An 84,099-nucleotide genomic window follows, 5' to 3' on the forward strand; every position below is an offset into this window, starting at 1 on the left:
CCGGTAGAGCCTGTTCCGCCTGTAGCACCCGTTACACCTGTAGAACCCGTTGCACCTATATCGCCAGTCGCACCAGTAGAGCCTGTTCCGCCTGTAGCGCCAGTCACACCTGTAGAACCCGTTGCACCTATATCACCAGTCGCACCAGTAGAGCCTGTTGCGCCAATATCACCCGTCGCACCGGTAGAACCTGTTCCGCCTGTAGAACCCGTTGCACCTATATCGCCAGTCGCACCTGTAGCACCCGTCACACCTGTAGAGCCTGTTCCGCCTGTAGCGCCTGTAGCGCCAGTCGCACCGGTAGAGCCTGTTCCGCCTGTAGCGCCAGTCACACCTGTAGAACCCGTTGCACCTATATCGCCAGTTGCACCGGTAGAGCCTGTTCCACCTGTAGCGCCAGTCACACCTGTAGAACCCGTTGCACCTATATCGCCAGTTGCACCTGTAGAACCCGTTGCACCAGTAGCACCCGTCACACCGGTAGAACCCGTTGCGCCAATATCACCCGTCGCACCAGTAGAGCCTGTTCCGCCTGTAGCGCCAGTCACACCTGTAGAACCCGTTGCACCTATATCGCCAGTTGCACCGGTAGAACCTGTTCCGCCTGTAGCACCCGTCACACCAGTAGAACCTGTAGCGCCAATATCGCCAGTCGCACCGGTAGAACCTGTTCCGCCTGTAGCACCCGTCGCACCGGTAGAACCTGTTCCGCCTGTAGCGCCAGTCACACCTGTAGAACCCGTTGCACCTATATCGCCAGTCGCACCGGTAGAGCCTGTTCCGCCTGTAGCRCCAGTCACACCTGTAGAACCCGTTGCACCTATATCGCCAGTCGCACCGGTAGAACCTGTTCCGCCTGTAGCACCCGTCACACCAGTAGAACCTGTTGCGCCAATATCACCCGTCGCACCTGTAGAACCCGTTCCGCCTGTAGCACCCGTTGCTCCTGTAGCACCGTCAGCACCTTTCAGATAATTAATCAGATCTTGTACGGTAGAACCTATAGGTAATTCACCCGCATCAATCAACAGTTCTAAAGCAGATTTTCCATCTTGACCATCGGCACCGTCAGCACCTTTCAGGTACTTAATCAAATCTTGTACGGTAGAGCCTACAGGCAACTCACCCGCATCAATCAACAGCTCTAAAGCCGATTTTCCATCTTGACCATCGGCACCATCCGCGCCTTTCAGATAATTAATCAGATCTTGTACGGTAGAACCTACAGGTAATTCACCCGCATCAATCAACAGTTCTAAAGCCGATTTTCCATCTTGACCATCTGTACCGTCCGTGCCTTTCAGATAATTAATCAAATCTTGTACGGTAGAACCTACAGGTAATTCACCTGCATCAATCAACAGTTCTAAAGCAGATTTTCCATCTTGACCATCTGTACCATCCGCACCTTTCAGGTACTTAATCAAATCTTGTACGGTAGAACCTACAGGTAATTCACCTGCATCAATCAACAGCTCTAAAGCAGATTTTCCATCTTGACCATCGGCACCATCTGTACCATCCGCGCCTTTCAGATACTTAATCAGATCTTGTACGGTAGAACCTACAGGCAATTCACCCGCTTCAATCAACAGTTCAAGCGCTGATTTTCCATTCGCTCCAGTGCCACCTGTAGAGCCTGTTCCGCCAGTCGCACCTGTTGTACCTGTATCACCAGTCGCACCTGTTGCGCCTGTATCGCCCGTTGCACCGGTAGATCCCGTTCCGCCTATAGCACCAGTTTCGCCCGTCGACCCCGTTTCACCTGTGGCGCCAGTAGGTCCTGTTTCCCCAATAGAACCTGTTATATCTACAGTAATAATTTCTGTACCTGTATTACCAGAGCCATCTGTGACTTCAACAGTGACTTCTTCTCCATCAATTAATGGTCGTGTTAAATCAATATCAACACTGCCATCTTTAGTCACATTGCCTTCACCAATAACATTGCCGTTTTGATCTTTAATGACCACTTTGCCATCTTCATTCGATTCAACACTAATCGTCTCTTGGTCTTTTTGAATTGCATCAATAATTGGCGGAGTGGTATCAAGGATGGGTGGAGTGGTATTGTTCGCTGGATTATCATTATTGTTATCGTGGTTGCCAGCCCAAGCCAAAATTCCTGCAGCGGCTAATGGTATTGCTGCCCATAATAAAGGATTCGCTATACCATCAGAATATAATAAAAGCTCAACTTCTTCTAAATTGCTATAAACAATAGGGTCTAAAAATACCCCTTGTTCATCTGTAAACCGAACCCAGAGCAATTCATTCTGATCAGAATGTAATACCAAGCTATGATCTGCTTTAAAAAAGCCATTTAAGGTAATAACTTCGCCATTTTTTAGAACAATGACAGCATTATCATATTCTTTTCGTATCTCCAAAATATCATCTTTTGACAAATTCAGTCTGACGACTGTTGGCGTGTTCGTAAGATTAATATTTTTTATATCTGCTGATAAATTGCTTTCTATATGAGAAATCTTATCAATTAAGACATTTTCATTCATACATCTACCCTCTTTTAAAAATTATTATCTAGAAATGTAGTTTTATTAAAATTAAAATAATTAACAGAAAACATACCATTTCAGTCGGGTTTCAAAGCAAATTTTAACAAAAATTTACACGCATGGATTTTAAAATTAAGATATTGATTTTTATTGTTAATTTAAAAATATATAGCTAAAATAAAAAATTATAATTACCAAATGTTTTATTTTTATATCCAATAATAAGAAAAATTTAGTCAAGATACTTACGATAAATACCTTGTCATGCGACTTAAATACACTCTATTTATGCCCAATATATGGCTCTAAAAATAAAAAAATGCTCTTATATTTTAAAATAAGATGACCTCGTTACTGGGAGCAGTACTCAATCACTTTTTCGGCATAAATAATGACTAAATCATATGAAGGGGTTAGCAGGATGAAGAAAGGGAAATGATCAAATAATGACTCAAATTTAAATACAATGATCTCATCACAAAGCAGCGCGTATGCTTATGCTGCGTTTTATACCAAAGTAGCTCAAAATCGGACAAACCCCGATCATTTTGCATAAGCTTGTCATTATTTATGCATTTCAAATGTTTAAAGATTCGTCACAATCTGATCTTTTAAAATAAAGCCCTCTTTTCAAGCATTCTATGACTGTGTATAACAATGGGCAGTTTAGGGAAAACTGATAAGCATAGGCAAAGGACGTCAAAACACGTTAGACTATGCAACAATCAATACAAGCAAAATGTCGTTTGAGACAAAAAGAAGGTGAAGATTGATGCCGCTCAATACCGTTGAAGAGCTCGTAGCAGATATCCGTGCAGGAAAAATGGTCATCCTGATGGATGATGAAGATCGTGAAAATGAAGGTGATTTAGTTATTGCTGCGACACATGTACGTCCAGAAGACATCAACTTTATGATCACGCATGCACGTGGTTTAGTTTGCTTAACGCTGAGTCGCGACCGTTGTCAGCAACTTAATCTTCCGCTTATGGTCGATGCGAACGGCGCACAGCATGGTACGAATTTCACGCTTTCTATTGAAGCAGCGGAAGGTATTTCAACAGGTATTTCACCTGCTGAACGTGCACACACCATTCAAACGGCTGTTGCAGCTCATGCTAAACCTGCTGACATTGTTCAGCCAGGTCATATTTTCCCATTAATGGCACAACCCGGTGGCGTACTGCACCGTGCAGGTCATACCGAAGCTGGTTGTGACTTATCCCGTCTTGCAGGACTTGAACCTGCCTCTGTGATTTGTGAAATCATTAATGAAGACGGCAGCATGGCACGTCGTCCAGACCTTGAAGTTTTCGCAGAAAAACATGGTTTAAAAATAGGAACCATTGCGGATTTAATTCATTACCGCATGACCAATGAACAAACAGTTGAACGTATTGATCAACAAACCCTAGACACTGAATATGGTACTTTTGATTTGTATCGTTACCGTGAATTGGGTAATCCAGATATTCATTTAGCTTTAGTGAAAGGTCAGCCTAAAGAAGGTGTAACGACGGTTCGTGTGCATGGCTTTAGCCCAGTTCGTGATTTATTGAAACTCAATAAACAAGATGGCGAACCTGCATGGAACTTAGACCGTGCACTAAAAGAGATTGCCAACAGTGACCGCGGTGTTTTGGTGTGGATTGGTCAACGCCATTTACAAGATTTAGGTCCTGCTTTAAGCAACTTAACGACACCCAAACCAAGCAAATCAAATGCAGCACTTTCTCAGCAATATCAAACAATTGGTGTAGGTGCACAAATTTTACGTGATTTAGGCGTAGAAAAGATGAAGCTACTCAGCTCACCTTTACGCTTCAATGCCCTATCAGGCTTTAATTTAGAAGTGGTGGAATATATCACCGCAAATCAAACAACTTAAGAAATCATCGAGGTTGCTATGGCAGTTCGCCGTATTGAAGGTATGTTACATCTCGCGAGCGAAGGCCGTTACGCGATTTTAGTGGGCCGTTTTAATAGCTTTGTGGTAGAACATCTATTAGAAGGTGCAATTGATACATTGAAACGTCATGGTGTATCAGAGGATAATATTACTGTTGTTCACGCGCCTGGCGCATGGGAACTTCCTGTGGTTGCAAAAAAACTTGCCGCTTCAGATCGTTTTGATGCGATCATTGCACTGGGTGCTGTGATTCGTGGCAGCACACCTCACTTTGATTTTGTTGCTGGTGAATGCGCTAAAGGTTTAGGCGTTGTTGGTCTAGATACTGGCTTACCAGTGATTAACGGTGTACTTACTACGGATAGTATTGAACAAGCGATTGAACGCTCTGGTACAAAAGCAGGTAATAAAGGTGGCGAAGCTGCCCTTACTGCAATTGAAATGGTTAACTTGTTAAAGGCTATTTAAAGCATGTCGCAAACACTTCAAGCTACTTATGCAGCGAAACGTAAAGCACGTCGCTTTGCTGTACAAGGAATTTATGAATGGCAGATGAGCCACAATCCCGTCCATGAGATTGAAGCACGTACGCGTGTGGAAAATGCCATGCACAAAGTGGATCTCGGCTATTATCATGAATTGTTAACTCAAGTGGTTGCCAATCATGAAGCATTGGATGCACTCCTCATCCCTGTGCTTGACCGTGAACTTAATGCCTTAGATGGCGTTGAGCTTGCGGTACTTCGTCTAGGCGCATATGAACTCAAAGATCATCTTGAAATTCCATATCGCGTTGTTCTAGATGAATCCATTGAGCTTGCTAAACACTTTGGTGGTGCTGACAGCCATAAATACATCAATGGTGTATTAGACCGTTTAGCAACCAGCTTACGTGCAGCAGAAAAGCAACAAGCCGACTAATTTTTCAGTAGATTTGTTGTATGGCTGAGTTTTCCATCATTGACACTTATTTCAATCGACAGACTGTTGCATCTAACGATGGCAACACTGTCGACTTAGGTGTCGGTGATGACTCAGCCTTGCTCACCCCCCCACCCAACCAACAATTGGTCATCTGTGCCGATACTTTGGTTGCGGGTCGACATTTCCCTTTAGACACCACTCCACATGCCATTGGCTGGAAATCTGTTGCCGTCAATTTATCCGATATTGCTGCAATGGGAGCCAAACCGCACAGCATTTTATTGGCATTGAGCTTACCCCAAATTGATCATGACTGGCTCAAAGGCTTTAGTCAGGGTTTATATGATTGTTGCGATCAATTTGGGGTCAGTTTAATTGGTGGTGATACCACGCAAAGTCCACACCTCACCCTTTCGGTAACCGCACTGGGTTGGGTTGAATCGGGTCAAGCCGTAACACGTTCAGGTGCGCAAATCGGTGACTATATTTGTGTCAGTGGGCACGTTGGTGATGCTGCTTTTGCTTTACAGCATCTCGGTCATGCACTACAAAAGCGTTTGGATTACCCGATACCGCGCTGTCAACTCGGACAACAGCTAAAAGGCTTAGCCTCAGGCATGATTGATGTATCGGATGGTTTAGCCCAAGATTTAGGGCATATTCTCAAAGCATCTAATGTCGGTGCTCAAATTCAATTAGACAAACTTCCAATAAGTGAAGCACTTCATATTTTACCTCAAGAAAAACAATGGCATCACGCTTTAGCAGGTGGCGATGATTATGAATTATGTTTTACCATCAGCCCGCTAAATTACGATAAACTTTTGCAACAAAAATTAGATATTAATATTACGATTATTGGACAAATTACCAAACAAAAGGGATTAACTTTTGAGCTAGATGGTGCACACTATCCATTACAATTTCATGGATACCAACACTTTGCATAAACCCGCAATCAATTTTAAAAATATGTCTTGGTTCAACCGCTGTATCGTGTTTTGCGGTGTTGGATTTGGTTCTGGACTGCTGCCAAAAGCACCGGGCACCTTTGGTTCTGCTTTCGCCTTGTTGTTTATTCCAATTTGGCTGGTATTGGGGTTTTTGAATGCCACATTGGCGATAATTCTCATGTCTGTTGTTGGCATCTATATTTGCGGGCAAACGGCTAAAGTGATGGGGGTTCATGATGATGGGCGTATTGTTTGGGATGAGTTTGCTGGACAATCGATTACCTTTTTACCGCTCATTTATTTAGGAGCGATGAACTGGTATTGGGTCTTAGTTGGATTTGCTTTATTTCGTTTGTTTGATGTATGGAAACCTTGGCCTATCAGCGTGATTGATCGTCAAGTTGGTGGTGGTTTCGGCATTATGCTGGATGATATTATCGCTGGCATTTGGGCTGCCCTCTGCATCTGCATTTATTTATATTTTGTGATTGGCTTAAGCTAAAACTTGTAGGATTGCACATGTCTACTAACGTTATTATTCTTGCTGCAGGTAAAGGAACACGTATGCGTTCAACTTTACCGAAAGTATTACAACCTCTTGCAGGACGTCCTTTATTGGGACATGTGATTGAAACTGCAAAAAAACTCAATGCCGAAAATATTATTACCATCTATGGTCATGGTGGAAATCTGGTTCAACACGCATTCGCCCAAGAAAATGTAGAATGGGTTGAACAAGCCGAACAACTCGGTACAGGTCATGCTGTAAAAGTGACTTTGCCCGTGTTACCTATGGATGGCGTATCGCTGATTCTCTCGGGTGACGTACCTTGTATTACAGAGGCGACTTTAAGAAAATTACTGCAAGCCTCGACAGAAACGGGGATTGGCATTGTGACCCTGACGGTGGATGATGCCACAGGTTATGGTCGTATTGTGCGTAAAAATGGTGAAATTCAAGCCATTGTTGAGCATAAAGATGCCAATGATGAACAACGCAAAATCAAAGAGTTTAATACAGGTATTTACTGCGTCAACAATGCCAAATTGCATGAATGGTTACCCAAACTTTCCAATGAAAATGCGCAAGGTGAATATTACCTAACCGATATTATTGCCATGGCGATTGCCGATGGCTTAAGCGTCGCTTCGGTTGAACCTGAATTGGCTTTTGAAGTTGAAGGCGTCAACGACCGCGTGCAACTGGCAACATTGGAACGTGAATTCCAAAATAACCAAGCCAAAAAACTGATGCAGCAGGGTGTACATCTAATGGACCCTGCACGTTTTGATTTACGTGGCAACTTAAGCGTAGGTCAAGATGTTCGGATTGACATCAACGTGATTATTGAAGGTGATTGTGAATTTGGTGATCATGTCGAAATTGGTGCTGGTTGCGTGATTAAAAACAGTAAAATTGCCGCAGGCACCAAAGTACAACCCTATAGCATTTTTGATAATGCAATTGTTGGTAAAAATGCTCAAATTGGTCCTTTCGCACGTTTGCGCCCCGGTGCCAAACTTGCCAATGAAGTACATATTGGTAACTTCGTTGAAGTGAAAAACTCCAGTATTGGTCTGGGTTCTAAAGCCAATCACTTCACTTATTTAGGTGATGCTGAAGTGGGTGCAGGTTCAAATATTGGTGCTGGTACGATTACCTGTAACTACGATGGTGCAAATAAGTTTAAAACCATTATTGGCGACTCGGCTTTTATCGGTTCAAATAGTTCGCTGGTTGCCCCAGTCCATATTGGCAATGGTGCAACGGTTGGTGCTGGATCGGTGATTACCCGTGATGTTGCAGAAAATAGTTTAGCTTTCGAGCGTTCAAAACAAGTGGCCAAAGAAAACTATCAACGCCCCGAAAAAGTGAAAAAATAAGAGGATTTAAATATGTGCGGAATTGTTGGTGGCGTTGCTGAACGTAATATTATCAATATCTTAATTGAAGGTCTAAAACGCCTTGAATACCGTGGCTATGATTCAGCAGGTGTTGCGCTGATTAATCAGGGTCAAGTTTTACGCGAACGTCGTGTCGGTAAAGTGGTCAATTTAGAACAAGCAGTCAATGAAGCAAATATCGAAGGTTCATTAGGCATTGCCCATACACGTTGGGCAACGCATGGCAAACCGACTGAAAATAATGCCCATCCGCATATTTCCGGTACAGTTGCAGTGGTGCATAACGGTATCATTGAGAACTATCAAGAACTTAAAGATGATCTTGAGTCCCTCGGTTATGTTTTCACCTCGCAAACAGATACTGAAGTTGTCGCACATTTAATCAATGATGCCCTAAAATCAACTTCTAGTCTTTTAACCGCAGTACAACAAGTCGTGCCACAATTAAAAGGTGCTTATGCACTCGGAATCGTGCATACCGATCATCCAGATGAATTGATCACGGTTCGTGAAGGCTCGCCACTGGTGATTGGTGTGGGGATTGGCGAAAACTTTATTAGCTCTGACCAATTGGCTTTACTACCGATCACGAATCGTTTTATTTACCTTGAAGAAGGTGATATCGCACGCTTAACCCGTAGCAGTATTGAAATATTTGTTGAAGGTCAATTGGTTCAGCGTCCTGTGAAAGAGTTGGATGCGACCGTGAGTACCGTATCTAAAGGCGAATATAAACATTACATGCTCAAAGAAATTTATGAGCAACCTGAAGCGATTCAACAAACCATTTCCCAAGCCCTCAATAGCAATGCATTACGTGACGACTTCTTAGCTGAAGCGGTTGCCGATTTTGAAAACATTCAACAAATACAAATCATTGCCTGTGGTACCAGCTACCATGCAGGGATGATTGCGAAATATTGGTTTGAGCAACTAATTAATTTACCTTGTCAGGTAGAAATTGCCAGTGAATTCCGCTATCGCACACCAGTCATTGTCAATCACACCCTGTATGTCTGTATTTCTCAATCAGGTGAAACTGCCGATACTTTAGCCGCGCTGCGTGATACACAAAAAAGAGCGCTGGCAAAAAATTTAAACATTGTCACCATGACCATTTGTAATGTGGCCACTTCGTCAATGGTGCGTGAAACCAAACATAGTTTACTGACTTTGGCTGGACCTGAAATTGGGGTGGCTTCAACCAAAGCATTCACCACGCAACTTGCCGCACTGATGCTGTTGGTTTTAAAAATTGGTCAAGTCAAGCAAAGTATTGCTGTTGAAAGAATAACGACCATCATTACGGATCTATGGCATACACCCAAAGTTATTTTAGACACCTTGCAGCAAAATAAAGATATTTTACGTTTGTCTGAATTGTTTGTTGAAAAACAACATTGCCTATTCCTTGGGCGTGGCACAGAGTTCCCGATTGCACTTGAAGGTGCATTAAAGCTGAAAGAGATTTCTTATATTCATGCTGAAGGCTATGCCGCAGGCGAACTGAAACATGGCCCGCTTGCACTGGTCGATAATGATATGCCTGTGGTGATTCTTGCACCGCAAGATGACATGCTGGATAAGCTGAAATCGAATATGGAAGAAGTCCAAGCCCGAGGTGGAGAGTTGTTTGTCTTTGCCGATGAAAACAGCGGTATTAAAGGCAAAGACCGTCAACACGTGGTTCATGTTCCGAGTATCAGCCCTATTCTTGCACCGATTGTTTACAGCATCCCAGTTCAATTGCTGTCTTACCATGTGGCTGTACTGCGTGGTACCGATGTTGATCAGCCACGTAATCTGGCAAAATCAGTCACTGTAGAATAACTTCAGATCAAAAGGCCAGTTTAACTGGCCTTTTTCTTCTGTCTTAATGAGAAAAGTCATGACCCAACTCACTTGTTTTAAAGCCTATGATATTCGTGGCAAACTCGGCCCCGAACTCAATGAAGACATTGCCTATAAGGTCGGTCGCGCTTATGGTCAAATTTACCAGCCGAAAACAGTGGTGATTGGTTGTGATATCCGTCTAAGCAGTGAAAGTCTTAAACAAGCCACCATCCGTGGTTTAAATGACGCAGGTGTTGATGTCCTCGATTTAGGCATGACAGGCACAGAAGAAGTCTATTTCGGTGCATTCCATCTGGATGTTCAGGGTGGTATTGAAATTACCGCGAGCCATAATCCCATGGATTATAACGGGATGAAATTGGTTCGTGAAAATGCACGACCGATTGGTGCTGATTCAGGTCTAAAAGAAATTCAAGCACTTGCTGAATCTGGAAAATTTATAGACGTTGAAAACAAAGGCACTGTGCAAAATTATAATATTTTGCCTGAGTTGATTGAACACTTGATGACCTATATTGCGCCTGAAAAAATCAGTCCTTTAAAACTGGTGGTCAATGCAGGTAATGGTGCAGCAGGTCATGTGATTGATGCGATTGAAGAACAATTCAAGCAACTGAATATCCCTGTTGAATTTATCAAAATCAATCATCAGCCAGATGGCACTTTCCCGAATGGTATTCCCAACCCTATTTTAGGGGAAAATCGTGCCAGCACTTCTGAAGCGGTGATTGCCCATCAAGCCAATATGGGCATTGCGTGGGATGGTGACTTTGACCGTTGCTTCCTGTTTGATGAAAAAGGTCAATTTATTGAAGGCTACTATATTGTCGGTCTACTGGCCCAAGCCTTCTTACTGAAGCAGTCAGGCGAAAAAATCGTGCATGATCCACGCTTGGTTTGGAATACTTTAGCCATTGTGGATGAACTACACGGTATTGCCGTGCAATCGCAATCTGGGCATTCATATATTAAAGAGAAGATGCGTGAACACAATGCGGTTTACGGTGGCGAGATGAGTGCGCACCACTATTTCCGTGATTTTGCTTATTGCGATAGTGGCATGATTCCTTGGTTATTGGCGATTGGCGTGTTATCAGAAACCAAACAATCGCTTTCTACCTTGGTAGAAAACATGATTACTAAATTCCCGTGTAGTGGCGAAATCAATTTTAAAGTTGCAGATACCGCCCAAACTATTCAAAAGATTTTTGATCATTATGCCGATCAACACCCTGAAATAGATCAAACGGATGGGGTCAGCCTTAACTTTGGCGCATGGCGTTTTAATGTCCGTGCCTCTAACACTGAACCCTTACTGCGTTTGAATATCGAAAGTCGCTTAGATCACAATCCTAAACCAATGCAAAATTATGTAGATGAACTCACTGCATTAATTCAGAGCTAAGCTTGAATAAAAAATGGGAGCACAATGCTCCCATGTTTGACTTTAAAATAAATTAATTTTTATACCCTGTTGGGTTTTGTTTTTGCCAATTCCAACTGTCTGCCAACATATCTTCTAGACCATATTGCGGCTGCCAACCCAATTCTGCTACAGCACGTGCATTATCGGCAAATGACGTTGCCACATCCCCTGCACGACGCGCTACAAACTCAAAAGCAACCGCTACACCAGTGACCTGTTCAAAGGTATTTTTAACTTGTAAAACCGATGATCCATTGCCTGTACCAATATTCCATGCACGACAACCTTGAGCATTTAAACGATTATTCAACGCGCATAAATGTGCAGTGGCTAAATCGACCACATGAATATAATCACGTACGCCCGTCCCATCCACTGTATCGTAATCCTTGCCAAAAATAGCCAATTTTTCTCGACGACCCACTGCAACTTGCGTTACATAAGGCATCAGATTATTCGGAATACCTTGTGGATCTTCACCAATGCGACCACTTTTATGCGCACCAACGGGATTAAAATAACGCAGTAATGCAATCGACCAACGCTCATCTGCAATACACAGCTTTTGTAATAATTGCTCAACAATCAGTTTGGTATAACCATAATTATTGTTCGGTATGCCTGTTGGCATATCTTCATTAAGTGGTGATATATTGGCTTCATCATAGACCGTTGCCGATGAGCTAAACACTAAATTAAATACATTTGCGCGCTCCATAGCTTGTACTAAGCAAATTGAACCCGCAATATTATTGTCAAAATACTTCAGTGGAATCTGCTGACTTTCACCTACAGCTTTTAAACCCGCAAAATGAATAACGGCATCAATCTGATGTCCCGCAAAGACGGTATCCAAAGTTTGCGCATCTCGAATATCACCTTCAACAAAGGCTAAAGATTTTCCTGTCAGTGCTTGCACACGGTTTAAAGACTCTGCTGAACTATTGGATAAATTATCCAGCACAACAACCTCATGCCCTAAATTTAACAGTTCAACACAGGTATGTGAGCCAATATAACCTGCCCCACCCGTCACTAAAATTTTAGCCATGTGCTTTTCCTAATAATATTTGAATTAAACCTTGCGTAGAAACATCTAAAGTTGAAAGATCTTTCTCATCACCATTTAAAATGGGCAACAATTGATTGGCAATTTCTTTACCCTTTTCTACGCCCCATTGGTCAAATGGATTAATATTCCAAAGCACGGATTGTACAAATACTTTATGTTCGTACAGGGTAATCAGCATACCCAAACTATAAGGATTCAATTCTTGTAATAAAATAGTGGTACTCGGTTGATTGCCACTATAGTGTTGATATAGCGGTAAATCTGCTAATTCTTTTTGATCCAAAGCTTGATTGCCAAATGCCAATAAACGCGACTGTGCCAAGCAATTCGAGAGTGCTAAATGGTGTTGTTCAATTAAGGCCTCTGCATTTTCAACATAGGTAAATTGATTCGCATTATAGCGTTTCACAGGTGCAATAAAGTCACAACTGACTGAATGACTACCTTGATGTAACAATTGATAAAATGCATGTTGCGCATTCGGTCCAACCTCCCCCCAAACAATCGGGCACGTATCAAGTTGTACTTTTTCCCCGTTACGCTGAACCGACTTACCATTCGATTCCATTTCTAATTGTTGTAAATAAGCCGCAAAATATTTTAACCGGCCATCATAAGGTAGGACTGCATGGGTTTGAATATTCAGAAAATTATTATTCCAAACCCCCAGTAGGCCCATCAACACGGGTATATTTTTTTCAAACGGGGCATTTTGAAAATGCTCATCCACTGCATAAGCACCGGCAAGCAACTGTTTAAAGCCCTCAACCCCTATACTTAATGCAATAGGCAAACCAATACACGACCATAGTGAATAACGTCCACCCACCCAATCCCAAAGCAATAATTGGTTTTCAGCAGCAACCCCCCACTCGGTCATTTTTTCAGGCTTGGTCGATACACCAATAAAATGATTGGTTAACAGATTCTCGCTTTTCCCAAGTGACTTTTCCAACCATTGTCGCACTGTTTGTGCATTTGAAAGCGTATCAATGGTGCCAAAAGACTTGGATGAAATAATAAATAAGGTGGTTTCTGGACGCAGCTGATGCAGCAACTCAGAAAGCTGGCTACCATCCATAGTCGATACAAAATGTACCGCCAATGGCTTAACCGTCTTTACTTTATAATCCGAAAGTGCATGACTGACCATGACTGGACCTAAATCGGAACCACCAACACCAATATTGACCACATCTTGAATCACTTCACCCGTTGCACCACGGTACTGACCAGCGTGAAGTTTTTCCACCAAAGCATACATACGCTCTAACTGTTGATGCACTTGCTGATTAATCTGTGGAAACTTTTTATGATCCATGGGTTGGCGTAATGCCCAATGCATGGCTGCACGCTGTTCTGTATAGTTGATTTTTTCTTCAGAAAAAAATCGCTGGATCCAACTGGCTAATTCATTGGATTGAGCAAAAGCCAATAAGTCATCTAAAACCTGTTGATCTATACGCTGCTTGCTATAATCAAATACAAGTTGATCGCACTGCACTGAAAAATTTTCAAAGCGATTTTTCTGAGCAAACAATTCATTTAAATGAAGACTATTATGCCGATTTGCAGCATCACGTAATTGTTGCTTTAGGACTGTTTTACGTTTTGAATAGTGTTCAATATTTTCACTCATACACGACCTACGCCTTGGTAAGCAAAGCCCTGTGCTTTGACAAACTCAGGATTAAATATATTTCTGCCATCCAAAATCAAGGGATGCTTCATTTTCTGTTGGATCTGTTTAAAATCAGGACTCCAATACTGCTTCCATGCGGTCATGACACATAAAGCATCGGCATGTTCAACTGCCTGATATTGTTCATCACATAAAATTAAATCGTCTCGATGACCATAAACTTTGTGTATTTCATCCAATGCTTGTGGATCATGTAATTGAACTTTAACGCCCTGCGCCCATAATGCAACCAGCATGGTATGAATGGGAGAATTATGAATACTCGACGTATTCTCTTTAAAAGATGCACCCCAGATCGCAACCGTTTTGGCTTTTAAATTGCCATGATAGTAATTCCAGAGTTTCCGAAACAAAATTTCTTTTTGTTGTTGGTTAATTTCCCAGACTTGTTCTAGCAGTTGGCTACGCACCCCTGTATCCGACAGCGTATGCGATAAAGTCAGAATATCATGTGAAAAATTCTCGCCACCAAAACCCACACCAGATGACAAATATGCCGCACCGATACGGCTATCCGCAGCTAAACCTTGTCGAACATTGGCAATATCAATCCCCAGCTTTTCTGAAACGAGGGCAAGATCATTCATATAACTAATACGGGTTGCCAACATGCCCGAAATACTGAGTTTGGTAAATTCAGCATCTAAAATAGGCATCATCAAAAATTGCTGTTTGAATTGAAAAAAAGGACGTAATAACTCTTGCATGAATTGTGCAGTTTGATCCTGATCCACTCCAACGATCACTTGTTTGGAATCGGTAAAGCTGCGAATCGCATTACCTTCTTGAATAACATCAGGCAAATATGCCCAATAATCCAAAGCAAGTTTCTGCTTTAACTGATCGGTACCACGTAAACCAAAAGTTGAACCATTAATCATCAATTTTGGATGAATTATCGGTAATAAACTGATTTTTTCAGCAATCGTTAAAGCTTGATTCAACTCGGATGGGCTATAAGAAAATAAATAAGCATCCTGATCATGAAAGAGTTGATCAATCGAGATCATCTTTAAAAAATCAGTGTGCAGCTGCTTTAGAATCAAACGATTGACTGAATCATCTTGATATTGTGGTGCTTTGGGTACTGGCAAATCTGATACTAAACACCAAGACACTTGATGTCCAAACTCAGCCATCAAACCCGCCAATACACCTGCTTGTAAGGTGGTGCCAAACACACTAATTTTCATGACTCACCCAAATTTAATTTAAGTTTAAATCTTGAATTAATTGCTTAAATTCAGCACCTAACTGCGGATGTTCAAGACCATAATGCAATACCGCTTTTAAATAACCCAGCTTACTTCCGCAATCAAAAGTTTGACCTTTCATACGGTAAGCTTCAACGATGTCATGTTGCTGTAAAGCAGCAATGGCATCCGTCAACTGAATTTCATTGCCCGCACCTTTAGGCGTATTTTCTAAAAGCTGCATAATTTTTGCTGGCAGTATATAACGCCCCACCACTGATAAATTGGATGGTGCTGTGCCCACCGCTGGTTTTTCCACAATCCCTTGCATGACCACGCTTTCACCCTCAACAGGTGATACTTGCACATCGACTATACCGTATTGATCAACAAGATGTTCAGGAACGGCTTCCACCATAATCTGCGCAGCTTGATTGTGATTAAAACGATCGATCATCAAAGATAAATCATGCTCAGCAACTTTATTTTTCACCAGTACATCTGGTAGCAGTACCGCAAAGGCATCATCACCAATCACAGACTTAGCACACAGTACAGCATGTCCCAAACCTAAAGGCTGCGGCTGACGAACACTAATAATACTGACATTATCTGGTAATATTTCAGTGATTTCTTTGAGTAAATCAAACTTTTTCTTTTGCGCTAACGTGGTTTCAAGCTCAAAATTTCGATCAAAATAATTTTCAATGGAGGCTTTCGATGAATGCGTCACTAAAATAATTTGTTCGATACCCGCAGCTATTGCTTCTTTAATAACATATTCAATCGCTGGACGATCAACCACCGTCACCATTTCTTTAGGAATCGATTTACTCGCAGGTAGAAATCGCGTCCCTAAACCAGCAACGGGAAGAATGGCTTTTTTGATCATCATCATACCTAAATACTAATTTACTTTAACTTCTTTACCACGTTGGTAGCCATCAACATAATGTTCTAATTGTGCCAATGCCCAATCTACATCACTATCAATTGCTGTTAACGCATTTAAACGCTCAAAAATTTCAACTAACTCATCCAAAGGATAATGCTTTTCAAAGGATCTTAAAATACGACTATGTTGGGTAATTTCTGTATCTTCATGATCAATTAATAACTCTTCATACAGTTTTTCACCTGGACGTAAACCTGAATATTGAATTGCAATATCACCATTATTAGAGCTTTCTTCACGAACTTTCAAACCACTGAGTGAAATCATTTGACGGGCAAGATCTTGAATACGAACGGGCTCTCCCATATCCAACAAGAAAACATCGCCCCCTTGTCCTAGAGCACCCGCCTGAATCACCAACTGTGATGCTTCAGGAATCGTCATAAAGTATCGCGTGACATCAGGGTGAGTCACTGTAATGGGGCCACCTTTGGCAATTTGTTGCTTAAACAATGGCACGACGGAGCCTGATGAACCCAAAACATTACCAAAACGGACAATACTGACCTGAGTCTGATTTTGTGCTTCAGCCATAGCCTGACAGTACAATTCAGCCATACGTTTTGATGCCCCCATAACATTGGTTGGGCGTACCGCTTTATCGGTTGAAATCAGTACGAAGGTCTCAACCCCTTTTTTAACTGCTGCATTGAGGCTAAAGGCCGTACCAATTGAATTGTTTTTCAACCCAGCCAGTGGATTACACTCAACCAAAGGCACATGCTTATATGCAGCCGCATGATATACGGTTTGCACTTGATATTGTTCAATCACGCGTTCTAATTTACGTTGATCCAATACCGTACCTAAAATGGGAATAATCTCAATATCACTACTTAAATTCAATTCTTTATCAATCGCATACAGTGCAAATTCTGTAAGCTCATAAATCACTAATTTATTTGGCTTATTTTTAATAATTTGTCGACAGAGTTCTGAGCCGATTGAACCACCCGCTCCTGTGACCATGACCACTTTATTTTGAATATTTTTAACCAATAATTCTTGAATCGGCGGGACAGGATCGCGGCCTAATAAATCAATAATATCCACTTCTTGGATATCTGAAACACGAATTTCACCATCCACCAATCTGGTCAAACCAGGAATTTCAGTAATTTTAAGATGTGCTGGCTCTAAAAACTTAATAATTTCGCTTTTTCGCATTCGCCCGACCGAAGGTAAAGCAATGAGTATTTCATCAACATTTTGTTTAGAAAGTAAATTTAAAGCATATGTAGGATTATAAACTTTAAGCCCACCCATCATTTGACCAGATAATGATGCATCATCATCAATAAAAAAGATCGGTAAATGCTCGTCTGACCGATAGAGTGTAGCAGCGACCTGTTGCCCAGCATATCCAGCACCATAAATCGCCACGCGCTTACGCGGAATATCGGACTGAAGATATGATTTTACAATTGAACGAATGATTACTCGACTAAACCATACCCACATAAACATCAAAAAGCCAAACATAAATGGAATCGATGTGGGAATAAAAGCATGCGTCCAATAGGCCATTGCATATAAACCGACCACTGTCAGTGTCGTCGCAAGTGCCAATTTAGCAATAAAAACTTCGTTAAATGTACGAACAATAAAGCTATAAACACCACAAATCAATAAGGCAAAAACAGTCAAAAAACTGACCCATAAGGAGCCAAAAGCTAAGTTGGGAACAACTTCTGCACCCAAATTAAATGCACGAAGGGCATAACAAAGCCAAATTAAAATAGGAAAGACCATGAAATCTAAAGCAATTAAAAAGCATTGTTTAACATGTCTTTGAACTGAAGCTAATTTAATGATTATTGATTTCACACAAACCTTCTTGCTTATATAAAAGCATGTTTACATTTTATAATGTTACAACCCTATATGCATAGTGATGCATATTGATGCATATTGATGCATATTTTATTCAATTTAATGAGGGATTATAGTCCCTACCTCTAAAAAAGAGTATTGACTAATTTGTTTCCCACCAGCGACCTTCACACCTACACTTAGATGAGCATACTCATCCACAAAAACATCATGATCTAATAATGTTCCCATATTTAGAATGACACCATTTCCAATCTGACTATGTGTACCGACTACACAGCCAGCCATTATGGCTACTCCATGACCGATTACAGCTGTGGGACTAATAATCGTATTTGGATGGATTATTGTTGCCAATGGAATACCTAATTCCATTAATTGTTTATTCCATTGATTGCGTAACTGATTATTTCCCACTGCCGTAATCGCTAAAACACCTGATTTATCTAAAAATTTAATTTTCGAAATATTAGAGACAATTTTGAATGTAGAGACCTTTTCTTTGCTAGGCCAACTATCATCCGCAAAAATTATATCTGCCCACTCACCTGATAGTTCAGCTGATTCAGCGACCGACCGACCATGTCCCCCAGCCCCGAGAATTAATAATACTGGCTTCGGTCTAAGCATTTTGATTACCTGCTTTAAATATAATCGCCAAAATGATTAATGGAAAATAAGCAATTAAAATACCCAATTCAGGATAAGCGTAATTTTGAGTAGCCACAAAATATGCGACTGGGAACAGCCACAGAATATTCACAGCTGCTATCCCAAGTGTTACAGGAGTATGGCTATTCAATTTACGTGATAAAATTTGGTAAGTATGACTACGATGAGCATCATACATTTTATAACCACTGAATATTCGACGGATTAAAGTAAAGGTTGCATCTACAATAAAAACACCTAAACAAATCAACCAAGCACAAAATAAAGCAGTATCTTGCTTTAAAGCAATGAGTGCTAATATTCCTAAAATCAAGCCTAAGAAACCACTACAAGCATCACCCATAAATATTTTAGCTTTCGGAAAATTCCACAATAAAAATCCAAATACACAAGCTGCCAATAATATCAGTGATTTTTCATCAACAATTTTATTCAGAACTAAATAAATAACTGCCATGCTTAAAGTTGATGTAATGGCTTCAACACTGGCAATGCCATTAATACCATCCATAAAGTTATACAGATTTAATAACCAAACTAAAAACAATACAGCAATGATATCGGCAAAAAAGCCGAGTTCTACACCATTAAAAACTGTAATTTCAGAAAAACCGCCAAAACCTACAACTACCCCCATAGCAACGAGGAAATGAATAGCTAAACGCAGCATGGAGTTAATATGACCACGGTCATCTAAGAAACCCAATAATGCAATGATGAAACCAGCACTCATCAGGGTTAGAGCAAAATAAGTTGATATTTGATCTAAATATAAAAGAACAACGAGTCCAATCAAATAACTCAATACAACTGCAACCCCTCCCCCCCGTGGTGTAGGGACACTGTGTGAGCTACGCTCATTTGGATTATCAATGATATTTTTCTTGAGTGCATAGACTCTCATAAAATACGTGAGTCCAAATGCAAGAAGAAAAAAAAGTAGAATGAATAAAATCAACATTTTATAACTTAGCTTCTATTTTAATGTGGTTGTATTAAACATTTTTTGCAAGCTTTCATCGACTGAATAAGGTGCATGCCAACCTAATAATTGGATATTTTTCGATGTATCGACAACTAATTCAGAACATAATCGTGAAGCCACTGCTTTTCTCCCAACTAAACTTGCCAAAAAGCCAATCAGTGCTTTAGGAATAGGCAACATAACCAATTTATTATTTTGATGGTATGCTAATTTTTCAAAAAGTTGTTTAACAGAAATATCATCCTGATCACTCACTAAAAAGACTTCTCCGCTAGCATTTGGATGTGTCATACACGTATGAATAAAATCGGCTAAATTATACACACTGACCATGCTACGTTTATTGTCTAAACAACCAATAGGTAATGGTATTTTTTTAGCAGAGAGTTCTATCATGCTTTTAAAATTAGCTTTTACATTTGGACCATAAATAAGCACTGGGCGAATGATTACAACCTCTAAACCAGTTTTTGAGGCAAGTTTTAATAATTCTTGTTCTGCTTCATATTTGGATAAACCATACGGATCGCCAGTATTAACTTTATCATCCAGAGTAAAAGGTCTGATCTGTGAAGCCTCTTCCCCATTTACTTTAATACTGCTCAAGTAAATAAACCGCCTCACACCACTCTGAACTGCTTTTTTTGCTAAATTTAAAGTACCTTGAACATTAGTTTTTCGATAAGCATCTAAAGGGGAGTTAGCTGTTTCATTCATTACATGCGCACGACCAGCACAATGCACAATTACGTCAATCTCATTTAAATTGCTTGCTTCTAGATTATCATTTAAATCAAAATTTATATTCTTAATCTTTGGAGAAGTATTTTTTTGAGGGGTGCGTGTGTGGGCTAGAACCGAATAATCTAGTTTTGATAGATGCCGACAAAGATACTGGCCTAAAAAACCGTTACTGCCTGTGATTAATATTTTCACTTTAAATCCACAATTAATTAAGTTTTTTAATAATTTCTAAAATATTTTGCATAGCAATAGGCTCCGCATAATATTCTTTCAAAATATTTCGTGGCGAATTAAATCCATAATTTTGATTTTTTAGAACAATTTCATCTAATTTTTCAGTCAAAGCATGAATATCATTTGGCTGGACAACCCAACCAATATTATGAATTCGAAGCATATCCGAAACTTCAGACTCATAATCCATAATCGCTAAAATAGGTTTATTTGCGGCCATCGAAAAATAAGATTTGCTTGGTACACCTAATCCCAGCATCCCTTCTGCTAAAGTAACCATTGCCACATCACATGCATTCAAGCCAATCGACTTTTTAGTTTGATCTAAAGGACCAAAATAATATACGTTTTCTAAATTTAAACTTTCAATTTGCTCTTTAAGTTTTGAAACATAAGCACCATCACCTATAAAAATAAATTTTGCCAAATGTAAATACTTCATATTCTTAATGGCTTCTAAAATAACGTCTACACCTTGTACACGACCAATATTACCAAAAAATTGGAATACTGTTTTATCGTCATCCACCCAAGCTAGTTGTTTAAGAATGCTATTTTCCGTTTTTTTTTCTACTGCAATATCGCAATAATCAATCCAATTTTGAATAATGCTAATATTGTTTTTTTTAGTCTTTGTGTGAACTAACTCTTTCATGTCCTTACCAATAACAATAACTTCATCAGCACTTGCGTAAATAACATCAAAAACTTTTTTGAGTATTTTATAAAATATACTTTCTCTTCGCAGAACTTTTGCAGCAACTAAATTTTCAGGAAAAACATCATGTACCAATAAAATCCATTTAAATTTTAAGAGTTTTTTAGCAAAAAATAGAACTATTAATAAAAAAATTGGAGTAGTTCCAGTGAATACTATACTTTTTTTTTCTACATTTTTTATAATTGAAATCAGAAAATTAAATGAAATCAAAAACTCATAAATAAATCTTTTAAATAAGCTCGCCTTATTAGGTTTTACAGCCTTAATGTAATGGGCATTATTATATTCTGGACTGTCTTTATCCTCTTTAGCAATTAAAACAAGATCTATCTCACTTTGTTTATTCAAAAAATCATATAATTTTCCAAGTAAATATCCTGTCGTATTTTGATTTTCATGATAATACTCTGTGACTAAATAAACCTTGTTTTTCATAGTTAAATCCTTAGCTTAGTATTTTTTCCACACTACACGATTAACGTAATCGGTATAGCTTAAAACAATACGCGCCACTTTTTCACTGACATTGGGCATACTATAATCAGCAACTAAACGTAATAAACGCTCTTCACCACGTGGCTGCGACTCTAAAATTTCTAACCCTTGTAAAGTACGTTCCGCAGTTAAACCAACCATCATAACTACTGCTTCTTCCATACCTTCTGGACGCTCATGTGCTTGACGTAAATTTAATGCAGGGAAATTTAAAATTGAAGACTCTTCATTAATTGTACCGCTATCGGACAAAGCCGCTTTTGCAGAAAGTTGTAATTTATTATAGTCACTAAAACCAAGTGGCTTTAATAACTGAATCAATGGATGAAACTCAATATTCATTTGTTCAATACGATTACGCGTACGTGGATGTGTCGAAACAATGACTGGAAACTGATATTTTTCTGCCACAGCATTTAACATCTCGACCAAATCTAAAAAATTCTGATCTGAGTTAATATTTTCTTCACGATGTGCACTGACAATAAAATATTGATGCTCTTTTAAACCCAAACGCTCAAGTACATCTGAAGCTTCAATTTTAGTTTTATAATGATGGAGCACTTCAAACATTGGGCTGCCTGTCTTAATCACGAGGTCGGCTGGCAAACCCTCTGCGAGTAAGTAATCACGAGCAATCGTGCTATAAGTTAAATTTATATCAGCAGTATGATCGACTATACGACGGTTAATTTCCTCTGGTACACGCATATCAAAACAACGATTTCCCGCTTCCATATGAAAAGTCGGAATTTTACGACGTTTTGCTGGAATAACAGCCATACAGCTATTGGTATCACCTAAAACTAATAATGCTTCTGGCTGGACTTCTTCCAAAACTTTATCTACAGCAATAATGACATTGCCGATGGTTTCTGCACCCGTAGCACCTGCTGCATTTAAAAAATGATCAGGTTTACGAATCCCTAAATCGGTAAAGAAAATTTCATTGAGTTCATAATCATAGTTTTGGCCAGTATGTACCAGCACATGATCAAAATATTGATCGCAAACTGCCATTACACGTGACAAACGAATAATTTCAGGGCGTGTACCCACAACTGTCATTAATTTTAACTTTTTCACAATTTTTACTCTTAATTGGTTAAAGGCATTGCAAAGGTATCTGGTTTTTCACGATCAAAAATTTCATTTGCCCATAGCATCACAATCATTTCCTCATTACCAATATTAGTAATGTCATGTGTCCAACCTGGCACAGTTTCTACAATCCGAGGCTCGTCACCACAAGTTTCCAGTTCATAAAATTCGCCTGTCACAACATGCTTAAACTTAAATAAAGCTTTACCCTTAATGACTAAAAATTTTTCAGTTTTGCTGTGATGATAATGGCCGCCGCGAGTAATTCCAGCATGAGCAGTAAAATATGAAAATTGCCCTGAATCTGGTGTCTTCAGCATTTCTACAAAAACACCACGTTCATCGCCATATTTAGGTACGCTATAGTCAAATTGTTCTGGCTTTAAGAAGCTTAAATAAGTCGAATATAATGCACGTGTTAAACCTGTTCCTACATGATCTGTAATTAAGCTTTCACGTGAATGTTTAAAACCTTGTAGCGTCTTAGCTAAATCACCCACACTAATTTGATATTCAGGTTCAATCATAAATTGTTGCTGAGCAACATAATGACCTTGTAGCATATTCCAAAATGTTTCTACGACATCATCCACATAAACCAAACGGATCATGGCATTTGTATCATTAATTTGAATAGGTAAATCATTGGCAACGTTATAGCAAAATGTCGCAGCAGCAGAATTATAATTTGGACGTGACCACTTGCCAAAGACATTCGCTAAACGGCAGATATAAACAGGATTTCCTTGCTTTTGCTCTAACGCTAATAACGCCTGCTCTCCCCCCAATTTACTCTGCCCATATGCATTATCACGCTCTGCCTGAATAGAAGACGATAAAATAATAGGTGTAATTTTTTGAGCCGCTGCAAGAATATCAGCAATTTTTTGGGTTAAAGTCACATTGCCATCAACAAATTCCTGTTCATTTAACGGACGATTCACCCCTGCTAAATGCACAATCCAATCTGCACTAATAACATTTTTCTCTAGCTCTTCCGCTGTAGAATTTCGATGATATTTCAAAACTTCAACATCTGATTTTTCAGCTAAAAATTGAATTAAATTTTTAGCAATAAAACCATTTGACCCCGTAACTAAAACTTTCATATTCAAGCCTCAGAATCAATATATTGGCCTTGTGTTAAAGCGCGTACAAATTCAAGCTTAAGTAAAAGTTTTTTCATGCCTTCTACATCTAAACGTTCAGTATTATGAGAATTATAATCTTCAAACTCTGTTATTTTTAAATCACCATTTTCGACATACTTTTCATAATTAAGATCACGCTGGTCTGCTGGTACACGGAAATATTCACCTTGATCAATCGCAACCACCATTTCTTCACGGCTAAGCAGTGCTTCATAAGCTTTTTCGCCATGACGCGTACCCATAATCGAAATAGGATGTTCAGCAATATTTAATAACTCAGTTAAAGCCTTTGCTAAAACTTCAATGGTGGCAGCTGGTGCTTTTTGCACAAAAATATCACCATTTTCCCCATGTTCAAATGCGTAAAGCACTAAATCAACAGCATCATCCAAAGTCATCATAAAACGTGTCATATTCGGATCAGTGATTGTCAAAGGCTTAGCTTGACGAATTTGATCAACAAATAAAGGAATAACCGAACCACGTGATGCCATTACGTTACCGTAACGAGTACAACAAATAGTTGTACCTAAATTTTCAAGGTTTCTTGATTTTGCAACAATGACTTTTTCCATCATTGCCTTAGAAATACCCATTGCATTAATTGGGTAAACTGCTTTATCTGTACTTAAGCAGACAATGCGTTTTACATGGTTTTGAATTGCTGCTTCTAAAACATTTTCCGTACCAATCACATTGGTTTTCACCGCCTCCATTGGATGGAATTCACATGAAGGAACTTGTTTAAGCGCAGCAGCATGGTAAATATAATCTACACCGCGCGTTGCATTTAAAATGCTACTATAGTCACGCACATCACCAATATAAAATTTAAGCTTAGATGACTGGTATTTTTTACGCATATCATCTTGCTTTTTTTCATCACGGCTAAAGATACGAATTTCTTTAATATCAGTTTCTAGAAAGCGCTTTAAAACAGCATTTCCAAATGATCCAGTACCGCCAGTAATTAATAGTGTTTTATCTGCGAACATACAAACTCCTAGTTGCTCTTTGATACTAAAATAAGTTTAAGAAAAATTAAAATCAATATAAATACAAATGTGTAAAAAAAAGAAGCTATAAAGTTTGTATTGGCAAATAGGAAAAGAATATATCCACCCAAAATAACAAATAATATCTTAAACAAATACTCATCAGATCTAGTGGCCATTATCCACGCAGCTCCTAAACCGAATCCTAATACAAAAATATAAACTGGAACAAAAAAGAAACTAAAGTCACTTGCCAACCATAGATATGCAGAATGCCATTGAACTTTAGAGTCAATTCCATATTCGGAAAGTCTAAATGTATATGTATCTTTTTCAATAGCCAAACCTATAATGTTTGCTACATTAATAAGAGAAGCATTTGATCCCAAAAAATAAGTAAACTTAAAATCCTGATCAAACCCAAAAGAAAGAAAATAATAGCCTTGTGTAAGATATGAAAATAAAGCCAAAACTGATGGTTTTAATGCATCTGGAATAATATTTAAAACTATACTATTATAATTAATTGTTGTTAAGTATATTTCATAGGATGAAAGATCTAAAACATCTTTCATCCTAATTGACATAACAAGAGAAAAAATAGATATTATGATAATAAACGTAATACAAAGATTAAAAATAAATTTTAGATTAACTTTTTTTACATTTAATAAATATGCTAAAAAAAAGACAACTATTAAAGATATAATTCCAAAATTTGTTCCCCTACTATACCAAAAAACAGCTTCAACAAAAATAAAAAATAAATATATAAATCTATAAAAAAAATTCAGATTTTTCCATACAACAGCACCAGTAATAAAAAAAAGTGAATGAAAAATTGTTACAAATGCATAAACAGACCAAGGCACAGTAAAAGATTTTGTACTATTCGTCATAGATATATAGCCAAGTTTAGGATCTGTTATACCAACTAGAACCTCCCCGACCATTCCAAATAAATCATAAAATTGATAACGCAACAAATAAGCATATCTAAACAAAAAAGTTAAAACAAAAAAAATCAATAATGATTTAAATATTTTAACCTCTCCACCAAAATTATAAATATATTTTACTTTATATTTATCTTTATTTAGAATAATTAGTGATAAAAAATAGCCACAATATAGGAAAATTATATTTATAAGAACATAAGTAAAAGATAAGGCAAAATCACCATAAATATAATTAAATGGTGAAATTAAATATAAAATTAAAGTTAAAAAATTAACTCCACCAAGTAACATGATAGGCAAAAAATCACTCTTTTTTATATTCATTTCATTTCCAAAAATATATAGTACAAGGATTGTTCATATTATTTACTGCAAAGAAATAATCCATACTTCTCCTCTAAAGCTATTATTTGTTTATTATTCTTATTATCCAAGACATTTAATTCATATAATTCAAAATTATCTCTAAAAATAAGAGGAATAGGATAAATCCTATAGTTTGTTTTGACAATTTTTGTTGAACCAAGAATAGCCATTGCATTTAACCAAATATCATCGGCCAAAGGACAACAAGTTTGAATAATATTTTTATCAAATGCATCCATGTGAAGTGAAGATGCAGGATATAGAACTCCACTCCCTCCAAATTGCATAATATTAAATGTTGGCTCAACTTCTTTAAACAATAAATTTTTCCAATCATTATAATCTTTACCACACCGCTCAAGAGCAAGGTTTGTAATAATACAATTTGGAAACTTCAAATGAAATTTATACAAATTTTCTAATATATCGTCTGCATAAATAAAGTCATCATCAATAGTAATTACAACATCATTAGGGTATTTTTTCATCACATAATAATACTTTTTATGAGATCTTAAATCATCATCAGTCCATATAATTTCTAATAATTTTCGTTTTTCAAGATTTAATAGTTTTTTAGGTAAATTTTTATTATATGGAAATTGCTGACGAGATAAAGTAAGGACTATTCTTTGAGGCTTAAATGTTTGCCTTAACATAGATTCTACAATAATCCATGCTCTATCAATTCTTTGTGGAAAAGTTGTAAATGAAACAATAACATTAACCTCCCTATTACTTTCCTTTCTAGAAATAGAAAAATAAATAGGTATAAAAATATTTAGAAATATTTTTATAGTAAAACGAGTTAACCTATTTAGAATATTTCTCTCTTTCAAAATAGTTCGACTATATACTAAAAATAGAAAATTCAACATATTTATATTATCACTTCAAATTACAATATCAATATTTGATAAAATATCATAAGACCTATTGATCACTTCATTCTTCTTTAGAATAGAGGACTTTAATGATTCAAAAATATTACTGGAAGAATGTAGCGAAAAATTAATACCACTCACTTTGTTATCTTTTACAAATATAACTACAGGACTATTTTTTCCAGTAATACAAAGAATTTTGCGATTGACCATTAGATAATTAAAAAATTTACTTGAAATAAAAACATCATTTTCTATATCTGCATCAATATCTATTAATACATCTGCTTCTTCATAAAATGGAACTAAGTCTCGCGTATAACCAAAAAAACAAATATTTTCTCTTACTTCTTCAGAAATAACACTTAAATCAACTGAATTAGGGTTTGTACCAACAAAATTTAGTTTTACATTGATCCCTTCTAAAACTAATCGTTCAACAGCAAGCAAAAGTTGATCAACCTTACGCGCTTGATAAATTCCACCTGTGTACAATAAAACAAACTCTTTTTTCTCTTTTTTAGGTAAAAATAAAGGCTCTATATCTGGCAAAGTATATAAAACGCCTGATTCTCCTTTAAAATATCCATTTAAAATATTTAATTGATACTCCAACATAACTTCATTGGAAAAATAAATTTTGTCTGCTTCAGCCATAAACTTTCTAATCATTTTGATCAGGCCATTTGAATAACCCTCAGACAATCCCCACCCTTTAGGTGCTGGAACAGCATCAACACAATAATTAATCCACTTTATACCTTGCTTATTCTTTTTTAAAAAATACCCTAAATATAAAGGGAAAAAGTTATGTGCTGACATCATAGTAATTACAACATCATAAGACTCAAAATCAGCTCTACTGCTAATTTTATAGGCAAGATAGTAATCAAAAATATCAATATTAAGACAAGTAATACTTAATTTTTTAATACGCGGATGAATATTTTTCACTTCGATAAGTTCAGAATCTATAAGATTATTTTGATCAAGTGAAATAATATCTACCGTAGTATATTTTTCTATTAATCTTTTTATATAACCAGAAAAAACTTTACCTGGAGCTGTATCCCCTATACTCGAGGCAATTACCAACATCTTCATATCAAAAGATATTCCTTTTAAATTATTAAATGTAATTTAATAAAAAATTATTTTTCATTATACATTATAATGCTCTTTTTTATTAAATAACCCGAATTATGGATAAGAAAAGATTAAAAAAGTTGCTCAGGCCACCAGTTTTGTTAACTCACAACTTTAGCAATCATGCCTTGTGCCATATATGACTTATACTCAATTATTCTGCATTATTGATAACTTTTTTCAGAAAAAACAATCTATTAGAAATACCTGAAATAGAACAACATATGTCAGAGAATATGTTTACTACTATTTGATATAAATACTCATATTTCAATAACTTCAAAGCACTCACCCTCTCATTAAAAAAAATAACAATCAACTATTTAAAAACTGCCCAAGTGTTAAAAGACTTGGCATCAGCAATAATTCATTTAATAAGCTCATATCAACTTGCATTATATGCTTTACAGTTTACTTTGATAAAAGATCAGAACCGTGATTATTTATGAATTGATCAACCACTCTACCTATATGCAAAAAGTGGCTTATCCAGCGTCATAAATTTATGTCGGCAATTGCGATAAAAAGTAAAAGCACAATCAGGTAATTCTTTGGCTTGAAATTATATTTAATCATGAGTCAATCATCTGATGATTGTAAGTACAACTATATCTAATAGGTATACAGCAAGTAGCAAAATAGTTAAACAATTGGTAAGAAGCGAACAAATACTATTTAAGATAGCTTAATAAAATAGAAGCCTTATTTAGTTTACTAAAAAAGACATTACAATTTGATAACAAGCAAACATCTTTGTGTTGCAAATTATTGAACTGGAATTTATCTATCGTTATCTACTGATCAGTTATGCTATCAGAATAAACCAATAGTTCAAATTATAAAAATATTCGCTTAAATAGAATTCAGCAAAAATATTTTAATATATTAAACAATAACTTAAAAACGAAAATTCTCATTAATTCAAAATACTGGTATAGTAAGAATAGATAAAAATGATCCAACAAAAAAAGTTTAAATATCTATAAAGAACAAAATATTAATATGCAAAAATATATCTACTACATAAATTTTACTTTAACTTAAACATGCTAAAATACCGCAGATAATTGATTAATATTGTATTACTATTCGTTAAATGGTGTTGTATGCAGTCTCAAAAAGTCTTATTTATAACAGATAAACTAGAGCATTATCGTATTCCATTGTTCAATCTTATTGCTAACAATGTTGACCTCACCATTGCACACTCAAGCAAACATCAAGAAAATACATTATTTAAACAACAACAGCTTGAAATTCAAAACAAAGGGCCTTTCACATATTACAAAGCTCCTAATTTAAGTCAATTTGATGTGGTTATTTATCCTTTTAATGTTAGATCTCTTAATCTTTTTTATGAGTCCCTAAGAAAATCTAGTTATAAAAAAGGGCTCTTTGGTATTGGAGTTTCAGCATCTTATACTAAATTTTATGATCAACGCTCAATACTAGATTATCTTCGTATTTTTTACTTAAAGAAATTTGATTTTGTTATATTTTATGAAAACTACCCTTTAATAAAGTATAAGGCTTTAGGCATTCCCAGCTCTAAAATGTCTGTTGCATATAATACTGTTGCCGAAAATCCAGATTTTGATATAAAAAATAAGCATTTTGAATCCTTTTTATTTATCGGATCACTCTATAAACAAAAAAAAATATTTACACTTATTGAGGCATTCCACAATTTGCTAAAAAATAATAAAAAACAGCTCAAACTTGAAATTATTGGTGACGGAGATGAGTTTTTAAACTTAGAAAATTATATAAAAATAAATAAATTAGAAAATAATATTATTTTACATGGTCAAATTACTTCAGAAGACAAACTGCTGCCGATCATGCAGCGTGCTGCTGTATGTATTTCACCAGGACAAGCGGGGCTTTCCGTACAAAAATGCTTTTCATATGCCACAGGTTTTATTACAACAAAAGATGCCATTACTGGAGGAGAAATCTTCTCTATAATTGATAGCGTTAATGGTAATTTCTATGATGGAACTGTTGAAGACTTAACTAAAGTAATGTCTCTCTATTATGAGCCAGATTATACCAAGCAAGTTTCTATGAATGCCTATAATTTTTATAAGGATTTTAGAAATACTCAAATATGGATGAAAGGCTTTTTGGAAAATATATAAATACCATGAAATTAATTATTGATAACTCGAATTTATTCGCAGGTGGTGGCATACAAGTTGCAATGTCATTTTTAAAAGATTTAAAGCATTTAGAGCTTAATCATGAATATTATATAATCCAATCACCAAATATGGCAAACGCAATACATAATATTGACTTCCCTAAAAATTTTCACTTCTATCATTTATCTGAAAATACAATAAACAACAAAAGAGGGAGAATAAAAGAAGTTATAAATATCGAAAATGAAGTTAAACCCGATTGTATTTTTACTGTATTTGGCCCTTCTTACCATAAAAGCAATTATCCAAAATTAGTTGGATTTGCAATAGGACATATTATATATCCTGAGTCTCCTTTTTTCAAAACACTATCAATAAAAGAAAAAATATACAATAAAATATTATGCCATATAAAAACGCTTTGTTTTAACAGAAACTCTGATGCCTTAGTTTTTGAAACACAGGATGCAGCAACACTCTATAAGCAAAATAAGTCATTTAAAAAACCTGTTCATGTAGCAAATAATACATTGAATGAAATTTTTCACAGCCCCAAAGAATGGGAAAAATTTCCTGAAGACTTAGCCAGCCCATGTACTATTTTATGTGTAACAGCTAACTATGCTCACAAAAATTTATCTATTATTCCTCATGTTATTGATAATTTAATCAATAAATATAAATTTCATGATTTTCAATTTGTTTTAACTTTAAACCCTACAGAACTTGAAGTTTCTGAATATCACAGAAAATATATCAAATTTATAGGCCGAGTAGCTATCAATCAATTGCCAGATGTATATTCACAAAGCAACATAGTATTTATGCCCACACTTTTAGAACTTTTCTCTGCAACATATTTGGAAGCTATGTTCATGAAAAGAGTAATAGTCGCATCAGATTTAGGATTTTCAAAAGATATTTGTCAAGATAGCGCCTATTTTTGCGAAGCAACAAATCCTGAAGCATATGCAGATGCAATATATAAACTATATATACAACCCGAGATTAATTTAGAGTTAATACAAAAAGGTGAAACCAATCTAAAACGATTTGGTACAAGTATTGATAGAACTCAAAAATATTTAAAAATCACTCAAGAAATGAGTAAGAAAACCTAATTTATATCTATATTAAGTAATAGATGAGCCTAGTTTCTCATCTATCTCTTAAACTTTAACAGCATATTTCTTATATCTTTACTACTCCAAACTAAAAATAGAATCACAATAAGTACAAAGCTTTCAGAAATAAGTATTTTGTTAAAATCAGAAACATTCAAAAAATAATTAACTATATATATAAATAAAATTATTATCCCTATAGGCAGTATCACTTCTAAAAAATATTTAAATAAATCAAGCAGCTTCATTATTCTTAATAAAAACAATCTAACAATAAAACCTAGAAATACCAAAGTACAAGATACATAATATATTTTTTCTGGAGAAAACCCATTCTCATATAATAAAAACCCTATTGGAATATTTAAAAGTAATAAACCACTAACAATAAATTGATATCTTTTTATATTCCCTGTTGCTTGAATCAGACTATGCAATGGCCCTATTAATGATGAAATCAATAACTCCAAGAACATGATTTTTATAAAAATTTCTAGAAATATAGGAACTTTTTTTAACCATAACACAAGCAATGGCTCTAAATAAAAAAAGACAGGTATAATAATTAAAGCTAAAATAAAGAAACCAAGTTTAGAAAAAATAAATATATATTTTTCATAGTTTTGTTCTTTTTCAGCATACCCTCTTATGATTAAAGGGTTATAAACTAACTGTGCATTACTTGTAATTGTATTAAATGCATTATATATCTGTAAAGATAAGGCACGAGAAGCACTTATTTCAGGTTTAAAATATATATTAAGTAAGACATTTACACCGACATTCTGTCCCAATCCTGCTAAAACACCTATTAAGTTCCAGATAGCAAACGAAACCATTTCTTTTGCTTGCTTAAAATTAAAAGAATATCCCACATTTTTTATAGAGCTAAAAATACGTATTGCATAAAAATAATATGAACTACTGACAAAAATTGATATTAAAAACAATATTGCTGCATAAAAAATTAGCTTATCAGATTCTACAAAAATTAGATAATAGGCTAAAAAAAATTTTAAAACAGCTTCTATTATTCCGACAAAAGCATAAAAACTCACCTTCTGCCCAACCAATAAAATTGAAAGATAAGGTACATTAAGAATCATTATAATAATTGAGAAAAGTGAAAACTGATAGACAATATTGACTGCCAAACTTCTATCAGCACTAAAATTCAAATAGTTATTTAAAAAATAAATCCCTATACTTTCACCCAATAACAAGACAATTAAAGATATTCCTAAATGTATACCCTTCGATATTTTAAAAATATCAACTAATTCTTCATTATTATTAATATGTACACTTAGATACCGTTGCGTCGTAACAGCCATAGCATTATTTAAAAATGCTAATAAAATAACAACACCACCTACTACACTGTATAAACCGTAGTCATTAGCTCCTAAATTTCTCAATATATAGCCAGATGTTGCTAATGATAGCAACATCACTATAATTAATCTTATATATACAAATCCAATATTTTTAATTATGGACATCAACTACAGACCACAAATATTAATTACTTTATCTGAGTTAATATTGAGGCTCTTAAACTCTTTATGTTTTACCAAAATAAGATGCACATCTGCTTCTATACTTTGATTAGCACTAAGTAATTGGATATGCTTGCATAGCGATGCAGGTAAATTTTGAATATTCGGTTCAATTGCAAGAACATTTAAACCTTGCTCAGCCAACTTATTAGTAATTTCTAATGCTGGGCTTTCACGTAAGTCATCAATATCTGGCTTAAAGGCCAAGCCATAACAAGCCACTGTTACATCTTTAATGGTTTTTTCTGGGTTAGCTTGCAAAAATTCTGCAATCTTAATTTTAACTTGATCAATCACCCATTCTGGTTTGCTATCATTAACTTCGCGGGCTGTACGAATTAAACGAGCTTGCTCTGGAGTTTTAGCAACAATAAACCACGGATCAACAGCAATACAGTGTCCGCCCACACCAGGACCAGGCTGCAAAATATTCACGCGCGGATGGCGGTTTGCCAGCTGAATAAGTTCCCATACATTAATATTTAACTTATCGCAAATAATAGAAAGCTCATTGGCAAAGGCAATATTGACATCACGGAATGAATTTTCAGTCAGCTTACACATTTCGGCTGTACGTGCATTGGTTTCAATACACTCCCCTTTTACAAAGGTTTTATATAGCTCACAAGCTGCTTTTGAACAACGGGGCGTCATGCCACCAATAATACGGTCATTACTAATTAATTCTTGCAAAACCTTACCTGGCAATACACGTTCAGGGCAATGTGCAACCAAAATATCTGCGTCTTCAGCGGCTTGCTGTGGAAAGGTCAAATCAGGACGAGCCTCACTTAACCATGCAGCCATCTGCTCTGTTGCACCTACTGGAGAAGTTGATTCTAAAATAACCAAATTCCCTTTCTTCAAGAAAGGTGCTAAAGCTTTTGAAGCCGCTTCAATGTATTTCAGGTCTGGTTGATAGTTTTCTTTAAATGGTGTTGGCACAGCCACAATATATATTTCAGCTTCAGTTGGTATAACCTGAGCAGACAGTTTTTTTTGTGCCACCACATCACGCACCAAAGCATCTAAATCAGGCTCGACAATATGTACCTTGCCTTGATTGATCATATCTACCGCATGTTGATTGACATCAACACCTGTCACTTTTACCCCATGTGCGGCAAACGTTGCAGCGGTTGGCAGACCAATATATCCCAAGCCAATAACACAAATATGTTGAAACTGATTATTCATTTTAAAATGTACCTTTTAATATTTAGTCTTTTAAAAAATCAATGATTTGTTGACAAGATGTTCCATCACCATATGGATTATGTGCTCCTGCCATTTGCTGATACAAATCAGAATTTTCCAATAAATCCATCACAGCCTGCTGAATAACTGTTGCATCCGTACCTACTAGTTTTACTGTACCAGCATCTATCGCCTCAGGGCGCTCAGTGGTATCTCGCATCACTAAGACTGGCTTACCTAACGATGGTGCTTCTTCTTGAATACCACCAGAATCGGTTAAAATTAAATAACTGCGATTCATCAAATAAACGAACGGTAAATAATCTTGCGGAGAAATTAAGTGAATATTATCAATATCTGATAGCAACTCATTCACTGGTTTTTGAACATTTGGATTCAAATGAACTGGATAAACGATTTGCACATCTGCATATCGTTTAGCAATATTCGCTAATGCCGTACAAATATTTAAAAAGCCCTGACCGAAATTTTCACGACGATGCCCCGTGACTAAAATTAATCTTTTACTTCTATCAAGAAAACTAAATTGCTGCTCAAATTGCTCAATAATTTTTTGATCTGTTTCAACTTTTGCTTTCACTTTTAACAAAGCATCAATGACGGTATTACCTGTAATCAGAATACTAACAGGATCAATATTTTCTTTAATCAAATTGTTATATGAGGATTGAGTTGGTGCAAAATGATAATTTGCCAAAGAGCCTGTTAATTTACGATTCGCTTCTTCAGGCCAAGGTGAATAAATATCCCCCGTACGCAAACCAGCTTCCACATGACCAATTTTAATTTTATGATAATAAGCAGCCAAAGAAGCAGCGAAAGTAGTTGCCGTGTCACCATGGACTAGCACTACATCAGGTAACCACTCAGCAAAAACACCCTCTAGACCTTTCAACACACCAGAAGTTACATCCGATAAAGTTTGCCCAGGTTTCATCAAATTTAAATCAAAATCTGGCGCAAGTTGGAATAATTCCAGTACTTGATCCAACATTTGACGATGTTGCCCCGTTACACATACTTTGGTTTCAAAAGCATCTGTATTTTCTTTTAGTTGTAATGCCAATGGTGCCATTTTAATTGCTTCTGGTCGTGTACCAAAAACCAATAATACTTTTTTCACACGCACCACCCTACAAACGAATTGAACTTTCTTCTTTATCAAGAACATACTTTAAGTCAAATAAAATATACTGCTCTTTACCTAAAGCATGAAAATCTTGTACACACATTTGGGTAAATTGATCATGTGCTACGGCTAAAATAATTGCATCATATTGATTAAATTGTGGTGACTGAATTGGTGCTAAGCCATATTCATTTTTCACTTCTTCAGCATCCACCCAAGGATCATAAATATCTAAATCCAATTCATATTCTTTTAAAGCATTCACCATATCTATAATTTTAGTATTGCGAATGTCTGGGCAATTTTCTTTAAAACTAAGGCCCATAACTAATATTTTTGAACCTACCACTTGAATGCGTTTTTTAACCATTTCTTTAATGAGTTGGGTAGCAATATACTCCCCCATACGGTCATTAAGACGACGTGCCGCTAGAATAATCTCGGGATGTATACCAAGTGACTGTGCTTTATGGGTTAAATAGTAAGGGTCAACACCAATACAATGCCCACCAACCAACCCTGGACGGAAGGGTAAAAAATTCCATTTTGTTCCCGCGGCTTTTAATACATCTTCAGTATCAATACCTATTTTATTAAAAATAACAGCCAACTCATTAATTAAGGCAATATTGACATCGCGCTGCGTATTTTCAATCACTTTTGCAGCTTCGGCTACTTTAATGCTGGGCGCTTTATGTGTGCCTGCTTCAATGACCAAGTTATAAACTTGGTCGACAAAATCAGCCACTTCAGGGGTAGAACCCGAGGTGATTTTTAAAATATTAGTGACACGGTGTAATTTATCACCTGGATTAATACGCTCAGGGCTATAACCCGCAAAAAAGTCTTGGTTGAATTTCAATCCTGAAACTTTTTCCAATACAGGAATACAGACTTCTTCTGTTGCCCCAGGGTATACCGTTGATTCATAAACCACCACATCACCTGCTTTGAGTACCTGACCAATACTGGTTGATGCTTTGACTAAAGGTGTTAAATCAGGTTGTTTGAACTCATCAATAGGTGTCGGAACAGTGACAATAAAGAAATTACACTCTTTTAAATCTTCTAGATTTGCTGAATAATGCAGTTGATTGGCTTGAGCCAACTCTTCTTTTGACACTTCTAAGGTATGATCTTGCCCACTTTTGAGTTCATCAATCCGTTTTTGATGAATATCAAAACCAACCACGGGGACTTTTTTACCGAACTCGACTGCTAAAGGAAGCCCGACATAACCCAATCCAATAATTGCAATTTTTAGTTCCGCGAGTTGTAACATGTTACAGCCTTATCTTGTTTATTTATGTCTATAAATCAGTAGGCCTAAAGCCGAACTATAATATAGCAGAAAAAATATATTTATACTTATTCAAAAGTAAAACATTTTAAAACTTCACATCCATTATAGAAACATAAAAAGTTAAATTCTAAAAACCATAAAATATATAATATAACTAACTATTACATCTGTAAGAAATTTAATAAACAATTACAATATTAATTATGTTTAGTTTTAACATTATTACCCCTAAATTAAATATCAAGCAGAATAAAATTTAACGATTAATAAATTTTATTCTCAACCATTTTAAAATTCATACTGAGCAGAACTTTTAGTTAAAATATAGAGAACCACATCTCATTTACCCCACAAAAACTTTGTTTTGAACATCAAAATCACTCATCCCCATCAAACTGATTAAGAAAAGCTATACCCTAGCGATGATCTTGGTATAAAATAACAATTACAATTTATTATTAATGTTTTACGTATTACAGGGTAAAATGCCGACTACTTTTAAAATCAGATTATTTTTATAAACGGGATTTCGAGTGAGATATTACCAATTTTTTTTACTCTGCGCACTAAGTGCAGGTACAACAGGATGTGCGATTACATCGGGGCTACAAACATTTGATTTACCAAGTGAAGGTGTTTATCAAACTGAACTTGGCACTGCAGTTAATGTACTTAAACTCACTCAAGAATCACTTCCTGCTCTACAACCTGCACAAGTTAACATTCAACAAGATTATGCTCATTTATTTAGCTCAGCGCATAAAAATTATAAATTAAGTGCGGGTGATATTCTTTCTATCTATCTTTGGGCTTATCCCGATATTACACCACCCAGCACAGCAATTAGTAATGAGCAGTCTGTACAAGCCAATGGCTATCAAATTGATCAAAATGGCTATATCCAATTTCCCATGATTGGTCGTTATAAGGCTGCTGGAAAATCCTTAACACAAGTCAATCAAGAATTGCGTAGCCAACTTTCTCGTTATTTAAAAACGCCCGATGTGATTACACGGGTGCTCTCTTATCAGGGACAACGCTTTTCTGTGCAAGGTAATGTCATGAAAGGTGGTCAATTCTACTTAAGTGACCAACCTATTAGCGTTTATACCGCTCTGGGTTTAGCAGGTGGTGTGAATCCTCAATTGGGTGACAACGCTTCAATGACACTGGTACGCCAAGGTCGTACTTACACCCTCAATAGTATTGAACTGGAAAAATCAGGCTATTCTTTACACAATCTACTGATGCAACCGAATGACACGCTTTATATCAATGCGAGAGAAAATCAAAAAATTTATGTCATGGGCGAGTCAGGTAAGAATCAATCCCTCCCAATGCGGGATCAAGGAATGAGTCTAAGCGATGTGTTGGGTGAAAGCTTAGGTCTAAATCCTATGTCTGCCAGTCGTAGTAAAATTTATGTGGTGCGTAGCAACCGAAATGACTCCAGTACAGAGGTTTATCATTTGGATTTAACCAGCATTGCCGACTTTGGCTTGGCCAATCAATTTAAAATGCGTAGTAATGATATTGTCTATGTCGATGCTTCGGGTCTTGCACGCTGGCAACGTGTGATCAATCAAATGGTTCCTTTCTCTAGCGTCATTTATCAACTTGATAGTTTGGGACAATAATGCAGATTAAAAATCTTCTGGTTATTTGTGTTGGTAATATCTGCCGCAGCCCGATGGCTGAATACTTTTTAAAACAAGCATATCCAGAGCTACACATCGAGTCTGCGGGTATTTCTGGTTTAATCGGTCATGCAGCAGATCAAAAAGCGATACTTTGTATGCAGCGTTTAGGTATAGATCTGCAGCCTCATATTGCGAAAAAACTCAATGCTGACTTAATTAAAAAGGCAGATCTGATTTTGGTCATGAGTCAAAATCAGCAAAAGCATTTAGAACAGACTTGGCCTTTTGCGAAAGGAAAAACATTTCGATTGGGGTATTGGCAAAGTAAAAATGTACCGGACCCTTTTCAACATGAGCAATGGGTCTTTGATGAAACCTGTCAGTTAATACAAGATTGTATAACTGACTGGAAAAAACATATTTAACTTTTTGATAGCAAAATTATGAGCCAAAATAGCAATACCGAAGACACCATTGATTTAAAAGAGCTGTTTTTTTCACTTATTGCGCAATGGAAACTCATTGCACTATGCGTCATTTTAAGTTTGGTCTGCGCATTACTTTATTTAAGAACCACACCTGATACTTATGCTGTGGATGCATTGGTACAAGTTGAAGAAAATAAAGGCACCTCTGCAGCTTTACTGGGTGATCTATCCAGTATGATTGAGCAAAAGCAACCTGCTCAAGCTGAAATCGAGCTGCTTAAATCACGGTTAGTGCTAGGTTCTGTCATTCAAAATTTAAATTTAGATTTAAAAATTTCGGGTACAGAAAATAGTTTTTTTAATCGTTTACTCAGCCCACATGACTATCAAACAACCTATAATAAAAATTCTGTTGTTTTTAAAGATGATTCCAAGTCTTTTGATGTTCGAAAGTTTGAAATTCCAACCTATTATTTAGATAAGAACCTACTGCTGAATTTTAATGGCAATAAATTTACCTTAACCGATGCAAAAACCAAGCAAGTCATTTTTAGTGCAGTAACCAACCAAAAAAGCCAACATACATCGGAATATGGTACTTGGAACATTGCTCTCTATACGCAAGATCAACTCCAAAACACGTATAATATTCAAAAAATGTCTTTACCTGCAGCAATGGGCTCAATCACCAATAATTATTCTGTGGCTGAAAAAGGTAAATTGACGGGTATTTTAGGTTTAAATTATCAAGGTCAAGATAAACAACATATCACTAACGTCCTCAATTCCATTCTTGTGGCTTATAGCCAGCAAAATATTGAACGTCGCTCTGCTGAAACAGCACAAACACTAAAATTTCTGGATGAACAACTTCCTGAGTTAAAACAACAACTGGATGTTGCTGAACGAGAGTTCAATAAATTTCGTCAACAATATAATACCGTTGATGTGACCAAAGAATCTGAGCTGTATTTAACCCAAAGTATTCAGCTTGAAACATCAAAAGCTGAAATTGAACAAAAATTGGCAGAAGCTGCTGCGAAATACACCAATGAACATCCGGCCATGCAGCAAATGAATGCGCAGCTAGGAGCGATCAATAAAAAAATTGGCGAGTTAAATGATACCTTAAAACAACTGCCTGATTTACAACGCCGTTACCTGCAACTGTATCGTGAAGTTGAAGTAAAAACTCAGCTCTATACTGCACTGTTAAACTCTTACCAACAACTGCGTATTGCCAAAGCTGGTGAAATTGGCAATGTGCGTATTGTTGATACTGCCGTATTGCCAATTTCACCAATTAAACCGAAAAAATTGCAAATTCTCATCCTTGCCATTTTCTTGGGTGGTTTCCTTGGAACCTTATTGGCTTTATTACGTAATATGATGCGTTCAGGGATTAAAGATTCCAATCAAATTGAAAATGAGTTGGATTTACCAGTATATGCCACCGTTCCTCGCTCACCTGCTCAGGAAAGCCGGATCAAGTTATTAAAAAAGAAAAAGAATATCCCTATTTTAGCCATTAAAAATGGTGATGATATTGCCATTGAAAGCTTGCGTAGTATGCGTACCGCGATTCACTTTGCCTTAAATAACGCAAAAAACAATATCATTATGATTTCAGGTCCTGCACCAGAAGTGGGTAAATCTTTTATTTCAACCAACTTAGCCGCTATTTTGGCGCAAAGTAATAAACGGGTACTGATTATTGATGCAGATATGCGTCGCGGTTATTTACACAAATACTTCAACCATGACAACCTCCCTGGCTTAGCTGAATATTTAAATACCCCACAAACGCTCGACAGCATTATTAAGCCAACAGAAATTCCTCATTTAGATGTGATTACTCGAGGTAAAAGTCCAGTCAATCCTTCAGAACTTTTAAGTTCAGCAAAGTTTGCTGCGATGTTTGAGCAACTTTCCCCGATGTATGATCATATTATTATTGATACACCGCCTGTGCTTGCCGTGACCGATGGAATTATCATTTCTCAATACGCTGGTGTGAATCTTGTCATTGCACGCTATGCAAAATCACAAATGAAAGAACTTGAATTGACCGTAAATCGTTTTGAACAAGTTGGGGTTAAAGTCAATGGCTTTATTCTAAATGATATTCAACGAGGCTCTGGTGGTTACGGCTATGGTTACGGCTATAACTATGCTTATGGCTATAAAGCATCAAAAAATAATGATTAAACAGCATTAATTCAAAAAGTCAGAGATCTACTCTGACTTTTTTAAGCTTATTCAGGGCTAAAACAATTTGATCTATAAATAATATTTAAAACAAAAACTTAGAATTAATTATCTAAATAAATAAAAATTTGCTATTTTAATGTATTAAAAATGTTTTTATTATTCAGCTAATTATAGAATAACTGGCTGAATCAGAATATATTGGGTTTCTACACAATACGCATCGCTCGGAACGTGTTGGCTAGAAAAGTCTGCTAAAATTAATGCAACTTTTTTTATATAAAATGAATTTGGGAAAACCTATGAGTAAAGCCTTACCCATCGCTGTCGCTGTTCTTTTAGGCGGTGCTGCACTTGTACCTGTTTACTATGCGACTCAAAACCCTGCGACTGTGACATCTAAAGCTTCAAAAAATGCTTCTGCTGTTGAAAAAATTAGTTATGCATTGGGTTATGAAGTTGCACATCAAACACCTCCTGAATTAGATATTAATAGCTTTGTTACAGGCGTACGTGAAGGTCATGCCCGAAATAAACCAGCGTATAACGAAGAAGAATTACAAAAAGCATATGAGCAGTTCCAAAAAGAAATGCAACAAAAGCAAGTTCAACAAGAACAACAAGTCCAAACTGCGGGTGATTCTTTCTTAACTGAAAATGCGAAAAAACCGGGTGTAAAAACAACGGCTTCTGGATTACAGTACAAAATCATCACCGAAGGCACAGGCAAACAACCTGCTGCAAACTCTATGGTGACAGTACATTACAAAGGTCAACTGGTTGATGGCAAAGTATTTGATAGCTCAATTGACCGTGGTGAACCGATTGAGTTCCCATTGAATCAAGTCATTCCAGGTTGGACTGAAGGTCTGCAATTGATGAAAGAAGGTGGCAAAGCCACACTTTATATCCCTTCGCAATTAGGCTATGGTGAACAAGGTGTTCCGGGCATGATTCCTGCAAACAGCACCCTTATTTTTGATGTTGAACTGATCAAAGTAAAATAAAAATTAAAGGAGAGCTTTTGCTCTCCTGATTTATCTTGAGATAAGCGTATGAAAACACCGATAACATTGCTTTGTTTATGCATATTTACCACAACAGGTTTTGCAAAAACGGTAACCAACAGCAGCAGTTTGAATGAACAAGTCGGCTACAGCTTTGGTTATTTAATGGGACGCAGCAATGCTGAATCGGTCAAAGATTTGGACTTAGATGCATTCATACTGGGTTTAAAAACAGCAGCTCAAGGCGGTAAATCGGCACTGACTGATGAAGAAATGGCACGCGTTCTAACTCAACATAAAAAGCAAAGTGATGCAAAACAACTTATTGAGTTAAAAAAGAAAGCAGATGCCAATGCCAAAATTGGCGCTGAATTTTTAGCCGCTAATGCCAAAAAACAAGGCGTTCAAACCACTAAATCGGGTTTGCAATACCAAATACTCAAACCAGGTACAGGTCAATCACCTAAGGCAAATTCTATTGTTAAAGTGAATTATGAAGGCCGTTTAATTGATGGCACTGTTTTTGATAGTTCAATTGCACGAAATCAAACAGCTGAATTTCAAGTCAGCCAAGTCATTCAAGGCTGGACTGAAGGCTTGCAACTGATGAAAGAAGGTGCTGAATATCGTTTCTTCATTCCACCCCAACTTGGCTATGGTCAAATTGGCTCTGGTGATGTGATAGAACCGAATAGCACGTTAATTTTTGATGTAGAACTGATTGAAATTTTAGCTAAACCGAGTAAATAAACGAGTAAATGCATTTAAAAGAATAGCGACCAGATCAGTTTGAGCCATAAAAAGGCTTATTTTGACGCGCTATTTTTTTATGCTTTAATTCATTCAACAGCAACACTTTTTTTCAATATCAACAGCATTCACTCATTGAAGTGCATAGCTCATCTGCTTTTTCTGCTCAATATAATAAAAATATATTTAATATTTATGAATCACTTAAACTTCAAAAATCCACTGATTAAAAGCCTATTTCAATTTACTTAGAATAGTGTAAAGTCAAAATAGATCAATCTTGCACAATCAACAAAGAAGTTAATTTCGATGTTTTAATTCGTATATTTTTCACTGAATACAACATACAAGGATAAAATAAATGGCGCTGACCATCAAAACTCGCGAAATCCAATACACGGCCCAAGATGGAACAACTTTAATTGGCTATTTTGCAGCACCTGAATCAGAAAAACCTGTCGCGGGGGTGATTGTGGCACCTGAATGGTGGGGACGAAATGAGTACACTGAACAACGTGCGCGTGAACTTGCTGAACATGGCTATGCAGCCCTCGCTATTGACATGTATGGTGATAAAAAAGTAACCACCAACGTCCCTCAAGCCAGTGAATGGATGATGCAAACCTTTAATGACCCTGAAACGATTGTGACTCGTGCGTCTGCGGGTTTAGCAGCATTAGCCGCGCAAGCAGAGGTCAATGCAGATAAACTGGCAGCGGTAGGCTTCTGTTATGGTGGTAAAGTGGTGCTTGATCTGGCACGTTCTGGTGCGCCTTTACAAGCGGTGGTCACTTTCCATGGCACATTGACTCCGAAAACACTGGCTCAGCCGGGAACCGTTAAAGCTGAGATTTTGGTTCTTCACGGAGAACTCGACAGCATGGTGAGCTTAGATGATGTTGCGCGTTTTAAAGAAGAAATGTATGCAGCTCAGGTGGAGCATGAAGTGATTGTCTTTGAAGATGCGAAGCATGGTTTTAGCAACCCTCTTGCAGATGAACGTGCTAAAGCCAATGCTGTTGATCTGGGCTATAACGTCGATGCAGAACAAAAAGGTTTATCTGCGATGTACGCGTTATTCAAAAACCGACTGGGTGAATAAAACCCAAGGTCAATATGGTTGTGCTATATTGACCCATCCAATGACATGAATATTTTAAACACTATATTTTTGAAGAGGATATAACAATGACTGAAAACAACTGCCCATATTGCAACTTTGATGAATATGACATCATTGATAAAAATGACTTTGGTGTAATTTTACCCGAGCCGAATGCATTATCTAAAGGCCATTGTGTCATTGTCCCGCTACGCCATGTCAGCTCTTTTTTTGATATCACTGACAAAGAACGTAAAAGCTTAATGTCTTTACTTGAGCTTGCGCGTAATGAACTTCAACTGCGCCACCAACCCTCAGGCTTCCATATTGGCTTTAATGATGGCAAGGTCTTTGGTGAAGCATCTGAACACTTACACCTACATATCATTCCGCGCTATGAAGGTCAAACATTGAAGTTGGATGAGCGTTGGGGCATGGTTGGTGAATAAAGCTAAAGTAGCTCCCTACTTTATTTAAAATGATGCTGCGGCATCATTTTTTATGCCGTTATTTTTGTATCTGTTCTGAGCCACAGCCTGACCCAGTTTTCGCTATACTATTCATCTATTCTAAAGATGCCGTTTGTATGTCACAGTTTTCTTTTGCCGAAGCCCTTCTTGCTTGGTTCGATGTACATGGTCGCCATGACTTGCCTTGGCAAGTGATCGATGATCCCTATCAGGTTTGGGTGTCTGAAATTATGTTACAGCAAACTCAAGTTAAAACAGTGCTGCAATATTTTGAACGCTTTATCTCCCGATTCCCAACCGTTGAAGCTTTAGGGCAAGCCAGCTGGGACGATGTGGCACCTTATTGGGCTGGACTGGGTTATTACGCACGAGTACGCAATTTGCATAAAGCCGCGGGGATCGTCAGCCAACAAGGACATTTCCCAAGTACATTACAACAATGGATTGAGCTTCCCGGAATTGGCCCCTCAACGGCTGGCGCATTGATGTCACTGGGGCTGCGTCAATATGGCGTGATTATGGATGGCAATGTGAAACGGGTTCTGGCACGTTTTTTTGCCATCGAAGATGACTTATCTAAACCCGTCCATGAACGAGCCATGTGGCAATTGGCCGAAACATTGTGCCCAACCGAACGTAATCATGATTATACCCAAGCGATTATGGACTTAGGTGCAACGGTCTGCACACCAAAAAAACCACTGTGTTTATATTGCCCAATGCAACAACACTGCAAAGCACATCAACAAGGTTTAGAAACAGAGCTACCGTTTAAAAAACCGAAAAAAGCTGTACCGATTAAATCAGCACAAGTGTTAGTGATTCAGTCGAATCAGCAATGGTTATGGCAACAACGTCCGAATAGTGGCTTATGGGGCGGTTTATGGTGTTTACCCATTATTGAAAATCCCACCGAATTTGCAACACAGTGCCAAGCTTTAGGACTGAAAAAAGTCATTCAACGCACTGAAATTCGCCATAGCTTTACCCATTTCACTTGGCAACTTGAAGCCATCTGCTTTGAGGTCGCTGCGGATCAACAAGAACATCTTGAGATTGAATTAAATGGCACATGGCTCACGACACAAATTGCAACAGAAATCGGAATTCCCACAGCCATGAAAAAATTGATCTCTGCCCTGAGTTTATGACATAGTCAAGCACTGTGATTCAAAGAATTGTCACGCCTATTAGAATGAAAAAAGGATGAACAGTGCTGTGTTTTATTTCTACATTATTATTGGGGTTTAGCATCCTCTGGATTGCAGCATGTACCTCAACACCTAAAAAAACCGCCACGACAGCGCTTCCCCTTGATCAAGTGCAAAAGCTGAAAAACATGCAGTTAAAATCGTCACTGCCCATCCCCGTACACAATATAAAAACCAAACAATTACGTGACACATGGGCTGCCGCGCGGAGTCACGGACGCAAACATGAAGGCATTGACATTATGGCTCCACGTGGAACAAAAGTGTTCAGTGCTACAGAAGGCTTAATTGCTGACTTACGCAATAACAATTTGGGTGGTAAAGTGGTTTGGATTATGGGGCCTGCTGGAACTTGGCATTATTATGCCCATCTTGATGACCACAAGCGTGGTTTAAATGTCGGAGATTATGTCAAAAAAGGTGATTTGATTGGTTATGTTGGTAATACTGGCAATGCACGTCATACTGCACCACATTTACACTATGGCATTTACCTCGACGGTAAAGGGCGTGGTGTGGTCAACCCCTATCCTTATTTACGTTAATTTTTAGGAACTATTCATGTCAGAAGCGCTGATCAATCGTTTGGTCGAATTTGCTGAATCAGGCAATCAACAAAAATTTGTTTTGGCTGGGCAAAGCCATCAAGGCTGGGTGATGGAAATCACTGAACAGGCGCTTTTGATTAGCACAGGTTTTGCAGAAAAAACGGGAACAGATATGTGGATTCAATTCACAGATTTACCGCAAGCTGAACTATTTTATTGGGATAATCAACAAGATCAGTGGGCTGAATTTAAACTTTAAGTCATTTCAGGAGCATAGAAAATGTCGTTACAACGCTGTGGTTGGTGCTCCAATGATCCACTTTATATGGCTTACCATGACCATGAGTGGGGAAAAGAGGTTCATGATGAAGGCCATTTATTTGAAATGCTCTGCTTAGAAGGACAACAAGCGGGTTTGTCTTGGATTACTGTACTGAAAAAGCGTGACAGTTATCGGCAGCATTTTTTTCAATATTCCATTGCAGAGATTGCTCAATTTAGTGATCCCCAATTAGAACACATGCTACAAGATGCGGGCTTGATTCGGCATATTGGTAAGCTCAAAGCCATCCGTGACAATGCCATTGCATGGCAACATTTAAAACAACAACAAATTGATGTCAGCCAATGGCTATGGAGTTTTGTTGAACATCAAAGCATCCACAATGATGTTGCGGATTATCGACAAGCACCTGCTCAAACAGACATCAGCCAAAGCATGTCAAAAGCTTTAAAAAAGAACGGGTTTAAATTTGTTGGACCAACCACCTGTTATGCCTTTATGCAGGCGGTGGGTATGGTCGATGATCATGAAAATCACTGTGCTTTTAAATCAAATTAATACTTCACCACAAGAATAAAAGGATTCCACCATGAATGACAATATCATCCATGCCTATGCCGCCATGCAAGCGGGTGCAGCACTTGAGCCCTATCAGTTTGATGCGGGAGAGTTACAAGCCCACCAAGTTGAAGTCCAAGTTGAATACTGCGGTTTATGCCATTCTGATGTTTCGGTGATTAATAATGAATGGAATTCTTCAGTTTATCCTGTGGTCGCAGGGCATGAAATTATTGGCATCATCACGCAGCTCGGTTCAGAAGCCAAAGGGCTAAAAGTAGGACAGCGTGTTGGTATTGGCTGGACAGCAGAAAGTTGTCAGTACTGTGATCCGTGTATTTCAGGACAACAGGTCCTTTGTACAGGTGGTTCAACTGCAACGATTGTTGGACATGCGGGTGGTTTTGCCGACAAAGTACGTGCTGGCTGGCAATGGGTGATTCCCTTACCCGAAGATTTAGATCCAGAAAGTGCCGGTCCACTGCTCTGCGGGGGGATTACCGTATTTGACCCGATTTTAAAACATCAAATTCAAGCGACTCACCATGTAGGCGTGATTGGGATTGGGGGTTTAGGGCATATGGCGATTAAATTACTCAAAGCGTGGGGCTGTGAAATTACTGCATTTACCTCAAGTTTAGATAAAACTGACGAGCTTAAAGCCATGGGTGCAGACCATGTGGTCAATAGCCGTGATCTTGATGCCATCAAAGCACAGCGTGGCAAGTTCGATTTACTGCTCAGCACAGTCAATGTCACGCTCAATTGGCCTGCCTTTATTAGCACACTGGCACCAAATGGCGCTATTCACATGTTAGGCTTAGTCCTTGAACCCCTGAAAATTAATGCGGGTAGTTTAATTGGCGGTTCGAAATCTATTACAGGCTCACCAACCGGTTCACCTGCTGCATTACGTCAATTATTAAAATTTGCAGCACGGAAAAATATAGCACCGCAAATTGAAGTCTTTCCAATGTCAGAATTAAATGCAGCACTGCAACATTTGCATTCAGGTAAAGCGCGTTACCGCATCGTGTTAAAAGCTGATTTTTAGAAAAATAGCCTCAGGCAGCAGATCTGCTGCCTTTGATTTGAAATGTACGCCAGATATTCAAAGCCACAAAATACGTTGTGACTTTGAATTCGGCAAAGACCAAAGCTTTAGATAAAACACTTCAACTAATGACACTATCAGGCAAAATCAGTCCAGCCATACCCTACTTTGTTCTGGGAAATTTAAGCAACCTGTGCCGATGTTAATTGTGCTCTGGTCCAATCCGCCAAGAGCACAATCGCATCACGAATTTCATCTGACAATTCATGCCCCGCATTTAAGCGAATACAATTCTTATAGCGTCCATCTTCACCAAAGACCTCACCGGGGACAATATTAATCCCTTGCTGTTGCGCAAAATGATACATCTCTAAACCATCAATTTGCTCAGGCAATTGAACCCAGAGTGCATAACCACCACGGGGTTGATTTAAACCAATATCCACCTGATGAAAAGCAGTAATGATGAATTGTCGATACTGTTCAACCTGTAGCATAAGAATGGGTTTGAGCGTGGTTAAATGTTCACGATAAGCACGACTATAAATTAAGTCGGCTAAACCCACTTGCAAAGGCGTATTCACAGAAACATTCAGCATCATGATTTTTGCTCTGAGATGCTGCAAACGCGAATGAATACAGAACCAACCGACACGATACGCTGGTGACAACGATTTAGACACCGATCCACAGAAAATCACATAGCCTTGTCGGTCCCAATATTGAATCGGCAGGGGGCGTTTTAAACTAAAACTACATTCGGCATAAATATCATCTTCAATCACATAACATTGATACTGCGCTGCCAACTGTGCAATTTTTTCTTTTTCAGTATTACTTAAACAAAAGCCCAAAGGATTTTGATAATTAACCGTTAGCAAACAGACCCTTGCACCTGAGCTTTGCATAGCCTGTTCTAAACGTGCTAAATCAAATCCATTGCTATCCGCTGGAATTTCTACAATTTTACGCTTTAAAGTCGCCAACAGTTGTAACTGACCATTAAAGTTAGGCGTAGGTACAATAATGCTATCGCCTATTTCGGTCAGACTTTGAATCATCACTGACAATGCAGGCATGCAACCATTGCTGATATAAATATCATTCTTCGCAATATAAAAACCATCTTCTGCCCAATGTTCAGATAAGGCTTCTCGTAAGCGAATATGTCCTTGCTTATCACTATATAAAAAATCTTCAGGCTTGCTATGCTTTAAAGCGCGCTGAATGGAACGGCGTAAAGCTTCGACGGGAACTAAATTAGGCGAGATTTGAATGGCCCCCAAATGAATTAATTTATTATTGATCGAGGCTTCTTGAATCTTTATTTGTAGTTCTAAATTAGACACATCTCGGGGCTGAGATTGAAAATCTGGATGGGTCGGACGCTGAGTATGCTGTACCACCGATTTTTCTGCACTGACAAAATAGCCTGACTTATTTTTCACAAAGACCAGCCCTTGTGCTTCTAATAATTCATAGCAATTTTTGACGGTATTGATACTGACATTTTGCTGCTCGGCACATTGCCGTAGCGAAATTAAGCGTTGCCCTGCTTCTAATTCACCTTGCTGAATTTTATCGGCAATTTGTTCTGCCAATATTTGATATTGAAATGTCATTCATCTGTACTCATTTTTTAGCATTCTGTGTATCTGTATCTATCAAGATAACAGATTTATGCTGCATTTACCGTCCATCAGCATAAAAGGAGTCCTACATGAAAATAATGCAATACAGTACAGCCATCTTGAGTATTGGTTTTTTATTAATAGCTTGCCAACCTCAACCGAGCAATGCCTTGGCACAAAAACAGCACTTTATTTGTAAGTCTTTAATTGAAGGTTTTTTAAAAACTCAGCAACTGGGGCAATACCAATTGCAGCATATTCAACCCACGTTGCACCAAACATCAGCACAACGTCTGTATCAATATCACGTCAGTTCAGACCATGAGATGCGAACCCTGATGCCTCAACAGCAGGATTTAAACTTTCAATGCAGCCAAAGCTCTGCACAACATTTTGAATTAAAATTGCTCAATCACGAACAGCGAGAAATTCAAACCTTACTCAGTTTAGATTTGCTTCCCCAGAAAACGATGGATAATTTGACAGCTTTTGTACTAAAAACTCAATAAATAAACGGACACGCTTTGGCAAATGTTCTTGTTGATAGTAGACAGCATGGATGCTCTGTTCATATCGCTCAATTTGGTCTTCGAATAAAGCAACCAGTCGTTTTTGTTGAAGATCTTGCTGCACTAAAAAAGCAGATAGACAGGTTATGCCTAAACCATCCAATGCCATTTGACGTACGGTTTCGCCATTGGAGGCTTTAATTTTGGGCTGAATGGTCAACTGTTCGCCATTGACACGAATCGGCCAAGTATTTAAATGACTCACTTTGCTAAAGCCAATTTGCGCATGCTTTAAAATATCGCTGGGCATTTTCAGGTCGCCATGATTGGCTAAATATTCAGGATTGGCGACAATGTACAAACGACTTTTACATAATAATCTGGCATGTAAACTTGAATCATTCAGCTGCCCAAAGCGGATTGCAACATCCGTTTTATGTTCCAACAAATCGATAATTTGATCATTACTGTTCAATTCGATTTCAATATTGGGATAAAGCTGCATAAATTCACCCATCAATGGCACGATCACATGCAGGACAAACGGTGTCGCTGAATCGACTCGAATCAGCCCAGCGGTGTCGGTATCTGACTTTAATAAAGCATCTTCGGCTTCGGTTAAATCATTTAAAATTTTACGTGCTCGATCTAAAAATAATTGTCCCTCTTGCGTGAGTTTCAATTTACGCGTGGTGCGTTCCAGTAAGGTCACATGCAGTTTATTCTCAAGGCGTTGTAAAGCACGGCTCACCCCAGATGTGGTTTGTGCTAAACGCTCTGCTGCCATCACAATCGAGCCACTATCCACAATCGTGACAAAGGCATGTAATTCTTCAATGGTCGATTTCATCTTCCATCCATTTATTGATTTCTCGTCAATAATATTTTGCAAATTAGCGCATTTTTTAGCAACAATAAAATCATCAAAATACCCCCATCTTAAAAAACTAAAGATTGAGTCAAACATGAGGGTTCCCCAATCGGGTGTTATGAAATTTCACTGCGCTGGACAAATGGTGATCGATGCCATGAAAACAGCATTTGCAGTCAGTTATAGCGTTGTAATACAGCGCAAATTGATGCAAATACAGCAAAAGTTGCAGCGCTATGCAATGAAGACCCACTGATGAAAATTAATTTTCCGTTACTGGCGCTTGCCATTGGTGCCTTTGCCATTGGCACCACCGAGTTTTCCCCGATGGGCTTTTTGCCTGAAATTGCCCAAGACTTCAATATTTCTATTCCACGTGCTGGCATGCTGATTAGTGCTTATGCCTTTGGGGTCATGTTGGCTGCACCTTTCATCACGTTGTGGCTGAGTCGCTACCCAAAACGTCAATCCTTAATTTTATTGATGGCTATTTTTAGCATTGGCAATATTTTGGCCATGCTCGCACCGAATTATTTGGGACTGATGGGGGCACGAATCATCACCAGTTTAAACCACGGCGCATTCTTCGGCATTGGTTCAGTGGTGGCTGCCAGTGTTGTATCCAAAGATAAACAAGCCAGTGCTGTCGCCATGATGTTTATGGGACTGACCATTGCCAATATTGGTGGTGTTCCCCTCGCCACTTGGGTTGGACAACATCTGGGCTGGCGCATGTCTTTTCTGGGTATCTCATTTCTGGGTCTCATCACCATGCTTGCCTTGTGGAAAGCCTTACCTGAAGGCACAGCCAGTCATCAGCCCAATATCAAACAAGAGCTTAAAGTCTTAACCCGTTTGCCTGTTGTCTTGGCATTATTGACCACGGTGATGAGTGCAGGAGCAATGTTCGCGTTATACACCTATATTGCACCCAGTTTAAAAGCCTTGATCCATGCTTCACCTGAACTCATTACCCTAATGTTAGTTTTCATTGGTCTAGGTTTTTCAATTGGAAATTACTTGGGTGGAAGATGTGCCGATCTGTCCTTAGATAAAACCTTGATCGGTTTTTTACTGCTCCTGATGCTAATGATGTTGCTGTTCCCACTGTTAGCCACCACCAGCTTCGGTGCTGCACTGGCCTTAATCATTTGGGGCGCAGCGGCTTTTGCGGTCGTTCCGCCCCTGCAAATGCGCGTCATGTCAGTCGCCTATGATGCACCAAGTCTCGCTTCTTCGGTGAATGTGGGTGCATTTAACTTAGGCAATGCTTTGGGCGCGATTGCAGGTGCAAGTGTGCTGAATATGGGGTTGAGTTATAGCGCTGTTTCATTTGTCGGAGCGGGACTGAGTCTGATTGCGCTTGTTTTGCTACTGATTCAAATGAAACTGGCAGCCCTCAAAGCGTTGCACTATCAACAATGCTGATTGCATGGTGGTGAGAAAAAAGTCCGCATGCTGCGGACTTTTTTAATTTTTAACCTTAACGCAAGGCTTCGGGCAAAGCAGGAATGCTGCTCCGTTGAGCCAATTCTAGCTTCATTTTCTGGAGCATCTGATAGGGTTGTTGTTGCACAAACATATTCACAAAAGTTAAAGGAATCGAACCCTCAGGGTTAGCATAGCCATAAGTCGAGACTTTGACTTTATTATTGGCTAATTTTTGAAAGCTCCAATCTCCTTCATAATGGGTCAAGCGGACATAATCTGGATTTTTGGCATAGCCTTTATCAATGGCTTTATTTTTAATGCTAATCACACCTTGAGCATCTTTGACCATTTTGCCTTGTACCACTAAATCACGGTCTTTCAGTGGAAAAGGAAAGTCGAGCACCATATACAATAAAAATTCGCCTTTTTTATCATCACGTGACAGGACTTTAACGCTGCCCATATACGGCACCCATTTTACCGCATGATCGACATCTAAAATCAGCCCAACGGCTTTTTCTAAAGGTGTGTCGTAGATGGTTTCGGCTTTGTATAAAAAGACGGGGTTTTGACTATTCTGATAAGTCCAAACTTTAATATTGTTTTTATTCATACTGAGCTTAGCATTATCAAGCGGTTTAGCCTGTGCTGTAGCAAACATTGCTACAGCACAAGTCATCAAGATCACTTTTTTCATTCCATTGAACTTCTTATTTTAATTTTGTTAACTTGTTATAAATGATTTTGCTGAATTTTTATACTTGAATCTCATTAAAACCAAGTACATCTTTCATATCATATTTAGCCGCTTCACGGCCAACCACCCATGCAGCAGCGCGTATCGCACCCGCAGCAAAGTTCATTCGATTGGTAGCTTTGTGGGTAATTTCAACCCGCTCACCATCTGCAATAAACATTACGGTGTGCTCGCCAACAATGTCGCCACCACGAATGGTTTGGAAACCAATGCTTTTGCGTTCACGCGGACCCGTATGACCTTCACGGCAATACACGGCATCTTCTTTAAGATCACGACCCAAAGCCCCTGCAATCGCTTCACCCATCATCAGTGCAGTACCTGACGGTGCATCGACTTTATGACGGTGATGCGCTTCAATCACTTCAATATCAACAGTGTCACCAAAAACTTTTGATGCAAGTTCTAGCAGTTTAATTGATACATTTACACCCACTGAATAATTCGCTGCATACACTACAGGGGTTTGCGTTGCGCTTTCATTCAGAAATGCTTTTTGTTCATCGTTCATCCCTGTGGTGCCAATTACAATCGCAACACCCGCTTCACGGCACAATTTTAAATGCTGTTGGGTCGCCACTGGCGCAGTAAAATCAACCACCACATCGCAGTCTTTTAAGACATCTTGTAGCTGACCCACCACCTTGACACCCACTGCACCAATCCCTGCAAGCTCGCCTGCATCTGTACCAATCAAGCTACTTTCAGGGCGTTCAACTGCGGCTGCAAGTTGATAACCTGCCTCATGGACTGCCTGAATAAGGATGCGTCCCATACGACCGCCTGCACCCAATACACCAATGCGTGGAGCTGCTGACATAACATATTCCTAATGTTGCTTCTAAATTGTTCTTACTATAGCAAAACTCTGTACGCAGACTAAGTTGCAAGGCTAAATATTTCATCGAAAATAGATCAATTCAGCCGACTTATTTTGAAATCCATACTCAATGAAATGCAGCAAGCGTGGCATCAACCCAATAGATCAGGTATACCGATTTCAGCCTGAAAAAATAAATGCTTTTGGCCGCTTATTTTCATCTGATTGTAAACATCGCGACGCAGACTACGCAGCACGAATGATAAAAAGATGAATTATAAGGAGATCAGGATGCATTCGAAAAAAATCGCGTTAACTGTTTTTATGGCAACCCTCGTGACCACGGCTTGGGCAGAACCTGCAATTCAAGCGGGAGATACGGTAGAAAGCTTGTCGCAAGTCAAAATCAGTCTTCAGACTCGTAGCACTACAGCCACTCAAGCGGACAATACTCAGGCAATGACCAAGCAAGTATCGACTGACGAAGCAGCGGCGCAAATGGTCGATGTCAATACCATTGATCAGCCCATCATTAAATAACCGATGAAGCGGGCATAAAAAAGGGGAATATTGAATATTCCCCTTTTTTACATCTTGATGATTTGAATTAATCAAACAAACCAAAGAATGATTTTTTCTTCGGTGATGATTTATTGTCATCACCATCCATCGTGTCTTGCAATTCTTTTAACAACTCACGTTGACGCGCGGTTAAATTCACTGGTGTTTCAACCACAATGCGGCAGAGTAAATCACCTTGCATACTGGTACGTACAGGTTTAACCCCTTTACCACGTAAGCGGAACATTTTGCCAGTTTGAGTTCCCTCAGGAATTTTCAAACTGACACGACCTTCCAGTGTCGGAATTTCAATTTCTTTACCCAACGCAGCATCAGCAATGCTCACTGGCACATCCATATATAGGTCTGCGCCATCACGTTGGAAAATTTCATGTTCACGCACGACAACTTCGACGTACAAATCACCAGACTGGCCATCACGAATGGCTTCGCCTTTGCCCGTTAAGCGGACGCGGTCGCCATTGTCTACGCCTGAAGGAATCGTCACTTCAAGCGTTTGTTGACGATCAGACACACCAGAACCATGACATTTCGTACATGGGTTCTTAATGATGGTGCCTTGACCACGACAGCTGCCACAGGTTTGCTGTACAGAGAAGAAACCCTGTTGCATACGCACTTGACCCGCACCATGACAGGTCGGACAAGTTTGAACATCTTTAGGATTTTTTGAACCTTTACCATCACACGCATCACATGGTGCAGGTGCAGTAAAGGTAATGGTTTTTTTCACGCCCTTAACCGCTTCTTCAAGGGTCAGTTCCATGACGTAGCGAAGGTCGGATCCACGACGTGCGCGTTGTTGACCACGTCCACCGCCGCCACCAAAAGCGCCACCAAAGATATCGCCAAATTGGCTAAAAATATCTTCTGCGCTGAAACCACCACCACCAAAGCCGCCACCGCCGCCGCCCATACCACCTTCAAAGGCACTGTGCCCCATACGGTCATACATACTGCGTTTTTCGCCATCCGATAAAATTTCATAAGCTTCAGCAGCTTCTTTAAATTTATCTTCAGCTTCAGGGTTGTCTGGGTTACGATCTGGATGATATTTCATCGCCAACTTACGGTAGGCTTTTTTAATTTCATCATCACTAGCGGTTTTAGCGACGCCCAAAACCTCATAATAATCACGTTTAGCCATGTCTGGCGATGCTCCTCACGGAATTTCATTAATACTTAACTGTGGACTGAAATTGGGGGTCAATCCAAATTTTACAAGGGGGATGGTGTAAAAAAGTTGAGTTCGATTAGAAAACAGCTTTATTTTTGACAAAGCGAGATAGACCTTTAAGCCATGCATTAAGCAAAAACAAAAAGGCGATAAGTGAGAATACCACACCAGCAACGGTACAACCGGTGACCCAAAGTGCGCTATCCCAATAAAAGAAAATGAGTGGAATAAACCACAGTGCAGCAAAAAAAACCAAAATGGCATAAATCACAATATTACGCATGACCCACAATGCTTGAGCTTGCAACCAGACTTCCACATTGTCTACTTGTGTGATTTTACGCGCATACCAGTATGCAAATACACCACTAACCACAGTAAATAAAGCGAAAAACATGAAGACATAAGAAATCGCAATAGAACGGCGAAGTCGGCTTAAGTTGTCTTGCTTCATGTGCATTTTAACCCCATTTACTGCACGCTTAGTTTTTTAATCTGCAGTAAATTGCTTTAGAGAAATGTATAACAATGTAAGGTGCTACTATATTGAAATTTTCAATATTTCGCACCTCATTATTGTCACAAATTTAGTGACTCTCGGTATTTTTTCTCACTTTAAAGCATTGTGCATACAATGCAGGTAAGAAGAACAGCGTCAACAGGGTCGCAACAATTAATCCGCCCATAATCGCCACAGCCATTGGACCAAAGAAAATACTGCCCGATAACGGAATCATGGCCAAGACCGCAGCCAATGCCGTCAGCACAATCGGACGACAACGTCGTGCCGTCGCATCAATAATGGCCGACCAAGGATCATGCCCCGCTTGAATATCTTGTTCAATCTGATCAATCAAAATTAAAGAATTGCGCATAATCATGCCCGACAGTGCAATCGTTCCTAACATCGCAACAAAGCCAAACGGTTTATTAAACAATAACAAGAACAGCACCACACCAATTAAGCCCAAAGGCGCAGTCAATAACACAATCATGGCACGTGACATGCTCTTGAGCTGAATCATCAATAGCGTCATCACCACAGCCAAGAAAAAGGGCATACCGGCATTGACAGAGCTTTGTCCACGTGCCGACTCTTCAACCGTTCCGCCCACTTCAACCAAATAACCACTGGGCAATTCAGCACGCAATTGCTCCATTTTTTCAGCCAGCTCCCCCACCACGGTCGCAGGTTGTAGTTTGCTGCGAATATCCGCCCGTACCGTAATGGTCGGTAAGCGGTTACGATGCCAAATCAAACCATCTTCAAAGCTATATTCAATTTTAGCAATTTGCGCCAACGGTACAGATCCACCATTGGCAGTCGGTACGGCTAAGCTGGATAATGATCCGACATCGACCCGTTCAGCTTGGTCACCACGCAAACGAATTTCAATTAATTCACGCTTCTCACGGTACTGATTAATGGTGGCACCACTAATTGAACTATTGAGGAAGTTTGCCAGATCCAGACTGGATACCCCCATTTGACGGGCACGATCTTGATCAATATTTAAATGAATAATTTTGCTTGGCTCACCCCAATCCAAATGTACGTTGCTGGTATTCGGATTATCGCCAATCACGGCTGCAACTTTGTGTGCCCATTGACGGACTAAATCCTGATCTTCACCTGAAACACGGTATTGCAATGGATAACCCACAGGTGGGCCATTTTCTAACAACGATACGCGCGTCCGAACATCAGGCAGTAATTTACGAATTTCTTGATCTAAGGATTGGCGAATTTCATCACGGTCATCTAAAGATGAAGCCAACACCACAAATTGGGCAAAACTGGCCTGCGGCAATTGTTGATCGAGGGGTAAATAGAAACGGGTTGAACCTGTGCCAACATACGCCACATAGTTATCAATGCCCTGTTTGGTCGACAAGAATTTTTCGACCTTCTTCACTGCATTTTCCGTTGAAGTTAAAGATGCGCCTTCTTCTAGCTTTAAGTCGACCAAAATTTCTGCACGGTTCGATGCTGGAAAGAACTGTTGCGGCACCATTTTAAACATCAAGACCGACAACACAAAAATACCCACGGTGGTCGCAATGACCGTTTTACGGTAAGTAATACAGGTATTTACCCATCCTCTAAACGTTTGATAGAACTTGGTTTGATAAGGATCATGATGCTCACCCACATGATGCAACACAGGTTTGGGTTCAGGTTGTTTACGTAGACGTGCCCATAAACGCTGATGCCACGGTGCTTTTTCTGGCAAGTGATTAAAATCAGGCAGTAATTTGTCACCTAAATACGGCACAAAAAGAACTGCGGCAAACCATGACACAATTAGAGCAATGGTCACCACTTGGAAAATAGAACGCGTGTATTCACCTGTACTCGATGCTGCGGTGGCAATCGGCAAGAAGCCTGCTGCGGTAATTAAGGTTCCAGTCAGCATCGGAAAAGCCGTGGTTTTCCAGGTAAATCCAGCGGCCTCTAAACGGCTATAGCCCTGCTCCATCTTAATTGCCATCATTTCAATGGCGATAATGGCATCATCGACCAATAAACCGAGTGCTAAAATCAGTGCACCCAATGAAATTTTATGTAGACCAACATCAAATAGATGCATGCCTGCAAAGGTCATGGCAAGTACCAGTGGAATTGAAAATGCCACCACTAAACCAGTACGGAAACCCAGTGAAAAGAAACTGACCAGTAATACAATAACCACCGCTTCAGCCAATACTTTCATGAATTCATTGACGCTGCGTTTCACCGCCACAGGTTGATCGGAAACTTTTTTCAGCTCCATGCCCAAAGGCAACGATTTTTGTAACTGGGCAAATTCTGTTTCTAAGTTTTTACCAAGCGCTAGAATGTCTCCACCTTTACGCATGGAGACGGCAATACCAATGCCATTTTCACCCATGAAACGCATACGCGGCTGCGCGGGTTCACTAAAGCCACGATAGACTTCAGCAACATCACCCAATTGAATGGTTTTTCCTGCCACCAAAAGCGGCATTTTTTTCAGTTCATCGACACTTTGCAACTGACCACTAACGCGCATTTGAATACGGTCTGTGCCGGTTTCAAAGAACCCAGCACTGGCCACCGCATTTTGTTGTTGCAATGCTTGTTGAATTGCCGTCACTGGAATACCCAGTTGCGTGGCTTTGGTATTGGACAGTTCAATCCAGATTTTTTGGTCTTGCAAACCGACCAAATTGACTTTACCGACATCTTTCACCCGTTGCAGTTGTAGCTGTAAACGGTCGGCATATTCTTTTAATATGCCGTAGTCAAAATCTTTGCCTGTTAAGACGTAAATATTACCAAAGGTATCGCCAAACTCATCATTAAAGAAAGGCCCTTGTACACCACTGGGTAGTTGCTGTTTGATATCGCCGACTTTTTTCCGGACTTGATACCACACATCTGGAATTTGACTCGAACGTAATGAATCTTTCGCGACAAAGGTCACCATCGATTCACCGGGACGCGAATACGCCATGATCCGTTCATAATTGCCCGTACTCATGAGTTCTTTTTCAATACGGTCAGTGACCTGTAATGACACTTCTTTGGCTGTTGCACCTGGCCAATAGGTTTGAATCACCATCACCTTAAAAGTAAAAGGCGGGTCTTCACTTTGTGCAAGCTTGGAATAAGACACGATTCCAACGATTGCCAACAGCAACATAAAATAAAGAATTAAACCTTTATTTTTCAGTGCCCATTCCGACAAGTTATAATTCATAGCTGCCTTGTGGTCTGGCTTCATGATGGCGCTCCTGCCTGAATTTTCACAGCACGGTTTTCACGGTTAATCGGCTGAATTTTTTGTTTTTCACGCAATAGATGCACACCACCAACCACCACATAGTCCGTAGCATTTAAACCCGATAATACTGGCACGCTATCACGACCATAAGCGCCTAAACTTACGGGTACTTTATGAATGGTCTGATCTTTTTTCACCACCCAAACATAGGCTTGTTGATCATTGGCAGAAACACTCGATAACGGTACGCTCAAGACATTGTGCTGTAACTGATTAAAAAATACGCGCGCACTTTGCCCCAGTTGAATGGCTGCATTGCCTTCGCGCAAAGCCACCTTGACACTAAAGGTGCGCGATTGATCTGCTGCGGGTGAAATTTCACGCACATAAGCTGCAAATTTATCTTCAGGTTTGGACCATAAAGTGACCCATGCCGTTTGACCGACTTTAATCTCTGCAATGGCTTGTTCAGGCACACCAATCACCACGTCACGATCTCCTGCAATCGCCACTTGATACGCGGCTTGACCCGCAGCAATCACCTGCCCGACTTCAATATTCCGTGCGGTAATCACGCCATTTTTATTTGCCAGCAATTGGTTATAACCCGTTTGATTACGACTGACTTCATAATTAGATTGCGCTTGCTTTAAGGCCGCCATGGCTGATTTATACTGGTTGTCTGCTGCATCATATTGCGAACGACTGACCGCATTGATCGGCAGTAATTGCTTAAAGCGTTTCAGTTCATCTTCTGCATTTTTTGCCGCTGATTGAGCATTTTCCAGTTGAGCATTCGCCGCATTGAGTTGTAGTTGCGCATCCTGAACATCCAATTTTGCCAATACTTGCCCCACCTTGACCTGATCCCCCACATCGACATAACGTTCAATAATTTGTCCCCCCACCCGAAAGGCTAAAGCCGTCAGTTGGCGTGCTTGTACATCTCCTGCATAGCTTTTTTGGTCGTTATGGGTACTATTGGGTTGAGTCACCATCACCAACGGAATTTGTTCTGTTTCGGCTACATCCTTGCTGCATCCCCATAAGGTCACACTGCAAACGATGATCATACTGGCAACAACTGTCTTACTTATGCTCATGAAGTTCGCTCTTATTTAAAAATGATTTTTAAGGCAAAATAAGGAGTATCTTAAATTGATTATTTTTTAATTAATATACTCAGTGGTACATTAATTATGATTTCAGGGTCAAATCAATGACCTTTCTTGATTTTTTTTGGAAAAAATTGTGCAAACACATGTCGGTCGCCCGAAAGACTTAGAGAAACATCAGCAAATTCTAACTGCGGCAAAATCCGTATTTTTAAAATGTGGTTATCATGGCTCAAGCATGAATCAAATTGCACAAGAAGCAGGTGTCACCAAGCTGACCATCTACAATCACTTTCAAGATAAAGCCAATTTATTTACCTGTGCAATTGAAAAAACCTGCGAAGAATCCATCAGTACGCGCCCATTAAACCTATATGCGGACAGTGATTTTAAAAAAGAATTTACACAGCTCTGTGCATTAGCACTGAATATTGTCAATTTACCCGAAGCCATTAAATTAGAATTGTTATTGCTGGAGCTTGCGGCTGAACAAAATCCACTGGCACAGAAATTTTACGATGCATCCCATCTGCGGATGAATGCAATTTGGGAAGACTTTTTTCAGCAAGCAATTACACTCGGGTTTATTCGCACCGAAAGCTTAAAAAGCTTAACTTTGCTGATTTTGTCTTTATTACTCGGGATGCGTCATCATGAAGTCCTGCTCGGTATTCGTGCTGTCCCTACGCTAGACGAAAAACAGCAAATTATTTGCGCCAGTATTGATCTATTTCTGATGAAATATAGTATGACACGGTAATATTAAGATTCTAAATAACGCAGCAGCACAGGTTCAGGCATACTCATTGCAGTAGATCGCGGATTAATTCAGCAAAACATGACCTACTTTTGTCTGCCCCTACTAGGAATGTAGGCATTTCACGATATAGTCGAAATAACAAGAATCGGAGAGTGAAAAATGATTCAACAAATTGATGCTCCACTGCGTGAAGATGTGCGCTTACTCGGTAATCTTTTGGGGGAAACCTTAAAGGAACATGCAGGACAAGATTTGTTTAATCAGGTCGAACAAATTCGTGCGCTGTCGAAGGGTGCTCGAGATGGTCAGGTTGAAGCAGAAAAACAACTGGAACAACTGTTCTTTAGTTTAGAAGATGATGAAATTCTTCCGCTCACGCGTGCATTTACCCATTTTCTGAATTTTGCCAATATTGCCGAACAGTACAATGTGGTTCGCAGCCGTCGTAAAAGTGAATTTGATGAACATGCACCGTCACCCAATCCACTCGATCATCTGTTCCAAAAATTCAAAGACCATGATATTTCCTCAGATACGCTTTTTCAGCAAATTTGTGAACTGAACATTGAGTTGGTACTCACTGCGCACCCGACTGAAGTCAGCCGTCGCACCTTAATTCAAAAATATGACGGCATTAATGAATGTCTGTTTAAAGCGGATCAACAAAAACTCACACCGCGCGAACGTAAAGCCATCTTAGAAGAATTAAAACAACTGGTTTGTTCTGCATGGCAAACTGATGAAATTCGTCAACATCGTCCAACACCTGTCGATGAAGCAAAATGGGGCTTCACCACCATAGAACAAACCCTGTGGAATGCTGTACCCAAGTTTATTCGTGAACTGGATGAAATGGTGCAAGATCACTGCGGTCAACGCTTACCTTTAACCATTGCACCCATTCGGTTTGCCTCTTGGATGGGCGGTGACCGTGATGGCAACCCAAATGTCACGCATAACATTACCCAAGAAGTGCTTTGGCTGTCACGCTGGAAAGCAGCAGATTTGTACTTACGTGACATTGAAGCTTTACGTTGGGAACTGTCGATTCAGAACTGTAGTGATGAACTTCTACAGGCACTTGGACACAAGCACCCAGAGCCATACCGTGAGTATTTACGTGATACGCGCGAACGCTTAAAAGCCACGCACTACTGGTTGGCGCAAAAACTGCAAGGACTTGAGGCCGATGATAGTTTGGTCATCAAAAGCAAAGATGAATTATTACAGCCTTTATTACTCTGCTACCGTTCCCTGATTGCCAGTAACTTGCCTGAAATTGCCAATGGCAAACTGCTCGATTTTATTCATCGGGTCAATTGTTTTGGCATTGAATTGCTAAAATTGGATATTCGTCAGGAGTCGGGTCGTCATCGTCAAGCCATTTCTGCCATTACCGAATATTTAGGCTTAGGCAATTTTGAAACATGGACTGAACAAGCACGCCAAAATTTCTTATTGCAAGAATTACAAAGCAAACGCCCATTACTGCCTAAGCATTTAAATGAACCCAAACAAAGCCTGATTGAACATCCCGATGTACAAGAAGTGTTTGCCACCATGCGAACTTTGGCGGAACAGCCTGAAGAAAGTTTAGGCGCCTATATTATTTCCATGGCGGAATATCCAAGTGATGTTTTGGCGGTGTTATTGCTACAAAAAGAAGCCGGCATTAAACATCCACTCCGCGTCGTGCCTTTGTTTGAAACATTAAAAGACTTAGATGGCGCAGCCGACACCATGAACACCTTGTTCAATATGCATTGGTACAAACAGCATATTCAAGGCAAGCATGAAGTCATGATTGGTTACTCAGACTCTGCCAAAGACGCAGGCTTTATGTCTGCCAACTGGGCGCAATATCGTGCACAGGAAGAACTTACCGCTGTGGCGCAAAAACATGCGGTGCAATTAACCCTGTTTCATGGTCGCGGTGGCTCAATCAGTCGCGGCGGTGCACCGACACAACAAGCATTATTTTCCCAACCACCGGGATCTATTTCCGGTGCCATTCGGGTCACCGAACAAGGGGAAATGATTCGCTTTAAGTTTGGACTTGAAGGCATTGCGCTACAAAATTTAGAGATTTATACCGCAGCGACTTTGGAAGCCACCTTACTGCCGCCACCCGTGCCTAAAGATGAATGGCGCGACTTGATGCATCGTATGACCGATTTATCGGTACAGGTGTATCGTGAAACCGTGCGTGAAAATCCACATTTTGTGAAATATTTACGTACCGTCACCCCTGAACTTGAATTACAAATGTTACCACTCGGTTCGCGCCCAGCCAAACGTAAAGTCAGTGGTGGGATTGAATCTTTACGTGCCATTCCTTGGGTTTTTGCTTGGACACAAATTCGCTTAATGCTTCCCGCTTGGCTCGGGACAGGTGCAGCCATTAATCAAGTGCTTGATCAAGGGCAAAAACCACTACTTGATGAAATGTTGCAACAATGGCCCTACTTCCAAACCCTGATTGATATGTTGGAAATGGTGTTGTCTAAAGCCGATAGCCATGTTGCTTTATATTATGAATCGCATTTAACCGATGATGAAGATTTAAAAATATTGGGTGAACAACTGCGTCAACGCTTAAAAGATGCGGTACAAACCTTATTGGCGTTAAAAGGTGAATCGCAACTGCTCAGCAGCAATGATGTGCTGGATCAATCCATGAAAGTGCGCAAACCTTATTTGTTACCGCTACATTTATTGCAAGCTGAACTGATGAAACGTCGTCGTCGTTATTTGGCAGAATGTCAGGCAGAACATACCCCTGTCGACCACGCACTGATGGTCAGCATTGCTGGAATTGCAGCAGGATTACGCAATACTGGTTAACCCTTCAAAGCTCATCATGCAAAAAAGCACATCTTTAGATGTGCTTTTTATCTTTCAGCGGCAATTGGCAAAATAAATCATCTTTTTTGATAAGCATCATAAAAAAAATTATTCATTACTCCAACAATAATCAGCCAAATTAATTACATGATTTAACTTTAATTTTAAGTAAAAAAACATTTACCATTTGGTAAAATAACTAAAAAAGTCAGCAGATTAATTTTAATAAAAGTAGAGTTGCATAGCTTAAATCTTACAAAAACAAGAGTATGATGTGCTCAATTTGTTTTTAGAGTGCTCATTTTATGTCCAATTGGTTCCCCAACTGGCGCCCATATGAAGGCAATATCGAAGCCCGTCCTGTAGGTACAAATGAATACCTCCCTCCTGCACAAAGTGTTGTATTGGGCATACAACATGCCTTTGCCATGTTTGGTGCAACAGTCCTTGCACCATTCTTGATGGGTTTTGACCCCAATCTGGCAATTTTAATGTCAGGAATTTGTACCATTCTGTTTTTCTTGGTTACAGGTGGTCGTGTACCGAGTTATTTAGGTTCAAGTTTTGCCTTTATTGGCGTGGTGATTGCAGCCACAGGTTATGCGGCTTCAGGCACAGGTGCCCCAAATGCCAATATTGCTTTAGCTGCTGGCGGCATCATGGCGTGTGGCGTGTTATACGCCATTTTCGGTTTTATTGTCATGGCCACAGGCACCAACTGGATTGAAAAACTCATGCCTCCAGTAGTCACGGGCGCAGTGGTCATGATTATCGGTTTAAATCTTGCACCCGTAACGGTTAAAGGTGTGGCTGGTAATAATTTTAATATGTGGATGTCACTAGTCACCGTACTCTGTATGGGCTCGATTGCCGTATTCAGCAAAGGCTTATTACAGCGTTTATTATTGTTGGTGGGTCTGCTTTCAGCTTATTTAATTTATTACATTGTTTCCAATGTCATGGGTTATGGGACTGCAATTAATTTCACCCCGATTCAACAAGCCTCATGGTTTGGTGTTCCCACTTTCCATTCTCCTGTATTTGATTTTAATGCGATGCTGATTATTGCACCCATTGCTTTAATTTTAGTGGCTGAAAATTTAGGTCATATTAAAGCAGTCAGTGCAATGACGGGTGAAAATCTGGATCCACAGATTGGTAAAGCCTTTGTGGCTGATGGCATTGCAACCACCTTGTCTGGCGGTGTTGGTGCACCAGGGATGACCACCTATGGTGAAAATATTGGTGTGATGGCAGTGACGCGTGTGTATTCCACCATTGTCTTTGTTATTGCTGGTGTCTTCGCTATTTTCTTAGGTCTTTCACCAAAATTTGGTGCGGTTATTCACACCATTCCGACGGCAATTTTAACTGGTGCTTCAATTGTGGTCTTTGGTTTAATCACCATTGCTGGTGCGAAAATCTGGATTGAAAATAAAGTCGATTTCTCGAAAAACAAAAATTTAATGGTGGCTGCGGTAACCATTATTTTAGGTACAGGTGACTTTGCACTACAATTCGGTAACTTTAACCTCGGTGGTATTGGTACAGCAACTTTTGCAGCACTGATTCTAAACTGGTTCTTTAGCTTGGCCGATAAATCATAACGATAAATCCCCATTTTTAGGCAGCCGACAGGCTGCTTTTTTTATGTTTGACCTTGAGCAATTTTTAGTATGATGAGATCAATTTCACTGAGATGACACAGCACATGCGCCTCGACTTTTTTGACCTACAGCTGTTCTTAAATATTGTCGACACAGGCAGTCTCACCAAAGGTGCTGAGCGCTCTGCTCTTTCTGTACAAGCCGCCAGTGAACGGATTAAAAAACTCGAACAACAGTTTTTGGTCAATTTGTTTACTCGCCATGCCTCTGGTGTCAAATTAACCATTGCAGGACAAACTTTTGCCGAACAGGCACAGTTAATGATCCAGCAAAGCCATCAGTTACAACAGGTTATGGCAGCATATGCCGAAGGCATACCTTCACAAATCACACTGTGGTGTAATTCATCCGCGCAAAGTGAATATCTGCCTTTATTATTACCGCCCTATCTGGTCGAAAATCCGAATATACAGATTGATTTAAAAGAAGCGGAAAGCAATGACATTATTCAAAGCTTAGACAAAGGCACAGCACAATTGGGCTTAATCTCAAGTTTTTTTAATTCAGAACATTTACAAACTTTAGAATTTAGCGATGACCCCTTAGTGTTAATTTGCCCCATCCAGCATGAATTAAAGCACAAAACCCAGTTGCCACTGGCAGAGGTGATCCATTATCCCTTTGTCGGTTTAATGCCCTATCATTCCCTCCAACAATCCATTGAAACTCAAGCCAAATTATTAGGTTATGCCATTCAGTATCGTTTACGCTTGCCCAATTTTGCCGCCATTGCACAAGTGGTTGCCAATGGTGTCGGCATTGCCATTATCCCGAAACGGGCGGCACGCCGTTTAAATTCTACTTACCCATTACATCACATTGAATTAACGGGAGAATGGGCGAACCGTAAGCTGTTATTGGCAGCAAAAAACTTTGACCAGCTGCCTATTTCCTATCAGCACTTCAGTCAGTTTTTACTGTCAAAAAAGTCTAAATTGTCTATTTAGACGACTTGCTCAGCTTATTAAGCAGGCATTTTCAAATCACGCCAAACTGATGCAGCACCATATAGCCACCCAAAATGACCAAGCCCCCAAAGAACACTTTACGGAATTTTTGCTCAGGAATACGATAGCGAAGTTTCGTTCCTAACCACATGCCAACGAGTGCTGGTAATAATGCAATCAAAGCCATTTTATAGTCGAATGGCATAGCTTCGATGGGGTTTTGCTGTAGAAACACAGCCAAGCAAAGAGTTGAAACCGTAAAAGCCAAACCTAAAGATTGCACCAGATCATCACGTTTTAAATGTAAGGATTGCAAAAAAGGCACCACGGGAATCACGATCACACCCGTTGCCACCGTTAACGCCCCCCCTAGATAGCCAATCACAGGAGATAAGCATTTTTCATAAGGTGCCAAATTGGGCATTTTTTTAGCAAATAGACCGTACAGACCATATAGGGTAAGCATCCCTCCCAGCAAGGCTTCACTTTGGAATTCACCATGACCTAAAGTCGGAAACACACTCCAGATCGAACCCACGATAATACCGATCAATAACGACCAGAAACGGCGAACCAATCGTAGAACATGCCCTTCTGCAAACAGTTGCCAGACATTGGTGACCATTGAAGGAACGATCAGTAAAGTGGCAGCTTGAAAAGGACTGATAAACAGCGTGAGTAAGCCCATAGCAACAGCGGGTAAACCTAAACCAATGGTTCCTTTGATCATCCCTGCAAGTGCAAATACCCCAATCACAAACCCAACCATATGCGCTGCACTCTTTAAACTGTGAACGCTATGCTAGGTGAAGCGTGCTAAGAGGAAAATCATTGTTTTTGGAAGGCAGCCTCAATCTTTGCTTGAGGCTGTCCGCCATATTTCTGTATTTTGATGATGAAAAATTTACGCTCTTTTTACGTTACTGTTGAGATCAATATTTCTATACTTTTTTGATCTCAACAGCGATGTTAAAAATATGAATATGCCGCTTTATCATCCAGCTTCAAGTTCAACCAATACGCTTTATTTGGAATCTCAAGATGCTGATCTATTCTTACTAGAAGTGGATCAATATTTAAATAAATACCCTGCGACCGAGCATATTGATATTTGCCTGCATGATTTAAATGGTCATCTGCGTGGTAAAAGAATTGATATCAAAAGCCTGAAAAATCTCTCTAAGGGTTGTTATTTTCCGTTATCAATTTACGCCATGAGTTTAGAAGGTAAAGTGATTGAAGAAAGTGGGCTTGGAAAATATATTGGGGAACCAGATCATCTTTGCTTGCCCATTTTAGGCTCTTTACGTCCTTGCGCCAACCAATCCGAAAAACATGGGCAAATCTATTTAAGCATGAAATCTGACAATGGTGCAGACTGCAAATTTGAACCCAGAAACATCTTAAAAAGAATCCTGTTAAGCTTAAATCAAATGAATTATTTTCCTGTTATGGCAGGAGAAATCGAATTTTATTTATATGCAAAACCAAGCCATCCCGAACACAAAATGGGGCAAACGCAATGTTTTGATGTGGATGCCCCTAGCCGTTATCAAACCGTATTAGAAAACATTGAAATCGAAGCTAAAAAACAAAATATCCAGATCACTGCAATTGTTGCAGAGAGTTCATCGGGTCAATTCGAAATTAATCTTCAACACAGCGCAGATCTCTTAAAACTCTGTGATGATATGATGGCGATTAAACGTATTGTGAAACAGAGTGCCAGCATGCAAGGTTTAAATGCCAGCTTTATGGCAAAACCCAATGTGTTGAGTGCTGGCAGTGGCTTGCACTTTCACATGAGTGTTCTGAATCAATTTCAACAAAACATCTGTGCAATGGATGAGCTTAAAAAGCCCAATCAACGCATGGGGCAAATGATTGCTGGTCTCATTCAATTAATGCCTGCATCCATGGCCATTCTGGCACCGAATATTAATTCTTTCCGCCGCTTTCAATTTGCGCAGCATGTGCCTTTAGAAGCCAATTGGGGCGTGAATAATCGCAATGTTGCTATTCGACTGCCCTGTGCAGATCCAGAAAATTGTCGTTTAGAATATCGGGTTGCGGGTGCCGATGCGAATCCCTATTTATGTATAAGTATGATCTTGATAGGTGTGTTACATGGCTTAACCCACGATACCCTTCAATTACCCAAAGCAAGCCATGAAATGAAATCGCATGATGCAAGAACATTCTTGCCGAATCATCAACTTGAGGCATTAAAACTCTTTGAAAAAAATGCCGTTCTTCAACAATATTTAGGTGCCGATTTTATGCAATTATGGACGGCTTGCAAAAAATATGAGTACCAATTGGTTGCCAATACAATTACTGACTTAGAATTACAATGGGGACTCTAAAACGTGATTTAAATGATCCGTTTAAGGGCGAATTTCTTTCAATTCCCTTTGAATAAAACGTTGGATCATTTCTCGATATAAGTGTTCAACCAAATCTGGATCTGTTCCCAATGCAATGGCTTGGGCACGGACCTTGTTAATCACTTGTTCGACACGCTCGGGGGATTGAACATCCTGCACACTTTTCTTAAAACGGACAGCTTGATCCACATAAAATTGACGCGTGGCAATGATTTCAATCAGTGCCGTATCAAGGACATCAATCTTTTCACGCGCTTGTTCTAAAGACTCACATTTTTCTTTCTTCATCGTTGCTATCATCATTTTCACTTTTATATTGGTCTTCTAAAACATTACTAAAAATACTTTCAATCATCCAGACTCGGTACAAACTATTAAAGACATAGCTTTGACCCTTAATACGCAGTTCAAGTACTGGAAAATCAGGCTGTGATTTCATTTCACAGAGTATGTCATTTTCTTTCAGTTTGGCAGTAATATCTTCAGGGGTTAACTCATTAATGTCCAAATCACGCTTGAGCTGCTCAAAATGGGCTTTGAATGACATGTCCTGCCCTTTGGTCCATACCGCTTGTAAAATACGATACATTGCCTCAACACGTTGCTCTTCCGGCACACTATAAAACAACTGTGCCATCGCACAAGTTGCAGGCTGGGTCGGACGGCAAAATGGGGTAAAGGTTACTTCTGTACGTTTTGAAAGACGCGTCGCCAAACTCCAATCAAATAAGTCACGTCCATGATAAGAAAGCGGATAGACATTCAGTTGAATATTATAATAATTGGCCAACTCTTCTTTAATATAAGCCAACAATAGCCATGAAATCGGATCTTCAAGTGCAATATATAAATCCAATTCAGGATCTAAGGCTTGAATTTCATTCAGTTCCTCAGCATCACTAATCAGATGCTCACGCCAATCAATATGGTTGATTAGGAAAATGGGGTTTCCCGTTAATTGTTTTTGCTGTTTTAAACGGCGTACCAATCGCAGTAAATCATCGACTGCATGATATTTACGATCACTCAACTCAAAATAACTGGCCAGTACAGCATCATCGTTAAAAATACGTTCTGGAAAATCTTGCACTGGATGATGTCGACTGGCCATCGCATATAAAGTACGTAATTTGCCATACTGCTTTTGCCACAGCATATGAAAGACATCTTCGAGTAAATACAGGAAATCTTGTCCACGGAGTGGCGTGTTGCGAAGGATGGTTTCTGCTTGTTGGATGGCTTCAGCGGGCGGTTGTTCGGGGGTCTCATGAAAACTAAAACGGTGCTGTTTAGACAAAATTTGTGCATCGTTTAAGCAGTAGTTTTGCCACTCCACCTGTGACATATCATTGGGAGGTTCTGCCTTTTGGCTAGAAATGATCACTTTTAAAGGTTTGAGTTCATCACTCAAAATTTCCTCAAGCTCAGGTAACTGCTGTACAGCCAAATAGCTATACACATCATCTAAACGTAAGTGAATAGTTAAACCATGTTCCGTAGATAATACCACTTGACGCATCGGTTTTTGGTAAAACCAGCGCGATCGAAGTGGATCAAACCAACGGCGTAACAGTGACATGAGATCAACCTCGAAAAAAAACCCTTGTAGTGCTACAAGGGTTTATAACAATTTGTTAGGGAATGATCAATTATACATCTAAATTTAGATCCGTAACTGCCCCTTTTTCCGCCCCTGTGGTCAACTTAGCAAACTTGGCTAAAGCACCATAGGTATAATTAGGTTTTGGTTTCACCCAAACGGCTTTACGCGCTGCCATTTCTGCATCAGAAATATGCAAGGTCATTTCACGGGTTTCAGCATTAATTGAAATTTTGTCACCATTTTTGACCAAGCCAATCGGCCCACCTTCATAGGCTTCAGGGGTGACATGACCAATCACAAAACCGTGACTGCCGCCAGAGAAACGACCATCGGTCAGCAATGCCACAGATTTGCCTAATCCTTTACCAATAATCGCCGAAGTCGGTTTCAGCATTTCAGGCATTCCCGGCCCACCTTTAGGGCCTTCACCGCGAATCACCACCACTTCGCCTTCTTGTACTTCACCCTCTAAAATGCCACGCATGGCACCAATTTCACCTTCAAATACCCGTGCTGGGCCTTCAAAATATAAACCTTCTTTACCGGTAATTTTGGCAACCGCACCCGTTGGCGATAAATTACCTTTTAAGATCACCAAATGTGAATCTTTTTTGATGGGAGCATCAAACGGTAAAATAATTTTCTGACCTTCAGGATAATCTTCAACATCGGCTAAGTTTTCCGCCAAGGTTTTGCCCGTCACGGTTAAACATGAGCCATCAAGCATGCCTGCATTGAGCATACGTTTCATTAACGGTTGAATCCCGCCGATGGCGATCAATTCAGACATCAAGTATTTTCCAGAAGGACGAACATCCGCCACGACGGGAATATCTTTGCCAATGCGCACAAAATCATCCAGTGACAATTCAACGCCCGCAGTATGCGCCATCGCAAGCATATGCAGCACACCATTGGTCGAACCACCCAGTGCAATCAAGACTTTAATCGAATTTTCAAAAGCGGCCTTGGTCATAATATCGCGCGGTTTAATATCCAAACGCAACAAATTCATCACAGCTTCACCCGCACGGTTACAGTCCAACATCTTCTCGTCTGAAACGGCTTCTTGTGCAGATGAACCCGGTAAACTCATGCCCAATGCTTCAATGGCAGAGGCCATGGAATTCGCGGTATACATGCCGCCACACGAGCCCGGCCCCGGCAATGCAACCTCTTCAATTTGCTTGACTTGAATGGCGCTGATTTCACCTTTGGCATGTTGTCCCACTGCTTCAAACACAGAAATCATGTCGGTATGACCTGCGCCCGGTTTAATGGTTCCGCCATAAATAAACAGACCCGGACGGTTTAAACGTGCCAAGCCCATAATGCAGCCCGGCATGTTTTTGTCACAACCACCAATGGCAATCACCCCATCATAGGCCTGACAGCCCACTACAGCTTCAATCGAATCGGCAATAATTTCACGAGAAACCAACGAGTATTTCATGCCTTCGGTGCCATTAGAAATCCCGTCAGAAATGGTAATGGTATTAAAGATAATACCCTTCCCACCTGCTGCATTCACGCCCTTTTCAGTTTCACGTGCCAAACCATCAATGTGCATATTACAAGGGGTCACATTGGCCCAAGTCGAGGCAATGCCAATAAATGCACGCTCAAAATCTGCATCTTTAAAACCGGTAGCACGCATCATGGAACGTGCTGGGGCATTTTCTATGCCTTCATAAACAAGGGCTGAATGTTCGCGGATATTGTCTTTACTCATGAAGCGCTCCGTGGCTTAGACTCATTCTGATTTAAATGAAGTCATGGCGAATTATTATTCTTTTGATTGTATAGAAAGCAGCTGGTATGTAAACGTCTAACGCAGCTTAAGCAAATTTATCTTTTAAAGCTGTTGCACTGAAATTTAATCACATGACCCCGCGACATGGATGTCGCTGTTGCCCTATGCAGCAAGGATGCTGCATAGGGCAACAAAGGGTTTTGTTACTTTTGCGCTGTCAAAAGTAAGGAATTATCTACGCCACGGTCAAACCATCTTGAGAATAAACTGAGATCGTGACATTTTCTAGCAACATTAAAAAAGCACCCCAAATTGGAGTGCTTTTTTAATCGGTAAAACTACACATTAGATTTCACGTACCGCACCTTTCGAAGCACTGGTGGTGTGCTTGGCATAGGCTTTCAATGCTTTAGACACTTTACGTGGACGCTGTTCAGCAGGCTGCCAACCTTTGGCATCTTGTACTTCACGGCGCGCTGCCATGGTTGCTTCATCCACAGCAAGGTGAATGGTACGGTTTGGAATATCAATTTCAATACGGTCGCCATCTTCCACCAAACCAATTGCACCACCTTCAGCCGCTTCAGGCGAAACGTGACCAATAGAAAGACCTGATGAACCGCCAGAGAAACGACCGTCTGTTAACAAAGCACAATCTTTACCCAAACCTTTCGATTTTAAGTAGCTGGTTGGATAGAGCATTTCTTGCATACCTGGTCCACCACGTGGGCCTTCATAACGAATGACAACCACATCGCCTGCAACAATGTTGCCCGCTAAAATTGATTCTACCGCAGCATCTTGACTTTCAAACACACGTGCTGTGCCATTGAATTTAAGAATGGAATCATCAACACCTGCTGTTTTGACAATACAACCATCTAGTGCGATGTTACCGTAAAGCACAGCCAAGCCACCATCTTGCGAGAAAGCATGTTCAGCATTACGAATCACACCTGTTTCACGGTTACCGTCTAAAGTTTGATAGTAACGGTTTTGTGAAAATGCGGTTTGCGTCGGTACACCACCCGGTGCTGAACGGAAAAACTCATACACGTCTGCATCTTCAGTACGGATGATGTCCCATTTGTCCAAGGCATCTTTTAAGGTTTTTTCATGTACCGTTGGCACAGAAGTATCCAATAACCCTGCACGATCTAACTCACCCAAAATCGACATGATCCCGCCGGCACGATGCACATCTTCCATATGCACGTCTTGTTTTGCAGGCGCAACTTTACACAGCACCGGAACTTTACGCGAAAGACGGTCGATGTCGGTCATGGTAAAATCGACTTCAGCTTCATGTGCCGCTGCCAATAAATGTAAAACGGTATTGGTTGAACCACCCATCGAAACATCCAGCGTCATGGCATTTTCAAACGCTGCTTTGGTGGCAATTGAACGCGGTAAAATGCTGTAGTCGTCTTGTTCATAATGACGTTTTGCCAGTTCGACAATCAACTGACCTGCGCGTTCGAATAATTTTTTACGGTTGGCATGGGTTGCTAAAGTTGAACCATTACCCGGTAAAGATAAACCTAAAGCTTCAGTCAAGCAGTTCATTGAATTTGCAGTAAACATGCCTGAACATGAACCACAGGTTGGACATGCAGAGCGCTCATACTCAGCCACTTCTTCATCAGTAAAGCTGTCGTCTGCTGCCACAATCATGGCATCAACCAAATCGATAGCTTTTTCATTGCCACGGATTTTCACTTTACCCGCTTCCATTGGCCCGCCAGAGACAAAGACCACTGGAATATTAAGACGCATTGCTGTCATCAACATGCCCGGGGTGATTTTGTCACAGTTGGAAATACAAACCATCGCATCGGCACAATGGGCATTGACCATGTATTCAACCGAGTCCGCAATCAAATCACGTGATGGCAATGAATACAGCATGCCGTCATGTCCCATGGCAATACCATCATCCACCGCAATGGTGTTGAACTCTTTGGCTACACCGCCTGAAGCTTCAATTTGTCTTGCGACCAGTTGACCTAAATCTTTCAGATGCACATGACCCGGAACAAATTGGGTAAAGGAGTTGACCACCGCAATAATCGGTTTGCCAAAATCTTCATCTTTCATGCCTGTCGCGCGCCAAAGGCCACGTGCGCCAGCCATATTTCTTCCGTGTGTCGATGTTTTTGAACGATAGTCAGGCATTGTGTATTTCCAACAAAGTTTGTGCTTGAAATGAATTCTAGGATTCACTCTGGCTGAATGGTACTGATATATAATGCTAAATCAGTCGAAATATAGCGCTGTCTTTATAGCTTGCTGTAAAGCAATGTCCGATAGACATGATCTTTGATGAGAGAAATCTAAAGTTATTTCGACGATTCATATAAAAAAATAGCTACTGAGCGTTAATATAACGCTATACAATTAAATTAAATACAAAACTTTCATGAATAATATTTAAATTTTATATAAATTAAATTTATTAATAACCATTAAATCCAGAAAAAAATTACAGCGTTCCATACTGATTCATTTCAGGTTTTTAAAGTTCCAGAACGGGTTTTACAGCTATTTTTGATTCTGATCAAGATATGCATTTTCAGTTTGCTATAATAAGAAAACATCTTACGAATTGAGCCAAATAAAGTTGAAAATCATCTTTGCGGGTACTCCTGAATTTGCAGCAGTCGCTTTAGACGCACTCCTCAAAACAGAACATGAAATTGTCGCTGTTTATACCCAACCTGACCGCAAAGCAGGTCGTGGGCAAAAATTGACGGCTTCAGCTGTCAAACAATTGGCTTTAGCACACAACATTCCAGTTTATCAGCCCCTGCATTTCAAATCTTCCACCGAAGAAGGCTTAGCTGCGCAAGCTGAACTTGCAGCCTTAGCTGCCGATATTATGGTGGTGGCAGCATATGGCTTAATCTTGCCACAGGTGGTTTTAGACACCCCAAAATATGGCTGTCTCAATATTCATGGTTCACTGCTTCCACGCTGGCGTGGTGCAGCACCAATTCAGCGTGCCATTGCAACGGGTGATCGCGAAACAGGTGTGACCATTATGAAAATGGCTGCTGGACTTGACACAGGCGATATGATGTATAAAACCCTGTGTCCGATTGAAGCCAGCGATACTTCTGCGAGCCTACATGACAAGTTAGCCATTCAAGGGGCGACGGCAATTGTGGCAGTGTTAGCGTCAGAACAAACACTTCAACATTATTTAGCAACCCGCGAAGTGCAAGACGAAGCACTCACCGTCTATGCCCATAAATTATCCAAAGCTGAAGCGCAAATTGATTGGTCAATTGATGCGGTACAAGTGGATCGTAATATTCGTGCTTTTAATCCTTGGCCTGTCGCATTTATTGTATTGGATGAGCAAAACAACTTAAGAGTCTGGAATTCGGCCTTATCGCATGAAACTGCGGAAAATTCCCAAGTCGGTGAAATCATTGCTATTGATAAACACGGTGTACATGTTGCCTGTGCAAATCATACAGTCATCATGCTAACTGCTTTACAATGGCCCGGTGGCAAACCGCTGAATGCTGTACAAATTTTACAAACCCAAAAACTGAATATTGGACAAATTTTATAATGAGACAATCTCCCCACGCCTCTGGTAAGACTTTAAACTTACGTGCTCAGGTTGTTAAAACGTTATTGGCTGTCCAAAATGGTCAATCACTCGCTTCGGTTCTTAATCAACATATCAATATTGTTTCTGGCAAAGACCGTGCGCTGTACCATGAATTGGTTTTAGGTTGCTTACGCCAATGGCATTCATTGAAACAATTGACCTTACCATTACTGGCCAAACCTTTAGAAAACCAAGTGGTAGAAACTTGTCTTTATCTTGGTTTATACCAATTGCTGTGCACCCGCGTTGCAGCCCATGCTGCCATTTCAGAAACGGTGGAAGCAACAAAACAATTGGGAATGGAAAGCTTAAGTGGCGTAGTGAATGCCATTTTACGCCGCGCAACACGTGAAACCGAACAGTTTTATGATGTGCTCGAACAAGCCCATGGTTTGCCAAGTTGGTTATTTAAACGCTTGAAGAAGGATTGGGGCGATGACTTCGAAGCTTTAAGCTATGAACTAAAGCAAGTTGCACCATTAACCTTACGCGTCAACACCTTGCAAGTTAGCCGTGACGAATATCTTGAAATTTTAGAAGATGAAGGCATTGAAGCCCATGCCTGTGAACTCTCCAATGTCGGTATAGTGTTGGATGAAGGTATTCATGTTCCGAGCCTTCCTGGTTTTGAAGCGGGTGGTTTTTCAGTACAAGATGAACATGCACAGCTCTGTGCACAATTGTTGCCCGATCTAAATGGCAAATTCGTGATTGATGCCTGTGCAGCACCAGGTGGTAAAACAGCGCATATTTTAGAAAAGTATCAGCCAAAAAAACTGATCGCGCTCGACCAAGATGAAAAACGCTTAAAACGTGTGTCTGAAAACTTAGAGCGTTTGGCTTTAAGCGAAAAGCATGTTGAAATTATCACTGCCGATGCTGTGCAATGGACATCGCCTGAACTTGCGGATTGTATCGTACTGGATGCCCCATGTTCAGCCATTGGTGTGATCCGTCGCCATCCCGATATTCGTTTACTACGTCAGTCTGGTGACATTGCCAAAACGGTACAGCTCCAAAAGCAAATTCTTGAAAATATGTGGCAACAACTCAAAGTTGGCGGCACATTGCTGTACATCACCTGCTCAATTTTAAAAGTCGAAAATGAACAGCAAATGGTCGACTTCTTTGCTCAGCATACCGATGCGAAAGAAATTAAAATTGATGCCAATTGGGGCATTGAACAGATTCATGGTCGCCAATTGTTACCACAAACAGGGCATGGCGATGGCTTCTTCTATTGCCGTATCCAAAAAACTGCATAAGCCTTAAAGATACTGTGCCATTCTGAAATAGAGTAAGCGTATATCCATTAAAACCGAGTTAAGCCATTAACTCGGTTTTTTCTTTTTTATAGATTTTGGCTAATCTTCATTAAGGTTGACACTAAAGTTTCAATTCAGCATCTCAAAATTAGAAATACCCGATGGATAATTGAAAAAGAATTGATCTGAGCAAGGGATTAACTGACAAATTTAAACAGTACCAAACTGATGGCCAAAGATGCCATGCCAATCACCAGACCGTAAACGGTTTCATGACCCTTAGCATAACGTTTTGCTGTGGGCAATAATTCATCCAATGCTAAGAACACCATCACCCCACCAATCACACCAAATACCGCACCATAAACACTAAAACTCATAAAAGGTGCCAAAATAAAGTAGCCCAGTGCTGCACCAAAAGGTTCAGCTAAAGCAGAAACAAAACTCGCAGCTAAGGCTAAATCTTTACGCCCTGTGGCCATATAGACAGGTAAGGCAATCGCAACACCTTCAGGAATATTATGAATAGCAATCGCAACGGCTAAGGGGGCACCCAAGGTTGGACTTTCTAAAGTGGCAAAAAATGTGGCCAAACCTTCAGGTAAGTTATGTGCAGTAATGGCAAATAAGGTCAGTAAGGCAGTGCGCATTAATTGTTGTTGTTCTAAAGCTACAGTATTGTTTTGTTCAATGGTTTGGTGTGGATTTGGAATAAAACGATCCAATAACAAAACTAAAATCACCCCCAATAAAAAGGCGAAAGTACCAAAAGCAAAACCCCATTTAGGCTCAAAAGCTTGGCTAAAAGAAGCAATCGATTTATTTAAAATTTCAGTCAGTGAAACATAGACCATTGCCCCCGCAGAAAAGGCCAAACCGAAAGATAAAAAACGATAGCTCGGTTGCTTAAAAAATAAAACCAATGCACCACCCAGCACGGTGGCCAATCCAGCAAAAAAAGTCACAGCAAATGCGATCAAAACTTGATGAGGCAAAATGGTGTGCATCGCCATGCTCCATTTAGAAACAAGAAAGCCACCATCATAAATGATAATGACTTTCATTTACATATTTTATCAGTATGGACTGAATTATTTCACTTAAAGCGTATGCTGGTCTTTGACATCTTCAAGGACATCATCAAGTTCCTCAGGATTTTTCATCAAGTGAAGAATGGACAAAACCAAACCACCCCACAAAAACACCATCGAAATAATCATCATTATGATTGCTGAAGTATTCATCTTTTCGCTCCTAGCGGTCTTTGACGCGAGCTAAAATAAGGGCAATCACTGCACAGAAAATCACACAGCCCCATCCAAATAACCACTGTAGACTTAAACTATAATCTCCATAGCCTTTTAACAGCAAGTTATAAATGGTCATTCCTAAAGTAACCAACAAAATCAAAGAGGTAATCACAGTTAGAGTGAAGTCCCAACCTTTGCCTAATTGTATCGTTGAAATTGCATTGACATGATTTCTGATCTCAAGCAGTGCTGAACGCTTGAACCAAGCCACACAAATAATCGACAGTAATGCACCACCAATAATGCCAATGTTATTGATGAAATGGTCAATAATATCAACCAATTTAATCGAATTGACACTTGAGAATAGTACGATTGAAACCAACGCACTGCCACCACCGATAATCGAAACGGCTTTTTTACGACTCCATTTTAACTTATCCATCATGGCTGAAATTGGAACTTCCAAAATACTCACCATCGATGAAATACCCGCAACAAATAATGAGGTAAAGAATAAGATTCCGAATAAATCTGCACCTGCACCTAAGCTAGAAATGATTTTAGGGAAGGCAATAAAGGCCAGCCCAATACCACCACTGACCACATCTTGCACATTGCTATTTGCAGCATGCGCCATAAAACCAAGCGCCGCAAAAATACCAATACCAGCTAAAATTTCAGTTGAAGCATTGGCAAAACCAACAATTAAACCTGAACCCGTTAAATTGGTCTTTGGCTTTAAATAAGACGCATAGGTCACCATGATCCCGAAGCCCACTGAAAGTGAGAAGAAGGTATGACCATAGGCTGCCAACCAAACTTTATAGTCCATCATTGCAGACCAATTTGGAGTAAAGAAAGCATTTAAACCTTGCGCTGCACCTGGTAATCGAAGTGCTTGAATCACCAAAAGTACGAATAAAATAAATAACAACGGCATGCAAATCTTGTTTGACAGTTCAACGCCTTTTTTCACACCACCATATAAAATGATTAAAGTTAATGCCCAAATACCAGCCAAGGGCCAGAAAATATGGCTGACAAAACGTGGGTCAAAACCTGTGGCTTCTGAAGTCTGTAAATACGTTTTAAAGAAAAATGCTTCTGGATCACTGCCCCACATTTGACCTATTGAGAAGTAGATATAACTACCTGCCCAAGTCAAAACGCTGGCGTAGTACAAACCAATAATGATACACACACAAACTTGCCACCATCCTAGCGTTTCGCCACCTTTAAAAATGGCACGATATGCTTTCGGAGGGGAGCGATTGCTTTTATGTCCAACTGCATAGTCTAGAAATAAAAGTGGTAAACCTGCAGTAATTAAAGCAATCAGATAAGGAATTAAAAATGCCCCACCGCCATTTTCATAAGCGACATATGGAAAGCGCCAAATATTACCTAAACCAACTGCCGATCCGATCGCTGCAATAATAAAGCCCGATCGTGACGTCCAGTTTTCACGAGTATCTGTCATAGAACACCTAAACTTAGGCACCTTTTAATGCTGCTTGTTATCTGGTTATCTCGCAAGCAAAAAAAGTACCATTCAAAAATAATTTGTGTGTTTGACGTTAGAGGTCACCTTTTGAGCGTCTTGTTCTAAAATACAAACAGGCAAGCATTACAAAATCTTGCTTAAAGTCTTTTGCTGATTTTTGCCTTTCAATGTTTGAACAATACCCATTTTTTTTGCTTTTTTCTGTAGTTTTTACCGAAATTATTTAATTTAATAATCTATATATTATGAATTGATCAAAAAAGCGCTTTTTTCACCTGTCACGACTGAAATATTGCATTTTTCACAACCAAAATCTAAATTTTTACAGCAGAGCATGCGACATAAACAAACGGCATGTCATGAATCTCACGCAAGCCATTTAAAAAATAACAACAATGCAATTTGCTTTCATTCCCTATATGATTCGATCTATTCAGCATTCACTGATGCTATTTAAATCACAATATTATTTTGCAAAAATAATCGACCTCATTTTCAGGATTTCCATGCAAGCACTCAAATTATCTTGTTTTGTACTCGGACTCAGTACATTTAATGCAGCACAAGCTGATGTAATTGCAGTCAAAGGCGGTATTGATTATTGGCACTATAATGCTGATTTACAGCAACCAACCTCTGTAGCAGCACAAGCAGAGCTTGAAAATGATCACAATATGTCATTTTCCATTGCAGTAGAACATCCAGTGCCCTTTTTACCCAATATCAAAATTAAACATGCCGATCTACAAGCTGAAAGTGATCAAAGCTTTGCAGGGCTAAAAGGCCATCAGGTCGATCTCGATTATTCAGATTTCATTCTATATTATGAAATACTAGACAATATTATATCGGCTGATATTGGCTTTGGTGCTAAACGTCTAGAGGGTAATATCCGTCAAAATTATACTCAGACTCAGGATATCAGCGGCACTATACCAATGATCTATGCGCAAGCTGGTGCAAAACTACCATTTACAGGATTCAGTGCTGGAGCTGAAGTCAGTTTCTCTTCATTAGATCATGATAAAATTACCGATGCGCAGGCTGAACTCAAATATAACTTTATAGACACTCTACTTGTAGATGTCGGTGCTAAAGTAGGTTATCGCATTTTAGATATTCAGCTTGAAGAAGGTTCTAACCAAGAAGCCAAATTAAAATTTAAAGGTCCTTATTTGGGCATAGACCTACATTTCTAGCCTTATTGTAAGCCTAAGCTTACATAAAATATAGAAAATGACTGCTGTTCAAGCACCGTGATTTTCACTATATTTAACTTATACAGAAACAGGATGTTTCTAAAAAACAAAAATGATAAAAGCACAAAACAGCAGAATACTGAGGTAGAACAAAAGTGATACCTTTAAAACGAATACGAAAAAGCCTCGACAGGATATCGGGGCTTTTTTCATACCCGTTATAAATATCATAGGAAAATAAAAACAGTTTCATCAATGAACAAACAGCGAATAGCCATTAAAATTTTAGACATGATCAAACATTTTTTAATGAGTTCTTTTATAAGCTAATCGAGAATGCTAAGCATCGGAACTAGGTCTACATTTAAAATTATAAAATATTTCAATATTTTAGCCTTAGCTTCCAAGCTTAATGCATAAATTTTCGTTTTAAGTCTCTCTCATTTTAACAACTGAAAAAGCCCTCAACATTATCATGGTATGAGCAGCATACGATGCGCATACTGCTTACGACATTATGATGTTCAAAAAAGTCTATATTCATAACGGGTGTACTGACTGCCTTGGTCAGAATCAATCAAGATTCTGTGCTTTAGATTTTTTCACCAGATAAAAGCATCAATCAGGCATCTAATCCAAACTCACTACAATACCAAAATATGGTCATTACCTTCATGAATACGCATGTAAGTGATGCAATGCCAATTGCCCACAGTGATTAAGATTAAGCTAAATAAATGATCAATCTGGAGTATTTACAGCAACGATGGAGACCAGCATAAGTTTCTAGGCTTAGATAACCACATCAGGCACACGATAACCATTCTCAAGGACTTGCTTGTCTACTTTGATTTTGAGTGCTTCAGACTATCGTTTACTGCTCATAAGCATCTCGTTAATGAGCCATTTTATCTATAATCAAACTATTAAAAACATAAGGTACTGTTTTTATCAGTTATTCAGAATACTTTAGAAAGAAAATATGAGCTAAGCTTGAGCAAGGTTATTCCATCTGAGCGGTCATTTCACAATTTAAAATGGCTTTGTTGCACAAAGATTTAAAAGTTAAAACTTTCCCAGACAACCCAAATTCAAGGTACAACTTGGGTATGAGGTCTACCTAATTCTGTAAATTTATTCAGGACAGCTATACGGATGTGCACCTCTTTCACCTGACTTTGAAAGTTCCTTGCACTTAGTTTATCACCCAATAATTTAATGCAATGCATCTTGGTTTCAACCAAAGTTCAGCGATGATAACCTGACCACTTTTTCCAAATCGTTCTATTGAACTTATCCTCGAATCTTTCCACAGTTTTGCATTCTTTCGTAGCGCGGATCACTGCATTTACTTTCCGATCTGCAATCACTTGTCTGCAGTGCTTAGTATCAAGCTCCATCTGTATAAACTGAATCAATTCGTTCAGTCTGTGGAATTTGATCAAGCAAATCGCAAGTACCTGTGAATCACTGATATTGTTTGCAGTCAACTGAACAGCTCGTATTTGCAGAGTTTCAGCGTCTATACCAATGTGGAGTTTACGCCATTGGCGACGATACTCAGCTTGATGTTTCCTACGCTTCCATTCACCCTCACCTAAGAATTTTAATCCTGTACGATCAATAAGCAGATGCAATCCACCATGACTCTTTTGATAGCTTATTGAAATATCAATATGCTTTTGTCTTCTGTGCAGTGTCGAATAATCTGGTGCAAGCCAATCAAGACCTGCTAGCTTAGAGAAATTTCTAATTCTTGAACTTCCAGTACCCAGCGTCATTGTGATAGATAATGCCACTTTCCATCAAAGATCAGATACACAAGAGTTACTAGCAAGTTATGGTCATCAAATTTTGGACTGGACTGCCACCAATGTTCTACACCAAACTCACTAATTTACACTCCCCCCAACAGGTTACAGATATTTTAACCAATATCTCTAGCGTTGAATATCTCATGATTTGTTCAACAGATGGTTTTGAGCTTGCGACCATTCATAAAAAAGACAATTATAATAATGGCAAATTAGCTGCCGTCAGCAGCTCAATTCTTGCGATGGTTTCCGCTTTTATGCAGGAAATCCACTTAAATGGTTGCCAATCGATCACTCTAGATGCAGAAAATGGCAAGGCTATCTTAACCTCTGTTCCTTCTGCGACTCATCCGATGATTATTATTGCTTTAGCAGAGAAAGATATTCTTTTAGGGCAATTATTATACA

General features: G+C 39.2%; 70 protein-coding genes and 1 pseudogene. 34 read left to right on the forward strand and 37 right to left on the reverse strand.

From position 1 onward, the window contains the following. Nucleotides 1-2,516: BapA/Bap/LapF family prefix-like domain-containing protein (locus B9T24_RS16965; protein ID WP_171264918.1), on the reverse strand; the 2,516-nt coding region annotated here is incomplete at its 3' end. Between the two features lie 775 nt (nucleotides 2,517-3,291). On the opposite strand from B9T24_RS16965, the gene ribBA reads away from it, so the two are divergent. From ribBA to B9T24_RS14470, 8 genes are read left to right on the forward strand one after another with little or no spacing between them, the layout of a single operon-like run. Then, complete coding sequence (gene ribBA / locus B9T24_RS14435) at nucleotides 3,292-4,407, forward strand: bifunctional 3,4-dihydroxy-2-butanone-4-phosphate synthase/GTP cyclohydrolase II (RefSeq protein WP_086166415.1); 1,116 nt, start codon at nucleotides 3,292-3,294, stop codon at nucleotides 4,405-4,407. Between the two features lie 18 nt (nucleotides 4,408-4,425). After that, nucleotides 4,426-4,896, forward strand: a complete 471-nt coding sequence (gene ribE, locus B9T24_RS14440; protein WP_004649641.1) for a 6,7-dimethyl-8-ribityllumazine synthase — start codon at nucleotides 4,426-4,428, stop codon at nucleotides 4,894-4,896. Nucleotides 4,897-4,899: 3 nt separating this feature from the next. Continuing rightward, the gene (gene nusB, locus B9T24_RS14445) at nucleotides 4,900-5,349 is read left to right on the forward strand and encodes a transcription antitermination factor NusB (protein WP_086166416.1); all 450 of its coding nucleotides are present in this window, start codon (nucleotides 4,900-4,902) and stop codon (nucleotides 5,347-5,349) included. Nucleotides 5,350-5,369: 20 nt separating this feature from the next. Further along, the gene (thiL, locus tag B9T24_RS14450; protein ID WP_086166417.1) at nucleotides 5,370-6,302 is read left to right on the forward strand and encodes a thiamine-phosphate kinase; all 933 of its coding nucleotides are present in this window, start codon (nucleotides 5,370-5,372) and stop codon (nucleotides 6,300-6,302) included. Then, nucleotides 6,280-6,807: a phosphatidylglycerophosphatase A gene (locus B9T24_RS14455; protein WP_086166418.1), complete on the forward strand. Its 528-nt coding sequence runs from the start codon at nucleotides 6,280-6,282 to the stop codon at nucleotides 6,805-6,807. Before thiL ends, B9T24_RS14455 begins: the two co-directional genes overlap by 23 nt. Nucleotides 6,808-6,824: 17 nt before the next feature. After that, a complete protein-coding gene (gene glmU, locus B9T24_RS14460) occupies nucleotides 6,825-8,189 on the forward strand; it encodes a bifunctional UDP-N-acetylglucosamine diphosphorylase/glucosamine-1-phosphate N-acetyltransferase GlmU (protein WP_086166419.1) in 1,365 nt (454 codons plus the stop codon). 12 nt (nucleotides 8,190-8,201) lie between these two features. Further along, nucleotides 8,202-10,040: a glutamine--fructose-6-phosphate transaminase (isomerizing) gene (gene glmS, locus B9T24_RS14465; RefSeq protein ID WP_086166420.1), complete on the forward strand. Its 1,839-nt coding sequence runs from the start codon at nucleotides 8,202-8,204 to the stop codon at nucleotides 10,038-10,040. Nucleotides 10,041-10,098: 58 nt separating this feature from the next. Next, a complete protein-coding gene (locus tag B9T24_RS14470) occupies nucleotides 10,099-11,469 on the forward strand; it encodes a phosphomannomutase (protein ID WP_086166421.1) in 1,371 nt (456 codons plus the stop codon). Between the two features lie 52 nt (nucleotides 11,470-11,521). Here B9T24_RS14470 and galE read toward each other — a convergent pair whose 3' ends face one another. The 15 genes from galE to B9T24_RS14545 all read right to left on the reverse strand — a co-directional run bounded on the left by galE (nucleotide 11,522) and on the right by B9T24_RS14545 (nucleotide 28,656). Next, a complete protein-coding gene (galE, locus tag B9T24_RS14475; RefSeq protein WP_086166422.1) occupies nucleotides 11,522-12,541 on the reverse strand; it encodes a UDP-glucose 4-epimerase GalE in 1,020 nt (339 codons plus the stop codon). Further along, on the reverse strand, nucleotides 12,534-14,201 hold the full coding sequence (pgi, locus tag B9T24_RS14480; protein WP_143223759.1) for a glucose-6-phosphate isomerase: 1,668 nt from the start codon (nucleotides 14,199-14,201) through the stop codon (nucleotides 12,534-12,536). The genes galE and pgi overlap by 8 nt, the downstream gene beginning before the upstream one ends. After that, a complete protein-coding gene (locus tag B9T24_RS14485; protein ID WP_086166423.1) occupies nucleotides 14,198-15,457 on the reverse strand; it encodes a nucleotide sugar dehydrogenase in 1,260 nt (419 codons plus the stop codon). The genes pgi and B9T24_RS14485 overlap by 4 nt, the downstream gene beginning before the upstream one ends. Before the next feature lie 13 nt (nucleotides 15,458-15,470). Continuing rightward, complete coding sequence (gene galU, locus B9T24_RS14490; protein ID WP_086166473.1) at nucleotides 15,471-16,349, reverse strand: UTP--glucose-1-phosphate uridylyltransferase GalU; 879 nt, start codon at nucleotides 16,347-16,349, stop codon at nucleotides 15,471-15,473. A gap of 15 nt (nucleotides 16,350-16,364) precedes the next feature. Beyond that, on the reverse strand, nucleotides 16,365-18,239 hold the full coding sequence (locus B9T24_RS14495; protein ID WP_086166424.1) for a polysaccharide biosynthesis protein: 1,875 nt from the start codon (nucleotides 18,237-18,239) through the stop codon (nucleotides 16,365-16,367). Between the two features lie 105 nt (nucleotides 18,240-18,344). Further along, on the reverse strand, nucleotides 18,345-18,875 hold the full coding sequence (locus B9T24_RS14500; RefSeq protein WP_086166425.1) for an acetyltransferase: 531 nt from the start codon (nucleotides 18,873-18,875) through the stop codon (nucleotides 18,345-18,347). Then, the gene (locus tag B9T24_RS14505; protein ID WP_086166426.1) at nucleotides 18,868-19,878 is read right to left on the reverse strand and encodes an MraY family glycosyltransferase; all 1,011 of its coding nucleotides are present in this window, start codon (nucleotides 19,876-19,878) and stop codon (nucleotides 18,868-18,870) included. The genes B9T24_RS14500 and B9T24_RS14505 overlap by 8 nt, the downstream gene beginning before the upstream one ends. A 15-nt stretch (nucleotides 19,879-19,893) precedes the next feature. Further along, nucleotides 19,894-20,838, reverse strand: a complete 945-nt coding sequence (locus tag B9T24_RS14510; protein WP_086166427.1) for an NAD-dependent epimerase/dehydratase family protein — start codon at nucleotides 20,836-20,838, stop codon at nucleotides 19,894-19,896. 13 nt (nucleotides 20,839-20,851) lie between these two features. After that, on the reverse strand, nucleotides 20,852-22,036 hold the full coding sequence (locus B9T24_RS14515) for a glycosyltransferase family 4 protein (protein ID WP_086166428.1): 1,185 nt from the start codon (nucleotides 22,034-22,036) through the stop codon (nucleotides 20,852-20,854). Nucleotides 22,037-22,051: 15 nt separating this feature from the next. After that, nucleotides 22,052-23,182, reverse strand: coding sequence for a non-hydrolyzing UDP-N-acetylglucosamine 2-epimerase (gene wecB / locus B9T24_RS14520; protein WP_086166429.1), 1,131 nt, complete (start codon nucleotides 23,180-23,182; stop codon nucleotides 22,052-22,054). Between the two features lie 11 nt (nucleotides 23,183-23,193). Next, nucleotides 23,194-24,306: a UDP-2-acetamido-2,6-beta-L-arabino-hexul-4-ose reductase gene (gene wbjC / locus B9T24_RS14525; RefSeq protein ID WP_086166430.1), complete on the reverse strand. Its 1,113-nt coding sequence runs from the start codon at nucleotides 24,304-24,306 to the stop codon at nucleotides 23,194-23,196. Between the two features lie 2 nt (nucleotides 24,307-24,308). Continuing rightward, the gene (locus B9T24_RS14530; RefSeq protein ID WP_086166431.1) at nucleotides 24,309-25,343 is read right to left on the reverse strand and encodes a polysaccharide biosynthesis protein; all 1,035 of its coding nucleotides are present in this window, start codon (nucleotides 25,341-25,343) and stop codon (nucleotides 24,309-24,311) included. An 8-nt stretch (nucleotides 25,344-25,351) separates the two neighbouring features. Next, entirely contained in the window at nucleotides 25,352-26,626 is a 1,275-nt protein-coding gene (locus B9T24_RS14535; protein ID WP_086166432.1) for a hypothetical protein, read from the reverse strand. A gap of 38 nt (nucleotides 26,627-26,664) precedes the next feature. Next, nucleotides 26,665-27,546 (reverse strand): hypothetical protein, encoded by an 882-nt coding sequence (locus B9T24_RS14540; RefSeq protein WP_086166433.1) that lies wholly within the window; start codon nucleotides 27,544-27,546, stop codon nucleotides 26,665-26,667. Between the two features lie 15 nt (nucleotides 27,547-27,561). Next, nucleotides 27,562-28,656, reverse strand: a complete 1,095-nt coding sequence (locus B9T24_RS14545; protein WP_086166434.1) for a glycosyltransferase — start codon at nucleotides 28,654-28,656, stop codon at nucleotides 27,562-27,564. A 1,148-nt stretch (nucleotides 28,657-29,804) separates the two neighbouring features. On the opposite strand from B9T24_RS14545, the gene B9T24_RS14555 reads away from it, so the two are divergent. Next, nucleotides 29,805-30,839 carry a glycosyltransferase gene (locus B9T24_RS14555; protein WP_086166435.1) on the forward strand — a complete coding sequence of 345 codons (1,035 nt, stop codon included), beginning with the start codon at nucleotides 29,805-29,807 and terminating at the stop codon, nucleotides 30,837-30,839. Next, complete coding sequence (locus B9T24_RS14560) at nucleotides 30,809-31,963, forward strand: glycosyltransferase (RefSeq protein WP_086166436.1); 1,155 nt, start codon at nucleotides 30,809-30,811, stop codon at nucleotides 31,961-31,963. Before B9T24_RS14555 ends, B9T24_RS14560 begins: the two co-directional genes overlap by 31 nt. Nucleotides 31,964-32,004: 41 nt before the next feature. Here B9T24_RS14560 and B9T24_RS14565 read toward each other — a convergent pair whose 3' ends face one another. From B9T24_RS14565 to tviB, 4 genes are read right to left on the reverse strand one after another with little or no spacing between them, the layout of a single operon-like run. After that, a complete protein-coding gene (locus tag B9T24_RS14565; protein ID WP_086166437.1) occupies nucleotides 32,005-33,468 on the reverse strand; it encodes a hypothetical protein in 1,464 nt (487 codons plus the stop codon). Between the two features lie 3 nt (nucleotides 33,469-33,471). Next, a complete protein-coding gene (gene wecC, locus B9T24_RS14570) occupies nucleotides 33,472-34,722 on the reverse strand; it encodes a UDP-N-acetyl-D-mannosamine dehydrogenase (protein ID WP_086166438.1) in 1,251 nt (416 codons plus the stop codon). 22 nt (nucleotides 34,723-34,744) lie between these two features. Further along, nucleotides 34,745-35,866 carry a non-hydrolyzing UDP-N-acetylglucosamine 2-epimerase gene (gene wecB, locus B9T24_RS14575; RefSeq protein WP_086166474.1) on the reverse strand — a complete coding sequence of 374 codons (1,122 nt, stop codon included), beginning with the start codon at nucleotides 35,864-35,866 and terminating at the stop codon, nucleotides 34,745-34,747. A gap of 10 nt (nucleotides 35,867-35,876) precedes the next feature. Further along, nucleotides 35,877-37,154, reverse strand: a complete 1,278-nt coding sequence (gene tviB / locus B9T24_RS14580) for a Vi polysaccharide biosynthesis UDP-N-acetylglucosamine C-6 dehydrogenase TviB (RefSeq protein ID WP_086166439.1) — start codon at nucleotides 37,152-37,154, stop codon at nucleotides 35,877-35,879. A 554-nt stretch (nucleotides 37,155-37,708) separates the two neighbouring features. Between tviB and B9T24_RS14585 the strand changes: the two genes are divergently transcribed. The 12 genes from B9T24_RS14585 to ahr all read left to right on the forward strand — a co-directional run bounded on the left by B9T24_RS14585 (nucleotide 37,709) and on the right by ahr (nucleotide 48,434). Further along, complete coding sequence (locus B9T24_RS14585) at nucleotides 37,709-38,812, forward strand: polysaccharide biosynthesis/export family protein (RefSeq protein WP_086166440.1); 1,104 nt, start codon at nucleotides 37,709-37,711, stop codon at nucleotides 38,810-38,812. Further along, nucleotides 38,812-39,240 (forward strand): low molecular weight protein-tyrosine-phosphatase, encoded by a 429-nt coding sequence (locus B9T24_RS14590; protein WP_086166441.1) that lies wholly within the window; start codon nucleotides 38,812-38,814, stop codon nucleotides 39,238-39,240. Before B9T24_RS14585 ends, B9T24_RS14590 begins: the two co-directional genes overlap by 1 nt. Nucleotides 39,241-39,258: 18 nt before the next feature. Then, the gene (locus B9T24_RS14595; protein WP_086166442.1) at nucleotides 39,259-41,451 is read left to right on the forward strand and encodes a polysaccharide biosynthesis tyrosine autokinase; all 2,193 of its coding nucleotides are present in this window, start codon (nucleotides 39,259-39,261) and stop codon (nucleotides 41,449-41,451) included. A gap of 302 nt (nucleotides 41,452-41,753) precedes the next feature. Then, complete coding sequence (locus tag B9T24_RS14600; RefSeq protein ID WP_086166475.1) at nucleotides 41,754-42,458, forward strand: FKBP-type peptidyl-prolyl cis-trans isomerase; 705 nt, start codon at nucleotides 41,754-41,756, stop codon at nucleotides 42,456-42,458. 48 nt (nucleotides 42,459-42,506) lie between these two features. After that, nucleotides 42,507-43,208 carry an FKBP-type peptidyl-prolyl cis-trans isomerase gene (locus B9T24_RS14605; protein WP_086166443.1) on the forward strand — a complete coding sequence of 234 codons (702 nt, stop codon included), beginning with the start codon at nucleotides 42,507-42,509 and terminating at the stop codon, nucleotides 43,206-43,208. A gap of 361 nt (nucleotides 43,209-43,569) precedes the next feature. Next, nucleotides 43,570-44,310 (forward strand): dienelactone hydrolase family protein, encoded by a 741-nt coding sequence (locus tag B9T24_RS14610; RefSeq protein WP_086166444.1) that lies wholly within the window; start codon nucleotides 43,570-43,572, stop codon nucleotides 44,308-44,310. An 86-nt stretch (nucleotides 44,311-44,396) separates the two neighbouring features. Continuing rightward, complete coding sequence (locus B9T24_RS14615) at nucleotides 44,397-44,759, forward strand: HIT family protein (RefSeq protein WP_086166445.1); 363 nt, start codon at nucleotides 44,397-44,399, stop codon at nucleotides 44,757-44,759. 137 nt (nucleotides 44,760-44,896) lie between these two features. Continuing rightward, complete coding sequence (gene mutY, locus B9T24_RS14620) at nucleotides 44,897-45,931, forward strand: A/G-specific adenine glycosylase (RefSeq protein WP_086166446.1); 1,035 nt, start codon at nucleotides 44,897-44,899, stop codon at nucleotides 45,929-45,931. Nucleotides 45,932-45,993: 62 nt separating this feature from the next. After that, nucleotides 45,994-46,536 (forward strand): M23 family metallopeptidase, encoded by a 543-nt coding sequence (locus B9T24_RS14625; protein ID WP_086166447.1) that lies wholly within the window; start codon nucleotides 45,994-45,996, stop codon nucleotides 46,534-46,536. Between the two features lie 16 nt (nucleotides 46,537-46,552). Then, a complete protein-coding gene (locus B9T24_RS14630) occupies nucleotides 46,553-46,798 on the forward strand; it encodes a hypothetical protein (RefSeq protein ID WP_086166448.1) in 246 nt (81 codons plus the stop codon). A 21-nt stretch (nucleotides 46,799-46,819) separates the two neighbouring features. Beyond that, on the forward strand, nucleotides 46,820-47,380 hold the full coding sequence (locus tag B9T24_RS14635; protein WP_086166449.1) for a DNA-3-methyladenine glycosylase I: 561 nt from the start codon (nucleotides 46,820-46,822) through the stop codon (nucleotides 47,378-47,380). 31 nt (nucleotides 47,381-47,411) lie between these two features. Further along, entirely contained in the window at nucleotides 47,412-48,434 is a 1,023-nt protein-coding gene (gene ahr / locus B9T24_RS14640; protein WP_086166450.1) for an NADPH-dependent aldehyde reductase Ahr, read from the forward strand. A gap of 182 nt (nucleotides 48,435-48,616) precedes the next feature. On the opposite strand, the gene B9T24_RS14645 is transcribed toward ahr, so the two are convergent. Continuing rightward, nucleotides 48,617-50,056, reverse strand: a complete 1,440-nt coding sequence (locus B9T24_RS14645; RefSeq protein WP_086166451.1) for a PLP-dependent aminotransferase family protein — start codon at nucleotides 50,054-50,056, stop codon at nucleotides 48,617-48,619. Between the two features lie 98 nt (nucleotides 50,057-50,154). On the opposite strand from B9T24_RS14645, the gene B9T24_RS14650 reads away from it, so the two are divergent. Beyond that, the gene (locus B9T24_RS14650; protein ID WP_086166452.1) at nucleotides 50,155-50,574 is read left to right on the forward strand and encodes a hypothetical protein; all 420 of its coding nucleotides are present in this window, start codon (nucleotides 50,155-50,157) and stop codon (nucleotides 50,572-50,574) included. On the opposite strand, the gene B9T24_RS14655 is transcribed toward B9T24_RS14650, so the two are convergent. Continuing rightward, the gene (locus tag B9T24_RS14655; RefSeq protein WP_086166476.1) at nucleotides 50,507-51,424 is read right to left on the reverse strand and encodes a LysR family transcriptional regulator; all 918 of its coding nucleotides are present in this window, start codon (nucleotides 51,422-51,424) and stop codon (nucleotides 50,507-50,509) included. The two genes, B9T24_RS14650 and B9T24_RS14655, sit on opposite strands and share 68 nt — an antisense overlap. A 276-nt stretch (nucleotides 51,425-51,700) precedes the next feature. On the opposite strand from B9T24_RS14655, the gene B9T24_RS14660 reads away from it, so the two are divergent. Further along, nucleotides 51,701-52,873, forward strand: coding sequence for an MFS transporter (locus B9T24_RS14660; protein WP_086166453.1), 1,173 nt, complete (start codon nucleotides 51,701-51,703; stop codon nucleotides 52,871-52,873). A 55-nt stretch (nucleotides 52,874-52,928) separates the two neighbouring features. Here the strand turns inward: B9T24_RS14660 and B9T24_RS14665 are convergent, their stop codons facing one another. Further along, on the reverse strand, nucleotides 52,929-53,573 hold the full coding sequence (locus B9T24_RS14665) for an START domain-containing protein (RefSeq protein WP_086166454.1): 645 nt from the start codon (nucleotides 53,571-53,573) through the stop codon (nucleotides 52,929-52,931). Between the two features lie 58 nt (nucleotides 53,574-53,631). Then, on the reverse strand, nucleotides 53,632-54,453 hold the full coding sequence (gene dapB, locus B9T24_RS14670) for a 4-hydroxy-tetrahydrodipicolinate reductase (RefSeq protein ID WP_086166455.1): 822 nt from the start codon (nucleotides 54,451-54,453) through the stop codon (nucleotides 53,632-53,634). A gap of 291 nt (nucleotides 54,454-54,744) precedes the next feature. Here dapB and B9T24_RS14675 point away from each other — a divergent pair, with 291 nt between their 5' ends. Beyond that, nucleotides 54,745-54,993 (forward strand): hypothetical protein, encoded by a 249-nt coding sequence (locus B9T24_RS14675; RefSeq protein ID WP_086166456.1) that lies wholly within the window; start codon nucleotides 54,745-54,747, stop codon nucleotides 54,991-54,993. 67 nt (nucleotides 54,994-55,060) lie between these two features. Here B9T24_RS14675 and dnaJ read toward each other — a convergent pair whose 3' ends face one another. The 4 genes from dnaJ to B9T24_RS14695 form a co-directional block, all read right to left on the reverse strand. Continuing rightward, nucleotides 55,061-56,182 carry a molecular chaperone DnaJ gene (gene dnaJ, locus B9T24_RS14680; protein ID WP_086166457.1) on the reverse strand — a complete coding sequence of 374 codons (1,122 nt, stop codon included), beginning with the start codon at nucleotides 56,180-56,182 and terminating at the stop codon, nucleotides 55,061-55,063. 106 nt (nucleotides 56,183-56,288) lie between these two features. Continuing rightward, nucleotides 56,289-56,666, reverse strand: a complete 378-nt coding sequence (locus B9T24_RS14685) for a hypothetical protein (RefSeq protein WP_086166477.1) — start codon at nucleotides 56,664-56,666, stop codon at nucleotides 56,289-56,291. A 133-nt stretch (nucleotides 56,667-56,799) separates the two neighbouring features. Next, entirely contained in the window at nucleotides 56,800-59,934 is a 3,135-nt protein-coding gene (locus tag B9T24_RS14690; protein ID WP_086166478.1) for an efflux RND transporter permease subunit, read from the reverse strand. 20 nt (nucleotides 59,935-59,954) lie between these two features. Further along, complete coding sequence (locus B9T24_RS14695; RefSeq protein ID WP_086166458.1) at nucleotides 59,955-61,061, reverse strand: efflux RND transporter periplasmic adaptor subunit; 1,107 nt, start codon at nucleotides 61,059-61,061, stop codon at nucleotides 59,955-59,957. 148 nt (nucleotides 61,062-61,209) lie between these two features. Between B9T24_RS14695 and B9T24_RS14700 the strand changes: the two genes are divergently transcribed. The 4 genes from B9T24_RS14700 to B9T24_RS14715 all read left to right on the forward strand — a co-directional run bounded on the left by B9T24_RS14700 (nucleotide 61,210) and on the right by B9T24_RS14715 (nucleotide 67,291). Then, the gene (locus B9T24_RS14700) at nucleotides 61,210-61,833 is read left to right on the forward strand and encodes a TetR/AcrR family transcriptional regulator (protein ID WP_086166459.1); all 624 of its coding nucleotides are present in this window, start codon (nucleotides 61,210-61,212) and stop codon (nucleotides 61,831-61,833) included. A 159-nt stretch (nucleotides 61,834-61,992) separates the two neighbouring features. Then, a complete protein-coding gene (gene ppc, locus B9T24_RS14705) occupies nucleotides 61,993-64,677 on the forward strand; it encodes a phosphoenolpyruvate carboxylase (RefSeq protein WP_086166460.1) in 2,685 nt (894 codons plus the stop codon). Between the two features lie 305 nt (nucleotides 64,678-64,982). After that, on the forward strand, nucleotides 64,983-66,284 hold the full coding sequence (locus B9T24_RS14710) for a solute carrier family 23 protein (protein WP_086166461.1): 1,302 nt from the start codon (nucleotides 64,983-64,985) through the stop codon (nucleotides 66,282-66,284). 104 nt (nucleotides 66,285-66,388) lie between these two features. Then, nucleotides 66,389-67,291, forward strand: a complete 903-nt coding sequence (locus B9T24_RS14715) for a LysR family transcriptional regulator (protein ID WP_086166479.1) — start codon at nucleotides 66,389-66,391, stop codon at nucleotides 67,289-67,291. Between the two features lie 31 nt (nucleotides 67,292-67,322). On the opposite strand, the gene B9T24_RS14720 is transcribed toward B9T24_RS14715, so the two are convergent. After that, on the reverse strand, nucleotides 67,323-68,060 hold the full coding sequence (locus tag B9T24_RS14720; protein ID WP_086166462.1) for a sulfite exporter TauE/SafE family protein: 738 nt from the start codon (nucleotides 68,058-68,060) through the stop codon (nucleotides 67,323-67,325). A 214-nt stretch (nucleotides 68,061-68,274) separates the two neighbouring features. Here B9T24_RS14720 and B9T24_RS14725 point away from each other — a divergent pair, with 214 nt between their 5' ends. Continuing rightward, a complete protein-coding gene (locus B9T24_RS14725; protein WP_228145735.1) occupies nucleotides 68,275-69,657 on the forward strand; it encodes a glutamine synthetase family protein in 1,383 nt (460 codons plus the stop codon). Nucleotides 69,658-69,678: 21 nt separating this feature from the next. On the opposite strand, the gene B9T24_RS14730 is transcribed toward B9T24_RS14725, so the two are convergent. From B9T24_RS14730 to ilvD (B9T24_RS14745), 4 genes are all read right to left on the reverse strand, one after another. Further along, nucleotides 69,679-69,966: a chorismate mutase gene (locus tag B9T24_RS14730; protein WP_086166464.1), complete on the reverse strand. Its 288-nt coding sequence runs from the start codon at nucleotides 69,964-69,966 to the stop codon at nucleotides 69,679-69,681. Beyond that, nucleotides 69,947-71,257, reverse strand: a complete 1,311-nt coding sequence (locus B9T24_RS14735) for a hypothetical protein (protein ID WP_086166465.1) — start codon at nucleotides 71,255-71,257, stop codon at nucleotides 69,947-69,949. Before B9T24_RS14735 ends, B9T24_RS14730 begins: the two co-directional genes overlap by 20 nt. 70 nt (nucleotides 71,258-71,327) lie before the next feature. Next, entirely contained in the window at nucleotides 71,328-73,013 is a 1,686-nt protein-coding gene (gene ilvD, locus B9T24_RS14740; RefSeq protein ID WP_086166466.1) for a dihydroxy-acid dehydratase, read from the reverse strand. A 366-nt stretch (nucleotides 73,014-73,379) separates the two neighbouring features. Beyond that, a complete protein-coding gene (gene ilvD, locus B9T24_RS14745) occupies nucleotides 73,380-75,209 on the reverse strand; it encodes a dihydroxy-acid dehydratase (protein WP_086166467.1) in 1,830 nt (609 codons plus the stop codon). 445 nt (nucleotides 75,210-75,654) lie between these two features. Between ilvD (B9T24_RS14745) and fmt the strand changes: the two genes are divergently transcribed. Next, on the forward strand, nucleotides 75,655-76,614 hold the full coding sequence (fmt, locus tag B9T24_RS14750) for a methionyl-tRNA formyltransferase (protein ID WP_086166468.1): 960 nt from the start codon (nucleotides 75,655-75,657) through the stop codon (nucleotides 76,612-76,614). Further along, on the forward strand, nucleotides 76,614-77,921 hold the full coding sequence (gene rsmB, locus B9T24_RS14755) for a 16S rRNA (cytosine(967)-C(5))-methyltransferase RsmB (protein WP_086166469.1): 1,308 nt from the start codon (nucleotides 76,614-76,616) through the stop codon (nucleotides 77,919-77,921). The genes fmt and rsmB overlap by 1 nt, the downstream gene beginning before the upstream one ends. Before the next feature lie 197 nt (nucleotides 77,922-78,118). Here the strand turns inward: rsmB and zupT are convergent, their stop codons facing one another. The 3 genes from zupT to B9T24_RS14770 all read right to left on the reverse strand — a co-directional run bounded on the left by zupT (nucleotide 78,119) and on the right by B9T24_RS14770 (nucleotide 80,654). After that, the gene (zupT, locus tag B9T24_RS14760; protein ID WP_086166480.1) at nucleotides 78,119-78,928 is read right to left on the reverse strand and encodes a zinc transporter ZupT; all 810 of its coding nucleotides are present in this window, start codon (nucleotides 78,926-78,928) and stop codon (nucleotides 78,119-78,121) included. 93 nt (nucleotides 78,929-79,021) lie between these two features. Further along, the gene (locus tag B9T24_RS14765; protein ID WP_086166470.1) at nucleotides 79,022-79,165 is read right to left on the reverse strand and encodes a methionine/alanine import family NSS transporter small subunit; all 144 of its coding nucleotides are present in this window, start codon (nucleotides 79,163-79,165) and stop codon (nucleotides 79,022-79,024) included. 10 nt (nucleotides 79,166-79,175) lie between these two features. Beyond that, nucleotides 79,176-80,654: a sodium-dependent transporter gene (locus tag B9T24_RS14770; RefSeq protein ID WP_086166471.1), complete on the reverse strand. Its 1,479-nt coding sequence runs from the start codon at nucleotides 80,652-80,654 to the stop codon at nucleotides 79,176-79,178. 530 nt (nucleotides 80,655-81,184) lie between these two features. Here B9T24_RS14770 and B9T24_RS14775 point away from each other — a divergent pair. Further along, on the forward strand, nucleotides 81,185-81,877 hold the full coding sequence (locus B9T24_RS14775; RefSeq protein WP_086166481.1) for a TIGR04219 family outer membrane beta-barrel protein: 693 nt from the start codon (nucleotides 81,185-81,187) through the stop codon (nucleotides 81,875-81,877). Nucleotides 81,878-82,968: 1,091 nt separating this feature from the next. On the opposite strand, the pseudogene B9T24_RS14780 reads toward B9T24_RS14775, so the two are convergent. Beyond that, nucleotides 82,969-83,658, reverse strand: a pseudogene (locus tag B9T24_RS14780) (IS5 family transposase). A gap of 92 nt (nucleotides 83,659-83,750) precedes the next feature. On the opposite strand from B9T24_RS14780, the gene B9T24_RS14785 reads away from it, so the two are divergent. Then, nucleotides 83,751-84,099: roadblock/LC7 domain-containing protein (locus tag B9T24_RS14785; RefSeq protein ID WP_086166482.1), on the forward strand; the 349-nt coding region annotated here is incomplete at its 3' end.

The organism is Acinetobacter sp. ANC 4654 (genome assembly GCF_002135425.1).
Taxonomy (GTDB): Bacteria; Pseudomonadota; Gammaproteobacteria; order Pseudomonadales; family Moraxellaceae; genus Acinetobacter; species Acinetobacter kyonggiensis.

Coding starts and splice junctions, on each gene's coding strand:
- ribBA (WP_086166415.1), top strand. CDS start 3,292: ATGCCGCTCAATACCGTTGAAGAGCTCGTAGCAGATATCCGTGCAGGA.
- ribE (WP_004649641.1), top strand. CDS start 4,426: ATGGCAGTTCGCCGTATTGAAGGTATGTTACATCTCGCGAGCGAAGGC.
- nusB (WP_086166416.1), top strand. CDS start 4,900: ATGTCGCAAACACTTCAAGCTACTTATGCAGCGAAACGTAAAGCACGT.
- thiL (WP_086166417.1), top strand. CDS start 5,370: ATGGCTGAGTTTTCCATCATTGACACTTATTTCAATCGACAGACTGTT.
- B9T24_RS14455 (WP_086166418.1), top strand. CDS start 6,280: ATGGATACCAACACTTTGCATAAACCCGCAATCAATTTTAAAAATATG.
- glmU (WP_086166419.1), top strand. CDS start 6,825: ATGTCTACTAACGTTATTATTCTTGCTGCAGGTAAAGGAACACGTATG.
- glmS (WP_086166420.1), top strand. CDS start 8,202: ATGTGCGGAATTGTTGGTGGCGTTGCTGAACGTAATATTATCAATATC.
- B9T24_RS14470 (WP_086166421.1), top strand. CDS start 10,099: ATGACCCAACTCACTTGTTTTAAAGCCTATGATATTCGTGGCAAACTC.
- galE (WP_086166422.1), bottom strand. CDS start 12,541: ATGGCTAAAATTTTAGTGACGGGTGGGGCAGGTTATATTGGCTCACAT.
- pgi (WP_143223759.1), bottom strand. CDS start 14,201: ATGAGTGAAAATATTGAACACTATTCAAAACGTAAAACAGTCCTAAAG.
- B9T24_RS14485 (WP_086166423.1), bottom strand. CDS start 15,457: ATGAAAATTAGTGTGTTTGGCACCACCTTACAAGCAGGTGTATTGGCG.
- galU (WP_086166473.1), bottom strand. CDS start 16,349: ATGATCAAAAAAGCCATTCTTCCCGTTGCTGGTTTAGGGACGCGATTT.
- B9T24_RS14500 (WP_086166425.1), bottom strand. CDS start 18,875: ATGCTTAGACCGAAGCCAGTATTATTAATTCTCGGGGCTGGGGGACAT.
- B9T24_RS14505 (WP_086166426.1), bottom strand. CDS start 19,878: ATGTTGATTTTATTCATTCTACTTTTTTTTCTTCTTGCATTTGGACTC.
- B9T24_RS14515 (WP_086166428.1), bottom strand. CDS start 22,036: ATGAAAAACAAGGTTTATTTAGTCACAGAGTATTATCATGAAAATCAA.
- wbjC (WP_086166430.1), bottom strand. CDS start 24,306: ATGAAAGTTTTAGTTACGGGGTCAAATGGTTTTATTGCTAAAAATTTA.
- B9T24_RS14530 (WP_086166431.1), bottom strand. CDS start 25,343: ATGTTCGCAGATAAAACACTATTAATTACTGGCGGTACTGGATCATTT.
- B9T24_RS14535 (WP_086166432.1), bottom strand. CDS start 26,626: ATGAATATAAAAAAGAGTGATTTTTTGCCTATCATGTTACTTGGTGGA.
- B9T24_RS14540 (WP_086166433.1), bottom strand. CDS start 27,546: ATGTTGAATTTTCTATTTTTAGTATATAGTCGAACTATTTTGAAAGAG.
- B9T24_RS14545 (WP_086166434.1), bottom strand. CDS start 28,656: ATGAAGATGTTGGTAATTGCCTCGAGTATAGGGGATACAGCTCCAGGT.
- B9T24_RS14555 (WP_086166435.1), top strand. CDS start 29,805: ATGCAGTCTCAAAAAGTCTTATTTATAACAGATAAACTAGAGCATTAT.
- B9T24_RS14560 (WP_086166436.1), top strand. CDS start 30,809: ATGGATGAAAGGCTTTTTGGAAAATATATAAATACCATGAAATTAATT.
- B9T24_RS14565 (WP_086166437.1), bottom strand. CDS start 33,468: ATGTCCATAATTAAAAATATTGGATTTGTATATATAAGATTAATTATA.
- wecC (WP_086166438.1), bottom strand. CDS start 34,722: ATGAATAATCAGTTTCAACATATTTGTGTTATTGGCTTGGGATATATT.
- tviB (WP_086166439.1), bottom strand. CDS start 37,154: ATGTTACAACTCGCGGAACTAAAAATTGCAATTATTGGATTGGGTTAT.
- B9T24_RS14590 (WP_086166441.1), top strand. CDS start 38,812: ATGCAGATTAAAAATCTTCTGGTTATTTGTGTTGGTAATATCTGCCGC.
- B9T24_RS14595 (WP_086166442.1), top strand. CDS start 39,259: ATGAGCCAAAATAGCAATACCGAAGACACCATTGATTTAAAAGAGCTG.
- B9T24_RS14600 (WP_086166475.1), top strand. CDS start 41,754: ATGAGTAAAGCCTTACCCATCGCTGTCGCTGTTCTTTTAGGCGGTGCT.
- B9T24_RS14605 (WP_086166443.1), top strand. CDS start 42,507: ATGAAAACACCGATAACATTGCTTTGTTTATGCATATTTACCACAACA.
- B9T24_RS14610 (WP_086166444.1), top strand. CDS start 43,570: ATGGCGCTGACCATCAAAACTCGCGAAATCCAATACACGGCCCAAGAT.
- B9T24_RS14615 (WP_086166445.1), top strand. CDS start 44,397: ATGACTGAAAACAACTGCCCATATTGCAACTTTGATGAATATGACATC.
- mutY (WP_086166446.1), top strand. CDS start 44,897: ATGTCACAGTTTTCTTTTGCCGAAGCCCTTCTTGCTTGGTTCGATGTA.
- B9T24_RS14630 (WP_086166448.1), top strand. CDS start 46,553: ATGTCAGAAGCGCTGATCAATCGTTTGGTCGAATTTGCTGAATCAGGC.
- B9T24_RS14635 (WP_086166449.1), top strand. CDS start 46,820: ATGTCGTTACAACGCTGTGGTTGGTGCTCCAATGATCCACTTTATATG.
- ahr (WP_086166450.1), top strand. CDS start 47,412: ATGAATGACAATATCATCCATGCCTATGCCGCCATGCAAGCGGGTGCA.
- B9T24_RS14645 (WP_086166451.1), bottom strand. CDS start 50,056: ATGACATTTCAATATCAAATATTGGCAGAACAAATTGCCGATAAAATT.
- B9T24_RS14650 (WP_086166452.1), top strand. CDS start 50,155: ATGAAAATAATGCAATACAGTACAGCCATCTTGAGTATTGGTTTTTTA.
- B9T24_RS14655 (WP_086166476.1), bottom strand. CDS start 51,424: ATGAAATCGACCATTGAAGAATTACATGCCTTTGTCACGATTGTGGAT.
- B9T24_RS14660 (WP_086166453.1), top strand. CDS start 51,701: ATGAAAATTAATTTTCCGTTACTGGCGCTTGCCATTGGTGCCTTTGCC.
- B9T24_RS14665 (WP_086166454.1), bottom strand. CDS start 53,573: ATGAAAAAAGTGATCTTGATGACTTGTGCTGTAGCAATGTTTGCTACA.
- dapB (WP_086166455.1), bottom strand. CDS start 54,453: ATGTCAGCAGCTCCACGCATTGGTGTATTGGGTGCAGGCGGTCGTATG.
- B9T24_RS14675 (WP_086166456.1), top strand. CDS start 54,745: ATGCATTCGAAAAAAATCGCGTTAACTGTTTTTATGGCAACCCTCGTG.
- dnaJ (WP_086166457.1), bottom strand. CDS start 56,182: ATGGCTAAACGTGATTATTATGAGGTTTTGGGCGTCGCTAAAACCGCT.
- B9T24_RS14685 (WP_086166477.1), bottom strand. CDS start 56,666: ATGAAGCAAGACAACTTAAGCCGACTTCGCCGTTCTATTGCGATTTCT.
- B9T24_RS14690 (WP_086166478.1), bottom strand. CDS start 59,934: ATGAATTATAACTTGTCGGAATGGGCACTGAAAAATAAAGGTTTAATT.
- B9T24_RS14695 (WP_086166458.1), bottom strand. CDS start 61,061: ATGAGCATAAGTAAGACAGTTGTTGCCAGTATGATCATCGTTTGCAGT.
- ppc (WP_086166460.1), top strand. CDS start 61,993: ATGATTCAACAAATTGATGCTCCACTGCGTGAAGATGTGCGCTTACTC.
- B9T24_RS14710 (WP_086166461.1), top strand. CDS start 64,983: ATGTCCAATTGGTTCCCCAACTGGCGCCCATATGAAGGCAATATCGAA.
- B9T24_RS14715 (WP_086166479.1), top strand. CDS start 66,389: ATGCGCCTCGACTTTTTTGACCTACAGCTGTTCTTAAATATTGTCGAC.
- B9T24_RS14720 (WP_086166462.1), bottom strand. CDS start 68,060: ATGGTTGGGTTTGTGATTGGGGTATTTGCACTTGCAGGGATGATCAAA.
- B9T24_RS14725 (WP_228145735.1), top strand. CDS start 68,275: ATGCCGCTTTATCATCCAGCTTCAAGTTCAACCAATACGCTTTATTTG.
- B9T24_RS14730 (WP_086166464.1), bottom strand. CDS start 69,966: ATGAAGAAAGAAAAATGTGAGTCTTTAGAACAAGCGCGTGAAAAGATT.
- B9T24_RS14735 (WP_086166465.1), bottom strand. CDS start 71,257: ATGTCACTGTTACGCCGTTGGTTTGATCCACTTCGATCGCGCTGGTTT.
- ilvD (WP_086166466.1), bottom strand. CDS start 73,013: ATGAGTAAAGACAATATCCGCGAACATTCAGCCCTTGTTTATGAAGGC.
- ilvD (WP_086166467.1), bottom strand. CDS start 75,209: ATGCCTGACTATCGTTCAAAAACATCGACACACGGAAGAAATATGGCT.
- rsmB (WP_086166469.1), top strand. CDS start 76,614: ATGAGACAATCTCCCCACGCCTCTGGTAAGACTTTAAACTTACGTGCT.
- zupT (WP_086166480.1), bottom strand. CDS start 78,928: ATGCACACCATTTTGCCTCATCAAGTTTTGATCGCATTTGCTGTGACT.
- B9T24_RS14765 (WP_086166470.1), bottom strand. CDS start 79,165: ATGAATACTTCAGCAATCATAATGATGATTATTTCGATGGTGTTTTTG.
- B9T24_RS14770 (WP_086166471.1), bottom strand. CDS start 80,654: ATGACAGATACTCGTGAAAACTGGACGTCACGATCGGGCTTTATTATT.
- B9T24_RS14775 (WP_086166481.1), top strand. CDS start 81,185: ATGCAAGCACTCAAATTATCTTGTTTTGTACTCGGACTCAGTACATTT.